This is a genomic window from Pantoea ananatis LMG 2665 (genome assembly GCF_000710035.2).
Lineage (GTDB): Bacteria > Pseudomonadota > Gammaproteobacteria > Enterobacterales > Enterobacteriaceae > Pantoea > Pantoea ananatis.
In genome coordinates this window covers 1-115,343 of sequence record NZ_JMJJ01000004.1, presented here as the reverse complement: position 1 = coordinate 115,343, position 115,343 = coordinate 1, and the positions used below count along the sequence as shown (strand labels likewise).

General features: G+C 54.6%; 103 protein-coding genes and 2 pseudogenes (1 of these 105 running past the window's edge). 38 read left to right on the top strand and 67 right to left on the bottom strand.

Annotated elements, in window-relative coordinates:
* On the top strand, positions 1 to 200 hold the 3' portion of the coding sequence (locus EL29_RS02360; protein WP_013024876.1) for an MFS transporter. The gene continues 1,165 nt to the left of window position 1, outside the view; the window shows 200 of its 1,365 coding nt (coding positions 1,166-1,365); the start codon falls outside the window, past its left edge; the stop codon is at positions 198 to 200.
* Positions 201 to 333: 133 nt separating this feature from the next.
* Here the strand turns inward: EL29_RS02360 and adhP are convergent, their stop codons facing one another.
* Positions 334 to 1,350 (bottom strand): alcohol dehydrogenase AdhP, encoded by a 1,017-nt coding sequence (adhP, locus tag EL29_RS02355; protein ID WP_496639463.1) that lies wholly within the window; start codon positions 1,348 to 1,350, stop codon positions 334 to 336.
* Positions 1,351 to 1,403: 53 nt separating this feature from the next.
* On the bottom strand, positions 1,404 to 2,924 hold the full coding sequence (exaC, locus tag EL29_RS02350; RefSeq protein ID WP_013024874.1) for an acetaldehyde dehydrogenase ExaC: 1,521 nt from the start codon (positions 2,922 to 2,924) through the stop codon (positions 1,404 to 1,406).
* Positions 2,925 to 3,196: 272 nt separating this feature from the next.
* Between exaC and EL29_RS02345 the strand changes: the two genes are divergently transcribed.
* Positions 3,197 to 4,972 carry a sigma-54-dependent Fis family transcriptional regulator gene (locus EL29_RS02345; protein ID WP_015700842.1) on the top strand — a complete coding sequence of 592 codons (1,776 nt, stop codon included), beginning with the start codon at positions 3,197 to 3,199 and terminating at the stop codon, positions 4,970 to 4,972.
* A 2-nt stretch (positions 4,973 to 4,974) separates the two neighbouring features.
* Here the strand turns inward: EL29_RS02345 and EL29_RS02340 are convergent, their stop codons facing one another.
* Positions 4,975 to 5,466: a YajQ family cyclic di-GMP-binding protein gene (locus EL29_RS02340; protein ID WP_014606447.1), complete on the bottom strand. Its 492-nt coding sequence runs from the start codon at positions 5,464 to 5,466 to the stop codon at positions 4,975 to 4,977.
* A 133-nt stretch (positions 5,467 to 5,599) separates the two neighbouring features.
* On the opposite strand from EL29_RS02340, the gene panE reads away from it, so the two are divergent.
* Positions 5,600 to 6,520: a 2-dehydropantoate 2-reductase gene (gene panE, locus EL29_RS02335; RefSeq protein WP_013024871.1), complete on the top strand. Its 921-nt coding sequence runs from the start codon at positions 5,600 to 5,602 to the stop codon at positions 6,518 to 6,520.
* Entirely contained in the window at positions 6,474 to 7,073 is a 600-nt protein-coding gene (gene yajL, locus EL29_RS02330; RefSeq protein ID WP_013024870.1) for a protein deglycase YajL, read from the top strand. Before panE ends, yajL begins: the two co-directional genes overlap by 47 nt.
* Before the next feature lie 75 nt (positions 7,074 to 7,148).
* On the opposite strand, the gene thiI is transcribed toward yajL, so the two are convergent.
* Positions 7,149 to 8,597 (bottom strand): tRNA uracil 4-sulfurtransferase ThiI, encoded by a 1,449-nt coding sequence (gene thiI / locus EL29_RS02325; protein ID WP_013024869.1) that lies wholly within the window; start codon positions 8,595 to 8,597, stop codon positions 7,149 to 7,151.
* 232 nt (positions 8,598 to 8,829) lie between these two features.
* On the opposite strand from thiI, the gene xseB reads away from it, so the two are divergent.
* From xseB to EL29_RS02305, 4 genes are all read left to right on the top strand, one after another.
* Positions 8,830 to 9,072 (top strand): exodeoxyribonuclease VII small subunit, encoded by a 243-nt coding sequence (xseB, locus tag EL29_RS02320; protein ID WP_013024868.1) that lies wholly within the window; start codon positions 8,830 to 8,832, stop codon positions 9,070 to 9,072.
* Positions 9,072 to 9,971 (top strand): (2E,6E)-farnesyl diphosphate synthase, encoded by a 900-nt coding sequence (ispA, locus tag EL29_RS02315; protein WP_014593071.1) that lies wholly within the window; start codon positions 9,072 to 9,074, stop codon positions 9,969 to 9,971. Before xseB ends, ispA begins: the two co-directional genes overlap by 1 nt.
* A gap of 19 nt (positions 9,972 to 9,990) precedes the next feature.
* Positions 9,991 to 11,856 (top strand): 1-deoxy-D-xylulose-5-phosphate synthase, encoded by a 1,866-nt coding sequence (dxs, locus tag EL29_RS02310; protein WP_026021088.1) that lies wholly within the window; start codon positions 9,991 to 9,993, stop codon positions 11,854 to 11,856.
* Positions 11,857 to 11,933: 77 nt separating this feature from the next.
* A complete protein-coding gene (locus EL29_RS02305; RefSeq protein WP_028714886.1) occupies positions 11,934 to 12,908 on the top strand; it encodes an aldo/keto reductase in 975 nt (324 codons plus the stop codon).
* A gap of 151 nt (positions 12,909 to 13,059) precedes the next feature.
* Here EL29_RS02305 and pgpA read toward each other — a convergent pair whose 3' ends face one another.
* The 6 genes from pgpA to nrdR form a co-directional block, all read right to left on the bottom strand.
* Entirely contained in the window at positions 13,060 to 13,557 is a 498-nt protein-coding gene (pgpA, locus tag EL29_RS02300; RefSeq protein ID WP_013024863.1) for a phosphatidylglycerophosphatase A, read from the bottom strand.
* Positions 13,544 to 14,521, bottom strand: a complete 978-nt coding sequence (thiL, locus tag EL29_RS02295) for a thiamine-phosphate kinase (RefSeq protein WP_014606449.1) — start codon at positions 14,519 to 14,521, stop codon at positions 13,544 to 13,546. The genes pgpA and thiL overlap by 14 nt, the downstream gene beginning before the upstream one ends.
* 54 nt (positions 14,522 to 14,575) lie before the next feature.
* Positions 14,576 to 14,995, bottom strand: a complete 420-nt coding sequence (gene nusB / locus EL29_RS02290; protein ID WP_013024861.1) for a transcription antitermination factor NusB — start codon at positions 14,993 to 14,995, stop codon at positions 14,576 to 14,578.
* Between the two features lie 19 nt (positions 14,996 to 15,014).
* Positions 15,015 to 15,485 (bottom strand): 6,7-dimethyl-8-ribityllumazine synthase, encoded by a 471-nt coding sequence (gene ribH / locus EL29_RS02285; protein WP_014593064.1) that lies wholly within the window; start codon positions 15,483 to 15,485, stop codon positions 15,015 to 15,017.
* Between the two features lie 90 nt (positions 15,486 to 15,575).
* Positions 15,576 to 16,679: a bifunctional diaminohydroxyphosphoribosylaminopyrimidine deaminase/5-amino-6-(5-phosphoribosylamino)uracil reductase RibD gene (gene ribD / locus EL29_RS02280; RefSeq protein ID WP_028714885.1), complete on the bottom strand. Its 1,104-nt coding sequence runs from the start codon at positions 16,677 to 16,679 to the stop codon at positions 15,576 to 15,578.
* Positions 16,680 to 16,682: 3 nt separating this feature from the next.
* Positions 16,683 to 17,132: a transcriptional regulator NrdR gene (nrdR, locus tag EL29_RS02275; RefSeq protein WP_006117986.1), complete on the bottom strand. Its 450-nt coding sequence runs from the start codon at positions 17,130 to 17,132 to the stop codon at positions 16,683 to 16,685.
* A gap of 528 nt (positions 17,133 to 17,660) precedes the next feature.
* On the opposite strand from nrdR, the gene EL29_RS02270 reads away from it, so the two are divergent.
* A complete protein-coding gene (locus tag EL29_RS02270) occupies positions 17,661 to 18,218 on the top strand; it encodes a SadB/YajI family lipoprotein (protein WP_028714884.1) in 558 nt (185 codons plus the stop codon).
* 55 nt (positions 18,219 to 18,273) lie between these two features.
* Here EL29_RS02270 and secF read toward each other — a convergent pair whose 3' ends face one another.
* From secF to queA, 5 genes are read right to left on the bottom strand one after another with little or no spacing between them, the layout of a single operon-like run.
* Positions 18,274 to 19,242: a protein translocase subunit SecF gene (secF, locus tag EL29_RS02265; RefSeq protein ID WP_014606451.1), complete on the bottom strand. Its 969-nt coding sequence runs from the start codon at positions 19,240 to 19,242 to the stop codon at positions 18,274 to 18,276.
* Positions 19,243 to 19,252: 10 nt separating this feature from the next.
* Positions 19,253 to 21,100 carry a protein translocase subunit SecD gene (gene secD / locus EL29_RS02260; RefSeq protein ID WP_013024855.1) on the bottom strand — a complete coding sequence of 616 codons (1,848 nt, stop codon included), beginning with the start codon at positions 21,098 to 21,100 and terminating at the stop codon, positions 19,253 to 19,255.
* 25 nt (positions 21,101 to 21,125) lie between these two features.
* A complete protein-coding gene (gene yajC / locus EL29_RS02255; protein ID WP_006117993.1) occupies positions 21,126 to 21,458 on the bottom strand; it encodes a preprotein translocase subunit YajC in 333 nt (110 codons plus the stop codon).
* Entirely contained in the window at positions 21,458 to 22,606 is a 1,149-nt protein-coding gene (gene tgt, locus EL29_RS02250; RefSeq protein ID WP_013024854.1) for a tRNA guanosine(34) transglycosylase Tgt, read from the bottom strand. The genes yajC and tgt overlap by 1 nt, the downstream gene beginning before the upstream one ends.
* Before the next feature lie 44 nt (positions 22,607 to 22,650).
* Complete coding sequence (queA, locus tag EL29_RS02245; RefSeq protein ID WP_014593059.1) at positions 22,651 to 23,721, bottom strand: tRNA preQ1(34) S-adenosylmethionine ribosyltransferase-isomerase QueA; 1,071 nt, start codon at positions 23,719 to 23,721, stop codon at positions 22,651 to 22,653.
* 101 nt (positions 23,722 to 23,822) lie between these two features.
* Between queA and EL29_RS02240 the strand changes: the two genes are divergently transcribed.
* From EL29_RS02240 to EL29_RS02230, 3 genes are all read left to right on the top strand, one after another.
* Complete coding sequence (locus EL29_RS02240; RefSeq protein ID WP_028714883.1) at positions 23,823 to 24,404, top strand: acyl carrier protein phosphodiesterase; 582 nt, start codon at positions 23,823 to 23,825, stop codon at positions 24,402 to 24,404.
* A gap of 220 nt (positions 24,405 to 24,624) precedes the next feature.
* The gene (locus EL29_RS02235) at positions 24,625 to 25,437 is read left to right on the top strand and encodes an inositol monophosphatase family protein (protein WP_015700848.1); all 813 of its coding nucleotides are present in this window, start codon (positions 24,625 to 24,627) and stop codon (positions 25,435 to 25,437) included.
* On the top strand, positions 25,437 to 26,705 hold the full coding sequence (locus tag EL29_RS02230; protein WP_028714882.1) for a histidine-type phosphatase: 1,269 nt from the start codon (positions 25,437 to 25,439) through the stop codon (positions 26,703 to 26,705). The genes EL29_RS02235 and EL29_RS02230 overlap by 1 nt, the downstream gene beginning before the upstream one ends.
* A gap of 239 nt (positions 26,706 to 26,944) precedes the next feature.
* Here the strand turns inward: EL29_RS02230 and proY are convergent, their stop codons facing one another.
* From proY to phoB, 6 genes are all read right to left on the bottom strand, one after another.
* Positions 26,945 to 28,291: a proline-specific permease ProY gene (proY, locus tag EL29_RS02225; RefSeq protein WP_013024849.1), complete on the bottom strand. Its 1,347-nt coding sequence runs from the start codon at positions 28,289 to 28,291 to the stop codon at positions 26,945 to 26,947.
* 70 nt (positions 28,292 to 28,361) lie between these two features.
* On the bottom strand, positions 28,362 to 29,681 hold the full coding sequence (brnQ, locus tag EL29_RS02220; RefSeq protein WP_014593055.1) for a branched-chain amino acid transport system II carrier protein: 1,320 nt from the start codon (positions 29,679 to 29,681) through the stop codon (positions 28,362 to 28,364).
* A gap of 390 nt (positions 29,682 to 30,071) precedes the next feature.
* A complete protein-coding gene (locus EL29_RS02215) occupies positions 30,072 to 31,175 on the bottom strand; it encodes a cobalamin-independent methionine synthase II family protein (protein ID WP_013024847.1) in 1,104 nt (367 codons plus the stop codon).
* Between the two features lie 319 nt (positions 31,176 to 31,494).
* On the bottom strand, positions 31,495 to 32,415 hold the full coding sequence (locus tag EL29_RS02210) for a PstS family phosphate ABC transporter substrate-binding protein (RefSeq protein ID WP_028714880.1): 921 nt from the start codon (positions 32,413 to 32,415) through the stop codon (positions 31,495 to 31,497).
* 19 nt (positions 32,416 to 32,434) lie between these two features.
* Positions 32,435 to 33,748 (bottom strand): phosphate regulon sensor histidine kinase PhoR, encoded by a 1,314-nt coding sequence (gene phoR, locus EL29_RS02205; protein ID WP_028714879.1) that lies wholly within the window; start codon positions 33,746 to 33,748, stop codon positions 32,435 to 32,437.
* A 14-nt stretch (positions 33,749 to 33,762) separates the two neighbouring features.
* Positions 33,763 to 34,452 (bottom strand): phosphate response regulator transcription factor PhoB, encoded by a 690-nt coding sequence (gene phoB / locus EL29_RS02200; RefSeq protein ID WP_014606457.1) that lies wholly within the window; start codon positions 34,450 to 34,452, stop codon positions 33,763 to 33,765.
* Between the two features lie 197 nt (positions 34,453 to 34,649).
* Between phoB and sbcD the strand changes: the two genes are divergently transcribed.
* From sbcD to EL29_RS02185, 3 genes are read left to right on the top strand one after another with little or no spacing between them, the layout of a single operon-like run.
* Entirely contained in the window at positions 34,650 to 35,846 is a 1,197-nt protein-coding gene (sbcD, locus tag EL29_RS02195; RefSeq protein ID WP_028714878.1) for an exonuclease subunit SbcD, read from the top strand.
* The gene (locus tag EL29_RS02190) at positions 35,843 to 39,517 is read left to right on the top strand and encodes an AAA family ATPase (protein WP_028714877.1); all 3,675 of its coding nucleotides are present in this window, start codon (positions 35,843 to 35,845) and stop codon (positions 39,515 to 39,517) included. The genes sbcD and EL29_RS02190 overlap by 4 nt, the downstream gene beginning before the upstream one ends.
* Positions 39,518 to 39,527: 10 nt before the next feature.
* A complete protein-coding gene (locus EL29_RS02185) occupies positions 39,528 to 39,899 on the top strand; it encodes a cell envelope integrity TolA C-terminal domain-containing protein (RefSeq protein ID WP_019106654.1) in 372 nt (123 codons plus the stop codon).
* Positions 39,900 to 39,954: 55 nt separating this feature from the next.
* Here the strand turns inward: EL29_RS02185 and mak are convergent, their stop codons facing one another.
* Positions 39,955 to 40,860: a fructokinase gene (gene mak, locus EL29_RS02180; RefSeq protein WP_013024840.1), complete on the bottom strand. Its 906-nt coding sequence runs from the start codon at positions 40,858 to 40,860 to the stop codon at positions 39,955 to 39,957.
* Positions 40,861 to 41,004: 144 nt separating this feature from the next.
* Between mak and rdgC the strand changes: the two genes are divergently transcribed.
* The gene (rdgC, locus tag EL29_RS02175) at positions 41,005 to 41,916 is read left to right on the top strand and encodes a recombination-associated protein RdgC (RefSeq protein ID WP_013024839.1); all 912 of its coding nucleotides are present in this window, start codon (positions 41,005 to 41,007) and stop codon (positions 41,914 to 41,916) included.
* Positions 41,917 to 41,951: 35 nt separating this feature from the next.
* On the opposite strand, the gene ppnP is transcribed toward rdgC, so the two are convergent.
* The 3 genes from ppnP to aroL all read right to left on the bottom strand — a co-directional run bounded on the left by ppnP (position 41,952) and on the right by aroL (position 43,222).
* Positions 41,952 to 42,242 (bottom strand): pyrimidine/purine nucleoside phosphorylase, encoded by a 291-nt coding sequence (gene ppnP, locus EL29_RS02170; protein ID WP_013024838.1) that lies wholly within the window; start codon positions 42,240 to 42,242, stop codon positions 41,952 to 41,954.
* A 152-nt stretch (positions 42,243 to 42,394) separates the two neighbouring features.
* Complete coding sequence (locus EL29_RS02165) at positions 42,395 to 42,586, bottom strand: YaiA family protein (RefSeq protein ID WP_022622674.1); 192 nt, start codon at positions 42,584 to 42,586, stop codon at positions 42,395 to 42,397.
* 111 nt (positions 42,587 to 42,697) lie between these two features.
* The gene (gene aroL / locus EL29_RS02160; protein ID WP_014593048.1) at positions 42,698 to 43,222 is read right to left on the bottom strand and encodes a shikimate kinase AroL; all 525 of its coding nucleotides are present in this window, start codon (positions 43,220 to 43,222) and stop codon (positions 42,698 to 42,700) included.
* Positions 43,223 to 43,504: 282 nt separating this feature from the next.
* Here aroL and EL29_RS02155 point away from each other — a divergent pair, with 282 nt between their 5' ends.
* On the top strand, positions 43,505 to 44,224 hold the full coding sequence (locus EL29_RS02155) for a DUF2076 domain-containing protein (RefSeq protein WP_022622675.1): 720 nt from the start codon (positions 43,505 to 43,507) through the stop codon (positions 44,222 to 44,224).
* A gap of 1 nt (position 44,225) precedes the next feature.
* On the opposite strand, the gene EL29_RS02150 is transcribed toward EL29_RS02155, so the two are convergent.
* Positions 44,226 to 44,675, bottom strand: coding sequence for a YaiI/YqxD family protein (locus EL29_RS02150; protein WP_014593046.1), 450 nt, complete (start codon positions 44,673 to 44,675; stop codon positions 44,226 to 44,228).
* 296 nt (positions 44,676 to 44,971) lie between these two features.
* Between EL29_RS02150 and proC the strand changes: the two genes are divergently transcribed.
* Entirely contained in the window at positions 44,972 to 45,784 is an 813-nt protein-coding gene (proC, locus tag EL29_RS02145; RefSeq protein ID WP_014593045.1) for a pyrroline-5-carboxylate reductase, read from the top strand.
* A 49-nt stretch (positions 45,785 to 45,833) separates the two neighbouring features.
* Here the strand turns inward: proC and EL29_RS02140 are convergent, their stop codons facing one another.
* The 4 genes from EL29_RS02140 to EL29_RS02125 all read right to left on the bottom strand — a co-directional run bounded on the left by EL29_RS02140 (position 45,834) and on the right by EL29_RS02125 (position 48,602).
* Positions 45,834 to 47,366: an FAD-dependent oxidoreductase gene (locus tag EL29_RS02140; RefSeq protein ID WP_028714876.1), complete on the bottom strand. Its 1,533-nt coding sequence runs from the start codon at positions 47,364 to 47,366 to the stop codon at positions 45,834 to 45,836.
* A gap of 222 nt (positions 47,367 to 47,588) precedes the next feature.
* The gene (locus EL29_RS02135) at positions 47,589 to 47,891 is read right to left on the bottom strand and encodes a PsiF family protein (RefSeq protein WP_014606464.1); all 303 of its coding nucleotides are present in this window, start codon (positions 47,889 to 47,891) and stop codon (positions 47,589 to 47,591) included.
* A gap of 119 nt (positions 47,892 to 48,010) precedes the next feature.
* On the bottom strand, positions 48,011 to 48,265 hold the full coding sequence (gene iraP, locus EL29_RS02130) for an anti-adapter protein IraP (protein WP_014593043.1): 255 nt from the start codon (positions 48,263 to 48,265) through the stop codon (positions 48,011 to 48,013).
* A 145-nt stretch (positions 48,266 to 48,410) separates the two neighbouring features.
* Positions 48,411 to 48,602 (bottom strand): hypothetical protein, encoded by a 192-nt coding sequence (locus EL29_RS02125; RefSeq protein ID WP_033788602.1) that lies wholly within the window; start codon positions 48,600 to 48,602, stop codon positions 48,411 to 48,413.
* Between the two features lie 397 nt (positions 48,603 to 48,999).
* Between EL29_RS02125 and EL29_RS02120 the strand changes: the two genes are divergently transcribed.
* Complete coding sequence (locus tag EL29_RS02120) at positions 49,000 to 49,251, top strand: biofilm development regulator YmgB/AriR family protein (protein WP_014606466.1); 252 nt, start codon at positions 49,000 to 49,002, stop codon at positions 49,249 to 49,251.
* A 12-nt stretch (positions 49,252 to 49,263) separates the two neighbouring features.
* On the opposite strand, the gene EL29_RS02115 is transcribed toward EL29_RS02120, so the two are convergent.
* Together EL29_RS02115 and EL29_RS02110 are read right to left on the bottom strand one after the other, a co-directional pair.
* Positions 49,264 to 49,584: a hypothetical protein gene (locus EL29_RS02115; protein ID WP_028714874.1), complete on the bottom strand. Its 321-nt coding sequence runs from the start codon at positions 49,582 to 49,584 to the stop codon at positions 49,264 to 49,266.
* Between the two features lie 209 nt (positions 49,585 to 49,793).
* Positions 49,794 to 50,090 carry an I78 family peptidase inhibitor gene (locus tag EL29_RS02110; RefSeq protein WP_028714873.1) on the bottom strand — a complete coding sequence of 99 codons (297 nt, stop codon included), beginning with the start codon at positions 50,088 to 50,090 and terminating at the stop codon, positions 49,794 to 49,796.
* Between the two features lie 520 nt (positions 50,091 to 50,610).
* Here EL29_RS02110 and EL29_RS02105 point away from each other — a divergent pair.
* Together EL29_RS02105 and EL29_RS02100 are read left to right on the top strand one after the other, a co-directional pair.
* Complete coding sequence (locus EL29_RS02105; RefSeq protein ID WP_014606469.1) at positions 50,611 to 51,258, top strand: CPBP family intramembrane glutamic endopeptidase; 648 nt, start codon at positions 50,611 to 50,613, stop codon at positions 51,256 to 51,258.
* Between the two features lie 94 nt (positions 51,259 to 51,352).
* Positions 51,353 to 52,366 (top strand): LacI family DNA-binding transcriptional regulator, encoded by a 1,014-nt coding sequence (locus tag EL29_RS02100; RefSeq protein ID WP_019106659.1) that lies wholly within the window; start codon positions 51,353 to 51,355, stop codon positions 52,364 to 52,366.
* A 25-nt stretch (positions 52,367 to 52,391) separates the two neighbouring features.
* Here the strand turns inward: EL29_RS02100 and EL29_RS02095 are convergent, their stop codons facing one another.
* From EL29_RS02095 to EL29_RS02080, 4 genes are all read right to left on the bottom strand, one after another.
* Positions 52,392 to 53,822 carry a glycoside hydrolase family 1 protein gene (locus EL29_RS02095; protein WP_019106660.1) on the bottom strand — a complete coding sequence of 477 codons (1,431 nt, stop codon included), beginning with the start codon at positions 53,820 to 53,822 and terminating at the stop codon, positions 52,392 to 52,394.
* A 13-nt stretch (positions 53,823 to 53,835) separates the two neighbouring features.
* Positions 53,836 to 54,150: a PTS lactose/cellobiose transporter subunit IIA gene (locus tag EL29_RS02090; protein WP_013024822.1), complete on the bottom strand. Its 315-nt coding sequence runs from the start codon at positions 54,148 to 54,150 to the stop codon at positions 53,836 to 53,838.
* 3 nt (positions 54,151 to 54,153) lie between these two features.
* Positions 54,154 to 55,458, bottom strand: coding sequence for a PTS cellobiose transporter subunit IIC (locus EL29_RS02085; protein ID WP_014606472.1), 1,305 nt, complete (start codon positions 55,456 to 55,458; stop codon positions 54,154 to 54,156).
* An 83-nt stretch (positions 55,459 to 55,541) separates the two neighbouring features.
* Positions 55,542 to 55,850 carry a PTS sugar transporter subunit IIB gene (locus EL29_RS02080; protein ID WP_028714872.1) on the bottom strand — a complete coding sequence of 103 codons (309 nt, stop codon included), beginning with the start codon at positions 55,848 to 55,850 and terminating at the stop codon, positions 55,542 to 55,544.
* A 411-nt stretch (positions 55,851 to 56,261) separates the two neighbouring features.
* Between EL29_RS02080 and EL29_RS02075 the strand changes: the two genes are divergently transcribed.
* On the top strand, positions 56,262 to 56,441 hold the full coding sequence (locus tag EL29_RS02075; RefSeq protein WP_013024819.1) for a hypothetical protein: 180 nt from the start codon (positions 56,262 to 56,264) through the stop codon (positions 56,439 to 56,441).
* A 98-nt stretch (positions 56,442 to 56,539) separates the two neighbouring features.
* Positions 56,540 to 56,770: a hypothetical protein gene (locus EL29_RS02070; RefSeq protein ID WP_014606474.1), complete on the top strand. Its 231-nt coding sequence runs from the start codon at positions 56,540 to 56,542 to the stop codon at positions 56,768 to 56,770.
* A 329-nt stretch (positions 56,771 to 57,099) separates the two neighbouring features.
* Here EL29_RS02070 and EL29_RS02065 read toward each other — a convergent pair whose 3' ends face one another.
* The 5 genes from EL29_RS02065 to EL29_RS02045 all read right to left on the bottom strand — a co-directional run bounded on the left by EL29_RS02065 (position 57,100) and on the right by EL29_RS02045 (position 62,581).
* The gene (locus EL29_RS02065) at positions 57,100 to 57,528 is read right to left on the bottom strand and encodes an OsmC family protein (RefSeq protein ID WP_014606475.1); all 429 of its coding nucleotides are present in this window, start codon (positions 57,526 to 57,528) and stop codon (positions 57,100 to 57,102) included.
* A 63-nt stretch (positions 57,529 to 57,591) separates the two neighbouring features.
* A complete protein-coding gene (gene lldD, locus EL29_RS02060; RefSeq protein ID WP_013024816.1) occupies positions 57,592 to 58,764 on the bottom strand; it encodes an FMN-dependent L-lactate dehydrogenase LldD in 1,173 nt (390 codons plus the stop codon).
* Complete coding sequence (gene lldR / locus EL29_RS02055; protein WP_028714871.1) at positions 58,764 to 59,549, bottom strand: transcriptional regulator LldR; 786 nt, start codon at positions 59,547 to 59,549, stop codon at positions 58,764 to 58,766. Before lldR ends, lldD begins: the two co-directional genes overlap by 1 nt.
* The gene (gene lldP / locus EL29_RS02050; protein ID WP_028714870.1) at positions 59,546 to 61,201 is read right to left on the bottom strand and encodes an L-lactate permease; all 1,656 of its coding nucleotides are present in this window, start codon (positions 61,199 to 61,201) and stop codon (positions 59,546 to 59,548) included. Before lldP ends, lldR begins: the two co-directional genes overlap by 4 nt.
* Positions 61,202 to 61,417: 216 nt before the next feature.
* The gene (locus EL29_RS02045; protein ID WP_014606478.1) at positions 61,418 to 62,581 is read right to left on the bottom strand and encodes a cyanate transporter; all 1,164 of its coding nucleotides are present in this window, start codon (positions 62,579 to 62,581) and stop codon (positions 61,418 to 61,420) included.
* An 86-nt stretch (positions 62,582 to 62,667) separates the two neighbouring features.
* Between EL29_RS02045 and EL29_RS02040 the strand changes: the two genes are divergently transcribed.
* Together EL29_RS02040 and EL29_RS02035 are read left to right on the top strand one after the other, a co-directional pair.
* A complete protein-coding gene (locus EL29_RS02040; protein ID WP_033765668.1) occupies positions 62,668 to 63,528 on the top strand; it encodes a LysR family transcriptional regulator in 861 nt (286 codons plus the stop codon).
* 91 nt (positions 63,529 to 63,619) lie between these two features.
* Positions 63,620 to 65,002: an amidohydrolase gene (locus EL29_RS02035; RefSeq protein WP_028714869.1), complete on the top strand. Its 1,383-nt coding sequence runs from the start codon at positions 63,620 to 63,622 to the stop codon at positions 65,000 to 65,002.
* Between the two features lie 66 nt (positions 65,003 to 65,068).
* Here EL29_RS02035 and EL29_RS02030 read toward each other — a convergent pair whose 3' ends face one another.
* On the bottom strand, positions 65,069 to 65,287 hold the full coding sequence (locus EL29_RS02030) for a hypothetical protein (protein ID WP_014606481.1): 219 nt from the start codon (positions 65,285 to 65,287) through the stop codon (positions 65,069 to 65,071).
* A 408-nt stretch (positions 65,288 to 65,695) separates the two neighbouring features.
* Here EL29_RS02030 and dbpA point away from each other — a divergent pair, with 408 nt between their 5' ends.
* Positions 65,696 to 67,075 (top strand): ATP-dependent RNA helicase DbpA, encoded by a 1,380-nt coding sequence (dbpA, locus tag EL29_RS02025; RefSeq protein ID WP_013024809.1) that lies wholly within the window; start codon positions 65,696 to 65,698, stop codon positions 67,073 to 67,075.
* A 33-nt stretch (positions 67,076 to 67,108) separates the two neighbouring features.
* On the opposite strand, the gene EL29_RS02020 is transcribed toward dbpA, so the two are convergent.
* On the bottom strand, positions 67,109 to 67,501 hold the full coding sequence (locus EL29_RS02020) for a YgiW/YdeI family stress tolerance OB fold protein (RefSeq protein ID WP_015700873.1): 393 nt from the start codon (positions 67,499 to 67,501) through the stop codon (positions 67,109 to 67,111).
* Between the two features lie 160 nt (positions 67,502 to 67,661).
* Between EL29_RS02020 and EL29_RS02015 the strand changes: the two genes are divergently transcribed.
* Positions 67,662 to 68,624, top strand: coding sequence for a chemotaxis protein (locus EL29_RS02015; protein WP_015700874.1), 963 nt, complete (start codon positions 67,662 to 67,664; stop codon positions 68,622 to 68,624).
* A 63-nt stretch (positions 68,625 to 68,687) separates the two neighbouring features.
* Positions 68,688 to 68,816, top strand: a complete 129-nt coding sequence (locus tag EL29_RS23260; protein WP_015700875.1) for a hypothetical protein — start codon at positions 68,688 to 68,690, stop codon at positions 68,814 to 68,816.
* Between the two features lie 102 nt (positions 68,817 to 68,918).
* Here the strand turns inward: EL29_RS23260 and ymcF are convergent, their stop codons facing one another.
* The 3 genes from ymcF to EL29_RS02005 form a co-directional block, all read right to left on the bottom strand.
* Positions 68,919 to 69,092, bottom strand: a complete 174-nt coding sequence (ymcF, locus tag EL29_RS23015) for a cold shock small protein YmcF (protein WP_085980249.1) — start codon at positions 69,090 to 69,092, stop codon at positions 68,919 to 68,921.
* A gap of 3 nt (positions 69,093 to 69,095) precedes the next feature.
* Positions 69,096 to 69,308: a transcription antiterminator/RNA stability regulator CspE gene (gene cspE / locus EL29_RS02010; RefSeq protein WP_009091867.1), complete on the bottom strand. Its 213-nt coding sequence runs from the start codon at positions 69,306 to 69,308 to the stop codon at positions 69,096 to 69,098.
* Positions 69,309 to 69,573: 265 nt separating this feature from the next.
* Entirely contained in the window at positions 69,574 to 70,356 is a 783-nt protein-coding gene (locus EL29_RS02005) for an NAD(P)H-dependent oxidoreductase (RefSeq protein WP_028714868.1), read from the bottom strand.
* A 102-nt stretch (positions 70,357 to 70,458) separates the two neighbouring features.
* Here EL29_RS02005 and EL29_RS02000 point away from each other — a divergent pair, with 102 nt between their 5' ends.
* Positions 70,459 to 71,361 (top strand): LysR family transcriptional regulator, encoded by a 903-nt coding sequence (locus EL29_RS02000; RefSeq protein ID WP_015700877.1) that lies wholly within the window; start codon positions 70,459 to 70,461, stop codon positions 71,359 to 71,361.
* Between the two features lie 77 nt (positions 71,362 to 71,438).
* On the opposite strand, the gene EL29_RS01995 is transcribed toward EL29_RS02000, so the two are convergent.
* From EL29_RS01995 to dhaK, 9 genes and pseudogenes are all read right to left on the bottom strand, one after another.
* Entirely contained in the window at positions 71,439 to 71,852 is a 414-nt protein-coding gene (locus tag EL29_RS01995) for a hypothetical protein (protein ID WP_028714867.1), read from the bottom strand.
* 776 nt (positions 71,853 to 72,628) lie between these two features.
* Positions 72,629 to 73,363, bottom strand: a pseudogene (locus tag EL29_RS23500) (VENN motif pre-toxin domain-containing protein); the annotation flags it as partial.
* Between the two features lie 440 nt (positions 73,364 to 73,803).
* The gene (locus EL29_RS01980; protein WP_014593030.1) at positions 73,804 to 74,313 is read right to left on the bottom strand and encodes a DUF2247 family protein; all 510 of its coding nucleotides are present in this window, start codon (positions 74,311 to 74,313) and stop codon (positions 73,804 to 73,806) included.
* A gap of 1 nt (position 74,314) precedes the next feature.
* Positions 74,315 to 75,754, bottom strand: a complete 1,440-nt coding sequence (locus EL29_RS23255; protein WP_028714865.1) for a VENN motif pre-toxin domain-containing protein — start codon at positions 75,752 to 75,754, stop codon at positions 74,315 to 74,317.
* Between the two features lie 83 nt (positions 75,755 to 75,837).
* The gene (locus EL29_RS01970; RefSeq protein ID WP_052656101.1) at positions 75,838 to 85,716 is read right to left on the bottom strand and encodes a hemagglutinin repeat-containing protein; all 9,879 of its coding nucleotides are present in this window, start codon (positions 85,714 to 85,716) and stop codon (positions 75,838 to 75,840) included.
* A gap of 14 nt (positions 85,717 to 85,730) precedes the next feature.
* The gene (locus EL29_RS01965) at positions 85,731 to 87,395 is read right to left on the bottom strand and encodes a ShlB/FhaC/HecB family hemolysin secretion/activation protein (protein WP_014593027.1); all 1,665 of its coding nucleotides are present in this window, start codon (positions 87,393 to 87,395) and stop codon (positions 85,731 to 85,733) included.
* Between the two features lie 443 nt (positions 87,396 to 87,838).
* Positions 87,839 to 89,260 (bottom strand): dihydroxyacetone kinase phosphoryl donor subunit DhaM, encoded by a 1,422-nt coding sequence (dhaM, locus tag EL29_RS01960; protein ID WP_028714860.1) that lies wholly within the window; start codon positions 89,258 to 89,260, stop codon positions 87,839 to 87,841.
* A 10-nt stretch (positions 89,261 to 89,270) separates the two neighbouring features.
* Positions 89,271 to 89,903: a dihydroxyacetone kinase subunit DhaL gene (gene dhaL, locus EL29_RS01955; protein WP_013024796.1), complete on the bottom strand. Its 633-nt coding sequence runs from the start codon at positions 89,901 to 89,903 to the stop codon at positions 89,271 to 89,273.
* Between the two features lie 10 nt (positions 89,904 to 89,913).
* Positions 89,914 to 90,984, bottom strand: a complete 1,071-nt coding sequence (gene dhaK / locus EL29_RS01950; protein ID WP_014593024.1) for a dihydroxyacetone kinase subunit DhaK — start codon at positions 90,982 to 90,984, stop codon at positions 89,914 to 89,916.
* A 587-nt stretch (positions 90,985 to 91,571) separates the two neighbouring features.
* On the opposite strand from dhaK, the gene EL29_RS01945 reads away from it, so the two are divergent.
* Both EL29_RS01945 and dhaR read left to right on the top strand, forming a co-directional pair.
* Positions 91,572 to 92,669, top strand: a complete 1,098-nt coding sequence (locus tag EL29_RS01945; RefSeq protein WP_014606491.1) for a glycerol dehydrogenase — start codon at positions 91,572 to 91,574, stop codon at positions 92,667 to 92,669.
* A 99-nt stretch (positions 92,670 to 92,768) separates the two neighbouring features.
* Positions 92,769 to 94,685 (top strand): dihydroxyacetone kinase operon transcriptional regulator DhaR, encoded by a 1,917-nt coding sequence (dhaR, locus tag EL29_RS01940; RefSeq protein WP_028714859.1) that lies wholly within the window; start codon positions 92,769 to 92,771, stop codon positions 94,683 to 94,685.
* Positions 94,686 to 94,752: 67 nt separating this feature from the next.
* Here dhaR and lpxO read toward each other — a convergent pair whose 3' ends face one another.
* The 9 genes and pseudogenes from lpxO to proB form a co-directional block, all read right to left on the bottom strand.
* Positions 94,753 to 95,664 carry a lipid A hydroxylase LpxO gene (lpxO, locus tag EL29_RS01935; protein WP_028714858.1) on the bottom strand — a complete coding sequence of 304 codons (912 nt, stop codon included), beginning with the start codon at positions 95,662 to 95,664 and terminating at the stop codon, positions 94,753 to 94,755.
* Between the two features lie 301 nt (positions 95,665 to 95,965).
* Positions 95,966 to 97,713 (bottom strand): annotated as a pseudogene (locus tag EL29_RS01930) (putative phage tail protein).
* A gap of 199 nt (positions 97,714 to 97,912) precedes the next feature.
* Positions 97,913 to 98,203: a hypothetical protein gene (locus EL29_RS01925; RefSeq protein ID WP_013024790.1), complete on the bottom strand. Its 291-nt coding sequence runs from the start codon at positions 98,201 to 98,203 to the stop codon at positions 97,913 to 97,915.
* A complete protein-coding gene (locus EL29_RS01920) occupies positions 98,200 to 98,547 on the bottom strand; it encodes a DUF7940 domain-containing protein (protein WP_013024789.1) in 348 nt (115 codons plus the stop codon). The genes EL29_RS01925 and EL29_RS01920 overlap by 4 nt, the downstream gene beginning before the upstream one ends.
* Positions 98,544 to 99,011, bottom strand: coding sequence for a lysozyme family protein (locus tag EL29_RS01915; RefSeq protein ID WP_013024788.1), 468 nt, complete (start codon positions 99,009 to 99,011; stop codon positions 98,544 to 98,546). The genes EL29_RS01920 and EL29_RS01915 overlap by 4 nt, the downstream gene beginning before the upstream one ends.
* Positions 99,012 to 99,207: 196 nt before the next feature.
* Positions 99,208 to 99,486, bottom strand: coding sequence for a transcriptional antitermination N peptide (locus EL29_RS01910; protein WP_013024787.1), 279 nt, complete (start codon positions 99,484 to 99,486; stop codon positions 99,208 to 99,210).
* Between the two features lie 422 nt (positions 99,487 to 99,908).
* A complete protein-coding gene (locus tag EL29_RS01905; protein ID WP_028714857.1) occupies positions 99,909 to 100,628 on the bottom strand; it encodes an XRE family transcriptional regulator in 720 nt (239 codons plus the stop codon).
* Between the two features lie 359 nt (positions 100,629 to 100,987).
* Positions 100,988 to 102,241: a glutamate-5-semialdehyde dehydrogenase gene (gene proA, locus EL29_RS01900; RefSeq protein WP_028714856.1), complete on the bottom strand. Its 1,254-nt coding sequence runs from the start codon at positions 102,239 to 102,241 to the stop codon at positions 100,988 to 100,990.
* Between the two features lie 9 nt (positions 102,242 to 102,250).
* Entirely contained in the window at positions 102,251 to 103,354 is a 1,104-nt protein-coding gene (gene proB / locus EL29_RS01895) for a glutamate 5-kinase (RefSeq protein ID WP_014593015.1), read from the bottom strand.
* Between the two features lie 351 nt (positions 103,355 to 103,705).
* On the opposite strand from proB, the gene EL29_RS01890 reads away from it, so the two are divergent.
* The gene (locus EL29_RS01890; protein WP_014606495.1) at positions 103,706 to 104,839 is read left to right on the top strand and encodes a porin OmpC; all 1,134 of its coding nucleotides are present in this window, start codon (positions 103,706 to 103,708) and stop codon (positions 104,837 to 104,839) included.
* A 218-nt stretch (positions 104,840 to 105,057) separates the two neighbouring features.
* Here EL29_RS01890 and crl read toward each other — a convergent pair whose 3' ends face one another.
* The 3 genes from crl to gpt form a co-directional block, all read right to left on the bottom strand.
* On the bottom strand, positions 105,058 to 105,459 hold the full coding sequence (gene crl, locus EL29_RS01885) for a sigma factor-binding protein Crl (RefSeq protein ID WP_015700889.1): 402 nt from the start codon (positions 105,457 to 105,459) through the stop codon (positions 105,058 to 105,060).
* A gap of 119 nt (positions 105,460 to 105,578) precedes the next feature.
* The gene (gene frsA / locus EL29_RS01880; protein ID WP_028714855.1) at positions 105,579 to 106,832 is read right to left on the bottom strand and encodes an esterase FrsA; all 1,254 of its coding nucleotides are present in this window, start codon (positions 106,830 to 106,832) and stop codon (positions 105,579 to 105,581) included.
* Between the two features lie 115 nt (positions 106,833 to 106,947).
* A complete protein-coding gene (gene gpt, locus EL29_RS01875; RefSeq protein ID WP_014606498.1) occupies positions 106,948 to 107,406 on the bottom strand; it encodes a xanthine phosphoribosyltransferase in 459 nt (152 codons plus the stop codon).
* 252 nt (positions 107,407 to 107,658) lie between these two features.
* Between gpt and EL29_RS01870 the strand changes: the two genes are divergently transcribed.
* The 6 genes from EL29_RS01870 (at position 107,659) to EL29_RS01845 (ending at position 115,296) form a co-directional block, all read left to right on the top strand.
* Positions 107,659 to 109,116 carry a beta-Ala-His dipeptidase gene (locus EL29_RS01870; protein ID WP_028714854.1) on the top strand — a complete coding sequence of 486 codons (1,458 nt, stop codon included), beginning with the start codon at positions 107,659 to 107,661 and terminating at the stop codon, positions 109,114 to 109,116.
* Between the two features lie 273 nt (positions 109,117 to 109,389).
* A complete protein-coding gene (locus EL29_RS01865; RefSeq protein ID WP_014606500.1) occupies positions 109,390 to 110,382 on the top strand; it encodes an ornithine cyclodeaminase family protein in 993 nt (330 codons plus the stop codon).
* A 27-nt stretch (positions 110,383 to 110,409) separates the two neighbouring features.
* The gene (locus EL29_RS01860) at positions 110,410 to 111,381 is read left to right on the top strand and encodes a threonine ammonia-lyase (protein WP_013024776.1); all 972 of its coding nucleotides are present in this window, start codon (positions 110,410 to 110,412) and stop codon (positions 111,379 to 111,381) included.
* Positions 111,382 to 111,694: 313 nt separating this feature from the next.
* Complete coding sequence (locus tag EL29_RS01855; protein ID WP_028714853.1) at positions 111,695 to 113,200, top strand: sugar ABC transporter ATP-binding protein; 1,506 nt, start codon at positions 111,695 to 111,697, stop codon at positions 113,198 to 113,200.
* Complete coding sequence (locus EL29_RS01850) at positions 113,197 to 114,198, top strand: ABC transporter permease (protein ID WP_028714852.1); 1,002 nt, start codon at positions 113,197 to 113,199, stop codon at positions 114,196 to 114,198. The genes EL29_RS01855 and EL29_RS01850 overlap by 4 nt, the downstream gene beginning before the upstream one ends.
* 30 nt (positions 114,199 to 114,228) lie before the next feature.
* A complete protein-coding gene (locus EL29_RS01845; protein ID WP_014593006.1) occupies positions 114,229 to 115,296 on the top strand; it encodes a sugar ABC transporter substrate-binding protein in 1,068 nt (355 codons plus the stop codon).
* Positions 115,297 to 115,343: the final 47 nt, after the last annotated feature.

Here is a 115,343-nt window from a genome sequence, read left to right as displayed (position 1 = left end):
AGGAACCGCCTTATGTAAGCAGCCTGCGTCTGGTGCTGAGCGATGCCGCGCTGGCCGTGCCCACTCTGGAAAAACGCCTGAAAGCACAGCCCGGCGTTTCATCGGTGCTGATTGTGCCGGAAGAGAAAAGCGCCTACATCAAGATAGACAGTAAGGTCACCAGCCGGCCTGAGCTGGAAGCGCTGATCGGCAGCTGCTAGTCGCGAGCGGCGCTTAACTGCGCGCGATCGTGGCGAAAGGTTAAGTCAGTTCGTGTCAGACATGTCGCCACAAACCACGTGAAAAAGGTGCCCTGCTTCAGGCACCTTTTTTCATCCGGCGATTGAGGGTGGTTTACAACGACATATCCACCACAATACGGCCTTCAATCTTGCCTGCATGCATCCGGGCAAAGATATCGTTAATATTGCTGAGCGGTTCCACCGCCACGCTGGCTTTCACTTTATGACGGCTGGCAAAATACAGCGCCTCCTGTAAATCCTTACGCGTTCCGACGATAGAACCCCGCACCGTAATGCCGTCCAGCACCATATCGAAAATAGACAGATCGAATTTGCCAGGCGGCAAGCCGTTTAGCACCATGGTGCCCCCACGACGTAATGTGCCGATCGCCTGCTCAAAGGCTTTAGGCGACACCGCCGTGACCAGCACGCCGTGCGCGCCGCCAAATTGCTCATGAAACACCCTGGCCGGATCGACGTTTCTGGCATTCGCCACCACGCTGGCGCCCAGGCGCTGGGCAAAGGCCAGCTTATCGTCATCGATATCGACAGCCGCCACGTTCAGCCCCATCGCGACGGCATACTGTATAGCCATGTGCCCTAACCCACCGATGCCGGAAATCACCACCCAGTCACCGGGTTTGGTGTCGGTCATTTTTAACCCTTTGTAGACCGTCACGCCCGCACAGAGCACCGGTGCCACCTCGTTGAATGCGAGGTTTTCGGGGATGATGCCGACATAGTTGGCGTCCGCCACGCAGTATTCGGCAAAACTGCCGTTAACCGAATAGCCGGTATTTTGCTGACTGTGGCACAGCGTTTCCCAGTTATCGAGACAGTGCTCGCAGTGACCGCAGGCGGAGTAGAGCCAGGGCACGCCGACCCGATCGCCCACCTTCAGGTGATGTACGTTATCTCCCACCGCGACCACCTGCCCGACGCCCTCATGTCCCGGGATAAAAGGCGGAACCGGCTTCACCGGCCAGTCGCCCTCTGCCGCATGCAGATCGGTGTGACACACGCCAGTTGCCGCGATTTTTACCAGAATCTGCCCCGACCCAGGCTGGGGTACGGGCACCTGCTCAATCACCAAGGGTTCGCCGAACGCTTTAACAACTGCTGCCTTCATCATCGTGTTGATTTTCATCGTCATGATTTATGCTCCAGGGATAGGTTACCGACTTAAAACAGCCCCAGCGGTGCCGTGTCATAGCTGACTAACAGGTTTTTGGTCTGCTGGTACTGGTTGAGTGCCATTTTGTGTGTTTCGCGACCCACGCCGGACTGTTTGTAACCCCCAAAGGCAGCATGGGCCGGATAGATGTGGTAACAGTTGGTCCAGACGCGCCCGGCTTTGATGGCCCGCCCCATGCGGTAGGCTAAATTGCTGTCCCGCGTCCAGACGCCCGCCCCCAATCCAAACTGGGTTTCATTGGCAATACGCAAGGCTTCAGCCTCATCTTTGAAGGTGGTGATGCCGATAACCGGGCCAAAAATTTCCTCCTGAAAGCAGCGCATGCTGTTGCTGCCTTTAATCAGCGTGGGCTGAATATAGAAACCGTTATCCAGTTCGGACGATATCAAGGCCCGCTCACCCCCGGTCAGGATCTCGCCCCCTTCGTTGCGGGCAATCTCGATATACGACAAAATTTTATCGAACTGCTGACGCGAAGCCTGGGCGCCAATCATCGTGTCGGTATCGAGCGGATCGCCGCGACGAATGGTGGCGACTTTGGCCATCACCCGCTCCATGAAAGGCGCGTAAACGGACTCATGGATTAGCGCACGGGACGGACAGGTACATACCTCGCCCTGATTAAAGAAGCCCAGCACCAGTCCTTCCACCGCCTTGTCAATAAAGTCCGGCTCGCCATTCATGATGTCGGCGAAGTAGATGTTCGGCGATTTCCCGCCCAGCTCCACGGTACAGGGAATAATATTTTCTGCGGCACAGGCCATGATATGACGTCCCACCGGCGTAGAACCGGTAAAGGCGATTTTGGCAATGCGTTTACTGGTTGCCAACGCTTCGCCCGCCTCGCGGCCGAAACCCTGTACCACGTTTAGCACGCCTGCAGGAAACAGGTCGCCGATCATCTCCATCAGCAGCGTAATGCCCAGCGGAGTTTGCTCCGCAGGCTTAAGCACCACACAGTTACCGGCAGCCAGGGCCGGCGCCAGCTTCCATGCGGCCATCAGCAACGGAAAATTCCAGGGAATAATTTGCCCCACCACGCCCAGCGGCTCATGAAAATGGTAGGCCACGGTTTTTTCATCGATCTCGCCCGTGCTGCCCTCCTGCGCGCGCAGGCATCCTGCGAAGTAACGAAAATGGTCGGCCGCCAGCGGCAGATCGGCATTGAGCGTTTCCCGAATCGGTTTGCCGTTGTCCCAGCTTTCCGCCACGGCCAGGGTTTCGAGATTGGCATCAATGCGGTCAGCCACCTGGAGCAGCAGATTAGATCGGGTTTGTACGGAGGTTTTTCCCCAGGCTTCTGCAGCCCGGTGCGCGGCATCCAGCGCTAAATCAATATCGCGCGCATCGGAACGAGGAAACCGGGCAATGTCACTGCCGTTGACGGGTGAGGTATTCATGAAGTACTCACCACTCAGCGGCTCGATAAATTTGCCATCAATGTAGTTGCCGTAGGCAGATTTAAACGTCACTAACGCACCAGGTGTGCCGGGATGGGCATAACGCATCGCAAACTCCTTCTGTAGGGTAGACAGGCAGCGGCATGTTGATTTTTAACGGATAGCGCGCTGTCACCTGACGTTTGCAGGGCCTGTGCCAACTTCCCTTACGCGCTGAAAATCCAGATAAAAATATTAAAATCAATCACCTGAATAGTAATGTCACAGGCATGCGGTGAGGACTAACCAGCTTTGATCCCGCTTTGTGTTGCAAATCGCAACACCGCTAAAACCAAAACGCTACAATCCCGCTACACTTTTCCGAGCCCACGAGGTCATTCATGCAGCACAAGGTTTCCGATGCCCTATTGCCCGCTATCGATAACAACCCCCTGCTGAGTGATTCCTGGCTACGCAGCCAGCTCTACGGACTGGATCGTTCGGCCGATGATTTTCCTCGCGTACGTCAGGCCGAGCTGACAGAGCTGGTGGCCAGTAATACTGACCTCCAGCAGTTTGCTCAGCCCGTCATGCACAAGCTGGCCCAGAAGGTGACGCAGATGCAGTCGGTGGTCATTCTGTCTGACGCGGCAGGCCGGGTGCTGCACACCTTTGGCGAGATGCAGGCGATGCAAAAAGCACAGCGTTTCGCCCTTGCCCCCGGCAACATCTGGAGCGAATGTGGCCGTGGCACCAACGCCATTGGTACGGCGCTGGCGATAGACGACGGTTGTGAAATCGAGGGTAATCAACACTTCCTGACCCGCAACCAGGGGCTTTACTGTGCCGCCATGCCGCTGCAAATGCCCAACGGGCAGATTGCGGGGGTACTGGATGTCTCCGGCCCTGCACATTTTTCCCATGCCCATACGTTTGCCTGGGTCAAACAGGCAGCACGGCACATTGAGTATCTGTGGGTTAAGCAGAGCCTGCATCCCCAACAATGGCTGATGAGCCTGCACAGCGACGCACACCGGCTAGACAGCCCGGATGAGCTGCTGCTAGTGTTTTCAGACAACGTGCTGACTGCCGCAAATCGGCTGGCCCTGCGTGAGCTTGGCCTGCACGCCGAACAGCTTGGCGTCATCACATTTCAGCAGCTGTTTCCTCACGGCGATATGCGGGCCACCGCACTGCCAACGCCGGTGATGATCGGGCCCCAGCCTTATTATTTTCGTCTGCGAGCGCCCACCCGAACCCGCTTCAGCGTAGCAGCAGGCCCTGCGCGTCCGCTGCCTTTCTCACTGCAACATGAGGGAGATAAAATGGTGCGGCTGCTGAATGCCGGCGTTTCATTGTGCATTCGCGGGGAAACCGGCAGCGGAAAAGAGTACGTCAGCCGCGCGTTACATCAGCAAAGCCGCTGGCGGGAAGGAAAGTTTGTGGCGATTAACTGCGCCGCGATTCCGGAATCCTTGATCGAATCTGAACTCTTTGGCTACCAGCCGGGGGCATTTACCGGCGCCAGCAAAAATGGCTACATCGGTAAAATCCGTGAGGCCGATGGCGGCGTCCTGTTTCTGGATGAGATCGGCGATATGCCACTGGCGCTGCAAACCCGGCTCTTACGCGTGCTACAGGAAAAAGAGGTCGCGCCGCTGGGATCCAGTCAGAGCTGGCCGGTTAACCTGGCCGTGATCAGCGCGACACATCGGGATCTGGCGCAACGCGTCGCACAGGGCGACTTCCGCGAGGATCTCCTGTACCGGCTGCAGGAATTTTCATTCACGATCCCGCCGCTGCGTGACTGGTCTTCTCTTCCGGCGTTTATCACACAACTCTGGGACGCGCTGGGCGGCGGCGCGCGTCAGATCGGCCTGTCTTCCGAAGTGCTGGCGACATTAACGCGCTATCCCTGGCCGGGCAACGTGCGCCAGCTACGCAGCCTGATGAAAGTCTTGCTGGCGCTGGCGGAAGATGGCGATAGCGTGGAGATCACGCATTTACCTGAAGAGTACCGCAGCGGCAACGCCGCGGCATCACCCGCGCGCCAGCAGCATGACGATCGTCTGATAAAAGCGACGTTGCAGCAGTTTAAGGGCAACATCAGCAAAACGGCGCAGGCGCTCGGCGTTGCGCGCAGCACGCTGTATCGCCGCGCTGCACGCGAGAAGTGAGCTTAATCGCGGAAGTTTTTAAACTGGAATGGCTGGCCCAGATTTCCCCCGCGCACCAGCGCCATCGCCCCCTGCAGATCGTCACGTGACTTACCAGTGACGCGCAGGGATTCACCCTGAATCTGGGTCTGCACTTTCAGCTTGCTGTCTTTAATCAGCTTCACCAGCTTCTTCGCCACATCGGCTTCAATGCCTTTTTTCATTTTGGCATCCAGGCTCCAGCTCTTGCCGCTGTGCTCAATTTCTTCCGGCACGTCCAGGGCCGCGCCTTCAATGCCGCGCTTAAGCATTTTTTCACGCAGAATATCGACCAGTTGCTTTACCTGAAAGTCAGATTCACTGATGACTTTAATGGTTTCATTTTTTTCATTGAGTTCGTAACTGGCGGTGACGTTACGAAAATCGAAACGGGTGGACAGTTCGCGGTTAGCGTTATCTACCGCATTGCGAACTTCCTGCATGTCGACTTCTGAAACGATATCGAAAGATGGCATCTCTTCTTCTCCTGAGGCTAAACTGGCATGCATAATACGCGTCTTAGGCCACTAAATAAAATCACGCTGTGCAGCGCTATACTTAACCCATTGTCACAGCGCATAAATAATACGCCCGCGAGCGGGAGGCAGCATGAAAATAACCGTATTAGGATGCGGCGCGCTAGGCCAGGTCTGGCTTACCGCCCTTGCCCATTCTGGACATGATGTACAGGGATGGCTGCGTGTCCCCCAGCCCTACTGTTCAGCCAACGTGATTGATCCTCTGGGTCGCGTGTCGAACCGGACCTTTATTGCCAACGATCCGCTGTTTCTGGCCCAGAGTCAGCTGCTGCTGGTCACGCTGAAAGCCCCCCAGGTTTCGACAGCCGTTAAAAATCTGGAGAGCGTGATGGCGGAAAACTGTCCCGTGCTGCTGCTGCATAACGGAATGGGGACGCTGGGGGAATTAAAGGGCCTGCGACAGCCGCTGTTGCGCGGCATTACCACCCACGCCGCCATGCGGGACGGAACGGTGATAAAACATGTCGCCAGCGGCGTCACGCATATTGGCCCCGGCAACCGCAAAAGCGAAGGCTGGAGCGCGATTGCCGACGTTCTACATGATGCACTGCCCGACGTCGCCTGGCATGACAATATCCGGGCCGCCTGCTGGCGCAAACTGGCGGTTAACTGCGTAATAAACCCGCTGAGCGTGGAGCACGATTGTCAAAACGGCGCGCTCCGCCAGTACAGCCGTGAAATACAAACCCTGTGCGATGAAATCAGTTGGGTGATGGAACGAGAAGGCCAGTCCGTTGACAGCCAGAGTCTGCAGGATCAGGTATTCGATGTGATAGAAACGACGGCGGCGAATACGTCGTCAATGCTGCAGGATATTCGCGCACAGCGGCTGACGGAGATTGAATACATCACCGGTTTCCTGCTGCGCCGGGCACGCACCCACGGCTTCGTGTTGACAGAAAACACGCGCCTGTATGACATGATTAAACGCAAGGAGTCTTTTTATGGGCGCGAACGCCTCAGTACTGGTCTGTCTGGCTCATGGCAGTGAAGAAATCGAAGCGGTCACCACGCTGGATCTGCTGGTACGTGGCGGGATAAAAACGGTTACCGCCAGCGTGGAAAGCGACGGCAGCCGTGAAATCCTCTGCTCGCGCGGGGTCCGCCTGCTGGCCGATGTCCCGCTGGTCGAGGTCGCGGATAACGCCTACGATGCCATTGTACTGCCCGGCGGATTGAAAGGCGCCGAGACGTTTCGCGACAGTCCGCTGCTGGTGGAAACCGTGCGGCAGTTTCATCTGACCGGGCGTATTGTTGCCGCCATCTGCGCCGCGCCTGGCACGGTGCTGGTGCCGCATAACCTGTTTCCCGTGGGAAACATGACGGGTTTCCCCGGTTTGAAATCCACCATACCGGATGATAAATGGATGGAGCGGCGCGTGGTGTGGGATCCGCGCGTCAATCTGTTAACCAGCCAGGGGCCGGGCACCGCGATGGATTTTGCGCTGAAGTTAATCGATCTGTTAGTCGGCAGTGATAAAGCGCGGGAGGTTGCCGCTCAACTGGTGATGGCGCCCGGCATTTACGATTACCAGGCCAGTTAAGATTCGGCGTCTGAAAAGGGGTACAGGTAGCACTGTGCCCGCTTCCCGGTCGGGTGCGCGGGCACAGCGTACGTTTTAAGGGCGGTAAACTTTGACGTTTTTAAAGCCCTGCTCATGCAGATACAGCGCCTGAAGTTTACTCATCACGCCGCGATCGCAGTACAACAGCCAGGTTTTATTCTGATCGAGGTCGCCAAACTGGGTGCTGAGTTTGTAGAAAGGCATCGACTTCACCTCTGTTCCCACCAACTCAAGCGGTTTGTCTTCCTGCTCATCCACCGAACGGATATCCAGTACGCTGTCGTTTTCGTTCAGCAAGCCGACCGTTTCAACCTCGACCACTTCGTCCTGCGTTTGCTCGGCAATTTCGCGGATATCCACGTTGGTCGCTTCGGCCACCATGCGTTCCAGAATCGAGAAGTCAAAATGGCTTTCTTCAGCGTCGATTTTGCCCTTCACCGCTTTGACGGTTGGGCTTTTAGAAATCACACCGCAATATTCCGGCATGGTACTGGCAAAATCTTCGGTGCCGATCTCACGCGCGACCTTGATGATGTGCTCTTTATCATGGGAGATCAGCGGACGCAGAATCAGCGTGTCCGATGCATTGTCGATCAAACGCAGGTTGGTCAGGGTCTGACTGGAAACCTGTCCCAGCGCTTCACCGGTCACCAGCGCCTGAACGCCATAGCGTTCAGCGACCATCGACGCGGCGCGAACCATCATGCGCTTCAGTACCACGCCCATCTGGCCATCGTCGACTTTTTCTAAAATTTCGCCCACGACCGGTTCGAAGTTTATCGCGACAAAACGGACCCGATGTGAACGACCGAAACGGTTCCAGATATAATGCGCCACCTGACGCACGCCGATTTCGTGTGCGGCACCGCCAAGATTAAAGAAGCAGTAATGCACCCGGCAGCCGCGACGCATCAGCATGTAGCTCGACACGCCAGAGTCAAAGCCGCCCGAGATTAGCGACAGCACATCTTCCTGCGTGCCAATCGGGAAACCGCCCAGCCCCTCATAGCGCGCGGTCACCAGCGTTAAGCGGTTCTCTTCCACTTCGAGATTGACCGTCACCTCTGGCTTTTTAAGCTGCACCGTGGCGCTCTCGATGTGCTGATTCAGGCCACCGCCGACGTAGCGTTCCACATCCTGCGAACTAAAGCTGTGTTTGCCCCGGCGCTTAACACGCACGCAAAACGTTTTGTTTTCAAGAGCATCGCGGTACTGCGCCAGCGTCTGCTCAAAAATATGATGAATATCGGTATATTCACGCTCTTCCACCGCGAGGACATGGTGGATACCGGGGATGCGCATGAGCTCATCAGGAATAACCGTGCGCATGGCTTCATCTTTGCAGCGCACTTCAATATGATCCCAGTAACGGACGACCGCGATCTCGTCGCTGACGGTTTTAAGCACGTTGCGAATATTGCTGGCAAGAATCTTAATAAAGCGCAGGCGCACCGACTGACTCTTGATGGTGATTTCGGGAAATAACTTGACGATAAACTTCATGGCGATACAGCTTCGTTGGGCAAATAAGTGCTAAAACAGGCTGCACTTAGCTGGTAAGATCATAAAATTGCGGGCTGCCAGGCGCATCCGCATCCGAGGCGCGGAAGTATATCACCTTTACCTGGTGACTGCTTCTGCAACAGCATGCACATTGATTATTTTGCTAATCATTCTCTCTCAGCTACCATGACCGATTGCATGATAACGTTCCAACCGTGAGTCGATCCTAACTATGCCGAAAAAAGCCGAACAGCCAGCCAGCTTTGAAACGTCATTGCAGCAGCTGGAACAGATTGTCAGTCGTCTGGAAAGTGGTGAACTGCCGTTGGAAGAGGCCCTCAATGAATTTGAGCGCGGCGTGCAGCTGGCACGCAATGGCCAACAGACGCTGCAACAGGCCGAGCAGCGCGTTCGTATTTTACTCAGCGATGATAAAGACGCCGACCTCTCCTCTTTTACGCCGGAAAACAACTAATGGATTTTCCTGAACTGCTCGACGCTTATCACAGGCAGGTGAATCGTGCGTTGACGGGCTTATTAGACGCCCTGCCTTTTCAGAGTTCTCCTCTGGTGAATGCCATGCAATATGGGGCATTATTAGGCGGCAAACGCCTGCGCCCGTTTCTGGTCTACGCCACCGGCGAGATGCTTCACGCCGACAAAGCGAGTCTGGATGCGCCCGCTGCAGCAGTTGAGTGTATTCATGCCTATTCACTGATTCATGACGATCTTCCTGCCATGGACGATGACGCTCTGCGTCGTGGGCAACCGACCTGCCATATTAAATATGGTGAAGATACCGCCATCCTTGCAGGCGATGCGCTGCAAACGCTGGCATTTTCTATCCTTGCCGACCAGCCCATGCCGGGCGTGAGCGCGGAATATCGGCTGGCCATGTTGTCAGAACTGGCAAAAGCCAGCGGCGTCGCGGGGATGTGCGGCGGTCAGGCACTGGATCTGGCGGCGGAGGGTCAGTCGGTGGGGCTTGCTCAACTTGAACAAATTCATCGTCATAAAACCGGTGCGTTGATCCGCGCGGCCGTTCGGCTTGGCGCGTTTGCCGCTGGCGAAAAAGGCCGCGAGGCGCTTCCGTATCTTGATCGCTATGCAGACGCTATCGGTCTGGCTTTTCAGGTGCAGGATGACATCCTGGATGTGACGGGTGACACAGCTGTCATCGGAAAACGCCAGGGTGCCGATCAAGATCTTGGAAAAAGCACCTATCCTTCACTGATGGGTCTGGATGATGCCCGCACTAAGGCACTGGATTTATATCAGGAAGCCGTCGATGCTTTGCACATGCTCTCTGCCAAATCCTATAACACCACAGCCTTGAAGGCGCTGGCGAGCTTCGTAATTGAACGCGATAAATAACTTCCATGATGAGTCACTGATGAGTTTTGATATTACAAAATACCCGACACTGGCGCAGGCAGAAACGGTTCAGGCGCTGCGAGCCCTGCCAAAAGAGAAATTGCCTGCGCTCTGCAACGAGCTGCGCCAGTATTTATTAGACAGCGTGAGCCGCTCAAGCGGCCATTTTGCGTCGGGCCTGGGCGTGGTCGAGCTGACTGTGGCGCTGCATTACGTCTATAACACGCCGTTCGATCACCTGGTGTGGGACGTCGGTCATCAGGCTTATCCGCACAAAATTTTAACGGGACGCCGCGATCGCATTGGCTCTATTCGCCAAAAGAACGGCGTGCATCCGTTTCCCTGGCGCGGCGAGAGTGAGTACGATGTGCTGAGCGTGGGCCACTCTTCGACCTCCATCAGTGCCGGACTGGGCATGGCTGCGGCTGCCGAACGTGAAGGCAAAGGCCGCCGCACGGCCTGCGTTATCGGTGATGGTGCCATTACTGCGGGCATGGCGTTTGAAGCCATGAACCATGCAGGCGATATCAAATCGGATATGCTCGTGATTCTGAATGACAATGAAATGTCGATTTCAGAGAACGTCGGGGCGCTAAACAACCGGCTGGCGCAGATCCTCTCGGGCAAAACCTATGCGCGTCTGCGTGAAGGCGGCAAGCGTGTTCTGACCGGCCTGCCGCCGATTAAAGAATTAGTGAAGCGTACCGAAGAGCATCTGAAAGGCATGGTTGTGCCCGGAACTCTGTTTGAAGAGCTGGGTTTTAACTATATCGGCCCGGTGGACGGCCATGATGTGCTGACGCTGGTAAATACGCTGAGTAATATGCGCAGCCTGAAAGGGCCACAGTTCCTGCATATTATGACCAAAAAGGGCAAAGGCTACGCGCCGGCAGAACAGGATCCTATTACCTGGCATGCTGTGCCGAAATTTGACGTCGCCAGCGGTGAGCTGCCAAAAAGCGCCGAAGGTTTGCCGAGCTACTCCAAAATTTTCGGCAACTGGCTGTGTGAGATGGCCGCTCACGATACGAAGCTGATGGCAATTACGCCTGCCATGCGTGAAGGTTCAGGCATGGTCGGTTTCTCTCGCAAATACCCCAACCAGTATTTTGACGTTGCCATTGCCGAACAGCACGCGGTGACCTTCGCCGCTGGCCTGGCGATTGGGGGCTACAAACCGGTGGTGGCCATCTACTCCACCTTCCTGCAGCGCGCCTACGATCAGGTCATCCACGACGTGGCAATTCAGAAACTGCCGGTGTTGTTTGCCATCGATCGCGGCGGCATCGTCGGCGCTGACGGGCAGACGCACCAGGGCGCGTTCGATCTCGCCTATCTGCGCTGCGTGCCGGACATGGTGATTATGACGCCAAGCGACGAGAATGAATGTCGCCAGATGCTATATACCGGTTATCACTATCAGGATGGCCCGGCCGCGGTACGTTATCCGCGCGGTACCGGTACCGGTGCTGCGCTGACACCGCTGCAAAGCCTGCCGCTGGGTAAAGGCGTGGTAAAACGTCAGGGCGAAAAACTGGCCATCCTCAACTTCGGTACGCTGTTGCCGGAAGCGAGCAAGGTGGCGGAAGCGCTGAACGCAACGCTTGTGGACATGCGCTTCGTGAAACCGCTGGATACGTCACTGATCGCCGAACTGGCGGCCAGTCATGAATCCCTGATTACGCTGGAAGAAGGCGCGATTAAAGGCGGCGCAGGCAGCGGCGTGAATGAGTTTGTCATGGCTAAACGCCTGGGCGTGCCCGTGCTGAATATCGGCCTGCCTGATGAGTTTATTCCGCCTGGTACTCAGGAAGAAATGCGCCACGACTACCAACTGGACATTGACGGTATTCAACAGCAGATCAGCCGCTGGCTGGCGCAGTAGGTCCCCTGCCCGCGCACCGTGGAGCGCGTCATTCCTGCTATGCTTAATCCCCTGGGTTAGACATAGCAGGAGTCTTCATGAAAACCATTCAATTAGCGAACACTGACTTAACGGTTTCCCGGCTTTGCCTGGGTTGTATGACCTTTGGGGAACCCGATCGCGGCAAGCACGCCTGGACACTCCCGGAAGAGAGCAGCCGTCCGCTCATCCAGCAGGCGCTGGAAGCAGGGATCAATTTTTTTGATACCGCGAACAGCTATTCTGACGGCAGTAGCGAGGAGATTGTGGGCCGGGCGCTCAAAGATTTTGCCCGACGTGATGAGGTGGTCGTTGCCACCAAAGTTTTCTTTCCCATGAGCAATCTCTCGCAGGGCTTATCTCGCCAGAACATTCTGCAATCTATCGACGACAGCCTGCAACGGCTGGATATGGAGTATGTCGATCTTCTGCAAATTCATCGCTGGGACTATGACACCCCGCTGGAAGAGACGCTGGAAGCCCTTGATGCAGTGGTGAAGTCTGGTAAAGCGCGCTACATCGGCGCCTCCTCAATGCATAGCCACCAGTTTGCTCAGGCCTTGGCCCTGCAGGACCAACAGGGCTGGGCACGCTTTGTCAGCATGCAGGATCAGTACAACCTGATCCAACGTGAAGAAGAGCGGGAGATGCACCCTTTGTGTCTGCGGGAAAACATTGCGGTATTACCCTGGAGCCCCCTGGCACGCGGCAAACTGACCCGCCCCTGGGGAGAAACCACCGCACGATCCGTATCGGATGACGTCATTCCCTCGCTCTATGCCACAACCGAGGAGAACGACGCGATGATAGCCGAGCGCCTGGCACAGGTTGCGGCGGACAAAGGCGTGACGCGTGCGCAGGTGGCGCTGGCATGGTTACTCAGCAAACCCGCCGTCACCGCCCCGATCATCGGTGCTTCGCGCGCCGGGCAGTTCGCCGAGCTGGCTAACGCCGTCAACGTGGAACTGACCGGGGACGAGATCGCTCATCTGGAAGAGGCCTATCAACCGCACCCGGCAACGGGTTATCAGTAAGCGGGTTGTGAAGCGTTTTGCATGCGGCGCTATGCGCTGTCCGACAGGCAAAGCGGCAGACCGTTCCCGCAGGGGAACGGCCATCATGCTGAAGGACGAAATGAGGGAGAACAGGCGGGGTTTTTCGCTGTACAGGCCCGGTGTGGCAAGCTTAAGCGGCCAAAAAGACGCCCGTCGCGTACAGCATCGCCGCCGCGATAATACCGGCGATAATATCATCTACCATGATGCCCATACCGCCATGCACGTTACGATCGAACCAGCGAATCGGCCAGGGTTTCCAGATATCCAGCACGCGGAACAGAACAAAACCACTCACCACCCATTGCCAGCTGTTGACCGGAATCGCCATCAGGGTAATCCACATCCCGATAAACTCATCCCAGACAATGCTGCCGTGGTCATGCACGCCCATGTCCTTGGCGGTGCGATGGCAAAGGTAAACGCCCACACTAATGCCCAGCAAGACCACCAGCGAGTAGAGATCATGGGGGAGCAAGGTCATGAGCCACCAAAACGGAATGGCGGCCAGCGATCCTACCGTTCCGGGCATAAACGGGCTCAGGCCGCTGCCGAAGCCGGTCGCCAGCAAATGCCAGGGATTGCGCAGGCGCAGGCGGCTTTTCGCGAGGGTTTTATCTGAGGTCAAAATGGTCGAATCCTTTATGGCGGAATTCCGTGGGTTTACCGTTTTCCAGCAGTGACAGCCCTTCTGACTCCGGTGCCATCTGGCCAATGCAGGTATAAGGCACGCCAAGATGCCCCAGCGCCACATCCAGCGCGCCACGATTGACTTCCGGCACGCTAAAGCACAGCTCGTAATCTTCTCCGCCGCTGAGCGCCCAGCGCAGCACCTGTTCGGCATCAAAGTTTTCACGCAGTGCAGAAGAGAGCGGCAGCGCATCCAGATTCAACCGTGCACCACAGCCGCTGGCTTTCAGTACATGGCCAAGATCGGAGATGAGCCCATCCGATAAATCAATGGCGGATGACGCCAGGGAACGCAGCGACTGTCCCTGTAAAATGCGCGGCATTGGGCGCAGGTGGCGCTTGATCAGGGCTTCATGTATCGCCGGATCGTCAATGCGGCAGTGATGCTGTAATAACGCCAGCCCGGCAGCGCTGTCGCCCAGCGTACCGGTCACGTAGATCCAGTCACCCGGCCTGGCGCCCGAGCGTTTCAGCGCCTTGCCGTGGGGAATCAAGCCATGAATCCCCAACGTGAGGCTGAGGGGGCCACGCGTGGTATCGCCGCCCACCAGCTGCATGTCGTAGTATTCCAGCAGGTCAAACAGGCTTTCGCTAAAGCTGCTGAGCCAGGTTTCATTCACGTCAGGCAAGGTCATGGCCAGCGTCAGCCAGGCAGGATCGGCTCCCATCGCGGCCAAATCGCTCAGGTTTACCGCCAGAGATTTATACGCTAAATCCGCAGGATGGATGGAAGACAGGAAATGGACGCCGGAAACCAGCGTATCGGTGCTGACCGCCAGCGTCTGTTTTTCGGGCACGCTAAGCAACGCGCAATCGTCGCCAATGCCGAGTTCGACATCACGGCGGCTACGCGTTCTGCGATTGAAGTAGCGTGCGATGAGTTCAAATTCACCACATGACATAATTGCGTTCCGCTTAACCATTAATGAAAAAGGCCGGCAAGCCGGCCTTATTGATTATTTGCGTTGGGGTCTGATTTGTGGACCGGCTTTATCCAGTACGCCGTTGACAAATTTATGGCTGTCTTCGGCACCAAACACTTTCGCCAGCTCAATACCTTCGTTGATGGCCACTTTATAGGGCACATCAGAACGCTTGCTCAATTCATACAGTGAAACACGCAGAATGGCTTTTTCAACCTGTCCCAGCTCTTCGAGCTGACGCGACAGATACGGCTTCATCAGGCCATCCAGGTACGCGCTGTTGGTCGCCACACCGGACAGCAGTTCGCGGAAATAGGTAATGTCGACGTCTTTGACGTCTTGTTCCGCCAGAAACTGGTATTCCACATCGGCAATGTCGTTGTTGGACAACTGCCAGGAGTAAAGCGCCTGGACAGCGCACTCACGGGCGCGACGACGAGCAGCAGGTTTCACAAAATTCCCCTTACAAAAATCAGGCTTTAATGGCTTTCAATACGTTGATCATTTCAAGCGCGGTCAGGGCCGCTTCGGCACCTTTATTACCCGCTTTCGTTCCAGCACGCTCAATGGCCTGCTCGATATTTTCAGTCGTCAGTACGCCGAATGCCACCGGAATATCACTGTCCATGGCAACGCTGGCAATACCGGAGCTGGCTTCACCTGCGACATATTCGAAGTGAGCAGTGCCACCACGAATTACGGTACCCAGCGCGATCACGGCGTCGTACTTGCCGGTTTTGGTCAGCGCACGGGCTGCCAGCGGCAGTTCATAAGCGCCTGGAACCCAGACGACGGTGATATTGTCATCGCTGACCTGGCCAATGCGCTTCAGGGCATCAACCGCGCCGTCTAACAGGCTGTCATTGATAAAGTTGTTAAAACGCGCGATAACGATGGCAATGTTTGCCTCAGGCGTTGCAACGGCAGCTTCGATAACTTTCATACATATCCTTTCAGGGGTTTGTTTGGCCCCGCGCAGGGGGGCGGATTCTAACATACTCTTTGGCGGCGTGCTCTCGCTTTTCCGCCTCCGTTATTGCGGTGTCAGCGTCAGGCGCACATCATCGCCGACCTGACGGATATCGCGAAAGGCAAAGACCGGCGCATCGGCCAACTGCGTTAACCCCGCAAGCTGGCACAGGCCACGCGCGTCATTGCCCAGTAATTTCGGCGCAACATACACAATCAGCTCATCCACCAGCCCGGCCTGAATGAGCGCGCCCGCGAGCGTCGCACCGGCTTCCACCCAGACGCTGTTAATCTGCCGCTGGCCCAGCACCATCATCAGCGCCACTAAATCCAGCTGGCTGCCGCGCAGTGGAACAGGAATCTGCGTCACCGTTTCCGGCCAGTGCCGATCGTCGACCTGCTGGCGCATCAGCCAGGTTTCGCCTAATTGTTCAATAAGTTTGTGGTCCGGCGTTACGCGATTCTGGCTATCGACGATCACTCTTACCGGCTGACGTAGCTCGGCTTCATCCACCAGGCGCTGACTTTCGCTGTCCAGTTCTGACCAGCGCACCGTTAACGAGGGATTATCCGCCAGTACGGTTGCACTGCTGCTGAGGATGGCGGAACTCTGGGCGCGCAGCCGCTGCACGTCGCGCCGGGCCGCCGGCGAGGTGATCCACTGGCTTTCCCCACTGGCCATGGCGGTGCGGCCGTCCAGCGAGGCACCCAGTTTTAACTGTATCCAGGGAAAGCCGGTACGCATGCGTTTCAGAAAACCACGGTTCAGGGCTTCCGCTTCCTGCATCATCAGCCCGTGGCTGACCTCAATGCCCGCCTGATGCAGGCGGTGTAATCCCCGTCCGGCTACCTGCGGATTGGGATCCTGCATGGCCGCCACCACGCGGGTTACACCTGCGGCAATTAATGCATCACAACAGGGCGGCGTGCGCCCGTGGTGACTGCAGGGTTCCAGCGTCACATAGGCGGTTGCGCCACGTGCGCGGTCCCCCGCCATACGTAACGCGTGCACTTCCGCATGCGGTTCCCCGGCGCGCTGATGCCAGCCTTCCCCAACAATCTGACCGTCACGCACAATGACGCAGCCTACATTGGGATTGGGTGTGGTGGTAAAACGGCCGCGGCGCGCCAACTCCAGCGCGCGCGCCATATAGCGTTCATCGGTCATGATTTAATCCTGTAATCTGGCAATCTCTTCGCCAAAATCACGCACGTCCTCAAAGCTGCGGTAAACAGAAGCAAAGCGGATATAGGCTACCTTATCGAGCTTCTTCAGCTCGTCCATCACCAGGTTGCCAATCAGCTTGCTGGGGATTTCACGTTCTCCTGTCGCCCGCAGTTGGGTTTTAATATGGCTTACCGCACTCTCAACGGCATCCGCACTAACCGGACGCTTCTCCAGCGCTTTCATCATGCCGCTGGCCAGCTTGTCTTCATTGAAAGGCTCACGCACGTCGTTGCTTTTCACCACGCGCGGCATCACCAGTTCAGCCACTTCAAACGTAGTGAAACGCTCATGGCACACCAGACATTGACGACGGCGCCGCACTGACGAACCCTCACTAACCAGACGAGAATCAATCACTTTAGTGTCTACAGCGGAGCAGAATGGGCAATGCATGACGTTTCCTGACACGAGATAAATGGGTTATACAGTGTAGCGCGAACTGCAGGTCAACAAAATCGATTCCCGTGCTTTCCCCTGCCTGCCTCACAGCCTGAGCGGGCAACAGGCCAGCGACGTTAAACAGCACGACACTTACAGAGCCGCAGGCGGGATGTGGTGAGCAGACCGCCAGCCTCCCTCACCAGAGACACCGGCACACACACAGGAACGCGTGAACGGGCCGTAACAGCTTCAGCGCATTACGGCAGCAGCCTTTGCCTGAGCGGGACAACGGGAGAAGGCTGACTCGGCTCCCCTGCCGTTCAGACAATTCCGTTAACGAACAAACCGCCGTCTGGCCGCTCAGGACAGGCTTGACGACATCGCTAACCTGGAAGATAACGTGCTGTTGGCCCTTTCAGGTTACCCAGGCGAAACCGGACAGAGCCATGCCATGAATATTAATGAAACACAGAAGCCACACCGGATAACCTTCACCCGGACAGTTTCTGGCCATTTCTTTATAACGGATAAGGATAAATAATGATCAGGATGGTTTGGGCCCCCGCCGCCCTCTCACTGATGCTGTTGAGCGGTTGCAGCACAACGGCCGGGCAGCCACAGGTTAAACAACTTCATCAGGAAGTTAGTCAGTTGAACCAGCAGATGCAGCGGCTTACCAGCCAGGCAAGCGCGGTGGAGATTCAGGGGCAGCTTAACGGACATTCGCAGCAGGGTGCCTGGTTATTACCTCAGGCCAATACGCCCGTTGAATTACAAACCCAGGCCGGCACGCTTCGCTTGTCTTTATCGCGTGTTGAGGCTGAAGCCAACGGCTCACGCGCTAACCTGACCCTACAGACGCGGGATAATACGCCGCTGCCGGGGCTGGAGGCTACCGTAGTCTGGGGCCAGCTCGATCCCGCGACCGGTAAACCGCTTGAGGCCGACAGCCTGACGCAAACCATCCGGGTTCCCGCCTCGCTGACGCCACGCAGTTCGGTCATTGTGCCGTTGCGCCTGGGCGGTATTACGCCGGACCAGCTTGGCTATGTGCGGATTCATCAGGTACTGGCCAAAACGGCTGTAACCACACCATAAAGACAAAAAAAAAGCCGCCAGTTGTCTGAACTGGCGGCTTTTTATCATGCAACGATTACGGCAGGATTGAAGGCTGATCTGCGCCCTCTTTCTCCACTTTCTGTACCAGCATGTGTTCGCGTTTCATGCCCAGCTTCAACGCCAGCGCTGAAGAGACGTAGATCGACGAAATCGTACCAATGGTGACACCGATCAGCATGGTCAGCGAAAAGCCTTTCAGCAGCGCACCACCAAAGATGAACAGGATCAGGATCATCGCCAGCGTCGTCAGCGAGGTGATCAAGGTACGGCTCAACGTCTGGGTCAGGGACACGTTGGTAATGTCGTAAGAAGAGCCGCGACGAATTTTGCGGAAGTTCTCACGAATACGGTCCGAAACCACGATTTTATCGTTAAGCGAGTAACCGATAACCGACATCAGCGAGGCCACGATGGTGAGGTCGACTTCAACCCGGAACAGCGACAGCAGTCCACAGGTGATGATCACGTCGTGCGCCAGCGCCAGCACCGTACCCAGCGCCAGGCGCCACTCAAAGCGAATACCGATGTAGATCAGAATCGCAATCAGTGCCGACAGCAGAGCCAACGCTCCGGCCTGCGCCAGATCGCTACCCACGCTCGGTCCAACAAACTCGATACGTTTTACCGTGGCGTTTTGCTGGGTGGTCTGGTTGATCACCGTGACCACTTTGTTGCCTAACTCTGTGCCTGCAGGCCCCGTGACAGGCGGCATACGCACCATCACGTCGCGGCTGCTACCAAAGTTCTGGATCAGCGGCTCCTGAAAGCCCGCCTTGACCAGCTCGGCACGGATCGTGTCGAGGTCAGCGGGTTTTTCCAGGTTGATCTCAATCACCGTACCGCCGGTGAAATCGAGACCCCAGTTAAAACCACGTACGCCAACAATGGCAATCGAGATGATGATTAACAGTCCCGAAATGATAAATGCCAGCGTATCCCAGCGCATAAAGTCGACGACTTTACGGCCATGGTTTAACTGCTCAATGTTATATTCCTGTGCCACAACGCACTCCTCAGATAGACAGCTTTTTGATGCGCTTGCCACCGTACATCAGGTTAATGATGGCGCGGGTACCGACAATCGATGTGAACATTGAGGTCGCAATACCAATAGCCGTTGTAATCGCAAAGCCCTTAATGGAACCCGTACCGATCGCATACAGAATCACCACTTTGATCAGGGTGGTGACGTTAGCATCGACAATACTGGAGAAGGCGCCTTTGTAGCCCTCATGAATTGCCTGCTGCACGCTACGCCCGTTACGCAGTTCTTCTTTAATACGCTCGTTGATCAGTACGTTGGCATCGACCGCCACCGCCAGCGTCAGCACGATACCGGCAATGCCAGGCATCGTCAGCGTGGCGCCCGGCAGCAGTGACATGATACCGACAATCAGTACCAGGTTTGCCAGCAGTGCGCTGGTGGCAATCAGGCCCACCTTTTTGTAGTACAGCACCATAAACAGGATAGAGGCGACCAGGCCCCACAGGCAGGCCTCCAGACCCTGAGTAATGTTCTGCTGCCCCATCGTTGGACCAATAGTCCGCTCTTCCACAATCTGGATAGGCGCAATCAGCGCACCGGCACGCAGCAGGAGCGACAGCTGACGTGCTTCGTTCGGGTTGCTGATACCGGTGATGCGGAAGCTGTTACCCAGGCGAGACTGGATATTGGCGACGTTGATCACCTCTTCCTGTTTCACCAGAATGGCACGACCGTTAGCATCTTTCTTGCCGCTGTCTTTGTACTCCACAAACAGGGTCGCCATCGGCTTACCGATGTTGTCCTTGGTGAAGTTAGACATGATATTACCGCCCGCGCCGTCCAGTGAAATGTTCACCTGAGGCTGGTTGTACTCATCCATGCTGGATGTGGAATCGGTAATGTGGTCACCGGTCAGGATCACGCGTTTATAGAGCACCACAGGGCGTCCATCACGCATGTCTTTCACTTCAGAATCACCCGGTACACGGCCGCTGGCGGCGGCGGTAGGATCCACGCTGGTGTTAACCAGACGGAATTCCAGCGTCGCCGTCGCACCTAAAATTTCTTTGGCGCGCGCGGTGTCCTGAATACCTGGCAGTTCAACCACGATGCGGTCAGAACCCTGACGCTGTACCAGCGGTTCTGCAACACCCAGTTGGTTTACACGGTTACGCAGGATAGTAATGTTCTGCTGAACCGCATATTCACGTGCTTCGCTGAGGCGGGCATCGGTCATGGTGGCGCGCAGTGCATCATCGCCACTGCTGTTAATGACGAGATCCTGATGACGCGAGGATAGCCACTTAACCGCAGCATCGCGGCTGGCTGCGTCACGGAAACGAATTTCCACGCCGTAGTTAGCAATCTTGTTGACGTTGGTATAAGGGATATTCTTTTCGCGCAGGTCGCTGCGCAGGCTGTCAGCATTCTGCTCTTGCAGTTTGCTCAGGGCAGTGTCCATATCCACTTCCATCAGGAAGTGCACACCACCACGCAGATCGAGGCCAAGCTTCATGGGCTGTGCCGCCAGCAGCGTCAGCCAGCGCGGCGTGGCCGGTGCAAGGTTAAGCGCGACCACATAGTTTTCGCCCAGCGCTTTCATGATCGCTTCGCGGGCACGCAGTTGCACATCCGTATTGGCAAAACGCGCGGTAATCGCGCCATTTTCCAGCGCAACAGACTTACTTTGAATATTGTCTTGTTTTAATACGTTCTGAATTTGATCCAACGTTTGCTCACTGGCGGCGCTTCCGCGCGCGCCAGTGATCTGAACAGCCGGATCCTCACCATAAAGGTTGGGAAGTGCATACACCAGGCCAATGACAAGCACCACGACCAGCATTATGTACTTCCACAAAGGATAACGATTTAACACGGCAGTTCCCTTAGGGAAGTAAAAATTACAGCGCCTTCATAGAACCTTTCGGCAGGACGGCAGCCACGAAATCACGTTTAATAACCACTTCAGTAGTGTCGTTCAGCGCAATCGCAATGTAGCCGGTTTCTGCCACTTTGGTTACGCGACCCACCAGGCCACCATTCGTCAGGACTTCATCACCTTTGGAGATAGAATCCATCAGCTTCTTATGCTCTTTTGCACGCTTCTGCTGCGGGCGCAGGATCATGAAGTAAAAGATCAGGCCGAAGACGACCAGCATGATCACCAGAGAATACGGACTTCCCTGAGACGGTGCGCCTGCTGCAGCCACAGCGTCAGAAATGAAAAAGCTCATTAAATTTCCCTCATTGATGAATTATCAGACGTTAAAGGCGGAACCGCTTTGCCCGTCCGTTGGTAGAACTCGCTAACAAAGCGCTCTAATTTACCCTCTTCGATAGCCTGGCGTAAACCCGCCATCAGACGCTGGTAGTAGCGCAGGTTATGAATCGTGTTGAGACGCGCGCCCAGTATTTCGTTACAGCGATCAAGATGATGCAAGTACGCGCGGCTGTAATTGCGACAGGTGTAACAATCGCACTCTGCATCCAGCGGCGAAACATCATCTTTATGCTTGGCATTGCGAATTTTTACCACGCCATCGGTCACAAATAAGTGGCCATTGCGCGCATTGCGCGTTGGCATGACACAGTCAAACATATCCACGCCGCGACGTACGCCCTCGACCAGATCCTCAGGTTTACCCACGCCCATCAGGTAACGCGGTTTATCCGCTGGGATCTGCGGGCAAACATGCTCAAGAATACGGTGCATATCCTCTTTCGGTTCACCGACCGCCAGGCCGCCCACAGCGTACCCATCAAAGCCGATCTCTACCAGACCTTTCACAGAGACATCACGTAAATCTTCGTAAACCGAACCCTGAATAATGCCAAACAGCGCATTTTTGTTACCCAGGCTGTCAAAACGGTCGCGACTGCGTTGTGCCCAGCGCAGAGACATCTCCATGGAGCGCTTGGCATAATCCCAGTCCGCCGGGTACGGCGTGCACTCATCAAAGATCATCACGATGTCCGATCCCAGGTCGTACTGGATCTCCATCGATTTTTCCGGATCGAGGAAGATAGAATCGCCGTTGATCGGGTTGCGGAAATGGACGCCGGCTTCGGTGATCTTACGAATATCGCCCAGGCTGAAGACCTGAAAGCCGCCGGAATCGGTCAGAATAGGGCCTTTCCACTGCATAAAATCATGCAAATCGCCGTGCAGCTTCATGATTTCCTGGCCGGGACGCAGCCAGAGGTGGAAGGTGTTGCCCAAAATAATTTGCGCGCCGGTTTCCTGCACTTCTTCCGGCGTCATGCCCTTCACGGTGCCATAGGTGCCCACGGGCATAAAGGCCGGGGTTTCCACCACGCCACGATCGAAAATCAGACGGCCGCGACGCGCGCGACCGTCTGTGGTATCAAGCTCAAATTTCACAAAACCTCCATTGGAGAGACAGTCCAATGTTCAAAGTAAACAGATCAGGCGCCCACTTTTTCCAGCGGCGCCTGGGGGTTTTTGCTGATAAACATCGCGTCGCCGTAGCTGAAGAAACGGTATTCTTCCGCCACCGCCGCACGATAAGCAGCCATCGTGTGCTGATAACCGGCAAAGGCCGAGACCAGCATGATCAACGTCGATTCGGGCAAGTGGAAATTGGTGATCAGCGCATCAATTACCTGATACTCATAGCCCGGATAGATAAAGATTTGGGTGTCATCAAAGAATGGCGCAATCAGCGCATCCTGACTGGCTTTGGCTGCGCTTTCCAGCGAGCGTACCGAGGTGGTGCCTACCGCCACCACCTTGTTGCCGCGCGCTTTGCAGGCCAGCACCGCATCCACCACCTCCTGCGGCACTTCCGCATATTCGGCGTGCATATGGTGCTCTTCAATCGTCTCTACGCGTACCGGCTGAAACGTCCCTGCCCCAACGTGCAAGGTGACAAAAGCCATCTCAACGCCTTTGTCTTTTAGCGCCTGAATTAAGGGTTCGTCAAAGTGCAGGCCGGCGGTCGGTGCCGCCACGGCGCCAGGGCGCGCGCTGTAGACCGTCTGGTAAAGCTCGCGATCCGCCTCTTCATCCGGGCGGTCAATATACGGCGGCAGCGGCATATGGCCTACGCTGTTGAGAATGTCCAGCACGGCACGATCGTCTTCGAATGCAATCTCGAACAGCGCATCGTGACGCGCGACCATCGTGGCTTTCACGCTCTCATCGTCGCCCAGCAGTAATTCTGCGCCAGGCTTCGGCGCTTTGGACGCCCGAACGTGTGCCAGCACGCGCTTGTCATCAAGCATGCGCTCGACCAGCATTTCAATTTTGCCGCCGCTTGCTTTACGCCCGAACACCCGGGCCGGGATCACGCGCGTGTTGTTAAACACCAGCAGATCGCCAGGCTGAAGCTTGTCCAGTACATCGGTAAAAACGCCATGGGCCAGCGCCCCGCTCGGGCCGTCCAGCGACAGCAAGCGACAACCGCTACGCTGCGCCTGAGGGTAATGGGCGATAAGGGATTCGGGCAATTCAAAAGCAAAATCGGCGACACGCATGAAAGACTTCTTACTCAGAAAAACAGGCGGCACAGTTTAGCGGAAAATCGCACAATTCTGAACAACTGGCTGCGCAAAGCGAGTTGCGCTTATAATAGCGCATGAATTTTCTTGCTCATCTTCACTTAGCCCATCTTGCAGACAGCTCACTCCTCGGCAATCTGATGGCGGATTTTGTTCGCGGTGCGCCGCATCAACACTGGCCCAAACCGGTGGCCGACGGCATTCTGATGCATCGCCGGCTTGATGTCATGACCGATGCCCTGCCGGAAGTGCGTGAGGCACGTCAGCTTTTTCGGGCAGAAACCTACCGCGTTGCGCCCATTACGCTGGATGTCGTTTGGGACCATTTTCTGGCGCGTCACTGGGATCGCTTCCATCAGGCGCACTCGCTACAACAATTTTCGGCCAACGCCGAAAGCGAAATTGTTCCGCAGCTGGCTGCCACACCCGACGAATTTAAAGCGCTCAATGCCGTAATGTGGCGTGAACGCTGGTTCGAACATTACGCCAACCCGGAACGTCTTGAACCGGTACTGAATGGCATGGCGAGCCGTCGCCCCAGGCTGGCCGCCCTGCGCGACTCTTATCACGATTTTACGGCGCATTACTCCGCGTTTGAGGCCTGCTTTTTTCAGTTTTATCCGCGTCTGATGCGGCTGGCAGCCAATCAACAGTTGTAACCTTCCCCTGACGGCGTCAGGTTTGTGAGCGCATTTCATCGCACCACAAACCTGTAACGCTGAAAAAGCGCGCAGTCAGTAGCACGGCCGTATTGCCATTGGTTCCGGTCTGCGGCTTAATAAGTCTTGCTTAACTATGATTCACGATGCTCTCACTGTCAGACCGCCTGTTCAGGCGCTTCCTTTATCCGATATGTTTTAAAAATCATAAGAGGGAAACATGTCATCCGCTTCGCATTCTGAGATTGACGCGCGCTATCATTACGCCTGCGAAATCGCCCGTGCGGCCGCAAGCCGCGCCTGGTCATGGTATCAACAGCGTCAAAAACTGGTGGTGGAACATAAGAGGGACCTTCAGGATGTGGTCAGTGACGCTGACCGCAACGTTGAAGAATTAATTAAATCACTGATTTCGGAGCGCTATCCTGATGATGCCGTTCTGGGAGAAGAGAGCGGCGGTGACACTCAGGGTGCCCGTATTGTATGGGTGATCGATCCCATCGATGGCACCGCCTGTTTTGTGAACGGGTTGCATAACTGGTGCGTATCGCTGGCAATTGTTTGCGACGGTGAGCCCGTCGTGGGCGTGATTTGCGATCCCAATCATCACGAACTGTTTCATGCCCGCAAAGGCAGTGGTGCCTGGCTCAACGATACCCGACTTGAGGTGCATAAAGCCCAACAGCTTAATGAGGGCCTGCTGGGAATCAGTAATTCCAGTCGGATTCCCGGAGAGCACGTGACGCAGCTCATCGATGCCCTGCTCAGGCAAGGCGGGATGTTTATTCGCATCGGCTCCGGCGCGTTAACCAGTGCCTGGGCCGCTGCAGGTCGTTTGATTGGCTATTATGAAGCGCATATGCATCCGTGGGACGGCCTGCCGGGCATCGTATTGATGCGCGAGGCCGGTGGGGTGACTAACGATTATTTGCGCAACGACGGACTGAAAAAGGGCAATCCTGTTTTGCTGGCGAATGCGGTAATCTATCCGCAAATTAAAGCGCTGCTCGCCACGCACGAAATTGAGGATTGATGATGTCTGCCTACCTGCCCCGACATTGGTTTATGCTCTGCACTTTTTGGCTTCTGGCGGGGCCGCTGCACGCCGCCCCCGAGTACCAACTTGAGAAAGTCGTGGAGTTGAGCCGACACGGGGTACGTCCGCCGACGCCGGGTAACCGCACAGAGATTGAAGCGGCAAGCCAGCAGCCGTGGTACGTCTGGAGCACGGCGGACGGCGAACTGACGGGCCATGGCTACAGCGCGGTGGTCAATAAGGCCCGCTGGGAAGGGGAGCACTATCGCCAGTTGGGTTTACTTAACGCAGGTTGCCCTAACGCGAAGGCGATCTATGTCCGCGCCAGCCCGCTGCAGCGCACGCGGGCGACTGCCGAGGCGTTGGTGGATGGCGCGTTTCCCGGCTGTGGCGTGGCGATTCATACCGTCGCCGGCGACATCGATCCTCTCTTTCAAACCGAGAAACTGCCCTTTGCCCATACCGATCCCCAACGTGAATGGGAGGCAAAACGTCACGCGGCCGGGGATTTAGCGCAGCGTCAGCAGCAGCTTCAGCCCGCGATCACGCTGCTTAAACAGTCGGTATGCCGGCCCGGCAGCGATTGCCCCTTTTTCGATCGTCCGTGGACGTTGAAACAGACGAAAAGCGGAAGCGTCTATGTTGAGGGCCTTAGCGCCATGGCCGCCATGGTCGAGACGTTGCGTTTGGGCTACAGCGAGAACCTCCCTTTCGCGAAACTGGCATGGGGACACATCACCTCTGCCCGGCAGATCACCGCTCTGCTTCCTCTGCTCACCACTAATTATGATCTCAGCAATGACGTGCTCTATATGGCACAACGTCACGGTTCCCTGCTGCTATCCCAGATGCTTGAGGCCATTAAAGGTAACGACCCTGACGTGCGCTGGCTGCTTCTGGTGGCACATGACACCAACATTGCGATGGTGCGCCGCTTAATGGGATTTGAATGGCAACTGCCTGGTTATACGCGGGGCAATATCCCCCCTGGCAGCAGTCTGGTACTGGAACGCTGGCACGACAGTAAGACGCATCAGCGCTTCCTGCGCTTCTATTTTCAGGCACAAAGTCTGGACGGCCTGCGTCAGTTACAACCCGTGAACGACAGCCATCCGCTTTTACGTCAGGAGTGGCGGCAGCCCGGATGTCAAATCACCGCAGTCGGGACGCTGTGCCCGTTGCAGGCTGCCCTGACGCAGTTGGGTAAACACCTGGATAACGACGCGATGGCTCCGGTCAGCATGATCTTGCCGCCTTCGGGCTAATGAACCCAGACAGGCCGGGCGTTTACGCTGATGCGCGCGCTGGCATTTGTCTTATTTTACGGCAACTTATTTAACGGGGATGCATTTTGCATTAGCATGATTTTGTCAATCATCCCTCTGTTTGTTTCACTTGCCCTGTCCCGTTTCGGCGAGTCATTTCGCCGATTTTATTTTGTGTTGCCTGTCATTATTGGCTGTCCCAACCCCGCACATATCGGGACCGGGACAGCAAGCCTGGGTTATTTGCGCACCAGCTTATAGCCCAGCAACAGCACCACGATCCATACCATCCCAACATACAGCGAAACGCGGGTATCCGGGAAATAGCCGATCAGGCCAATGATGAAACATAAAAACGCCACGCCTGCGCCTGCCGTCCAGCTTCCGCCGGGCAAGGCAAAGGTTAACGTCCGGGCGGCCGCTTTGCCGATCTTGCGTCGAAACGCCATCTGCGACAGCAGAATCATGATCCAGACCCAAACGGTGGCAAAGGTCGCCAGCGAGGCGATGACCAGAAAGACTTTTTCTGGCATCAGGTAGTTGAGATATACCGCAATCAACATGGCGAACATCATCACCACCACCGTCACCCAGGGAATACCGCGTTTGGAGACCTTCATAAACATTTTGGGTGCATGGCCCTGCTGAGCCATGCCGTGCAGCATACGCCCCACGCCGAAGACATCGCTGTTTATCGCAGACAGCGAGGCGGTCAGCACAACAAAATTCAGGATGGACGCGGCGGCGGCAATGCCCAGATGCTGGAACGTCAGAACAAACGGGCTGCCGTTAGTGCCGACCTGATTCCACGGGTAAATGGACATGATGACAAACAGCGTGCCCACGTAAAACACCAGGATACGCATCGGAACCGAGTTGATAGCGCGTGGGATAGAGGTTGCCGGATCTTTGGCCTCACCCGCCGTAATACCGATGATTTCAATGCCGCCGTAGGCAAACATCACCATCTGCAGCGACAGCAACATCCCAACGATACCGTGGGCAAAAAAGCCGCCATTGGTCCACAGGTTATGGATACCGGTCGGTTGGCCGCCGTTGCCAATCCCCCAGACGATCATGCCAAACCCGGCCAGAATCATCACAATAATGGTCGCGACCTTAAAGAAAGAGAACCAGAACTCCACCTCACCAAACACCTTCACGCTCATCAGATTGACCGCGCCGATGATCAGCACCACGCTCAGCACCCAGATCCAGTGCGGCACCTCCGGAAACCAGACGCCCATATAGATCCCGAACGCGGTGACATCGGCAATGGCCACGATCAGAATTTCAAAGCAGTAGGTCCAGCCGGTGATGTAACCCGCCATTGGCCCGAGATAATCCTGCGCATAGCGGGAAAAAGAGCTGGCCTGAGGGTTATTGACCGACATCTCCCCCAGCGCGCGCATGATGATGTACGCCACCGCACCGCCAATAATATAGGCCAGCAGCACGCTGGGGCCCGCCATTTTGATGGCGTCCGCCGAGCCGTAGAACAGCCCGGTGCCGATCGCCGATCCCAGCGCCATAAAACGGATGTGGCGCGTGCTCAGTCCGCGTTTGAGCTTGTTGGTTTCTTGCATAACAACCTGTACCTGTGAAATGAAAAAACCACGGGCAAGCCCGTGGTTAAAGAAGAATCAATCTTAGCCGTTACGAGTGAACCGACACCTGTTCAGCCCCTTTTAACCGATCGACCAGCGCCACAATCAGCAACATCACCAGTGATGGCGGCAACCAGGCAAGGCCCTGGTCGGCTAACGGCAGATGCTGACTCAATGCGGGTAACGCTGCTGTAAACCCGGTGGTTTTGATGGCGTCAAGGATACCAAAGAGCAGGCTGACCAGCATAGTCGGCGCGATAATACGGCTGCTTTTATTCCACCAGTTCAGCGTAAAACTCAGCACGACCAGCACGATACAAGGCGGATAAATAGCCGTCAGCACCGGAATCGAAATCTGAATCAGATGGCTCAGCCCCAGGTTCGATACCACCATCGAGAACAGGCCCAGTACAAAGACCAGCGTTTTGTAAGACAAGGGCAAATACTGCGCGAAAAACTCTGCGCAGGCACAGGTCAGGCCGACCGCGGTCACCATACAGGCAATAAAAATCAGGGCGGCAAGGAAGAAGCTGCCCATATCACCAAAGGTCTGCTGAACGTAAGCATGGAGAATTGCCGCACCGTTGGCATTCTGATCCACTAATGCACCACTGCCTGCGCCCAGTTTAAACAGACTAAGGTAAACCAGGGTCAAACCAATGCCGGCGATAACCCCGGCTAAAACCGTGTAACGGGTTAACAGCGCCGCATTATCAATCCCGCGCGAACGTGCGGCGTTAACGATGACAATGCCGAAGACCATCGCGCCCAGCGTATCCATGGTGAGATAGCCGTTAACAAAACCACTGGAAAATGCGGCGCGCTGATAGTCCGCCGTCGCAGGAATCGTTCCTCCCGCCGGCCACAGCAGAGCCGCGACGCCCAGCAGCGTCAGGGCTGCAATTTTTAGCGGTGCCAGAAAATGGCCGACCGTATCCAGCAATTTCCCCGGATAGAGGGAAATCACCATCACCAGCACAAAATAAATCAGGCTGTAGATAAACAGCGGCAGCTCGCCATCGCCGGTAAGCGGAGCAATGCCCACCTCAAACGAGACCGTGGCGGTACGCGGCGTGGCAAAAAGCGGCCCTACCGCCAGGTAGCAGACCGTGGCCAGAACCACACCCGCAACTTTGCCGATGGGCGTGCTCAGGGCATCAATCCCGCCGCCGACGCGCGCAAGCGCGATCACGGTGATAACGGGCAGACCGACTGCGGTAAGCAGAAAACCAATAGCGGCCACCCAGACATGTTCGCCTGACTGAATACCCACCATGGGAGGAAAGATGATGTTACCCGCACCAACAAACAGGGCAAACGTCATGAAGCCCAGCGCGAGAATGTCTTTAACGGTTAAACGATGTGTCATACGGCCTGTCACTGATGTTGCGATGAAAGATAAGTTTGCGTTGCCCCCTCGCTGCGTTAATACAACGACCGACCAGATGATGACAGCGCATTATGCGCAGCGTCTGGTTTAGCGCAGGTGATTTAAGCTGCTTTTTTTCTGTTCACAGAGGGATAAATCGACAACGGCGGTAAGTAAAACGTTTATAGCGAAGAAAGGCAATACGGGATCGGAAAACCAGAGGGTTATTTCGCAATTTGAATCAATATTAGAGGATCACATCAATATTCTCTGCAACAGCATCAGATGATGTGCTTTAAAAATAAACAAGCGATGGTAAATATCAGCATAAAGGCGGGTTTGTATGCACAAGTGGCGCATTTATTGCGCCACGTTGCACACATTCCGCTATTACCAGACCTGATTCGCGACGTTCACGACCAGTCGAATCTTCTGCCACTGCTCTGCTTCGCTCAGGCTGTTGCCCTCTTCCGTCGAGGCAAAACCACACTGCGGACTGAGGCAAATCTGATCGAGGCTAATGTACTGGGTCGCTTCCTGCAGGCGCGCTTTCACCTGTTCGGCATCTTCCAGTTCACCCACCTTCGTGGTAATTAAGCCAAGCACCGCCTGCTGATGGCCGGGCTTGATGAACCGCAGTGGTTCGAATCCGCCAGAGCGATGATTGTCGTATTCAAGGAAAAACGCATCCACATTCACGGAGCCGAACAGGATCTCGGCCACCGGTTCGTAGCCACCTTCAGAAATCCAGGTGGAGCGGAAATTGCCACGGCACACATGCAGGCCCACGGTCAGGTCGGCCGGTTTCCCTTCTAACGCCTTATTCAGGACGCGCGCGTAGGTGCGGGCCAGCTGGTCTGGATCGTCGCCACGTTCGCGGATCTCACGCTTTTGATCGTCTGAACAAAGGTAGGCCCAGACGGTATCGTCCAGCTGTAAGTAGCGACAGCCCGCGTCGTAAAAGGCTTTGATCGCCTCTTTGTAGGTCTGTGCCAGATCGTCAAAGTACACATCGAGATCGGGGTAAACGTCAGCGTCGATGACTTTTCGGCCGCCGCGAAAATGCAGCACGCTCGGGCTGGGAATCGTCATTTTGGCTACCGCATCGCCTGCTACGCTCTGCAGGAAACGAAAATGGTCCAGCATCGGATGCCCGTCAAAACCCAGTTTGCCGGTGATTTTTACGCCGTGCGCTTTCGTCTGCACGCCGTTGAACTGAATGCCCTGCTCGGCTTCAAAATGCTCAACACCTTTCAGACCGTAGAAAAAGTCAAAATGCCACCAGCCACGGCGAAATTCGCCATCGGTCACGACCTTGAGGCCATTTTCACGCTGCTTCGCGACCACGTCCCGAATCGCGTCGTTTTCAATATCGCGCAGTTCATCAGCGCCGATCTCACCCGCATGAAATTTTTCGCGGGCATGCTTAATAGCGGCGGGACGAAGAAAGCTGCCAACGGTGTCGGCGCGAAACGGGGCGGTTTGTCTTTGCATGATCACTCCTGGTCACCGGCCAGATAATTTCGGGCGGGAATAGTTACACAATGTTATTTTAGCCTTCCAGATGGCTAAACGTCTGGATGTAGATTCCCACGCGATGTGCTCATGTGCAAACGAATAATATTCACTGGAGATGAAATAATTTCATGTTGCGAGGCCGGATTCTGACTGTGCTCCCCTTGAGGTTTGCACCGAGGCAATCGGCGGGAATTTATGCCCCTGATGCGGCACAGGTCCCCGCCAGCCATGCGGCAGGAACGGGAAAACATGGGCGAAGGCGGTAACCCCTTCGCCTGTGGGCGAGCGGGGAAACTTACTGGAGGGAGGCGCGCGCCAGGTTCATTTGCGTTTCAGACAGCGGCAGATAGCCGGCCTCGATGACGCGCTGCTGCCCTGCACTAGACAGAACCTGTTCCAGAAATGCGGCTAACAACGGCGGCAAGGGCTTACCTGGCACTTTATTAACGTACAGATAGAGCGGACGTGCCCAGGGATAGCGACCGCTGCGGATGGATTCAGGATCGGGCGCAACGGCTTCCCCCCTTTTTGTCATAACCGGCAGCAGTTTTACCCCACTCAGGTGAAAACCGAAGCTGGCATAACCGATGCTGCGCGGATCACCGGCGACCGCCTGTACCACCGCCGCCGAGCCGGGAAACTCCGCCACGTCGTTGCGGAAATCGCCCTGACACAGCGCCTGCTGCTTGAAGAATCCCCATGTGCCGGAGGCCGAGTTGCGGCCATAGCGCTGGATAGATCGCTGCTGCCACTCAGCCTGATGCAGACCCAAATCGCCCCAGCGTTTGGGCACCTGGTGTGCGCCACACAGACGCGTGACGGAGAACAACGCATCAAGCTGGTGGGGATCGATGGACGTCAGCGGATTGCGCTGGTTGACCACCACCACCAACGCGTCCATCGCCACCGGCACGGCCAACGGAGGATAACCGTATCGCGCCTCAAACGCCTGGCGCTCATCCGCCTGCATGGGACGGCTCATTGCCCCTAACTGGACGGATCCGGCTGTCAGCGCGGTTGGCGCCGTTGAGGAGCCCGATGCCTGAACCTGCACATTTACCCCGGGTGACTGACGGCTAAAGTCATCGCCCCACAGGGTCATCAGATAGCCGAGCGTGTCCGAGCCTGCGCTGCTGAGATTGCCTGAAAGCATCACCGGCTGCGCCTGCACCAAGGCAGGCAAGAGAGAAAAGAACAGCAAAAAAAGAAGGCGCATCGTTCCGGTCCGTCAGCAGTTAATGAACCGCATTCTCCTGCATCCCGTTAGTCACAATCAACCGTGGTGCCAGGGTAAAGGTAAAACAGGTTTCCTGGTGCGGGATGCTGGTGATCTCCAGCCGCGCATTGTGATGGCTGAGCGCATGCTTCACGATGGCCAGCCCAAGACCGCTGCCGCCGGTCGCACGTGAACGCGCTTTATCCACCCGATAAAACCGCTCTGTCAGGCGCGGGATGTGCTCAGGTGGAATGCCGGGGCCGTTATCACAGACTGTAAATACCGCGCCCTGCTTGCTGCGCAGCCAGCTGATATCAATGCGCGTCCCCTCGGGCGTGTGGTTCACCGCGTTGTAGACCAGGTTGGAGATAGCACTGCGTAATTGTTCATCATTGCCAAACACTTTCAGGTGAGGATCGGTATGAAAATGGATGGCGTGACGTCCGCCGCTCAGGGTTTCAGCTTCATGCTGCAGGAGTTTGAGCATAACCGGTACATCAACCTTTTCTTTCAGGTTAATGGCCGGAGCCGCCTCGATGCGCGACAGCGTCAGGAGCTGTTTGACCAGGCTATCCATTCGCCGGGTTTGCTCCGACATGGTGTGCAACGCTTTATCACGTGAACGCTGATTCATGACGGAGTCATTCATCATTTCCAGATAGCCCTGAAGCACCGTTAAAGGCGTGCGCAGTTCATGGCTGACGTTGGCAAAGAAGTTTCGCCGTGCCCCTTCAAGCTGATGCATCTGGGTCACGTCGCGAGCCACCATCAACCACTGGCCTTCGCTGTAGGGCATCACACGGAATTCCATGTGGTGCTGGTTATTCAGCACCAGCGTAAGCGGCTTATCGAAATCACGTTGCCGCAGATAGCGAGAAAATTCAGGATAACGCAGCAGATTAAGAATATTTTGCCCGTTATCTTCTGGCCAGCGCAGCCCCAGGTGCTGCTGGGCCAGGCCGTTGCACCAGAAAATAGTGCCCTCTTCGGTGGTGAGTATCACGGCGTCCGGCAGCGACTCCGCGCCGCTGCGAAACCGCTTAATCAGATTACCTAATTCGCGCCGCCGCCGCCGGTTGCGCAGTTGCATTTGATACAACCCGTAAAACAGCGGTTCCCAACTGGCCTGTCCGGACGGTGGCGTCATCGTGCGATCCAGCCACAGCCAGTGAGACAGGCGCATCAGGTTGTAAAAATGCCACAGTAAAATACTGACTACGCTCAGTAACAGCAGCCACGGCAAATAGCCGAACAGCAGGCCGAGCACCAGCGCAGGCAGACACGCCAGCACCAGTTCGGACAGTAATCTCTTCCAGGAGAGGCGTTCCAGCACGGTTAAAGCTCCGTTTAAAAGCGGGCAGAGAAACGATAACCTGTTCCGCGTACGGTTTGTACCATGCGATCGTGGCCGGTCAGTTCCAGCGCCTTACGTAAACGACGAATATGAACGTCAACCGTACGATCTTCAACATAGACGTTAGTGCCCCAGACATGATTGAGTAACTGCTCACGGCTGTAAACACGTTCAGGATGGGTCATAAAGAAATGCAGCAGCTTGTATTCTGTCGGCCCCATTTCCAGCGGTGTGGTTTCTGACATCACGCGATGCGAAGAGGGATCCAGGCTCAGGCCCTGCATTTCGATCACATCTTCTACCGCCATCGGCGAAATACGACGCATAACGGCTTTAATTCGCGCCATCAGCTCTTTCGGGGAAAACGGTTTGGTGATGTAGTCATCGGCACCGACTTCCAGCCCGCGTACCCGATCTTCTTCCTCGCCGCGCGCGGTGAGCATCATGACCGGTATATCACGCGTCATGGCTTCACGCTTAAGATGTTTAATAAATTGTATGCCGCTGCCGCCGGGTAACATCCAGTCCAGCAGGATCAGGTCAGGCCAGGGTTCAATCAGCTTGCTGACGGCGCTGTCATAATCTTCTGCCTCAATCGGCTGATAATCGTTTTGTTCCAGTACGAAACATAACATTTCACGGATTGGAGCTTCATCTTCCACAACTAAAATGCGCTTAGCCATTATTACTCCTGCAGGTAGGACGGCTTTCACTGATATTTGCGGCGCCATTATGCGTCAGTTTTGTGACACTTTTATGAAAAAGTTAGCCATAAAAACCGGCCTGCAACAACCATTTATGACAACATGACGACATGTTTTGTGGCTTTAGTGACTGAGCCAGTATAATTGCCGGGCAAATCGATTTGGCAGGGAGTTTTATGCGCATTATCCACACCGCGGACTGGCACCTGGGGCAGTTCTTCTATAACAAGAGCCGCGCCGCCGAGCACCAGGCCTTTCTTGACTGGCTGTTAATACAGATCGAACAGCATCAGGTCGATGCGCTGATTGTGGCGGGTGACCTGTTTGATACCGGTACGCCGCCCAGCTATGCGCGTGAAATGTTTAACCGCTTCGTGGTGGCGTTACAGCCCAGCGGCTGTCAACTGGTGGTGCTGGCGGGCAATCATGACTCGGTGGCAACGCTGAATGAATCGCGCGAACTGCTGGCCTGTCTGAACACCCGGGTCGTTGCCACGCCGCAGGAGAGTGACGACGTCATGATCCTGACAACCCGTCAGGGTGAACCCGGCGCGCTGCTGTGCGCGATTCCCTATCTGCGCCCGCGCGACATTATGCGCAGCCAGGCCGGTCAGTCTGGACGGGATAAACAGCTCAGCCTGCTGGAGGCCATCAGCGCCCATTATCAGCGCAGCTTCGCGGCGGCACAGGCGCTGAACATGTCCCTGCCGATCGTCGCGACCGGCCACCTTACCGCCCTTGGCGTCAGCAAAAGTGACTCCGTGCGCGATATCTACATCGGCACGCTGGATGCGTTTCCTGCCTCGGCGTTTCCGCCGGCCGATTACATCGCCCTTGGACATATTCATCGCGCTCAGCGCGTCGCGAACAGCGACCATATTCGCTACAGCGGCTCCCCTATTCCGCTGAGCTTTGACGAGCTGGGCAGCGAAAAAAGTGTCTGTCTGCTGACTTTCAGCCCGCACGGCCTGGAAACCCTGACCCTGCCGGTTCCCACCTTCCAGCCGATGCAGATGCTTAAAGGCTCCCTGGCGCAAATCAGTGAGCAGCTCGCCCACCTTTTCCCTCCCAGCGGAGAGAAGCCGGTCTGGCTCGATATAGAAGTCACCACCCAGGAGTACTTAAGCGATCTGCAGCGCCAGGTTGAAGCGCTGACGGCAGATTTACCGGTGGAAGTGCTGCTGTTACGCCGCAGTCGTGAACAGCGCCAGCACAGCCTGGCGCAAACGGATAACGAAACCCTGAGCGAACTTAAGGTCGAAGAGGTTTTTGCCCGACGCCTGGCGCTTAATGAGGAGCTTGATGACAAGCAGATCGCCCAGGTCACGACCCTGTTTAAGCAGACGCTGGCCGACCTGGAGGCGAACCCATGAAGATCCTCACGCTGCGATTCAAAAACCTGAATGCGCTGAAAGGAGAATGGTTTATCGATTTTCGCACCGAACCTTTCGCCAGTAATGGTCTGTTTGCCATTACCGGCGCGACAGGTGCCGGTAAAACCACCTTACTGGACGCTATCTGCCTGGCGCTGTATCACCAGACGCCGCGCCTGGGTGCGATTTCTCAGGGCCACAACCCGCTGATGACGCGCGACTGCGCCGAATGCCTGGCCGAAGTCGAGTTTGAAATCAAAGGCGAGGCCTGGCGGGCATTCTGGAGCCAGAACCGCGCACGAGGCACGGCCGACGGCAAACTGCAGGCTCCCCGCGTCGAGCTGGCTCGCTGCGCAGATAATCAGATCGTTGCAGACAAAGTGGGCGACAAGCTCAAGCTTACCGAAACGCTTAGCGGCCTGGATTTTGAACGTTTTACCCGTTCAATGATGCTGTCACAGGGCCAGTTCGCCGCATTTCTTAACGCCAAAGCGAATGAGCGCGCAGAGCTGCTGGAAGAGCTGACCGGAACGGAAATTTACGGGCTGGTTTCCATGGCCGCGTTTGAGCGCCATAAAGAGGCCAAAAATGCGCTGGAACTGATGCGCAGTCGGGCAGGCGGCATGGCACTGCTTGATGAGGCGACTCGCGCCGGGCTGCAGCAACAGCAGGCAGCCCTGACTGAGGCCGAGCAGCAACTCAGCCGTCAGTTTGACACCGCTCAGCTTCAGCAGCAGTGGCTGCAGCTGGCACAGCAGCTGAGCGCGGACGCTGAACAGGTGAACGCCGCCCGTCAGGCCGCCGACGCGGCGAGTCAGGCGGCAGAGGCCGATCGCCAGCGTCTGGCACGAAGTGAACCGGCAGAAAAACTGCGCGGTGCGCTGCAACAGCGCGACAACCTGCAGACTGAACGCGCGGAGCTGCAACAGCGTCAGCAGCAGTTAAACCAGCAGATGCAGGCGACGGCCCACGAGCAGCAGCAGTTGCAGCAGCGTTATCAGGAAACCGAAGCGGCGCGCGAACAGGTGCGTTTGCAACAGCACCAGCAGGAAACGCTGCTGAGCGGACAGGTTATTCCACTCGATCAGGCGCTCTCGGCCCTGCAGCAGCAAATTCAACAGCTGCAGCATGAAACCGCACAGCAGCAGGCGAGCTGTACGCAGCGTGAACAGGCGATGCAAACCGAGCACCATAAGGTCAGCGATCTCCAGCAGGCGCTGGCACAGCAGCAGGCGCGTCGGCAACAGCTGGCGGATATGCCGGTTTGGGGCGAAAATCTTCCGCTGTGGCAGGACCGCTTTGCTCAACTGGCCCGCCATGAAACCGATCAGGCGGCGTCGGCACAGCAGATTCAGCAACAGGCGTTGCAGCTTCATCAGCGCCAGCAGCAGGTCGAACAGCTGCAACAACAGCTCGCGCCATTGAAGCAGGCCGGGCAGCTCACGCAGCAGGCCTTGTCTGACGCGGAGAAAGCACTAACATCGCTCCATAAGGCGCATCCTCCCGAAGCCTTGCGTCAGGCCTTAAAGCAGTTAACTCAACAGCGTGACGCACGTCAGACGCTGACGTTACTTGCAGCCCAGTGGCAGCCGCTACATCAGCAGCGCGGTCAGTATGAAAAACGGTTACAGGATCTGGAAAAAGCCTGCCAGCAGGCTGAGGCTGAATTACTGATGCTGCGGGAAACATGGAAGCGGGAGAAACAGCAACTCACCGACGTTGAGAAGATTTGCCAGCTTGAAAGCCATATTGCCGATCTGGAGGAACACAGGGCGCGGCTGGAGGCCGGGCAACCCTGCCCTTTGTGCGGTTCCTGCGAACATCCCGCAGTTGAAACCTACCGCACGCTCGAAGTCAGCGCCAACCAACAGCGCAAAGCCGTGCTGCAAAAACAGGTGGAAGCACTGAGCGAAACCGGTACGGCCAAAAATGAGCAGATAAAACACCTGAAGGGCCAGCAGCAGTCACTGCGCGACGAGCTCGCCAGTGTAGTGCAGCAGCTGGATGCATTGACCCAGCGCTGGCAGGCACTGAGCGGTGAGCTTGCGCTTACCTTCACTCTGAACGACACCGACGCGCTGGACCACTGGCTGCAGGCGCAAAGCCGTCAGGAACAGGCATTAACTACGCAGACAGAGACGCTGGAACACGCCGAGCGAACGTATCAGGCGGCAAAAGAACAGCATCTGCAGCAGCAGCAGACACAGCAGCAACACCAGCAAACGCTGCAGTTGACGCAACAGCAGCTGGAGAACGAACACCAGGCGTTACTGACTTTACAGCGCCATCACCAACAGGCTCAGGCGAATGCTCAGCCGCTTCAGGAGGGGCTGGCGCAACAATTCGCAGGCTTCGGTCTGACGCTGCCTGACAGCGCACAGCGCGACAGCTGGCTGGCTGAACAGCAACAGCGCTGGCAGCAGTGGCAGGAAAGTGAGCGGTTGCTTGCTAACTTGCAGCCTCAGTTGGCACGTGCGGAAAGCCAGGCTGACGCCCTGCGCCAACAGCTGCAGCTTGAGCAGCAGCGCCTGAATCAGCAGCAACAGCAGCTTGCCGCACTGGACCAGCAATACCGCGAAAAACGTCAGCAGCGTGAGGCGTTGTTTGGCGATCGGGATGTCATTCAGGCCCGTCGGCAGATGCAGGAGAGCGTCGAGCATCATGAGGCGCAGCTGACGCAGCAGCGTGAACGGCTGCAGCAGTCTCAGGCTGAAGCCAGCCGCCTCCACGGCCAACTGACGTTGCTGGAGAGCCAGCTACACAGGTTGGGCACTCGCCTGACGGACGCTGAGCAGCACTTCAACGCCGCGCTGGCTGCGGCGGAATTCCCGGACGAGGCGAGCCTGCGGGCCGCGTTGCTTGACGAGCATGAAGCGCAGCAGCTTCGCCAGCGACTGCAGCAGATCGATCAGCATCTGCTCCATCAACAATCCCGCCTGGCAGAGCTGCAGCAACGGCTGGCAACCCATGAGCAGGCTAAACCCGATAAGATGCCTGAGTCCGCCGATGCACTGACCACACAGCTGGAAGCGTTGCGGCATTCCCTGAGGGAGAACGCCAGTCAGCAGGGACAACTGCAGCAGCAGTTGCAAAGCGACGCCAGCCTGCGGACCCAGCAGCAAACGTTGCTGGCTCAGATTGCGCAGGAGGAAACCACGCTGGCGCAGTGGGCGTTGCTTAACGATCTGATCGGCTCGGCGACCGGGGATAAATTCCGGCGCTTTGCCCAGGGACTCACGCTCGATCACCTGGTGGCGCTGGCTAATCGCCAGCTGGATCGTCTGCATGGTCGCTACCTTTTACAGCGCCGCGCCATCGATGCGCTGGAACTGGACGTGGTGGATACCTGGCAGGCGGACAGCGCACGCGATACCCGCACGCTGTCGGGTGGAGAAAGCTTTCTGGTGAGCCTTGCGCTGGCGCTGGCGCTGTCCGATCTGGTCAGCCATAAAACCCGCATCGAGTCGTTATTTCTTGATGAGGGTTTCGGCACGCTGGACGCAGAGACGCTGGATACCGCCCTGGATGCGCTGGATGCGCTCAATGCCAGTGGAAAAACCATTGGCGTGATCAGTCACGTCGAGGCGATGAAAGAGCGCATTCCGGTGCAAATTAAGGTCCGCAAAATGAATGGCCTGGGTTACAGCAAACTTGAATTGCCGGGTACGTAAGAGGTTAATTATGTTGAGATGTACAGGAATTATGGCGGCCACGATGCTGCTGCTGGCAGGATGCAGTCATCATCCTGATGCTTCCGAAGCGCAATGCGCGTCAGGCCTGCCCCAGGCGCAGTGCCAGGACGTGAACCGCTATATTCGCGAGGTCAATGCGTCCGTCATGCGCAATTTTCACAATGCGAAAAACTATGTGGGCCAGCGTTGCCTGGTGACGGCACAGCGTCGCCCGGATGGGCGCTATAACGTGATGCGAACGGAAGGAAATGAGTCGCTGTGCCTGAAGGCCTGGCAGAGCGTCAGCAGCGCGCGGGATATGCCTTTGCCTCCACCGCACGCCCCACAGCAGCTCGTCTTTGCCTTCGCGCCAGTTCGCTGAGCCAGCCCTGTGCATCCTTCAGTATGTTGCACAGGGCCGCAGGCCACGGCGGCGTTTATTCCGGCCACAGCCAGGCCGCGCCGCGCACACCGCTCGAATCCCCGTGCATCGCTTTCAGCACCGGCGTTTCACACTCGCCGCCAAAAACCCATTTCTTCATCAGCGTGGGCACCGTCTGGTACAGGCGGTCCACGTTGCTCATGCCGCCGCCCAGCACAATCACGTCGGGATCGATCAGGTTGACAACCTGAGCCAGGGATTTTGCCAGACGGATTTCATAGCGGCTCATTGCCAGGGCAGCCACGGGATCCTGCTGCTCCAGCAGTTTGACAATCTCAGCGCCTTTGCGCGCCACACCGCTTAACCGCTGATAGTCGATAGCAAAGCCGGTACCGGAAACAAAGGTTTCAATGCAGCCCTGCTGGCCACAATAACAGGGGACTTCCGCGCGGTAACGCAACTCGTCTTCATCCATCCACGGCAAAGGATTATGACCCCATTCGCCCGCATTGCCGTTGCCGCCAATGCGTGACGCGCCGTTTATCGCTACGCCTGCGCCCGAACCGGTGCCGATGATTACCCCAAACACCAGTGCCTGCCCCGCGCCTGCGCCATCGACCGCTTCGGACACGGCCAGACAATTCGCGTCATTGGCTATGCGGATGTCACGATTCAGCGCCTGCGCCAAATCTTTATCCAGCGGCTGACCGTTTAGCCAGGTGGAGTTCGCGTTTTTCACCCGCTGCGTATAGGGCGAAATCGTGCCCGGAATACCTAAGCCTACCGTCCCGGTTTGGCCGGTTTTTTCTTCGGCGAGGCGGACTAAATCAACGATGGCCTGCACGGTCGCCCGGTAGTCGTCACGGGGCGTGGAAATCCGATGGCGAAACAGCTCTTTTCCCTCGCCGGACAGCGCAATCACTTCTGTTTTGGTGCCGCCCAAATCAATGCCTATGCGCACGGTTTATTCCTCATTATTCGTTAGGGTGTTTTCTACACTAAAAGGCGAATGCCTGAAAGGCAATGAAACCGCTCCGATGTTTCGCTATCATGCGCACACTTAGTAAGATTTGTGCGCCCGATCGCGCCACGGTAAGGAATCCCGATGTTGTGGTTTAAAAATATGATGGTTTATCGTCTGAATCGTGACATTCCGTTGTCCGCAGACGACATGGAAAAACAGCTGGAGGCTTTCACCTTCTCGCCCTGCGGCAGTCAGGACATGAGCAAGACCGGGTGGGTGGCACCGATGGGCAATCGCAGCGATGCCCTGACCCACGTCAACAACGGTCAGATTGTCATTTGCGCGCGCAAAGAAGAAAAAATCCTGCCCTCTCCGGTCGTGAAGCAGGCGCTGGAGGCCAAAATCGACAAGCTTGAGGCAGAGCAGAGCCGCAAGCTAAAAAAGACGGAAAAAGATTCGCTGAAAGATGAAGTGCTGCACAGCCTTTTACCGCGTGCGTTCAGCCGTTTCAGTCAGACCTATATGTGGATCGACACCGTGAACAACCTGATCATGGTGGACTGCGCCAGCGCTAAAAAAGCCGAAGACACGCTGGCTCTGCTGCGTAAAAGCCTGGGTTCGCTGCCGGTTGTGCCCCTGACGCTGGAAAGTCCGATTGAACTTACCCTGACCGAATGGGTGCGTTCCGGGGATGTTCCGGCCGGTTTTGCCCTCATGGACGAAGCCGAGCTCAAGGCCATTCTGGAAGATGGCGGCGTGATTCGCTGCAAGAAACAGGATCTGGTGTGCGATGAAATTGCCAACCATATCGAAGCCGGTAAGCTGGTGACCAAGCTGGCGCTGGACTGGCAGGAGCGTATTCAGTTCGTCTTATCCGACGACGGCTCGGTGAAACGCCTGAAGTTCAGCGATACGCTGCGTGACCAGAATGATGATATCGATCGGGAAGATTTTGCGCAGCGTTTTGATGCAGACTTTATTCTGATGACCAGCGAACTGGCGGCCCTGACCAGCAATCTGGTTGAAGCGTTAGGTGGCGAAGCTCAGCGTTAATGCATTTGGCCGCAGATTGCCTGCGGCCGTTCTTCTTAGTCTTTCAGATAGCGGCAAAGATATGCGCTCGGCTCGCCTACCTGCAGATGAAACTCGCTGTGGCCCGGTACGTTAAACACCGATCCCGCCTCAAACCATTTCCACTCTGTCTCACCCGGCAGCAACACTTTCATTGAGCCGCTTACCACGGTCATCTCTTCCGGTTGGGCGGTGCCAAACGTGTATTCACCTTCTGCCATAACACCGACGCTGGCACGGCCGGTGCTCGCACTGTCAAAACCGATGGATTTAACTTTTCCGTCAAAATACTCACTTACATTGAGCATAAACCTTCCTCACAGCACATTAGGGTGACAGGCAGTGTAGAAGGGAACTTGCTGATCTGTCACGCGAAATAGTGAGTGATTGTGATCGCCGCGCGGCAATGGCTGCCGCGGGAACCAGGGGAAATCAATGGCTTCCTTGCCAGAGCAGAGGCTTACTCTTTTTCTACATCTTCATAGCGATTTTTTGCATCATGCGCTTCCTGCTCTGATTCGTGCTCGCTGATTAACGAATCTGGCTTGGGATGGTCGGCCCGCAGTTGCCATGACGTCACTTTTTTGCCTTCGGGGCCTTTTTCCACAGTGACAACGCGCGCTTCTCGGGGGTAAGGAGGTCTTGTCGGCATAATGTGTCCCTCTTCGCTAAATGACATTCCACACGACAGGCGATTGCCTGCCATGGAATAAGTATAGTCAATACGGCGGAAAGGACGGCGAAAGCGGGATAAATCTGAGGGTTAACTGGCACGCGCCAGAGATAACGACTGCAGGATCTGTTCAACGACGCGTTCAGGTGCCAGCATGGCGTTCACCTCGTGATGCGCGGCAGAACGGTACAGGTGCGCACGGGCGCGCAGCACTTCACCCATTTCTTCCGCGATGGGGCGTCCGGTTAACGTGGGGCGCTGAGCATTTTCCGGCTGGCTTTCCAGACGACGGGCCAGGATATCAGGCGGTGCACTTAACCAGATCACCTGACCGTGCTCACGCATATAACGGCGATTACCTTCCGCCAGCACCATTCCGCCACCGGTGGCGATAATGGTTGACGGGGCGGTTACGGCTTTGAGCGAGTCGGTTTCACGCGCACGAAAGCTCTCCCATCCTTCCGCAGCCACAATTTCCGCTACGGTACGCTGCGTCGTGAATTGCAGGTGATGATCGGTATCGCGAAACGCATAACCCAGCGCATGAGACAGGGCTTCACCGATAGTGGTTTTTCCGCATCCGCGCGCACCGATCAAAAAAATGGACAAGGACATCAGGGCAGTTCCTCCGCCGCGCAGCCCATCACAGCTGCAGGTTAGGCTCAATAATAGGACGCATCATAGCGGGAATTTATTTCGTCCTCTACCCATTGAGCGTATTTTACGCATGATTGCACCCAATATTGCAAAAAAACAAATAAATACAGCATGTTAACGATGCACATTTTGTGCATTGGGTAAAAAAGTTTACGTCAGCAACATTTGCTTACCGCCACGAATTTACATTGCTGCACGTCGCCCCCATATACTGTTAACAGTCGCAACGGGAGAGTCATCATGCAACGCGAAGAACAAGAACTGATTGAAAATCTGTTTAGCCGTTTGAAACAAGCTGAAAGCCAGACTGCGGCACGCGATGCTGCTGCCGAACAACTGATCAAACAACACCTGCAGGCGCAACCAGGCGCGCCCTACTATATGGCTCAGGCCATTTTGATTCAGGAAGCGGCACTTAAAAAACTGAATGAGCGGGTTCAGGAGCTGGAAAATCATCTGGCTCAGCAACAGGCTCAGCAACAGCAGCAGCCAAAAAGCAGTGGCGGGTTTTTATCCAGCCTGTTTGGCGGCGGCAGTCAGCAGGCCCAACCGGCTCAGCCATCGCCCCAGTGGAACAGCGCACCGCAACAGCCGCCGCAGCAGCCCTATGCCAGCGCACCTGCGCCCCGTGGCAGTGGATTTCTGGGCGGCGCACTGCAAACCGCCGTGGGCGTAGCAGGCGGTGTGGTCATGGCCGATATGCTGACCAGCATGTTCCACCACTCGCAGCCGGAAGAGATCGTTAACATCATTAACGAACCCCAGTCGCTGCCTCAGGTCGATGACAGCCTGAATACCTTTAATGGCGGGAACGATCAGTCGTTTCTCGATCAGGGAACAGGTGCCGACAATCAGTCCTTCCTGGATCAAAGCAACGGCTGGAGTGACACCTATGCCGACAATGGCGATCTGAATGACTTCGGCGGCAATGATTACGATGACGACGACAGTTTTGTTTGATTTAACGTTGTCGCTGTCTTAGCCAGCTGTCTAGTTCATTGGCAAACTGCTGGCGGTCCCGCGGGCTCATGGCGGCGGGACCGCCTGTCTGTACGCCGCTGGCGCGCATCGTGTCCATAAAATCACGCATCGTCAACCGCTCGCGTATGGTGGCAGGTGAATACCGTTCCCCGCGCGGATTCAGCGCCGACGCCCCTTTTTCAATCACCTCTGCGGCCAAGGGAATATCTGCCGTAATCACCAAATCGCCAGCCTGCACACGCTTCACGATTTCATTATCGGCAACATCAAACCCAGCCGGCACCTGTAGCGTGCGCAACCAGGGCGATGGCGGTACGCGTAAAAATTGATTCGCAACAAAGGTGACCATGGTTTGCGTTCTGTCCGCCGCCCGGTACAGCACGTCTTTTATGACGTTTGGGCAGGCGTCCGCATCGACCCAGATAGACATTGGTGTTCCTTATTCTGGAAAATAGCGACGATGTTAACCTGTTTTGCAAAACGGGGTTAAGTAAAATTCCCCGGCTTCCGCTATGGCCAGATCTCGCGTTCAGAACGCACGTCAGCCCCCCGAATATCGTCAACGATGAAGGGAGTGCTCAACGCGCGTTCACCACAAAAACGTGCCGCCATCACTCTCTTTTGCTCTCTGGCACCGGCCGCCGTGCGTTACCGCTAACTTGTTATTAATCCTGTCTGCAGTAAGCTACAGCGTTGATAACGGTGAAAACAGGAAAGGAGACGGTGATGCTGGAAAAGAAAATCGGATTTATTGGCGGTGGCAACATGGCAAAAGCCATCATTGGCGGGCTGATAAACAGCGGGCAAATGACACCGTCAGCTATCTGGATTTACGACCGCAAACCGAGCACCAATCAGCAAATGGCCGAACAGTACGGTATTAACGCCGCGGAGAGTGCGGAAGCGCTGGCCCAGCACGTGGATATTCTGTTTGGTGCGGTCAAACCCAATGTGATCCTCAAAGTGCTGAAAGAACTGGCTAACAGCCTGAAAAAAGAGGCAGTAGTCGTTTCAATTGCCGCGGGCGTGACGCTGGATAACCTGGCTTCCGTGCTGGGGCACGATCGTAAGATCATTCGCGCAATGCCAAACACCCCTTCCCTGGTCGGTGAAGGCATGACCTCCGTTACGCCCAACGTGCTGGTTGAACAGAGCGAGACCGATGAAGTGGTCGCGATATTTGAGAGCTTTGGTCAGGCGGCGGTCGTCGATGAATACCTGATCCACTCGGTGGTTGGCGTCAGTGGTTCAGCTCCGGCTTACGTGTTTATGTTTATTGAAGCCATGGCCGATGCCGCCGTGGCGGGCGGCATGCCGCGCGCGCAGGCTTACCGGTTTGCGGCCCAGGCCGTGAAAGGCTCCGCACAGATGGTGCTGGAAACGGGTAAACATCCCGGTGAGTTGAAAGATATGGTCTGCTCGCCCGGCGGCACCACCATTGAAGCGGTGAAAGTGCTGGAAGAAAAAGGCTTCCGTTCAGCCGTGATCGAAGCCATGCAGCAGTGCATGGCGAAGTCGGACAAGCTGAGCCGCAGTTAACCGACATGTCTGGCAAACATGCCGTTTGCCAGACGGTTTTACGGGCCCATTATTGTGCAGAATGGTGGGCCTGATACCATGCCAGTGCCTGTTCCATCGTCATGGGCTCCTGCATCTTTTCGACCAGCGCGGCGGTCAGCGTGTAGAGTCCACACGAGAAAACCGCAGCCAGCCGCCCTTCCTTGCCGTAAAAGGCCATAAACGTCTTCTCTTCCAGCGATCCCACCTGCTGGTAGTCGTCCCAGTCTGTGGCATGACCAATATATTCATAGCGGGTACCATAATGCGCGGTCCAGAAAAACGGCACGCGGTCATAGTGATGAATATTTCCCAGCATATTCATTGCTACGGTCTGGCCCTGCTGCTCTGCCACGCGAAAATGCTCGATGCGCAGCGGCCCCTGGGCGGAAGGATAGGTTGCAATATCGCCGGCTACCCAGACGTTTTCTGCCACGCGTAGCTGCTCATCAGTTTGCAGGCTGCCATCTTCAACCCGCGGCAGGTCGTGAATAAACGAGGTGGCCGGTTTAACGCCGGTGGCGAACAGCACCACATCGGCAGCGATCTGCTGACCGGTTTTTAACCGCACGCCCGTCACGTGGTTTTCGCCCTGAAGCGACGCAATCTCACCTTCCACAAATGTTACGCCGTTGGCCTGATGCAGTTGATGGAAATAACGGCCGATCGCCTCACCAAACTGCGCCGCAAACGGCAGCGCGTGACGTGCGATGACGGTCACCTCAACGTCACGGTTACGCAGCGACGAGGCCAGCTCCATGCCAATAAAGCTGTTACCGATAATCACAATCTGCTGGCTTCGATCGACGGCCGCTAGCAGGGACGCGGTATGCTGCTTGTTGCGCAGAATATGTACGCCCGCTAAATCAGCGCCGGCAAGCGACGGCTTGACAGGTTCTGCGCCCGTTGCAATTAATAATTTATCGAACTGCAACGTGCTATCGTCGGCAAACACCAGACGGTGCGCCTCATTATCAACTCGCTCAACGCGCTTTTGGATGCGCTCGACGTGATCGAGTATGTCACTGCCAAGCAGCGACGGCACATCATCGATATCCATTTTGCCTGAGGGAACAAATTTCGTCAGCGCCGTGCGGTCGTAAGGGGCTTCAGGCTCACTCTCTACCAGCACCAGGCGGCCCTTAAAGCCGTCGTGGCGTAATCGCCACAGTGCCGCACTCCCGGCCGCGCCCCCGCCCAGTACCACAAAGACCGGGGCGCTGGCACCGCTGCCCACTGGCGAAGCAGGTGACATCGCTTTAGGGTTAACCAGAATCTGGCCATTTTCGATGCGAACGGGATACTGTTTCAGGTCGGCCAGCGCCAGCGGCTCGCACATTTTACCGCTGCTCAGTTCAAACGCCGCTTTATGCCAGGGACAGATGAGCCTGTCGCCGCAGATAGCGCCCTGCTCAAGCGGCGCGCCTGCATGAGGGCATTTTGCCTGGAAAGCCTGGACGCTGTCAGCCTCACGGATGAGTAAAAACTCTGTTTCACCCAGCTTTTTTTTAACCGGCTGACGTTGCGGTAAATCCTTGAGAGCAATAACAAATTGATAGTTCACGACATGGCTCCTTTTCCAACCGTCACGGGTAAAAGCACCGCGCCCGAACGCGCGCGGCGCAATCCCTTATAAACAGTAAGTGTGGCAAAGGATTGGAAAAGCTTGCGCCTCAATGGCGATTTTTTTCGCTAATCATCTGTTTCTTCAGTAATTAAAAGCGTGCTGTAGCGCACTGATGGCAGGCGATGAGAGGAGGCGGCCACCGAAATGGCCGGCTGAGTCTTAGCTTTTTTTGAGGCACTGACTCATAAAGGTTTTACGTGCGTCACCGGTCAGCTTTTTATCTCCGGCCTGGAGATTACAGGTTTTCATTTTTATTTGTTGCGGCGACATGTCCGCAACTTTGCTGTCTTTCTTCAGGCAATCGCTCATAAATTGCTTACGCACATCGCCTTTTAACGATTGGCTGCTGGCATGTTCATTACACATCGCCATTTTTTGCTGCTGCGGCGTTTTATCTGCCGCGCTGGCGTGGCTGCTCATCATTATTCCTGCCAGGACTATCATCAGGATATTGCCTTTCATTGTTTTCACTCCGTTGTGATAAAGACAGTATTTATTCTGGCATGCCAGAAAAGAATCAGACGACTTTTGCTTTGGAATAATACAGAGATCGCAATTTTATTCTGGTGATCGGCGTGATTTCAGCTGTGGGGCCGGTGAAGTAATCGGGTGACAGCGTTTTTTAATAACGCGGCATTGTGATCGTTGTGATCCACTCCGGCATGAATCATGGCCGTATCAATGCTGTTAACGAGGGACTGATGCTGCTCAGGCGGCATCATGCGCAGCATTGCGGTGATCACAAGTTCCAGCGCTTCGATCTGCACGACCTGCTCTTTAGACGCCTCTTCTTTTTCTGCCAGCGTAATTAATAGCTCAGCAATCAGATTTTTCATGCCGGTGCCTCTTCAGCAGGGTGAAGAAAAAAATATCACCCGCCAGAATAAAAAAAAAGGAATTTTTTATTCTGTTTATCAGTACATTAAAATAACAGCGCGGGGGCGGTGTTATCTTATTCTATTTATTGTGAGCGAAACGTTTTTATTCTACTGACAAGCGAGGCGTAACCATTTTGTCATCATGGTAAGCGTCGATAAATGCCTTGTTTTTGCTGCCAGCACGTTCTGCATTTAACTGGCAAAGCGTATCTGACACTTCTCTGGCCACGGAAAGACAGGGCAGGAAATCTTTCAGCGTCACCGCCTCTCGAAAGGTCAGATCCCGCAGTCCCATGCCACGAACCCTGCAGATTCCCTCTCCACACTACGCGTGTGTCGGGCGATGTTTCCCGAGGTAAGCACGATTTTTTTTCCTCTGCCCCGGGTTTTTTCTGCGGTAATAATAAACTTATTAATCAGTTAACTACGTGCTAAAACCCTGACGTAACCTGGCGGCATTATTTGAAAATCACTCATCACATTTGAAAAATATTTCAGGTTGTTACTGACAAGACGTAACGGCAGACCTATGTTTAAAAAACCGCCAGATTCGTGCGGGACGTGGGTCGTTCTGATCAACGTAATGCGCCCGATTAAACCCTTGCCGTGCATATCGGGAGCCACTAACTCACCTGACTCTGCCTGCTGCGCATTCGCGTACCGGGCGGGCTGTCTGTTTGCGGAGATGGAGAATGAGAGTGCAATCTAACAGCGCCAGCCGTGCTATCACCGATTATTTCAACAGCCCGGACTGGAATGTCCCGCCAGAGTCGGATTTGCTGGCCGTTATTATGCGGGAACTGATGGAAGCCGGACAGCCCACGACCAATAAAGCCGTTATCGCACGCGTGATCAACAAGCTGGAATTTGAAGGGGATGAGCAACGCCTGCAACGCTATCGTGCCCTGTTAGCCCGGCTGATGGAGGCGCGGCCCCACGAGTGAGCCGCTGTTAACTTACTTCGCCAGCCGGTACTGGTTGGCCTCGCTTACGCTGGCCCGACCGCTGCTGCGCTGAAACAGGCAAAGCTCTCGTCCCCGGCGGTTTTTCATGTGCTTCTGCGGATAGAGCCCTTCAAGCAGTAACGCGCTGTAGCCTACGCTGTCATCGTACTCAACAACCTGACCCAGTACTTTTACCTTGCTTAAGGTGCTGGCGTTGATGCACGCCTGCCGCATCACCTGCTGGCTTTTCTGCCATGCCTCCGGGCTTAAAGCCAGGGCAACCGGGCTGACCAGCAGCAAAAATAAGACTGAAATCCTCTGGAAATATTCCATGCGTTGCTCCTTCTTCGGGCTTAACCAGAAAAAAAATTCCCGCCTGAGCGGGAATAAACAAGACGAGCATTGCATATTGATGTAACGAGGAAATCCTTACCCTGTTGATTGAACCGATCGATAACGGTTATCGCCTACCCACAGGGTACAGGCGTTATCTTCGCCTGACGCCATGACAACTCTATGACAATGCGCTGTTTATTTGCCACTTAACCGCAATAGACACGGCTGATATTACCGCTTTTGTCGGCCATAAAGTTCAGACGGGTGAAATTAAAGTCCATCGTTACCGCTGAATTCCACGGGATGGCACGCACTTTTTGCGTGAAACGCTGATTATCGATGGCAGACAACGGCTTGCCCACAAAGTGTTGATACTGAGATGCGCCACAGCTGTCCGCCTGCGCATCCAGCGGCACGGCGGCCTTGTCGGATTGTGTGGCCGACTGGCAGCCCGTCAGCAGTAAAAAACCGGCGGCCACCAGCACTTTTCCATAATGATTCACGTGTTTTCTCCTCATGGACGTGTAAAACCTGACTCCGAAGAGTAACAAGCCTGTCAGCAGGTATGAACCGCTAAAATCAAACTTACCGCACAATACCAGGGATTAAATGCTAGGGAATGCGGTTATTGACAGATGAATCGCACTTGCTGGCTAAAATTACCGCGAGAAGCCTCTGATAGTATTTGCGGAATCACCCATGACACGATGAGTTATTGAGGAAGCGCGAGTGGAACTGATCCTTTTTATTAGCTTTGCCCTCTTGTTGACCCTGATCGCGGTCAGCATCCGCTAGCCAGTAATCATGCCCTTGGTGCTGCACGTCTTTTTTTCAGGCTGCAGCGCAAGCGTCTGGCAGCCTTTTGCAACCCTCTCTGACGGTGGGTTTGCCCCCTGAATCCATGCACATCAAACCGGCATAACGCCCTGACGGCGTTGAACAAAAAATATTGTATCGTACGCTCTCTCGACAGCGATCCGACGCGTTGCTACTATGCGTTTATCATCGCTGGCTGGGTCGCCTATGAACACCAATTCCGACAGAGTGACGCTGACACTGTTTTATGTCGGCAGCTTTGTTGTCTATTACCTCGTTACCATGCTGATTACCCTGTTTCCGAATTACGGTATTCTGCGTAATGACGGTTTGCTGGTGCCTGTACTCTGCCTGTTCGAGTTTGCGGTCATCTATCCGCTGTATCGGTTCTACTGCCAGCGTCGTACGGATATTCCATTGGGCTTTTTACGCTCAGGTCAGACGTTACTTTTTATTGGCGCCCTGTTTATTTTAATGGCGGCGCAAACCCAGTACTTACAGCCTGAAGGCTGGCTGGTCGCGCAAACGCAGCAGGGACGCAGCTCGATGCTTATCCTGTTGCTCACCGCCGTCTTGCTGGCCCCGGTATTTGAAGAAGTGCTGTTTCGCGGCTTTTTGTTGCAGGGCTTTCTGCTCTGGGCACCCAACAGCCGTTTTGCCTGCATGCTACTGACCTCCCTGCTCTTTGCGCTGATGCATACGCAGTATGTTCACTGGGAAACCGTGGTAGCGCTGACGCTCTTCTCTCTGCTGCTTTGCTATGCCCGCCTGCGCAGCAATTCGCTGGCCTTGCCGGTCTTTCTTCATACGCTGAACAACCTGATTGCTATCCTGCCCGCCTGGTATTTCGCCTGACAGGCATCATTTTTTTATTGCCCCTCCGTCAATAACCTGCGAAAAATCAGCTAGTATCCTTTTTTAACCGCAGGGATGGATGGTCTGTAAGCCAATGATTACCATGCTGGATGTGGCCCGCAAGGCCGGAGTTTCTAAAGCCACCGTCTCGCGCGTGCTGGCGGGAAATCGTTACGTCAGTAAAAGTACGCAGCAAAAGGTCTATCAGGCCATTGCCGAAACCGGTTATCGCCCCAATCTGCTGGCGCGCAGCCTGGCCACGCAAAAGTCCCAAAATATTGGCTTAATTGTTACCCACTCGCTTTTTAACGGCCCCTACTTCAGCGAGCTGCTGTTTCAGGCTGCCACCCTGACCAATAACTACGGTCGCCAGTTAATTCTGGCTGATGGCAAAACCTGCGCTGACGACGAGCGCGCCGCAATTGAGTTTCTGCTCGACCTGCGCTGTGACGCGATCATTATCTATCCCCGCTTTCTGGACACCGAGGCACTGGATGCCATTATCGAGCAGCACGATATCCCAATTATGGTGGTGAATCGCCAGCTGCCGCGTCATCCGGCCCACTGTGTCTGGGCTACACATCAGCACAATACCTTTCAGGCGACGCGTTATCTGATCGCGCGCGGGCATCACGACATTGCCTTTATTCGTGGTATGACGGGTTCCCCTACCGCGGCCGCTCGCCTGGCAGGTTATGAGCAGGCCCTGGCTGAGCAGGGGCTTGCGGACAGGGCCTGCATCGTGCAGGGCGCGTGGACGCCGGCCAGTGGGATGGCGGCGGCAAAGCAGCTGCTGGACGCGGGCGTGACATTCAGCGCCCTGATGGCGAGTAACGATGACATGGCAATCGGGGCCGCGCTGGCGCTTCACGCCGCGGGAAAACGGCTGCCACAGGATGTTTCTCTGCTGGGATTTGATGATATCCGTATGGCCGAGTTTTTCCTGCCGCCGCTGACCACCGTGCATGTGCCGGTCGCAGAAATGATTCAGCACACGCTGGCGCAGCTGGTCGCCATGCTGGAAGGTCAGGAGGTGGAAGCCTTGCCGCCCTTTAGCGGCCATCTGATTGAGCGCGCCTCGGTCACGGACGGGCCTCATAAGCGGTAAGTCGCGGCATCCCTGCCGCGCTGTCTCAGTAGTCCACCGACGCGTTCAGCGTTGCGCCGTTACTGCGAATCAGCTTCTGATACCAAAAGAAGCTTTTTTTGCGGTAGCGTGCCAGGTCCTTTAACGCTTTTTCATCGCGGTTCACATAAATAAATCCGTAACGTTTGCTGATGCCCTGATGGGTACTCACCAGATCAATAGCAGACCACGGGCAATAACCGAACAGCTCGACGCCATCGGCAATGGCCAGCTGCAGCTGAGCGATATGCTCACGCAGATAGTCGATACGGTAATCATCATGCACCTTGTTGTCGGCCGCCAGGGTATCAAACGCCCCTAAGCCATTTTCGGTAACGATGAGCGGCAAGGCATAACGTGCATAAATCTGGCGCGCGGTAATGCGAAAGCCTACCGGATCGATATACCAGCCAAACTGATTTTGCTGCAGATGCGGATTATTACAGCCCACGTAGACGGAGCGGTCGATGCCGGCCATTTGCTGATCGGCATGGGGCCGACTGTCGGGGTCATGATGTTCGCCCTCTGCCCCGACGGTGGCCGAAGCATAATAGTTAAAGGCGATAAAATCGGGCTGACCGGCAGCGATGATGGCCATATCCTCATCCTCGATCGTCGGAAGCCAGCCGCGCTGTTTTAAGAAAGCCCATACCACAGGGTTGTAGCGCCCGTGAACGGCTAAATCCAGATAGAGCCAGTTTCGGATTGCAGAGAAATTGTCCGCCGCCAGCACATCCTCTGGCCGCGAGCTTGCCGCATAGACGCAGGAAATATTCGGTGCCGGGCCAATTTTAGCGTCTGGCAAGCGTTCGTGGCAGGCAATCATCGCCTTTGCCTGCGCCAGCATCATGTGGTGATTTTGCTGATACAGGGTTTTCTGTGGATCGGCGGTGCCAGGCGGTAACGTCCCGATCACGTCGCCTTTCAGGATCATCATGTTCTGTTCGTTGATGGTCAGCCAATATTTGACCTGGCTGCCAAACTGCTCAAAACAGGTAATGGCAAAACGTTCAAATGCCGCTACCGTGCGGCGAGAAGACCAGCCTCCGTCCTGCTGCAGGGCCCAGGGCAGATCGAAGTGATAAAGCGTGACCAGCGGTGTAATACCGTGCCGGCAAATTTCATCAATTAACTGCTGGTAAAAGGCCACGCCCGCCTCGTTTAACGCGCCGTCGCCTTCCGGGTAAAGACGGCTCCAGGCGATGGAGAAGCGGTAGGTTTTTAGTCCCATTTCCGCCAGCAGGGCGATATCCTCTTTAAAGCGGTGGTAGTGGTCACTGCAAACGGTAAAATCCGTAATTGCCTGGCTGAACGTGGCTTTGTCGATAACCGACGGCCCTTTACCATCTGCATCCCATCCGCCCTCCACCTGATATGCCGAGGTCGAGGCGCCCCAGAGAAAACCGTCCGGAAATGCGGTCAGTGTCGAATGTTGCATAAAATCTCCTTTTTTAACGTGCGGCAAGCTCCCGACGCAGTTGAATAATTTCTTCTGCCAGCTCGCGGCAAAGCATCGCGTTCATCAGGTGATCCTGGGCGTGAACCATAATCAAGTTGACCGGGATTTTTCCGCTGCCCTCATCAGCACCGATGAGCCGGGTCTGTATCTGATGCGCCGCCTTTGCCGCCGCCGTCGCGGCGGTCAGCATGCTGTCTGCTCGTTCCCAGTTTTGCTGACGAGCTGCACGCAACGCTTCCATCGAGCAGGAGCGCGCTTCGCCCGCCTGAATAATCAGTTCGATTACCGTGCTTTCATCGATTTCCATGCATTACTCCTTTACCGGTTGTGCTGCACTCAGTTCCTGCTGCAGCAGTTGACGCTCGTACATTTTAAAAAACGGGTAGTAAATCAACGTGGCAATCGTCACCAGCACGGCAATCAGCACGATGACGCGCCAGTCCCAGCCGGTTGACCAGGCCGCACCAATTGGGGCGGGCGTGGTCCACGGCGCCAGCGAAATGACGTGGTTAATCAGATTAGTTTTAGTGGCGACCCAGGCAATGACGGCATTGACCAAGGGAGCAAGAACGAAGGGAATAAACAGAATGGGGTTCATCACGACGGGCGAGCCAAAAATAACCGGCTCGTTGATGTTGAACATACTGGGCACGATGCTGAGTTTGCCAATGGAGCGCAGATGGGCAGACTGGCTTCGCAAATAAAGTAATACCAGCCCCATGGTGGAACCGGAACCGCCAATCACGATAAAAAACTGCCAAAAGGGTTCGATAAACACATGGCTGACAGGCTCACCCGCATTCAGTGCCTGCTGGTTCAGGCCGAGATTGGTCAGCCAGAAGGCCTGCAAAATCCCGCCGACAATCACGGCACCGTGAATGCCTGCGAACCACAACAGGTGGCACAGCAGGACGGCGACCAGCACGGCGGGCAGTGAATCCGAGGCGGAGATGATCGGAGAGAAGATCGCCATGATAGCCTGCGGCAGCAGCATGCCAAACTGTGCCTGTACCCACAGGCTAAGCGGAAATAAGGTAATAAAAATGGTAATGATGGGAATGAGCAGGTCAAAGGACTGACGAATTTTCGGCGGCACCTGTTCGGGTAATTTAAAGCCGATGTTGTGTTTCTGCAAAAAGTGCATCAGCTCCGTGGCAAAAAGCGCGACCAGAATGGCGGTAAAAATCCCCTCCCCGCCCAGCGATCCTACCGGCAGCATTTTGCCCGTTTGCGGTGCGGCCACGACCAGAAACGCCATCAGCGACAGGCTGGCCGCCATAAAGCCGTTCATCTTATAGCTGTTTGCCAGGTTGTAGGCGATAGCACTGGCGATATAGAGCGCCATAATGCCCATCGTCATGTTGTACGGCATCATGATTTGTTCTTCATGTGCCTTGACCATGCCGAGCCACCACTGTGCGAAGGCCCAACTGCTGTCTGCCGAAAAAGGAGGATGCGCAAACAGCAGCATGAAGGAACCCACAATCAGAAACGGCATTGAGGCAATAAATCCATCGCGGATGGCGATGACGTGGCGCTGGCTGGAGAGGCGTCCCGCCAGCGGACTGATGCGGTTTTCGATAACGCCGAATAACGATTCGCTTAAGCGGCTCATCCCTTAACTCCTGCTCAGGAAAACGAGAATAACGCTGCACAGGCAAATACAGGCCTGCGATATATTTTTCAGTTTCTTACTCATCAGGGATGAATAAGCTTAAGTGCATCACTTAATATCTTTTCACCCTTCATCATTCCGTAATCCATGCTGTTAATCACTGCGATGGGTTTACTGTGTTGTTGGGCGACAGGCTCAAAATCCGCCAGCTTATATTTAATTTGCGGCCCCAGCAGGCAGCAGTCATAGTCGGCAATAAGATTAGTAAACTCTTCAATTCCCACAGCTTTTATCTCTACCGCTATGCCTTGTTCTTTAGCGGCTTTTTCCATTTTCTGTACCACCATACTGGTGGACATTCCGGCGGCGCAGCACAGCAAAATCTTTGGCATTGTTAATTCCTCCGTGTGATGAATGATTAACGAATACACAGGGTAAAGATTTTCTGCAACCGGTTTCAGATTTGCATGTCAGAAGTGTGAGAAATATCAAAACGTACCGGCATCGCTGTTGAGCAATAAAACCTACAACAGGCGCGATCATTTTCTGACCCTGAACATCGTCACGGCAGAGATAAAAATCGATGGGGTTGCGGCGTCAGAAATTAACGCGACGGCGTGGCGGCGCGTGCTGTTAACAGTAAGATTTCACTGCTGTTCAGGCGCGCAAGCCTTATAATGCGTCAGAGCAATCCGATACCGTCCAGCGTGATGAGTGCCCCGACGGCAATTAGCTATACTGGTTTTATAAAAAAGGAACACTCATCCATTTCGTGATGTGCGAACCGGGAGAAGGAGTCGGTTATGTTGATTGGTTTTGTATTGTTGGTGAGCGCCTGTGGACATGATGCCTGTGAAGCGTTGCCGGTGTCGGAGCGCATCTATCCAACGAAAGCCGCCTGTGAAGTCATGGCAAACCGCATTCATAAAGTCCGCCCAAACGTGGTGCTGCTTTGTGGTGAAGTGCATCGTTCAGATAACTGAACAGGTGCAAGGACACAAAAACAGGCAGACAACATTGCAAGGATGCCGTTTAGCGTTCAAAATATAAGCTGTTTTACACCAACACAGTCGTGAATCCCATGAAAAGTAGTCGTCCCCGCCGTCCAACTGGGCGTTGGGTTTATTACATTTTGTATGAAGGCATTCTGTGGCCCTGTCCGGTACGCTGGGAATGGGAAAGCGCCTATGGCGGCTGGCTTCCGTTCTACTATTCGCCAACATTTGAATTTGTGGCGGGCGATCCCGGTAAGGCTTACCGTATTGCGCGCAGCGACGTGCGGACTAAGCGTGGAGAAGAGATGTATGCCTGACGTGTCAGGTGGCGTTCCAGGGAAACCAGGATGCGGTAAGCAGAAAGTAGAGTAACTCCAGCAGCAGTACCACCATTAGCAGCACACCAAGCTTGTGGCGAGAAAGCCACGATTTCATGCGCATATTATCGCTGTCCCCTCATTCGACAACAGTACGTCACGCGTTACTGGCAAGACGAACCGCCTTTTCCCGTGTTTTGCAGAACCGCCTGCCTCTGCGACGATTGGATGCAGCACACGAAGATGCGCCCGCAGGCGCATCTGAATTCGGCACGATCACCGATGACATCACGACCAATTGCATCACGAAAAGTGACGCAGGATCGTCGTCAGTTGTTCAGGGTGTAGTCGAGCGTGATTTCTGCATTCAGCACCTGAGAAACCGGACAGCCTGCTTTGGCTTTATTGATGATTTCATCAAAGGTGTCGTTATCAATGCCCGGCAGAGAAACGGTGCTGGTTAAGGCGATTTTGGTGATCGCGAAGCCTTCACCTTTTTTATCCAGCGAGACGTCTGCAGTGGTATCGATGCTTTCAGGCTTATGGCCTGCGTTACCCAACATCAGCGACAGCGCCATAGAGAAACAGGCCGCATGTGCCGCACCAATCAGCTCTTCTGGGTTAGTGCCTTTTTGTCCTTCAAAACGGGTGTTAAAGCCGTAGGGCTGTTGGTTCAGTACGCCGCTCTCGGTGCTGACTGTGCCTTTGCCTTTAATATCGCCTTCCCAATGCGCCGAGCCTTTCTTATGAATGGTCATGTCATTCCTCCTGTTGGTAAAGAAGGTAAGTATAGACAACGCATCTGATTTCGCAGCGGGCGACTATGCCGGACGCAGATTGGCTTCCTGCAGGAGCGCATTTGCCTGCACCAGCGAAGCCTGGGTGATATCGGCAATGCGCTTCGCGCCGGTTAAAGTCATCGCGACTTTCATCTCTTTTTCAATCAGCGTCAGTAAATGCTCAACGCCGCGCTGTCCCTGTGTCGCCAGCGCATAGATAAAGGCGCGCCCCAGCAGGACGCTGTCTGCGCCCAACGCAATCATACGCACCACATCCAGCCCGTTTCGAATACCGCTGTCGGCAAGGATCGTGATATCGCCTTTGACCGCATCCGCAATCGCAGGTAAGGCACGGGCCGAGGACAGCACGCCGTCCAGCTGGCGTCCGCCATGGTTAGAAACCACGATACCGTCAGCCCCAAAGCGCACCGCGTCACGGGCGTCCTCAGGATCCAGAATGCCTTTGATCACCATCGGGCCATCCCAGAAATCACGAATCCACTCCAGATCCTGCCAGGAAATGGAAGGATCAAAGTTCTTCGCCAGCCAGCCAATATAGTCCTCCAGGCCGGTAGGCTTGCCGAGATAGGTGGAGATATTCCCCAGATCGTGCGGCCTGCCCTGTAATCCTACATCCAGTGCCCACTTTGGATGGGTGATGGCCTGCCAGTATCGCCGCAGTGCGGCATTTTCACCGCTCATGCCCGAATGCGCATCGCGATAACGCGCGCCCGGCGTCGGCATGTCCACGGTAAATACCAGCGTAGAGCAGCCCGCCGCTTTGGCCCGCTCCAGCGCGTTGCGCATGAAGCCTCTGTCCCGCAGCACATAGAGCTGGAACCACATAGGGCGATTGATCTGCGGGGCAACCTCTTCAATAGGGCACACAGAGACGGTGGACAGCGTGAAAGGAATGCCTTTGCCTGCGGCGGCGCGGGCAGCCTGCACTTCGCCCCGACGAGCATACATGCCGCACAGCCCGACCGGTGCCAGCGCCACGGGCATTGACAGCGTTTCATTAAACAGGGTGGTTTCGAGACTGAGTTCGGACATGTTGCGCAGGATGCGCTGGCGCAGCGCCACCTCCGAAAGATCGGCGACGTTGCGCTGGAGTGTGTGCTCCGCATAAGCCCCGCCATCCAGATAGTGAAACAGGAAAGGCGGCAAAATACGTTGTGCAGCGGCGCGGTAGTCACTGGCGGCAGAAATGATCATCAGCGTTTCTCCTTGTGGTTGTCCAGGTGATGGCCTGGTAAACGCGTAATACGCGCCTGTCTGGCTTCGTCTTCATCAAGCGTTTTCATCGTGGTATGAACAAAACCAAGATGATCCATCGCCGCTAAGCGGGCGGCCTCGGCATCACCCAGTAAAATGGCGTCAAGCATTGCCCTGTGCTGAACGGTGAGGCGGTCGAAAATCGCCGGGCTGGTGTACATCAACCTGCGGCTGTGCAACATCGAGGACTGCAGCAAATCAAAAAATCCGCGCATGGTTTGTAGCAGTACCACGTTATGCGAGGCTTCCGCGATAGCGAGGTGAAAGCGCAGATCGGCCTGACCGGCCAGATGGGGATCGTCGCTCTCCTTCAACGCCAGCGTGGCGTCAAAAGCGTACTGCAGTCGTTCCTTATCTGACTCTGTTGCCCGAAGTGCCGCATGCCATGCGGTGCTGGCTTCAATCGCGTGGCGCGCTTCCAGAATGTCATAGCGGTAATCCGGATCGTTGGCCAACAGCTGACGAATCGGCTCAACAATGCGCTGTTCAGACCAGGGCTCCTGGGGCTGACGCAGCCAGGTGCCGTCGCCGCGTCGGCTCGTCAATATTCCGCTGCTGATAAGCTGCTGAATAGCTTCGCGCAGCGACGAGCGTGAGACGCCAAGCGCCGCAGCCAACTGGCGCTCGGCAGGCAAACGCATGCCGGGCTCAAGCTGATGGTCGCGAATATACTGTTGGAGCCGAACCCGCAGCGGATCGGCGGACGGCAGTAAGTTTGGTGTCATGGGATCATCCAGGGAAAAACGTAAGCCTGAAGCGTGGTAATGATGCCCACCAGGCAGGTAAATATCAGGCTGTGCTTGACGGTAAAACGGAACAGATCCGACTCCCTGCCTACCAGCCCGACGGCGGCACAGGCAATGGCTATCGACTGCGGCGAGATCATCTTACCGGTCACGCCCCCGGTGGTATTTGCCGCCACCAGCAGGATATCGGAAACGCCGATCTGCTGCGCGGTCGTCGCCTGCAAGGCGGCAAACAGGGCATTCGATGACGTATCCGAGCCGGTCAGAAACACGCCGAGCCAGCCCAGGAAAGGCGAGAAGAAGGTAAACGCATGGCCGGTGTGGGCCAATGCCAGCGCCAGCGTGGCAGAGAGGCCGGAGTAGTTAGAGATAAAAGCAAACGCCAACACCATCCCGATGGAGTAGATGGGCAACATGAGCTCTTTCAGGGTTTCTGCAAAGGTCACTACCGCAGTCCGGGGCTTCATCTTCAGGAAGATGATAGCCACGAGGGCGGCAACCAGAATAGCCGTACCGGTTGCCGAGAGCAGGTCGAGTTTAAAAATGGCCGGCCAGCTACTGGGCTGCGCGACCACCGGCGGCATTCTGGTTACCCAGCCATCAAGGCCGGGCACAGGGAGGCTGAGCACCGATTCCGCTAAGGCACCGCCTTTTGCGAACAGCGCTTTAAAAGGTGGAATGCTCCACACCGTGACGGTTGCCGTCAGAAACAGGAACGGCATCCAGGCGCGCACCACCTGCCCTGTCGTGTATTTTTGCCGGTTCACAGGCTGGCCCGCGTGCGGGCTTTCTGTTTCGCTGAAGCGAAAGATGCGCACCGGCTGCCAGACGCGCAAAAACAGCGTCAGCGAAATGAGTGAGGCGAGCGAGGAGATAATATCGGGCAGCTCCGGCCCCAGAAAGTTGGAGCTGAGGAACTGGGCAATCGCGAACGATCCCCCCGCCACGATCACGGCGGGCCAGGTTTCTTTGACACCGCGCCAGCCATCCATAATCGCCATGATCCAGAACAGCACGACGATCGTCAGTAGCGGAAGCTGACGGCCTGCCATCTGACCGATGGCAAAGCTGTCCAGCCCGGTCACCTGGCCCGCCACAATTATCGGGATCCCCATCGCGCCAAACGCCACGGGCGCAGTATTGACGATCAGGCACAAGCCTGCGGCATAGAGCGGATTAAAACCGAGCCCCACCAGCAGCGCGGCCGTGATGGCGACCGGCGCGCCGAAACCTGCCGCACCTTCTAAAAAGGCGCCAAAAGAGAACCCCACAATCAACATCTGTAAGCGCTGATCGGGCGTGATCGATAAGATGGAAGCGCGGATGATGTCGAACTGACCTGTCTTAACCGAGATCTTATAAACAAAAACCGCCGCCACGATGATCCAGGCGATGGGCCACAGGCCATACATAAAACCGTAAACCGCTGACGCCAGCGCCTGCTGTAGCGGCATCCGATACAGCAACAGCGCGACCAGCAGCGCAAGGACGACCGTGAGCGTGGCGGCCTGATAGCCTTTCATCTTTAACCTGATTAACGCAAAGAAGAAAAACAGAACAGGAAGCAAAGCAATCAGGCTGGAGAGCCAGATATTGTTGAGCGGATCGTAATTTTGCTGCCAGATCTGCATGCCATGATCTCCATAAGAGGATGAAAGCGATGCGCGATCGGCAAACCAGGTGGCGCATCTGTCACTTCAGCCGCGCCGATTGGTCCTACCAATCTGGCAATCAGCGCTTGCTTGCTACAGATACTTAACCCGCTGTTAACTCTAGGCAACAGTTACTATACTATTTTTAACGTTATGTGAGCCGCTGAAAACGTTTTGCTAGTTTGGTAGGACCAATTACCGTTCAGGAAAGGCCTGTTTGTAGCTTTCAGGATGAAAACGCAGGTTCAGGCCGATCAGCATGACCGTTACGCTCCCCTGCAACAGCCAGATAGAGGAAAAGTGGCCTGTAAGTTCATGCAATTGCCCGGCAAGAAACGGCATACTGCCCGCGATAATAAAGCCGACGCCCTGCATGAATGCCACCAGACGCGCCCCGGCCTGAGGATGCGCCAGATGGTCCAGCGCCAGCACCAGGGCAAGGGGAAATGCGCCGCCCAGGCCAACGCCCGCTATCCCTGCCCACAGCCAGGCTGGGTAGAGCGGTGCCACCAGCAGGCCTGTTAATCCGCAGAGCTGAAGTGCCAGCGTCAGCAGAAGCAGCGGTCGCCTGTCCGCCCCCCGCACCAGCAGGGGAAACACCAGGGCACCGGCAACCTGACAGGCAATCATCACGCCCAGCAGGCCGCCGCCCGCCTGCGCGCTCCAGCCCTGTTGATGATAAAAATCCGGCAGCCAGGCCACACAGATGGCGTAGCCGCCGTTTACTAACCCAAAGCTCAGCGCCAGCGTCCATGCGCGCGTATTGCGCCAGACCGAGGGCATAACGGCTGATGTCTGCCGGGACGGGGACGCCGCAGGGATCCTCCACCACAGCATGACGGCCAGCAGCGCAGGCACACTCCAGCTGCTGAGCGCGCCCTGCCAGCCCAGGTGCGCACTGATCCACGGCGTCATCGCCGCGCCCAGCCCACCGCCGCCCATTAACGCCGCCGCCCATAGCCCGGTGATCATGGCGCTGCGCTGCGTAAAGCGCTGACGGATCAACCCCGGCATGGCCATTTGTACAATCCCGATGCCGATACCGCCAGGAACCGTGCTCCACACCAGCCAGGCGCCTTGCGCGATAAAAAACCGGCTGGCCAGCGCCAGTACTAACAGCGCCAGCCCGCTACACAGCAGCCTACGCAGCGGGATACGTTGCAGCAGCGGCGCGCTCACTAAGGCTATTGCCCCCATCATCATCATGGGAATCGCGGGCAGAAGTGAGGCCGCCAGCGAAGATAATCCAATACTTTCCCGCAGCTGCTCCAGCAGCGGACTAACGGATGTCATCAGTGGCCGCATGTTCAGTCCGGCCAGTATCAGGGCGGCAATCATCAAAAAAGGGTCTTTTTTCATAGGGGATCCTGGAATTAAACGTTGTCAGCCTGACAGCAGCGATTACTATTTGGAAATGAAATAACAGGATGACAGGCAGTGGAAAAATGAATCGCCAGCCCATGTTTACGCCCCAACAGCTGCTGAGCTTTGTTGCCGTATGCGAAACCACCAGCTTTACCCGCGCCGCCGAACGGGTGCACCTGTCGCAATCGACGGTCAGCCAACAGGTGCGACGACTGGAAGAGATGGTCGGTAAAACGCTGCTGGCACGCTCGTCCCACCAGGTGCAGATCACGGAAGAAGGCGAAAAACTGCTGGGCTATGCCCGCCGGATCATTGCCCTTAACGGTGAAGCCCACGATGTGCTGAGCGATAAGTGGCGCGATGGCATCCTGCGCCTTGGCGTTCCGGAAGACTTCGCCGCCCCCACAGCGGGACTGCTGGCGCGGTTTAGCCGCGAACATCCGCACCTGCGGCTGGATGTCATGAGCGGAATGCAGGTGGAACTGCGGCGCGCCTGGCAACGGGAAGAGCTGGATATCATGCTGATCAAGCAGCCTTACGGTGAGCGCCCACTGGCTTCGCGCCCGGAGCCGCTGCTGTGGCTGGACAGCGCCGCGCATCCCTGCTTCGAGCAGTCGCCGGTTCCGCTGGTGTTGTTTCCGCAACTAGGGCTGTACCGGGAGGAGATCTGCCAGACGCTGGATTTACTCGGTCGCAGTTGGCGAATTGGGTACAGCAGTGCCAGCCTGGTGGCACTCTCCGCCGCCAGCGCCCAGGGCTTAGGGATAACGCTGCTGCCGGCCAGCTGTCGCTTACCTTCGCATCGGGTTCTGGATAGCCAACAGGGTTTACCGGTGATTGATACGTTTGAGCTGGCACTGTTTTGTCGTCAGCCTGAGGATGGGCTGCAGCGCCAGCTGGCGAATGCCCTGGCCGACTTCGCCGGTCTGAACTGGCAGTGATTTTTTAAATAGCAGGCAGTGGAAAACAACCCAGCAGAGAAAGCCGCAGTTTGTCAGATTAAAGACTCACTCACTTTCGCAGGAGTCGCTGATGCAGACCGCTTTGCCCACCAGCCGCCGCCGCTTTCTCCGCCAGGGGGTTCGCCTGACCGCCGCCAGCAGTATGATCATGGCCGGAATGACCGCCCCGGGCATGGCCGCCAATCGCAGCGCACCGCCCGCGTCCTCTGGCAAAGCTTTGCCGCAAACCGCTCACTACGTTTTACGTAATGTAGTGCTTGAAGAGGGCTTCGGACGTGACGGTGACGAGATTGTTGAGACGAAAACGGCGCGCTACGACATCACACTTCGCGATGGTCGATTTCATCAGATCAGTCCGGCCGGACAAGGTGACCGTTCACTGCCGTTTTGGGATGCGCAAGGTGCCCTGCTGCTGCCGTCTACGCAGGATATGCACATCCATCTCGACAAAACCTTTTACGGCGGCCCCTGGCAGGCACCGCGGCCGCGTAAAGGCAAAACGATTATGGACATGATTGCCCGCGAACAGGTGCTGATTCCACAGCTGCTGCCCACCTCTCAGGCCCGAGCCGAAGGGCTTATCGCCCTGCTGAACGCCATGGGCACGACCCGGGCGCGCAGCCATTGTAATATCGATCCGGTCAGCGGCCTGCAAAGCCTGGAACATCTGCAGGCCGCGCTGGCAAACCATCCCGATTTCCCCTGTGAGATTGTCGCCTTCCCCCAGCATGGATTGCTGCATTCTCAGGTTGATGGGCTGATGCGCGAGGCCATGCAATCTGGCGTGCAGTACGTTGGCGGACTCGATCCTACCCATGTGGATGGCGCGATGGAAAAATCCCTGGATGCCATGTTCCAGATTGCGCTCGACTACCAGCGCGGTGTCGATATCCACCTGCATGAAACCTCTGCTGCTGGCGTGCAGGCGATTCGCTACATGATTAAGACCGTGCAGAATAATCACTCGTTACGCGGTAAGGTCACCATCAGTCATGGTTTTGCGCTGGCAACCCTACAGGGCGCAGAGCTGGACAAGATGATTGCCGATCTGGCCGAGCAGCAGTTCAGCATTGCCTCCACGCTGCCCATCGGCAAGCTGACCATGCCCGTGCCACAGTTGCAGGCGGCAGGGGTAAACGTCATGACGGGCACCGACAGCGTGATCGATCACTGGTCGCCATTTGGCACCGGCAGCATGCTGGAAAAGGCCAATTTATATGCCCAGCTGTACGGGGGATCGGATGAATTCTCTTTAAGCCGCGCGCTGGCGATTGCGACTGATGGCGTGCTTCCGCTTTCTGCCAGCGGCGAACGCCAGTGGCCGCGCATCGGCGACAGCGCCAACATGATGCTGGTTGAGGCCAGTTGTTCGGCGGAAGCGGTGGCACGGATTTCGCCCGTGATAGCGAGTTTCTCGCGGGGTAAACCGCAGTTTGTGCGACAGCAGGTTTAACGCAGATGCGCCTCACTTTACGCAACGGCACTAAAGTGAGGCGCGGACATCTCAGGCGCAGCGATGTTAAGCCCGGCCAGCCTCCCTCTTTTTCGACATTAACTCCATCGCCAGCGCATAGAGCGGCGCGCCGTCAGGGGCAACAGGATCGTCTTCTGCATAACATCCGATCATAGAGGCAACTTTATCTGCCGATAAGGTTTCGCCATAAAGATGGAGCGTCAGGACAGCACGACCAACGATTTTTAGTACGTCTTCATGCAAGATCTGCGGGATATTATTCAATGAAAAAACCCTCTGCCAGTGGTTATATCGATCTATGTCGCTCAATATAAAGGAGTTACTCAATGATTTTTACAGGGGCTGAAGCCAATACTTTTACATTACTAATGCTATTTACCCTGTAAAAAAAACGGGCTTCACCGGTTAACTCAATATTCGCTCTTATAAACAAAAGATTATGAATTTATTAACGTTGTCAGACGGTTATCGGACCCGATCCTGGCGAATGTATTCCGCTGTCATTCATTAAAATAATCCACCTAACGCACATCATCTTCAGTTTATTCTTAAAAAAACTCGCGTGAAATGGATATTATTTATTCATAAGGTTAACGTTGCCGTTGCGCACGCTTTCTGACAGACTTGCGCACGCAATGATGCCCCCCACTTTTAGCCGCAGAGGCCGCACCCGTGACCGCTTTTTCCTCGCTTAATTCTCTTCCCGACAGCCAGCTCGATAACCTGCGCGAAATGGGCTATACCAGCATGACGCCGGTTCAGGCCGCCACGCTGCCCGCGATTTTAGACGGACGCGACGTGCGTGCGCAGGCCAAAACCGGCAGCGGTAAAACCGCCGCATTTGGTATTGGGTTGCTGCAGCATATCGACAGCGCTCACTTTCAGACGCAGGCGCTGATTTTATGCCCGACCCGGGAACTGGCCGATCAGGTCAGTAACGTCCTGCGGCAGTTAGCCCGCTTCACGCGCAACATTAAGATCTTAACCTTATGTGGCGGCCAGCCTATGAGCGCCCAGCGCGATTCGCTGGTGCATGCGCCTCATATCGTGGTCGGCACACCGGGCCGTATTCTGGATCACATTAAGCGTGAGACGCTGAAGCTGGAGAGCCTGCGTACGCTTGTACTGGACGAAGCCGATCGCATGCTGGAAATGGGCTTCCGCGACGATATGGAAACGATTATCGCTGCCACGCCAGCATCACGTCAGACGCTGCTGTTCTCCGCGACCTGGCCGGAAGGCATTGCCGCCCTGAGCCAGCGCTTTCAGCGTGAGGCGCTGAGCGTGGTCACGGAAGAAGTGAGTGAACTCCCTGCTATCGAGCAGCAGTTTATTGAAGCCAGCCACGGTGAAAAGCTGTCACTGCTGATCAGTCTGCTCAGCGAACGCCAGCCCTCTTCCTGCGTGGTGTTCTGTAATACCAAGCGGGAGTGCGATGATATTGCGGCTGCGCTCAATGCACGCGATATCAGCGCACTTCCCCTGCATGGCGATCTGGAACAACGCGATCGCGAACGGGTGCTGATCCGTTTTGCCAACGGCAGCGGCCGCGTATTAGTCGCAACCGATGTTGCGGCCCGTGGGCTGGACATCAAGTTGCTCTCGCTGGTGGTAAACTATCAGCTGGCCTGGGATCCGGAAGTGCACCTGCATCGCATTGGCCGCACCGCGCGCGCTGGCGAACAGGGCGCAGCGGTGAGCTTTGTCGCTGCAGACGAAATGGCACGCGCTCATGCTCTTGAAGACTTCCTGCAACAGAAGCTGCCCTGGGTTGCGGCCAGTTCGTTAAAGAAAAGCAGTAAAGCGTTACCGGCCGCCATGATGACGCTCTGCATTGATGGCGGGCGTAAAGCCAAAATCCGCCCCGGCGATATCCTGGGGGCACTGACGGGAGAAGCGGGTTACCGGGCTGACCAAATCGGTAAAATCGATCTCACCGCGACTCATGCATATGTGGCGATAGAAGCGGCCCAGGCTAAGCACGCACTGGTCAAGCTCAAGCAGGGTAAAATTAAAGGCAAGACCTGCCGCGCAGTCCTGTTAAAAGATTAAAAAAAAGGGCGAGACTCACTCTCGCCCACGCTTTTATGGCTCATCTATCCGCGTCACGTGCAGCGTTGTTTTGTCGCCTTTCCCCTGCACCTTGCCACTCACTCGCACTTTGTCATTAGCGGTATAGGTTTTACCACCGAACGTTTTTTCCGGCGCGATGAGGGTCACATGGCCGGTATCGTCACGAAACTGATAATTATCGCCCTTTAATTTTTTAACGATATAGCCTTCCAGCGTGACGTAACCGCCCTGGCGGAAGTCACGGATCTGATCGATGTGGGTTTGCCCGGTATCTTCCGATCCTTTGTAGCCCGCATCCTGTTTGCTCTGCGGCGGCGGCGTATCGCCTGTCTTAAAACCACCTTGCTCTGCATATGCACCAGACGTTGCCATGGCTAACAAGGCGGCCAGTAATACTTTTTTCATCTCGTACTCCTTTAAGGGAAGGTGTCCATGTTGAATAGTCACTGTTAAGCCTGGCACAAGAATATGCGGCCGTTAGATTTTCCCCTCTCACCTTTTTGCACTTGCTGCCGATAACTTCATCACAACCCTTTTCACCTGCTGCGCTGATGCTGAGGCAACAATGGATAATTTTCAGAAAGAGATCGACGAGAGAGCAAATCTCGCGTTATCGAACAAATTTGAGCTGCTGCTGTTTCGCCTGGGCTCTGACCAGTTAAAAGGTAAATCAGAGCTGTTTGGTATCAACGTATTTAAACTGCGTGAAATTGTACCGATGCCGCCGATTACCAAAGCCGCAGGCATGCGCTCGCCGTTGCTCGGCATGGCCAGTATCCGCGGACAGTTTATTCCGGTGATTGATTTACCGGCTGTAGCAGGCTGTGTTCCAGAAACGGGACTTAACCTGCTGCTGGTGACCGAGTACGCGCGTAACACCCAGGCGTTTGCCGTCGAGTCTGTCGAAAACATCGTGCGCCTTAACTGGAGCCAGGTGCATACCGCTGAAGCCGGGATCGGTGGCCGTAATATCACCAGTATCGCCTGCCTTGATGACGATGAACAAAAAAGCAATCTGGCCATGGTGCTGGACGTTGAACAAATTTTGTATGACATCATCCCGTCTGTGCGCGGCGTTGAGCCGGAAGCCCCGAAAGAGCGTCAGTTCAAAATGAAGCCGGGTTCAGTGGCGATTGTGGCGGAAGATTCTAAAGTTGCCCGTCAACTGCTGGAGCAAGGCCTGAAGAGCATGGGTATTCCCGCCATCATGTGCAACACCGGCCTGGAAGCATGGGAAAAAATCAAAGAGATACATCAGCAGGCTCAGGCCCAGGGTGAATCCATTCACGACAAGATTGCGCTGGTGTTAACCGATCTGGAAATGCCAGAAATGGACGGCTTTACGCTGACACGTAACATCAAGCGCGATACGACGCTGCGCCATATTCCTGTGGTGATCCACTCCTCGCTTTCTGGCAGTGCAAACGAAGATCACGTGCGCAAAGTCGGTGCCGATGGCTATGTGGCGAAGTTCGAACTGAACGAACTGTCTGACGTGATTTTTAAAGCAATGGAAGCCGCGAGCTAAGACGTAACGGGCAGCTTATCCCTGCCCAGTAAGGCTTGATATCCACCACTCGAGAATATAAGAATGCATAGTGAAACGCTTCCCGTCATCCGTAAGTCACTGTTTCGTGGGCGTGTCCGTCAGCTGAGCTGGATTGCAGCGTTCGCTTTCTGCCTGCTGTTCTGGGGCGGCGTGCTTGCCCTGATGGTTTAGTCAATAGCAGCGGAACGTTGGCTGAAGGGAAACAAAAAAGGCTGCCAGTGGCAGCCTTTTATTACGGTAAATGCAACAACGCTATAGAACTCTTTAGCCTTTTCAGAGCGCCTGAGGCTGGCTCTGAGCTGCAATCCTTGTCGCGTTAATTTGAACAACGACCGTTTTGCAAAAAATGCATTTCGCTCCATGCGGGTTGGCTCTTGTCACATCGAAATGTGATGTACGGTACTGCGAGCCACTACAGTGAGGACATTTAAAACGCGTAATTTTCAGTCCTTAGAGACCAACAACGTTCGCAGCAGCTGGGCCTTTGGCACCATTTTCTACTGTAAACTCAACTTGTTGACCTTCATCTAACGAACGGAAATCTGTGCCCTGAATTGCAGAGAAGTGTACGAATACATCTTTGCTGCCGTCCTGAGGAGAGATGAAACCGAAGCCTTTCTCAGCGTTGAACCATTTAACGGTACCGCGGATTTTGTTAGACATGTTTAATTCCTTAATAATAGAGCCTTCCGGCGTAATGGCCTGAGAACAGATTTTAATCAGAACGTAAGAGAAGACTCAAAAAGAAGGAATGTCTCGCGACAGGCTTAGAGATGAGAACTGCTTTGGTTACTTACTTTGATAGTGTCTGTTAATCAAACCGACGATTCATTAGGTCATATCCTGCTGATGCATGCAAGGGTTATTTTAAAATAGTTGCGAGTGGGCCAGATGAACGTCATGCGCAGAAATCTGGCCCGTTCATCTGTTACGGTTTGCGAATATGCACGTGGTGCCCCTGCTCGCCTGCCGCCAGATCGTCGCGCAAAGTCAGATCCGGTATCCTGTAATCGCCGTCGTTTTGCCGATAATAGGCGACAGGTTCGGTCACAAACAGATTATCCAGACGCTCGCCCAGCTCTGCACACAGTGCTGCAAAGCGCGCGCTGTCGGTGCGGCCGGTGCGATAAAGCGTGAAAGGCGGCAGCACGTCAAAACCGGGATAAAACAAGATGCCATGCTGAATGGGGAACAGAATGTCATCGATATGGCCGTTGATGCCGCGTGGGCTGTAGTGGGATTCCCATCCGCCCATCGTGACAACCAGCATCGCACGCTTCCCTGCCAGCATACCTTCGCCATAGCGGTCGCCCCAGTGCGTATCTGAGTGCTCCCCCACGCCATAGGCAAAGCCGCAGGCGTAAACACGATCGATCCAGCCTTTCATGATTGCCGGCATGGAAAACCACCAGAGCGGAAACTGTAAAATCACCGCATCGGCCCACAACATTTTTTCCTGTTCCTGGACAATATCTTCACTCTGGAAGCCGCCTTCAAAAGCCTGGGTGGATTCTAAAGAGGGATCAAAGCGTTCTGCATTCTGGCGATGCTGCGTATCAGCGGGCGATACGCGCGCCTCCCAGTTCATGGCATAGAGATCGGAAACGCGCACCTGATGACCCAACTGCTCCAGGTGGCTGACGGAGAAACGCGCCAGCGCGCCGTTAAGGGAATGGGGTTCAGGGTGGGCAACAACGATTAACACATTCATAAAATCACCTGCTTTGATGGGAATCTGAGATGTAGCCTGCATCCGAATGTGCTATCAGTAAAAGTAAATGAATGGATATTCACTATAGGCAAGACTGATACCATGAAACCCGATCTCAACCTGTTAATGACTCTGAATGTGCTGTTACAGGAAAACAGCGTGAGCCGGACGGCGCAGCGGCTAAATCTTTCTCAGCCTTCTGTCAGTGCCCGGCTTGAGCGCCTGCGTGAGTGGTTTAACGATCCCCTGCTGATCCCGGTATCTCATGGCATGCGCCCCACCGCGCGCGCCGAGGCGTTACGCCTTTCGCTTGAGCAACTGAGCGGCATGATCGATGAGGTGATTGCTGCGCCAGGCCCGTTTATCCCTGCCGACGCCGTTCAGGAGTGGCGCGTGGCCGCCACGGATTACGGCGCACAGACGGCACTGGTTCCATTAATGGCAGCATTACGTCAGGAAGCACCGGGCACCCGGCTCGCCATTCTGGATATGAAACCCGCGTTGATCGCGCAGCAGCTGGAAAAAGGCACGGTCGATCTGGTGCTTCATTTGCGTGACGGCGTACCAGACGGGCTGCATATCCGCCCGCTATTTCAGGAGCGTTATGTGGTGGCAGGACGTCAGGGTCATCCCGCCCTGCATTCTGATATCACCGCCGAAGCGCTCTGCGCGTTGGAGCATGTAGTGGTATCACCCGACGGCGGCGGCTTTCGCGGGGTGACGGATACCGTGCTGGAAGCCAGAGGGTTGAGCCGGAAAGTGGTGCTCTCTGTGCCCCACTTTTTGCTGATGGGCAGCGTGCTGAGCACCAGCGATTTGGTGGCGTTGATGCCGGGGAGAGTGGCGGCGATGATGCCGGGATTAATGACCGTGAAGCCCCCGATGGCGATTCCGGGCTTTGAACTGGTGATGCTGTGGCATGAGCGATCGCACCGGGATTTGGGGCATCGGTGGTTGAGGGAAAGGGTGGTGGGGAGGTTTCAGGGTGGAGGTCACAAGTCATGACAAAGCCGCAGAAGCGAAGCGCTGGCTGACCTGGTAACAGGCAAAAAATCCCAGCAGCCGGGCTGGGATTGCTTACTTTAACGTAGCCAAAATGGGATATCACCAGACGATAAAGCATCATATTCTTCTACCGCTCGATCTCGATGCCCCATAAAATCTGGCATATCAGTCACAACTATTTTTACTGGTTTATAAACATTCCAGTCTTCATAAAACCCTTTCGCAGATTTTATGCAATACTCAATACCATCAAAATATTTTAAAAACCTTTCCTCAACGTCTTTTGGTAAAAGGACTCGTAATTTTTTTATTAATGATTGAGTTTTATCCAAGTCCTTAAGGTGAACATATCTAAGATAAAGTTGCTCCAGTAAATACCCATCTTCTTTATCAAGAACATTTTTATTTAAAATAGAAATAAATTCAATCATATCTGAAGGATAGCCAAGTTCAACTATAGAACTGCCACCATAAAACCCTATGTGTTTCATAAGAATTACCTTTTGAATTCAATTGCAGCTGGATCAATAGCACCATTAGATTTTTGGACAATTCCTTTAATAATTGCTCTCTCTTGCTCTAATGACACACTTTGTCCACGCACATCGATAATAACCCTCTGCTGCATTCCTGCAGGTAGATTCTCAGCACGTTGGATCGCTTGCTTAGACACATTACTAATCAGACCGCTCTGATTATTCGTAATATTATAGTTTTTCACTTCAACACTACAAACATTTCCCTGACACCAATCAGGGCGAACCCCACCTTTTGTCCCATATGGGACTTCTTTACCATCTTTGAAGCTGACTTGTTCGCGCCATCCATTGCCAAGATCTTTACCTACATCAATTTCTGATTGCCTGTGGCTGGGCCGTGAAGCCGTTGCTATCTCATCGCTGGCTTTGTTAACCAGCTTGGACGCTTCAGCAACATCACCACTGGTAAGCGCTTTCTCTGCCGCTTTCAGCATACCCGCGGCAACACGCTCTCCCGGTATCAGGGAAGCGGCCACGTAGAGATAATCCAGTGCTGACTGTGCTTCCGCTGCACTTTTTATCGTACCCACCACCGGCACAAAATCTGCACCCGTTGACGCCACATCTTTCAACGCTTCACGCCGTTCCGTGTACATCTTCACCGAGCAGGCTTCGGCGCTCATTCCGACGCAGTTTGCCTTCTTATAGCGCTCGTTTTCAGCCTCAACGTAATCAACCGCCTTCTGCTCCACCGTCTTGCCTTCAGACTGCGCCTGCGCAATATCTCCCAGCGCATTATTCTCAACCGCATTTTTCCCCGCCTGAGCGCCCGCTATGGCTCCTGACGCACTGCCATTTGCCAGACCGCCAGCAAGCCCCGCTGCCAGCGTTCCGAGTGCGCTGATAGTTTGCTTCTGCTCTTCGCTCAAATCCGTCCGCGCGATACCCGGATACATCTCCTGAGCGATAAATTCGCCCAGCGCTGCCCCACTGGCACCGGACAGCGCGCTATTGCCCTGCGCCTGTGCAATGACGGCGCCCACAACCGCATGCGCCATCAGATTGGCTGCGGTATTCACCACTTCCTTGCCGTCAGGGCCTGTTGTGGTGGTATTGTTGTGGATCAGTTCGGCGAGGTAAGGGGCGGATGCGCCAGCCAGTGCCGCTTTAAAATCTCCGCCTGCCAGTCCCTGCACTGCTGCGGTGGCCGCCTGAATCCCCCGCTGTAATGAACTTCCGGTACCGGAGTCAGCGATTGCTATTTTGTACTCAGTTGTGGCTTTAAGGCTCTCAATATAGGCATTACGTACTTTTTCAGACGCGCCTTCAGGTGCGGGGCCTTTTACCTTCTGGGCTTCCTTCAGCGCACCAATCTCGCCCTGCGTACGAGCAATATCCGCCACCTGACTGCCAATCTCGCCAATCATCTGCGCGGTCTGCAGTCGCTGCTGTTCTTTCTCTTTGTTAAAGATCGGGCTGATGCTGTCGTTGGCATGCGCCGTGTCACGACTCAGCGTGGCGGTATGCCGGAAGATCTCTAAAGGTGAATGGTCCGGTTTGTCGGGGTACTTACAAGACGACGCCGGGCGGGCATTAACTGCTTTCAGCGGAGGCCGCAGGCCGACTTCCTCCGGAGTTTGCTTACCGACGATGACGCGGCCGACGCCGCCAGGGACGGCGGCCACGCCCGATGCCACACGCGGCGGCGCACGCCATAATGCAGATTAGACGCATACAAGCGCACGGGAAGGGTTATGTGGTGTTCTGAGGCTGACCGCGAGAGTGCGTATAATCTCCCGCATTATGTTTTAATGGCTGTAAGCCGAGAACCCAGTTGACAGAGGAGTGATAAGGCCAGTCCCGGCGCACTGCCATTTACCCCGCGCACTCCGCACCTGATGAAGGCAGATCGCGGCAAGGAAGCCGCGCTCTGCCATCCACCGAACCAAAGATCGGGATTTCTCTAACTTTTAAATACAGAAGATCCTTTTTCTAAATAATTTTCCCACCCGCTCATTAAATGATTAATATTTTCTATTTGAGAGTGTGTTGATGGATCATATCCATCAGAAGGAGGCATGTATTTAATAAAGCTTTCTATTTCATATGGATAATCAAAATCAGCATAAATAACTTCAACTTCAGCTAATGGATCGTCAAAACTATTACGATTATTCCAAAGCCAACTCAGAACAATAAATAGCCACTTTTTTTTGATTTTTGGATCATCTTTCTGCTCAGATTCCGAACATAACTCCTTTAGAAAAGGAGCAATGTGATTTGTTTCATCAGGCATAACGAATGACAATTCGAGTTCAGGACTAGTATAACTTCCTGTTAATACATTCTTTTCTGCCTTCTTTATTGGTACGTCTGAGGTAATGAGGTTATTTTCATAACCCCACCTTACATCACACCATGAAAGGTGAAAATTTTTATCAATAAAATCAAAAGGTATTGGATATAAATTCATGTCATTTTACCTTCGGCAATCGTTGGTTAGGAGCACCGGTAATACTGCCACCTTCAATAAATCTTTGGTGTGTGACGTTTCCTTTATTATCATAGATGTATTCAAATATACCTTTCTTCTCATTAAAAGAACCTTCCGCTTGCAGTAATTTCCTTTCTATACCATCACCGCCTTTGATAGTGAAAACTTTTCCATCCATCAATTGTTCGCGGCTCAGGTAACTTGCACCTCTATGAGTAGGATCTGGTTTTAGCCCACTGCCAATTCGGTCTGCTTCCAGTATTTTATTAATAACCGAAGATTTTAATGCTGTATCCACTATACCAGTGGTTTTTGCGACAACCTTCTCCGTCAGTACCGCGCCACCTTTCACCACCCCGGCACCGCCAGCCAGCAACCCGGCTATATCGGTGACCAGCTTGCCACCTTCAACACCGGCATTAAACGAGCCGCTGGCCCCGGCTTTCTGGTACTCTGCTTCCATCCGGTCAATGCGATCTATATAAGACTGCTTCACCGCATCCGAGACGTTACCCAGCACATCACCGCTGTTAAACAGCGTCTTCAGTGCTTCGTAAGTTTCGACCGGACTGCTGGCCGTTTTCACGATACTGTCCACAGCATCATATAGCCCTGCCGGAACCCCGGCGACCATACCCGCCGCAAAGCTGCCATCCTGACCTAAGTCAATCGCTGTCCATTTCGCCTGCGCTCCGGCTTTGCAGGCCACAGTCTGACATTCCGCGATTTCTTTATCTTTCTGCGCCTGCTGTTTCTGGCTCAGATAGTTATTCTCAACCGTAACCTTCCCGGCCTGAGCAGCAGCAACCATATCTGCAGCCCCACTCCCCGCCAGACCGCCAGACAGACCCGCTGCCAGTGTTGCCAGCGCCGAGACGGTTTCTTTCTCCCTGTCATTCATTTCGTACGGCTTCTTGCCGTAGATTTCACTCGCCAGCATGCCGGTCAGCTCGCCTGTCACCGCCCCTGCGGCTCCTGCTGCGATATTTTTGTCCTGCGCGGCCGCAAGCGCCGCATTGACAACCGCATGCGCCATTAACCGGCTGGCCGGGTCTAAATCTGAATGTCCAATCAGGTTAGCAATATAGGGGGCTGCGCCACCGGCAGCGGCGGCGCGGATATCACCCGAAGCCAGTCCCTGTACGGCAGCCGTTGCGGCTGTGACAATGCGCTGCACGCTCCCGCCAACGGCGTAAGGGGAAGCACTGAGCGCTTTATCGTAATAGCTCTGCCAGGCCTGTTTGCTGATTTGCTCACTGGTCGGCGTCTTACCCGGATTCGCTTCTTCCCAGTCCTTTTTAGCCTGCTGCAGCTTTTCCGGACTGACCTGCTTCATGTCATTATTTGCAGCACGCGTCGCTTCAATTGCGCCCTGTGTTTTGACAATATCGCCCACCTGACTGCCAATCTCGCCAATCATCTGCGCGGTCTGCAGTCGCTGCTGTTCTTTCTCTTTGTTAAAGATCGGGCTGATGCTGTCGTTGGCATGCGCCGTGTCACGACTCAGCGTGGCGGTATCCTGCTTCTGATTAGCCTGACACGACTCAGCGTGGCGGTATCCTGCTTCTGATTAGCCTGATCGCGCACCACTATCGTACCGTCAGACACTGCTGACTGGGTAGTCCCTTCTGCATGCCCTTTTCCACCTGCGCCTGCCAGCATGGTGTTAGCCATATTCCCGGCAAACTGACCGCCCAGACTGGCACCCGAGCTCATGCCAATGCCCTGATGCTCGGTTTTGTAGTCGGCCTCGTTATGCAGATCGGTAAAGCCCAGTGTGCCGGTATCCAGACGGTTTTTATCCGCATCGGCCTGACTGGCGATGACCGCACCGTTAAGCTGTGTATGGTTGCCCACCGTGACATCAAAGCCGCCATTGCCAGCATAAAGACCGCTTTGCTCCTTCACGCTGTCGAAATTGCTGTGCATCTTGTCCTGGCTGGCGTTGATATACCCGGACCCGGTCATTGAGCCAAAGGTAAAACTGCCGCCTGCACCAAAACTGGACTGCTTAGAATCGTATTTGTCGCTGTCCTGCAGGCTGGTAATGGTCAGATCCCGACCCACATCCGCCTTCACGCTGTTGCCATTGACCTGAGCGCCACTCAATGTGGTATCGCGACCGCTGCTGATGGCAACCCTGCCGCCGCTGTCCAGGGTCGTTTCGCTCCAGACCGTGCCGTTGCCTTTCTCACTGCCCTTAGCGCCATTGACGCTGGCAAAGACGCTTAATCCCGCACTGCCTGCCCCAACGCCGAAGCTGACACCAATGCCGCCGCCGCTGCTGCTGTTTTTACCTGTGGTTTGCTGGGTGTTTGCCGCACCGGTTAGGGTGATATCGTTTGCCGCCTGTAACGTCGTATCGCCGCCTGCTTTCAGCTGACTACCAGAAATCACCAGATTGCCGCTGTCTGGCCCCTGGCCTTTGCCCGTGGCATTGATACTCAGATTACGGCCTGCATTGATCGTTGAGCCGTTAACCGTGTCTGACTGCTGATGCTGCTCCGATTTCGACTGCTGGGTAGAAAGTGAAATACTGATGCCGATGCCGTTATTAGGATCACCCTGTACCTGAGCAAGCTGACTGGCCTGATTCGCCTGCACGCCAGACAAGACTGCCTTGGTCGCCTGAAGCGCGGCCAGACGACCATCACTCTGCTGTTTGGCTGACTGCGCCGCAGCGACTGCACTGTTCACGGCTTCCGCTACCGCACCAGACAGCGCCAGCGTTAAACCACTGGTACGTTGCTCCGTTCTTTCATCGTGGGTACGCAGATCGTGTCCTGGCGTAACAGTAACGCTATCACCCTGGAGCGCCATATTACCGCCCGCCACCAAATCGGCACCGTTAACCTGCAACTGCTTGCCAGCGGTAATTGAAACATTCCCTTTAGTACTGCCGACGGTACTGATGCTCTGGCTTTGTGTTGTTCCTTTATCGCGCATCTCCTGCAGTGATTTACTACTACCGATGCTGATACCAATGCCGCCCGTTCCCATCAGGCCGCTCTTTTTCGTTTCCGAAAAACGCCATGTGGAATCGGTATTAGTTGCGGCAGCAATATCGACATTGTTACCTGCATCCAGTGCCACATTGCCATCACCAACGACCTGAGAACCTTTTACCAGCAGGTCATTACCTGCTTTAACGGAGACATTGTTGCCGCTCAGCAAGGTGCCTTTTTCATTTGTGGCACTGTCTTCCTGAATGGTGTGCGTGGTCTTTTTACTCAGGAAGCCTTTTTTAGTTTTGGTTTCTTCTTTGTAGTAATAATCGCTTTCGGTCGCCGTATTCAGGTTAACGTCGCGCCCGGCCTGCAGGGCGATATCCTGTTTTGCCGTCACATCGGTTGCTTCGGTATTGATATCGCGACCGGCTACCAGAGTGGTACTGCCGCCGCTGGCGATCTCGGTGCCCTGCTGACGCACGGTTTCACTGATAACAGTTTTCTTGTCGCCCCTTTCGCTGTAGCCAGAACCGATGGCGTCGGCATTCAGGTTGATATCACGGCCCGCTTTCAGCGCGGCATTGCCGGTAGCGGCGATGGCGGCGGCCTGACTGTTGATATCCTGACCGGCAGCCAGGCTGAGATTACCGCCGCTGCTGACAGCCGTGCGATCCAGACTAGTGGAATGGGATTCCTGGTTGCCACTTCTGCTATTCGTAGTGTTGCTGGAACTGTTGAGATTGATATTGTTGCCTGCTTTCAAGGCAACATCTCCGTTAGATGCAATATTTGCAGCCTGACTGGTAATGTCCTGACCAGCGGCGAGACTCAAATTACCGCCGCTGTTAATCTGACTTCGCGAAGTTCCAACTGACGACGATGATGAATTGCCTTGAGAACGACTCTGGCTGTTCGTAGCGCTATTGAGATTAAGATTGTTGCCAGCAATCAGACTGGCATCATTTGCCGCATTAATATTACTGGCAGTTACAGTCAGATCTCGGCCAGAATGGATAGTGACGTTTTTGCCCCCAGTAATCGTACTACTGTCTGTACTCACCTGAGTCTGGGTGGTACTACCAATGACTTTCCCTTCCCAACCTCTTCCATGACCATAAACTGTTTGCGAATAATCATTGATATTTTGATTGTCTGTAATAGCAATATCCTTCCACGCATCCAGAAGAAGATCGCCACCCGCTTTAACATTCGCACCTGTAACGTTAATACTATTTCCTGCTTTCAGACTTAGCGAATCTACTGCAGTGATATTGGCTGTCGCTTTCGTTAATGTTTCGCTATATTTTTTCTCTAAACCACTATTACTTTTTGCATCTAATTGCCATAAATCAGTGGTAGTAATATTATTAATGTCGCCATTAGCACTCTCAAGGTTAACCTTTTTACCACTAATATTTGAGCTGATATTGTTGATGTTATTTATCGCGCTCAACTGCAGATTTTCGCCAGCATAAAGCATGCCTGCATTAAGGTTACTTATGCTGTTCTGACTGCTAACCGTCAGGTTATTTTTTGCGGTAACAGTACTGCCGTTGTTGGTAATATCACCGCCGGAAAGCGTCACGTTATTCCCTGCAATCACGCTGCCGTCATGCATTTCCACATCTTTGGATGATAAATAGACTTTCGGCACCATTACCGTCTCGCCATTTATCGTCGTGGCTTCCCACCAGACCATACTTTTATCAAGCGAGGCTACCTGCTGCGCAGATAAAGAAACCCCAAACTGCAACCCCAGCGCACGTTGCGCAGAGGCTGCGTTATCCATGAGATAGCGCATCTGATCCAGTTCGGAACCAATGCCGTTCAGATAACGGCTGCCGGTCTGGTTTAACACCACATTACTGACATAGCGCGTATCAAAGGCCGCATCACCAAGGAAACGGTAATCATAGTTTGGCTTGAGGTTCAGACGATCAAGCAGGTAAGACGACCCCAGGAACGTGGTTTTATCGGTATAAAGCTGACGGCTTTCCTGCGGTACCTGTCCCGGCTGCCTGCCAAGCAATGCGTTAAGATCGCCAAACAGGCTGTTATCCAGTTGTCCCAGACCGTTAAGTTTTGGATTGAGAGTGATTAAATAGGGACTTTTGCTGTTACCAAAAACAAAATAGCCGTTATCGTCAGACGGAATCGGATAGGCGCTGGTGTCCACACTGGCCGGCTTGTAACTGCGTAGATTAGCTGTGCTGACTGCAGGATCGGAAATCAGTCTACCTGACTGACTTAAATCGGCACGACCAAAGCTATCCGATGCATGAGTAACAAGCGAGGCCTTATCAGATGCGCTGCTATCCAGTGAACTATTACCATTGACCTGCTGCAAGGCACCCTGAAGCTGATCGCGCCACTGAGGAGAATTAACCGTAACCTTTTCTGCTCCGGCAATCTGCTGACGTTGTTGTGCACCCGACTGGCTAAATGAGGCTAGTCCTCTTATACCGGGAGTGGATAGTGTATTTCCGGTCCAGCCTGCGTTTGCTGTGGTGTTGGTATTACTAATATTGCTGGAGAAATTGGCACTGATGTTGCCTCCGGCCTGAATAACTGCGCGATAAAGTTCACCCGCCGTAAAGTTATTTTCATGCCCAACGAGTTGATAAGGTATATTATTGCCAATAGCACCATCCACTGTCCTTTGATTATTAGGTATCGGAGTAGTTGCAAAAACACCTGTGTACTTATATATAGCAAAATTATTTTGAGTACCTGCTTGCCAAGATTGATTATTAAAGTACCCACCTGAAAGAACAGTATTTCTTTGAGATAAAATATTGCTGGCTTGGTTATCTAGCCCATTTGCATTTATAACAAGATCTCTTCCTGAAGCTAAGCGTGCGACTCCACCATTTGCTATGACACTCAAGGTTGAACTGGAAAGAATAACTTTTTGCGTTTCGAGTTTTATATTAGGGGCATATACAGTTTCAGTTGTAGTTGTGCCGTGGCATTTTGTGGCCCCCTTACCTGAATCACAGTTAGGTTGGGCTGGATGATTGATGGTTACTATTGCAGTGCCATAATCTCCAGGATTAAGTTCCCATATAGAAAAATTTATATAGGCGTTACCAGCGCCTACTTTTGTGGGATTAGGATTATTAGTTTGTGTAACCTGCAACCCATCCCGCGTATTCAACAAATGCCCAGTATTGATATTAATATCCCCACCCTGCGTCTCAATCGTCCCAGAGGTGTTGATCACTTCCCCGTTGGCATTGCCCGCGCCATCGCGCTGCATCCACAGGCTGTTGCCCGCCAGAATATCGCCACGCTGGTTACGAATGCTGTTGGCTAATAAATAGAGATTCTGCCCGGCGTAAAGCAGCGCCGTGTTGACCAGGCTGCCTGGCGTGCTGATGGTCAGGTTACCGAGCGTGCCGGTAAAACCGTCCAGGGTGACATCGCTACGGCTGTTCAGGGTAACGTTGCCGCCGCCCTGCAGGCTGCCAGCACCGTTCATGGCGATGCGGTTGCCTGTCAGGCTGCTGTCAGCGCCGCCGGTGGTGATCTGGCCGTTGTTGGTGAGGTCGCCGCCCGCATTCAGCGTCACGCCCTGGCCCTGCATTGTGCTCTGATTTTCCAGCGAGCCGTTGCTGTTAAGCGTTAGTCGGTTGCCCGCTGCCAGCGTGTTATGACTGACGAAGCTGTTCGCCAGATTCACTAGCACATCGCCCAGCGCAACGACCTGGCCGAACTGGTCAAAGCCGTTACTCACCAGCGTCAAACCGCCGCCGCTGAACAGCCGTCCCGATCCGGTCAGGTTGACCTGCGCGGCATTCACGTTCAGTTGTCCGGTGCCGAGCACGGTGCCGCTGTTACCGAGATTCTGATAATTAACGGCCAGGTTGCCGCCCTGCGCCATGCCCTGGTTCTGGAAATTGGTGCCGTTCAGGGTGCCCTGTTGATCGGCAAGCAGCGTACCGTTGTTAGTTAAGCCGGACGCGTTCAGCGTGAGCTGTCCGGCCTGCAGCCAGCCATTATTCACCAGTTGCGGTGTGGTAAAGGTCAACGCGCCGCCAGCCAGTAATCTGCCATTGTTGGTGGCTGAGTTTGTGGCGTTGACTGTGCCACCAACGCCCTGAATCAGACCATAGTTATAGAGATCTGGTGTGGTCAGCGTCAGCGCGTTCTGAGAAACCAGAGTGCCATTCGCGGCGTTGGTGAGATGCCCGGTGGCGCTGAGCAGCAGGTTATTGTCACCCTGTAGGCGGCCCGCGTTATCTAACGCACCGGTGTTAATCTGAAGATCGCTTCCCTGAATACGGCCCAAATTATTCAGCGATGCCGACTGCAGGCTGATTTTTCCGGCACTGAGCAGGTTCTTATCCTGCTGCTGTGTCAGCGCGCCGTTGAGCTGCACGCTAAGGCTGTCCGCGCCAGTAATTTCCCCGTTATTGTTTAGCGTGTCGCCTTTCAGGGTAAGGTTTTTAGCCACCCATTGCCCCTGATTCGCCAGCGTCAGCGCCTGTAAGGCTGCGGTGCCGTTGGCAGAGATCTTGCTGCCTGCGGCGGCATCCAGCCTGTCGCTCAGGGTAAGTTGCAGGCCATCGGCACTTTGAATCGCTCCACCGTTGGCCAGTTTTGCCGCATTCAGCAGGATCTGTTGCCCCTGCCACGATCCGTTGTTGGTGACGTTATCGGCCGTAATCGTTAACGCGCCCTGCGTGAGAAGCTGTCCTCCCGCGTTATTCACAAGTTCACGCGTCGGAGCGCTCTGCGCCAGCAGCATTCTGAACCGCTGCGGGGCCGGTCCGAGCGTCAGGGATTTCAGACCGATAAGGTTGCCCTGGTTGGTCACGCTTGCGGGAGTAACCGACAGCGTATCGCCCTGAATGGCGCCGCTGTTGTTCAGCGAACCGCCGTTAAGCGTCATGGCTTTTTCGGCGAGGACAGAGCCGGTATTCACCAGATTTTGCGCACTGAGTTGTGCACCGCCCTGACTGAGTAGAGATCCACCATTCGTAAGGTTGCTATCAATCGCGGCGCTGAGATCGCCGGTGCTCAGCAGCGATCCCTGATTTTGCCAGCTACCAGACGTTATCTCGGCATTCACCCCCTGCAGGGTGCCAGCCGTGTTTAATGTCGCCGCGCCAAGCAGCAGATCGCCACCGCTTAACGCTCTGCCTGTTGAAGACTGGGTGAGATCGCCAGTACTAAGCGCGTCCAGTGAAGTACTGCCCTGCCACAGGCCGCTGTTATTCAGCGATCCGGCACGCAGCGTCAGCCCGCTTGCCATGATTTTGCCACTGTTAGTCAGGCTCTCGGCATTCAGGCTGGCGTTGCCGCCCGTAATCAGGTTGCCGCTGTTATCCAGCAGCCCCGTGGTTTGCCCGTCCAGTGCACCAGTGCCATTGAGGGTACCGGTGTTTTTTAAGCTGCCGAAACGGTAACTGAGCTGGCTGCCCTGCCAGGTTCCGGCGTTACGGGCGTCCGTACCCTGTAACGTCAGTGCGCCACCAGTAATCAGTTGGCCGCCCGCAAGGTTATCCAGCTGACGGAACCCTGCCGTCAGCGCGTTATCGCCCTGTAGCAGCCCCTGATTTTGTAATGTATCGCCCGTTATCTGCAATTGCTGGCCTGCAACGCTACCGGCGTTAGTCAGTGACTGCGCCTGGACCTGCGCCAGCTGACGCGCAAGCAGCTTGCCGTTTACGCCATTATTCAGCGTGCCGGTCAGCGCGGTATTCAACGCGTCCGCATTCACCTGGCCGTTATTGGTAAAATCACCGCCATTGACGCTGAAGGTGCCCGCCACCTGTAACAGCCCATCATTTACCAACTGGACAGGTGCCAGGCTCAGTCCGCTTCCGCTGACAAGCCGACCGTTCGCCAGGTTAGCAATTTGCGCGCTGGTTATCGCCAGTGCGCTGTTGCCCTGTAGCAGGCCAGCATTACTGAGCTGGGGAGCCTGAATAGTTAGCTGATCCGCAGCAAGCGTGCCCGCATTGGTGACGTTGCCAGCCTGCAGGTTCATTGCCTGCTGGGCCGTCAGGGTGCCACCGTTGTTAAGCTCCCCAGCCACAGAGGCGGTGATATTTTTTGTGGCCTGCGCACTGCCGCTGTTTTGCCAGCTTTGTGCTGTGACAGCCAGATTATCGCCCTGCAGCTGTCCCTGGTTGTTCAGAGAGGAGGCCGTAATGTCAGCGTTGCCCGCCGTCTGCAACTGGCCCGTCGCCTGATTGCTCAGACTGCCGCCTTTCAACGTCAGCGCCGTATCGCCCTGAATCAGTCCGCTGTTGATTAAATCGCCCTGAAAGGCCAGCACTTTTGCCAGTAACCAGCCGCTGTTGTCTGTGGTATTTCCCTGCAGATCGACGCTTTGCTGACCCATTATCTTGCCGCTGTTGGTCAGGGTTTTCGCCTTCAGCGTGGCATCGCCTGCACTGAGCGCATTGCCGCTGTTTTGCCAGTTGCCCACTGTCAGAGCCAGTTTATCTGCCTGAATTAATCCCGCGTTATTCAGGTCACCGCCGTTAAGCGTCAGTTGCCCTGAGGTCAGTAGTTCGCCGCCCTGTCGGTTATTCGTCGTGTCCGCATTCAGGTTCAGGCTGCTGGCGCCCTGAATTCTGCCTGCGTTATTTAACGTAGCGGCCGTGAGCTCAGACTGATTCGCGGCAATCTGCCCACTGTTAGTAAGCTGGTCGTTTGTCAGTTGCAGTGAGCCTGTCGCCAGCAGTTTGCCATCTGTGAGGTTGGTCAGTTGACCGTTGTCAGAATGAAGCGTGCTGGCGTTGATTTCGCCATCGTTGACGAGACTGTTGCCGCTCAGGTGCAGTGCACCCTCCGTGCTCAGCAGCCCGCTGTTGCTGAAGTCAGGCAGGTTGAGCGTCAAATCGCCCGCCGTCGCAATACTGCCCTTTTTTAAGTTAGTCAGATGCTGGCTTAACAACGTCAGATTCTGCGTACCCTGCAACAGACCGCTGTTGGTGATGGCATCGCTGTTGAGCGTCAGCTGCGGTGCCGTCAGCGAACCACTGTTATTAAGCGTCATCGTCTCCAGCGTGAGTGCATCAGCACCCTGCAGCGTACCGCTGTTATTTAGTGCATCACTCTTGAGCCGGATCGCATTGCCCTGCAAGGCGCCCTGGTTAGTCACGTTGTTGCTGACCGTGGACAGTTGCCCTTTTGCTGACAACGATCCTGTGTTACCGATCGTGAAAGCATTCAGAGAAAGATTATTCCCCGCCTTAAACTGCCCGGCATTATCAAACTGACCGGCCGGGTCCAGGCTTAAGCCGCCGGTGAAGTCTGGCTGCGCGTTGAACGAGATGTTATTGGTGGCGTTGAGCGCACTGCCGCTGTCCACCGACAGGCTGGTCGCGGCAAGGTTGATGCTGTCACCGGCCACGATCTTGCCACTGTTGATTTGCAGGCGCTTGCCGCCCTGCAATGAAACAGCGCGATCGCTCCCCAGGCTCCCATCGTGCAGACTGATAGCGTTTTGTGCGGTTATCGTCGCCGGGCCAGCGGATTTATGTTCCCCGCTCAGCTCTACGCTTTGCGCACTGGCGGTCAGTGCCCCGCTGCTGAGACTGTTATGCACCGCCAGTTTCCCGTTCGCATCCAGGGTGATATCGCCCTGTCTGGCCAGTAAGTTACCCAGATTGACGCCGACGCCTTTTTCGCTCGACACCAGATGAATGCGGTTGGCGTACATGCCGCCCAGAGCGCTGGTATCGACCGCCACGCCGGGCGCAGGCCCTTCGCCGTTAATGGGCGTTATCGATCCATCCTGCCCGACGCGATTTGCTCCCAGCGTCACGGTGAGATCTTTGGCGTGAATCCCGGCATTGATTTCCGTTGCGCGTGCCACAATCGACACAGCATCGGCTTTACTGCCGTCCAGTCCCTGGCCCTCAATGGTAATGGTGCCTTTACTGACCTCCAGCGCGGCCAGGTTGCCGTTGGCATCAAACTGCGGTTTACCGGTGGTCAGCGTCACGTTGGGCGTATTGATAAAGCCACAGCCGTTACAGGTAATGCCGTAGGGGTTAGCCACCATAACGTTGGCGGCTTTACCGGCCACTTCGGTATAGCCCTGCAGCTGTGAACGATTGGCCCCCACCACTTCGTTAATAATGGCGCGCGCTTCCTGTCCGGCTTTAAGGTTGGGGTTGTTCTGGATCAGCCCGCCAAGCTGGGTCTGCGTGAGCTGGCCAGTGGCGTTGTTGAGGATAAGGCCCTGTTGCCCCACGTTATATTGATCGTACTGGTTATGAGAAACACCCGCCTGATTCGGCGTTGCAATATTGACCACGGGCACGCCATTGCCTGCCGCATCCATCCTGGTGCCTGGCGTGACTGGCGTGATTTCAGCAGCCATCACGGGCAGCATCGGTTGCACCGCCACCAGATAGCAGATGAGATAGCTCAGCGCGCGACGGGCAAGGGAAACAGGCTGACGATCGTCCATAATCAGTTCCTCTTTTAGAATACCAGCCCGACGCGGGCGTAAATGCTGACGTGATCCGGCTGTAAATAGCCGGGATAGCTGAGCGGAATGCCGACGGTATACTGGGTGTAAAAATGTTGATTGCGAGTGCCAAGCCCCACGGCACCGCCCCAGAGCGTGCCGGTAAACTGTGGGTTTTGCGGATCGCTTCTCAGCCAGCCGCCGTCCACCGCCGCCAGTGCGGTGACTTCACCCAGCCCAGGTAACGTAAACAGGCTGTAATCCAGCTCATTGCGTAAGTAACCGCCTACATCGCCCGACAGGTATTGCTCTTTGAAGCCACGCACAGAGCTGTCGCCGCCCAGCGTGAGTCGTTCGCTACCGTAAAGGTGATCGGGTGACCACTGTCCGTAAAGGCTGCTTAGCCACCACAGCTTGTTGGTGAGCGGTTTTTGATAGCTGGCGCTGATGCTCCATTTACGAAACTCTGCTTTCGGCAGGTTACCGTTTTTGCCTTCATCGCTTTCGGCATCAAACCACGGCATACCGCGGCTAAACGATGGGTTAAGCGTGGCGACGCCACCGGCAATTTTCTGAGTGTGGTTCAGGCCAAACTGCAGGCTGGTTAATTTGCGGCTACTGCTTACCAGAGGCGCATCGTTGAGATAGTTGTGGCTGGAATAGTGATTCAGGCCAATCTGCACGCCCGTTTTGATATCGCCGTTGCGAAATAAAACCCAGGAGCCGTTAAGGCGATGTGCAATATTGTCGCCGTTGCTGAACCACGTGAAATCGTTATTGATAAAATGGCTGTGGTAGTTGCTCCAGCTGTAGCTGTAATCCAGCAGGCCATAACCATAAGGCACGCTGACGCCGGCCTGTAAGTTCTGCGCATCGCGCCAGTGGCTGAATGCGCTGCTGCGCCCACCACTGACAAACCAGCGATCCGCCAGCCCCAAAAGATTATTTCCGGTCAGAGAGGCGTTAAGCTGGCCCAGGCCGGTGCTGCGCTGCCCGCTGTTATCAAAACCCAAGGTCGCGCTGAGGGGAAATTCAGGTTTTGCTGTCAGATTAACAATAGAATAACCCGGTTTAGGTGACGGCTGAATTTCGATTTGAACAGGTACCGTGCGTACGCGATTAATCTGCTCCATGCCCTGCTCAATATCGCGCAGGTTCAGGATTTTTCCTTCCAGCCCCGGAAATACCATGCGCAACAGGCGTGGATGTTTACCGTCCAGAATAATGGTGTCCAGTTTGCCTTCCAGCACGGGAATAATTAGCTGGCCAGAAGAGAGATCCTGTTCTGTTAAAAAAGCCCGGCTGGTAATATAACCCCTTTGCATATACCAGTCGGAAATCGCATGTACCAGCGCATTAATTTGCGTTAAGTCCAGACAACGATTGACGTAAGCAGAAGTCAGTGACTGCTGCTGGCTGGCGGAAAGCAGTGTGGCGTTGCGGATTATGATCTGATGAATAGTAAAGCAACGGCCTGACGCATCAGCACGGGGAGCGGGGACTATACGCGGTGACACAGCTTGCCAGAGTGCATCACGCTGCTGCTGATCCTGCTGCAGGCGTTGCTGTTGCTGAGTCTGGATATAATCGCGATCGCCTGGCGTCAACGGCGCAGCCAGTGCGCTTACCGTGATAAGCGCGGCGCTCAACGCCAGCCACTTCCCTGTCTTTGCTCTCATAGGTAAGCCCAATGAAAAGAAATGTAAGTTTTTTGTAAAGCAGTGAAAGCATAATATCACCTAAACTATTGGAAAATTCCTGATAAAAGTAAAAGACGACAGCTTGATATATATTTTATTTAATCACTCACTGTTTCCCGCCTTAACCCAAATATGATTTTAAAAATATCCCCTTAACTAAAATGCACTCCCTTGAGCCTTTCCCGAATAAAAATAAACATGAAATCCCAAGGTAGTCTCTGGCGGAAACCCATTTGTGGGACGCGATTTATTTATGTTTTCTGATTGAAATATCGAGTAATTATTGGATAAAAATGCGCCAAAATGAGAGGGGAGTTGTCGAAAGGTTAAGGGAACAAAAAGAGATTTAACTGAAATTTTTTGTCAGGGCCAAATAAATTAAAGCCCCTGAAACAGATACCAGAGGCTAATGAACACTAGCGTTATGCGCAACTCACGCGCTGTGCAGCGGGATCAATCAATAGCCTGTCCTCTGGCTGAATGATATCCAGCACTGCGCCCTGCTGACAGATAAAGGCAATACCGGCCTGCTGAGCAATGATTGCGGCATGTGACAGCGTGCTGCCCTCCCGCAGGCAAATGCCTTTTACCAGTTGCGCATTCAGATTAACGACCGCTGACGGAAAGATATCGTCTGCCACGATAATGGCGGGCACGTCTGGTGTCGGCAGCCTGATGTCGCGCCCTTTCAGATGACACAGAGTACGATACAGTATGTCTTCGATATCAATAAACCGCGCCTGCAAATACGCATCATCCAGGTGCTGATATTGCTGGCTTAATTCCATTAGCACCTGATACCAGGCTGATTCAGCGCAACACGAGTCATTACGGATGACCTTACAGGCAGCGTCAAACAGGTCGGGATCGTCCAGCAACGTGTGATGGCCTGAGAAAATAGCCGCCACCGAAGCACCATATTTCTTCTCTGCCAGGGCAGCCAGCGCATTCAGGTCATTGAGCGTATCTACTATCGCCTGCTGCAGCCGCCGCTCTTCCTGCCCGACATCGCTGCAAGGGTGCCTGGCAGGCTGCGCCAGCGGCAGGGGATAAAACACCGCTTTACCCTGTACCTTTTCGACGGTGGACGCCGATGTTTTTAACGCCATCGACTCGGGATGCTCGCCAAAATCTTCCGCCGCAAGGGATTCAAATGCCGCCAGGGCACGCTCAGCATCGGGCCCACTCGCCGACAAGGTAACGGCGTCATGACAGCGAACCTGAAGCAGAGCAATCTGGTTGAGGCTGTCTGGCTTCACGCACTGCCCCTGTTTCTCTAACACCAGATCAGCGTTCATTCCCGCCAGTGCAGCGACCAGCCGCGAAGCAGGACGAACGTGCAGACCGTGGTGGTTCCTGATGGTGACCGTAACCGAACGCGCGTCCGAATCAGGCGCTTTTGCGGGCAGCGAAGCGGCGTGCGCGGGAGGCGTTATCCCTAACTGGGCCTGTTTCGCCGCCAGCGCATTCATGGCAACGTCAATGACTGTGTCGATGTCCGCTCCCGCCGCCGCGCTGACGGTGGCCGCCAGCGTGCCTTCCACCAGCGGTGCTGCACACAGGCGCACTTTTTCAGCAATGACCGGATCGAGCAGATCAAGTGCCGTCTCAGCACTGAGCAGGGCACTTCCCATATCCATCATGACCAGCACATGATCGGTATCCGCGACAGCCTCAATCGCCTCCATCACTTTTATCGGATCCGTGCCGATGGGATGATCAGGATCGTCAATGCCGGCGGCGACCGCGATCCTGCAGTTATCGCCGGTTAACATTTGCCGGGCCAGCATTTCCACGCCCTCGCCTAACATTGCACTGTGTGACACGATCACCAGGTTTACCATTCCTCTCTCCTTACTCCCTGGCGGCGGCGGCCAGCATTTGCATCATGAACATGACCGAGGTTGCACCGGGATCCTGATGACCGATACTGCGCTCACCCAGATAGCTGGCGCGCCCTTTGCGGGCCTGCATGGTGATGGTTGACTGGGCGGCTGACTCCGCCTGTTGGCAGGCGGCATCAAGAGCGGCGGTGAGTGAGACATTCTGCTCACTAGACTGACGCAGTGACGCCACGACCGCGAGCCAGACGTCGCACATGGTTTTATCGCCAGGCTCGGCTTTACCGCGGTTAATGACCCCTTCCGCCCCTTCACGAATCATCTGATAAAGCTCTTCCAGCGTCAGGCTCTGGTGCGCCTGGGTAACCTGAGCCGCACGAATAAAGAACGTACCAAACAGCGGCCCGCTGGCTCCGCCTACGTTTGAGAGCAGCGTCATACCGGTATTTTTAAGAATAAAGCCGATATCTTTATCTTCGACAGAAGGCAGCTTCTCGACAACTTTACTGAATCCCCGATGCATATTTAACCCGTGATCGGCATCGCCGATTTCACGATCCAGTCCGGTCAAAAAATCACTTTCACGGGTAAAAACTTCACCACAGCGGTAAAGCCAGCTCACAATTTGGGCGCGGGTCAGTGACATATCGATCTCCTTATTGGCCCCAGTTCAGGGCTGGTGTATGGACCGGCGCATCCCACAGCGCCAGGGAATCATCGTCCACGCTCAGCAACGTGATGGAAAAGCCCACCATATCCAGTGAAGTGCAGTAACTGCCTACCAGACTGCGCTCAAGGGTGATCCCCTGCTCTTCACAACGCTGCGCCAGGCGGTTGTACACGCCATATAATTCTGATAGCGGCGTCGCGCCCAGGTTATTGACCAGCGCAATGACTCTGTCGCCGCGCGTTAAAGCCTGCTTGGTGTGCTGCACTTCTTGCCAGCTACCGGTCTCGACATCCCAGTGACGCAGCGGGCGGCTGTAGGTGCCATTCTCCAGCAGGGTTTCAAACATCTCATCGACCGTGTTATCCAGCGAAGTAAAGGTGCGGCGATCGATACCCGGCTCGCCATGAATACCGACACCAAACTCCATTTCATTGTCCTGAAGTTCAAACGAGCGCTTTCCTGCAGCGGGAACGGTACAGGCGCCCAGCGCGATGCCAATAGAGTGACCACAGTTATTCAGCTTACGTCCCAGCGCAGCGCAGGCTTCAAGGGAATCGCCCCGCTCTGCGGCAGCGCCAACCAGTTTTTCAATCAGCACGGTATTTGCCACGCCACGACGTCCAGCCGTATACAGGCTGTCTTTTACGGCGACATCATCATCCACGACTATCGTCGTGACCTTCACGCCGCTTTCGTGCAGCAGTTCGGTTGCCGTTTCAAAGTTGAGGATATCGCCGGTGTAGTTTTTAATGATCATCAGTACGCCCTCACCGCCGTCAATTTTCATGGCGCACTCAAACATTTTGTCTGGCGTGGGTGAGGTAAAGATTTCGCCGGGGCAGGCGCCAGACAGCATGCCATGACCAATAAAACCGCAGTGCATCGGCTCATGGCCGCTGCCGCCGCCCGAAAGTAGCGCAACCTTTCCCACTACAGGCGCATCGGCTCGCGTCATGCAGACGGGATCCTGATGAAGCGTCAGTTCAGGATGGGCTTTTGCCAATCCTGCCAGTTGTTCACTCAATACATCTTCCACACGGTTAATCAGCTTTTTCATTCTTTATGCTCCGTTGGATACGGTTAGCTGTCACTCTGCCTGAGGCAAAGACAATCCGATTACGGGGGGAACGGTAACGGCGGCAGACCGCTCGTCGACGCACTGATTCTCATGGAGTCGACGAGAAAAAAAATGTCAGGATGAAGAGTTTCATAACGGAACATCGTGAGGTTTTTTATGTTCCATAATGAAACATATCACACGTCTGTTGGGTGAAAATGAGAGGCAAAGCAAGTCATGACAGCGGAAGCGATAAATAAAGACCGTTGAGCAGGCAGGTTTTTTAGCGGCAGACAGCATCGCGCGTCATGTAGTAAGGAAAATCGTCGCCGCATTTTGCCGTTTTACACTGCTGGAGACGATCGCGATCGCAACATAGCATTCAAACCTGGTTTATTGTTCCAGTATGAAACGTGCGGAGCGGTAAGGTGTTCCATATCAGAACGTTGGCCGCAAAACTTTTTCACCTCCATGTCGCGCGTAAAGTGAAACGCGACGTCGGCCATCATTCGGCTTTCACTGCAAGCCGAGCCAGAGAGATGCCAGCGTTCACTATGCGAACATGTTCTTACTTGAGGGTGAAAGGAATGCCAAAAATTATCCAGTCTCCAGCGAAATATATTCAGGGCCCCAATGCCGCCATGTCCTTCGGCCAGTACGCAAAGAACCTGGCCGATCGTTTTTTTGTGATTGCCGATGACTTTGTAATGAACATGGCGGGCGATAAGGTGTTGAGCGGCCTTGCTGAACATGACGTCACCTGTCATGCAGAACGTTTCAGCGGGGAATGTTGCCGGACTGAAATCAACCGGCTGATGACGTTAGCAGAACAAAACGGCTGCCGCGGCGTCATCGGATTAGGGGGCGGTAAAACGCTGGATACGGCCAAGGCGATTGCGTGGTATCTCAAACTGCCAGTGGTGGTTATCCCCACCATCGCCTCCACCGACGCGCCCACCAGCGCATTGTCGGTTATTTACACCGAAACCGGTGAGTTTGCAGAGTATCTGATCTATCCCAAAAACCCCGATATGGTCGTGATGGATACTACGATCATTGCCAAAGCACCGGTACGTTTACTGGTCGCGGGAATGGGCGATGCCCTGTCCACCTGGTTTGAAGCCAAAGCCTGTTACGATTCTGGCGCAACCAGCATGGCAGGCGGCAAGTCGACGGCCGCAGCGTTAAGCCTGGCGCGGCTGTGCTATGAAACGCTCCTGGCGGAAGGCGAAAAGGCTCGCTTTGCGGCTCAGGCAGGCGTGGTAACAGATGCGCTGGAACGTATCGTTGAGGCCAACACTTACCTCAGCGGGATTGGCTTTGAAAGCAGTGGTCTTGCCGCCGCGCATGCCATTCATAATGCGTTTACCGTACTGGAAGAGTGCCATCACCTTTATCACGGTGAAAAGGTCGCGTTTGGTACGTTATCCCAGTTAATTTTGCAGAACAGCCCGACAGAAGAGATCGAAACCGTGCTGGCGTTCTGCCAGAAAGTAGGATTGCCTGTCACCCTGGGGCAAATGGGCGTGAAACAGGATATCGAGAAAAAAATTCAGGCGGTTGCCGAGGCGGCCTGTGTGGAAGGCGAAACCATCCACAATATGCCGTTCCCGGTCACACCAGACAGCGTTTATGCGGCGATTATCACTGCCGATCTGCTAGGACAGCAGTGGCTGTCGCGTTAATCTGTCACAGGTAAACCGCTGGCCCGAGTCTCCGGGCAACGACTTCCCCCTGGCTGCGCGGCTGGGGGGATTCTTTATGGTCTTTCAGCGGAAATGGATATGACAGTGTTCGCGCCCGAGAGCGATAAACACGTTTCAGCGGTGATAGCTCAGTCATGGCACCGCTGCAGTAAATACATGCAGCGGGATAACTGGCAAGCACCGCATCAGGCACAGGGATTAACTTACGCGTCGATTTGCCGCCGCAAAACCGCCCTGCTCACCATAGGCCAGGCCACGCTTGAGGATGCGTGGGAATATATGGCGAACCGCCCTTGTGCGCTGTTTATTCTTGATGAATCCGCCTGTATCTTAAACCGTTGTGGCGATGCACAGACGCTGCTGGATCTTGAGAAATTAGGCCTGCAGGAGGGAAGTTACTGTGCGGAAAGTATCATCGGTACCTGCGCCCTGTCACTGGCCGCGCTTGAAGGCCAGCCATTAAAAACCAGCCGGGAACAGCATTTCAAACGGGCTCTTCATACCTGGTCTTTCTGCTCTACACCCATATTCGATAATCACGGTCGTTTATTTGGCTCTATCGCGTTGGCCTGTCTTTATCAGGATCAGGCGCCCTCCGATCTCTCGCTTACGCTTTCTGTTGCCCGGGAAATAGGCAATTCACTGTTAACAGACAATTTGTTAGCCGATTCCAACCGCCATCTGAACCAGCTTTATGGCCTGCTGGAGAGCATGGACGACGGCGTCATGGCGTGGAATGAGCAAGGCGTCCTGCAGTTCCTGAATGCTCAGGCAGCCCGGCAGTTGCACCTTGATGCCTTAACCAGTCAGGGAAAGAATATCGCTGACCTGATCACGCTGCCGGCTCTGCTGCGCCGGGCGATTAAGCAGGTAGAGGGATTAAAACATGTGGAAGTCACCTTCGAGAGCCAGCATCAGTTTGTTGATGCGGTGATTACCCTGAAACCCATTGTTGAAGTTCAGGGCAACAGCTTTATTTTACTGCTCCATCCGGTTGAGCAGGTCCGTCAACTCATGACCAGCCAACTGGGTAAAGTCAGTCACACCTTTGAACAGATGCCAGAAGAGGATGCCGACACGCGTCGTTTAATACATTTTGGTCGTCAGGCAGCCAAAGGCAGCTTTCCTGTCTTACTGTGCGGGGAAGAAGGGGTAGGTAAAGAGTTGCTGAGTCAGGCAATTCATAATGAAAGTGACCGGGCAAGCGGCCCTTACATTGCGGTTAACTGTCAGCTTTATGCCGACAATACACAGGGAGAGGATTTTACAGGCAGTGCACCCGGCGAGGATAGAGATGGCCGTTTAAGCCGTCTGGAACTGGCCAGCGGCGGCACGTTGTTTCTGGAAAAGATTGAATATCTGACACCCGGACAGCAATCTGTCCTGCTTCAGGTCATCAAGCAAGGCGTGCTGACTCGCCTTGATGCGCGGCGGCTGATCCCCGTTGATATTAAAGTGATTGCCACGACTACCGTTAATCTGGCCCATCTTGTGGAACAGAATCGTTTTAGCCGTCAGCTTTATTACGCATTACATTCCTTTGAGATTGCCATTCCGCCCTTGCGCGCGCGGCGTAACAGCATTCCCTATTTAATTAATCACCGCCTACGCAGGCTGGAAAAACGTTTTTCCTCGCGCTTTAAAGTTGATGACGAGGTGATGACGCAATTAATGGGTTATGGATGGCCCGGTAATGACTTTGAATTAAACAGCGTGATTGAAAATATTGCTATCAGTAGTGAACATGGCCATATCCGATGGAATAACCTACCAGAATCGCTTTTATCTGAGCAACCTGACAATGCCGCAAACGCCTCTCTGCTGCCGGATAATCTGTCATTTAGCGCGATTGAAAAAGAAGCGATCCTCCAGGCTGCCCGCATGACTCAGGGCAAAGTTCAGGCGATGTCTGATCTGCTACACATCGGCCGCACCACATTGTGGCGAAAAATAAAACGATACGCGATTGATGTAAGGCAGTTTAAACCCAAATAACGGTGTTCACTGCCTGTATTATGGGTTCAGCCAGACGCTGAGTGCTGTTCTGGCTGTCATTCCCTTTCTACATCACGATACTCGGCACGATGATCGCAAGGAATATCAGTACAATCGAGGAGTGCTTAACCCAGTAATAGACTGTCCTGTTCCGTTTTTTTAAATTCTGTCCGGCATCGCGAATCGCATTGACGTATTTAAAAATGCGGTTGATGAAACCCGTTTTGTCATTTTCGTCATTGGGTGAGGCTGCTGCCGACATCAGGGTACTGCCTACCCAGTGATTAATGGCCTGTGCCCAGCGCCACTTCATAGGACGCTCAATATCGCAGAATAAAATGATACGCGTTTGCTCACTTTCATTCTGTGCCCAGTGCACGTAGGTTTCGTCAAAAATAACCGCCTGCCCGTCGCGCCAGCTGTGACGTTGTCGATCCACCTCAATAAAGCAGCGGTCATCGTTGGGCGTCACAAGGCCGAGGTGATAGCGAACCGATCCTGCATAGGGATCGCGGTGTTTACCTAAATGACTGCCCGCCGGCAGCTCTGCAAACATCGCCGCTTTCACTGAGGGGATTTTACTGACCAGAGCCGTGGTGACCGGGCAGAGCTGCTGGGCAGACGGATGTGCGTCGCTATACCATTTAAGGTAAAACCGTTTCCACCCACGCTTAAAAAAGGTATTAAACCCTGCATCATTATGGCTTTTGGCCGCTTTGATATGATCCTGAAGACGTATTGCCTCTTCGCGAATGACCTGCCAGTTATCGGTCAACTCGCGAAGCTCTGGAAATTCCTCTGTCGAAAAATAGGGCTGTTTCGCTGGCAATCTTGAAAAGCCTGTCATGAACATATTAACAGGTGCCATAAAGGTCGAGTGATCAAACAACTGACGCGAGAACTTTTGTTTTTCTACACCGCGCGAGTGTGCATAGATTACGCTAATAATAAAAATACCAATAATGATGGCAGCCACCATACAACGTGTTCCTTATGTTGCAAGAATGGATGGTTTCTTGCGGAGATTTAATGGAAGAATAATTTTTAGTATTAAATTGCAAAATTTTTTGTCAAGTAGTGCGCTTTCAGGTGTTACTCCCGCAACCTGAGTTGACGTCGTTTAACAATCGTTTAAATAACAAAGACTGGCATCAATGCGTTCCACGAATATATCCGGCAGGCATTCAGATCCCGATAAAACCCAAGAGCGGCGGAAGAGACAGGTACTGCGCTTAAAGCAAAAAAAAGCGAGGCCGAAGCCTCGCGTAGGATTGCCAGCGTTAATCGTAATAAGGGACTTTACGATCGGTACCGTTAATATTGATGAGCACAAAACCCGTCGGCGTTGTTTTATTGGTCGGCGACCCCGCCGCCGTGGCGAGGGTTACCACGCCTTTTTCATTGGCGCCCACGCCCGCGACGCCATTATGTAACCCAAAGCGTGCGGCAGGCTTGAGCGTGCCCACTTTCGATACGTCATCCACCAGCGACAGGTCACTCTGAAACAGGGAACAGGAACCCGTATCAAAGCGCGTCGGACCGGTGGTTTTCAGGTTAAACATGGTTTCACCACTGTTGGCTCGCAGCTTAACCCAGATACCGGCATAGGTGGTTCCCACACGGTTATAGCGAATGTCCATCACCGCAGGCTGCCCCATATGGCAGGCATCTGCCCAGACCGTATCCAGCCGCTGCAGGTTGATCCAGGTCTTGCCCGTGCCGGGCATATTGACGGGCGAGCCTGCCGTACCTGAAGGCGTGGTGTTATCCGCTTTACCGATCAACTCAATGACCCACTGTTGATTAGGCGCCGGGAAAAATACCTGCCCAAGACGATACCAGTTATCCGTCTCCGTATTGTTCACTACCTTATAGCCACTAAAGTACCCGGCCCGTAGCGAACCGCTCATGAAAGTGCCGTAGTTCTCGTCACGTCGATAGCCGTACTCGAAGGTAGAAAGCCACTTGCCTGCCACAAGGTCCTGGCTGAGCTTTGAACCTGACTGCAGGTTAATATGACGCATTACCACGCGGGCGTTGTTCAGTATTTTGGGGTACTGCAGTTCTCGACGTTGAGCGTATCGATGGTCCAGCCGCCATCAGACAGATCGCCGGGATTGCGCGTATGTTCAATCCAGACGTTACGCATAATCGCCTGCGTCATACGCGGCATATACAGCGTGGCATCACCATAGCCCGTCTGGAAATTCGCATTGCATAACTCAACGGCCGTAGAGTGATCCCAGACGCCTTTGGGGGAACCTGACCAGCCGATATCGAAAACGCGCGAGTAGGTGGTATTGGTATAGATTTGCTCAAACTTACTGTCGAGCGTGTCCTGCAGCTTAAAGATGGTTCCACCGCTGCGCTGCCCCCGAAAGCAGCTGATATTAACGATTTGCCCTGCCATACAACTGTTTTCAAAAAACGGCTGAACATTGCTGCACATTTCAGGGGTAATGGTGGCCGTGTTGGTGACGGTATCCGCCGTGGCCTGTCCGTCCCAGGTAATCCCACGAATGGTGGTGCGCCGTGCCTGAACTTTGAACAGGGTATTGGCACTTTTATCTGACACGATGGTGGTGCCGGGCAGAGAACCCAGCGCCAGATCGTCCCCGGCCAGGCCAAAGAACGGGATTTCTGCATTGCTCAGATCCATGGGCATAATCAGAAAACGCCCGCCCGGGAAACGTACCGGCAATCCCTTCATATTCTGGCTGTAAGTTTGTGACCAGCCGAGAATACGTTTAAACGCATCGGTGTCATCCGTGACGCCATCGCCCTTGGCCCCAAAATGCAGGATGTTCACTTCTCGCGGATCGTTGATTGAACGCTTCCAGTAGAAGCCGTTTCCTATGGCTACCGTACCGCCATCATCTTTTAAAATCGTGGTGCCGGTAAACCCCACAAAATCGCCGCCGCCACGAAAGCTGGAATCTTTATCGTAGTAGCGTTTCAGTACGGCAATTTCACCTGGTTTTGACGGCATGGTCGTACGAAGCTCAGCAAATGAGTTAACTTCAATCATGATATCCTCCTCAGGATAATAGGCTGTAAATCAGAAGGTTAAAGAATCTTCGGCAGCGGAATGACCACACAGGACATCCCATAAATCGTTATGGCTGTTAATGGCGCGCACGGTGCGAATGTCGGCCTTATTGGCGTCATCGCCATGGGTATAAATCGGGGAAAAGAGGATGCAGGCTGAATCGCGATAAATGATGGGCTCAGGGTTGGTGATATTTGGACTGCTGCAGCTTGTCGCGAGCAGCAGCGTCATCAAGATTAAGGTTATCAGTCGCCACACGCTTCGCCTCCTCACTATTGCGTTGCTGTTGATGAGTAACATTCGCCATGCGATTTGCCTCTTGCCTGGCGCTGTCAGCTTCCGACCGGGCTTGCTGTTGCACCTTGCCGATTTTCTTACCTCCGACGTAGCTGGCAACGACGGCGATGATCAGTGCACCCATCGCCGCCAGCCCGTGCCAGCCGCTGGTAAACAGAGAAAAAAACGTCATGATGCCTCCTCTTTGCTCTGGCGCTTTTCATTCAGCAGGTTTTTCTGGCGAACAAATTGCGCAATGACGCCCATCGCCACCATAAAGGCGCCAATGAGACCAAGGTAATTGTGGGGAAGGATGCTCTTCACATCGTCAGGCAGCGTTTGCCACGCACTGAGGGCAGACGACGGAAATGACTGGACCCAGGCGCTGAGCATTGACCCCAGCGAAGCCAGCCATACAGACCAGGTTTTAAATAACAATTTGGCATGGGAAACGAACTGCAACGTGGTGAAACGCTGCATCAGCAGCAAAATAATGATGACGGTCAGCACGGCAATGATGAAAAATAACCATCTCATAGCAGCCCCCGGTAGATGTCATAGTTACCGCTACGCATGACTTCAGCATGACGCCTGACGCGCCCGGGGGTTTGCCGGGCCCAGAGACTGTTGAGCATGGCATCGCCCGCCTCCGTAAAATGCTCACGCGTGATGGCACTGAGCATATTTTTAAACTGCAAAACTCCGTCAACGCCCAGTTGGTATGCCATGCTCATCAACACATCGGTTCGTGCGTCATTGCACTTTGCCAGCGCCTGCTTCAGGGGAGCGCGACTTTGCATATCCGTGATTTTGTTTTCCAGAATGCACTGTTTCCACACATCGCCCACCCGACGCGGCACCCGCAGCACATAGTTACTTAATGACGCCCCTTTTGGTCCGATACGAATCCCTCCGGCAACCGTAGGAAACCCCAGTGAATCGAGATAGGGCATTTCGGCGTAACCTTCTTCGAAATTCAGTATTGCAATAATCTGACTCATAGAAACTCCTCAGTGATGATGCAGGCAGCCCATCCACCATGAAAAAACATAAAGCAAACTGATTAGTGCCAGCGATAAACGCAGCGGCAGAACGGTTAAAAATGCAGCAGCACTAACGTTTTGCCTAAAAATCAGGCACAGGAAGGGAGGATGGCGCGGCCTGCTACAGGCAGTGGATCGGTGACGGTCGTCGCGTTCAGCGAACCGCGTAAAGGTGAACATGGGGCAGACAGCAGTTATCAAAACCTGAAATCTCTTTGCTTCTCCGCTGTGGCGCGCTTACCGCGCGGTCAACCACAGAAGTAACCTGCCGCTGACAAATTTGTTCAGCGCGTCGCAAAGGTCGGGGTTCGGGTGGGTAGTTAAGCGCATCGTCGATGCTTTGTTTGAGACGGTTGAGAGGTTGACGCCGCTGATGACGGCGGGTACGTGCGTTGCCGATGAAAACGCTTTTGCCATAGTGAATTATCGCCATAACTCCTCCTGTGAATGAGTCTTTGGCGATAGGGTGGCTGGCGAGTGTTTTGGGTCTGAAGAACAGGCTCGAATGTCGCTGAAAGCTGTTCGCAGGCGCACCTCCCGGCTGAATAATCAGTCAGGTGGAAGGGTCAGCAAAAGGGAACAGGCGGCATCTGACGACGCTGCATTAGGCGCATCCACCCCATCCCAAAGCTCATTAGCTTTTGGGGGGGTTGATTCGCGCTTGTGCAGCGCCTCAATTGTTTAAGAGCGTTTCATCCATGAGGTAACACGTTGTTTCATCCATGTTCAAATTATTAACAGGTTCTTATGCTTTATCAAATACCACTAGTTAATTTATTTTTAACTGAAAGTTAACTTTTTGAATTTAGGCCGATTATTTTTTTACAGAATATGCGGGCAGGCCTGCTGGATGGCCTATCCCAGAATATGATACTGCCGGGCCTGACTCATAATGACTTTAGCCAGTACGTTTAAACTCCCGACATCGTCTCTGTCGAGATACCAGGTTTCGTAACGTTTGTTGTCCGATATGACGGCAATTCTTTTGTGTTGCAGCTGCAGACGCTTGAGATACAGCTGCTCATCCAACGTAAAAATGTAGATACCGTCTCCGTCAAAATTCTGAACGCTTATGTCAACAAACAGCTGATCGCGCGGGCCAAAGGTATCGGACATGGCATCGCTGTTTATGGCAATGAGCCGGATATGGTCGGCAGGACGGCCGCTGAACAGAACCCGGGCCTCATCCTGATCGTATTCAATGGCCTGAATGATTTTGACAAAATCATCGCCTACCGCTGACTTTTGCCCTAAATCAAAACTGTTCACGCGAAAGGTGTTTTTTGGGCCGGGAAATGCGTGAAGGGGATAGGATTCCGGAGGCTGATCCATACCGTGTTGCAGCCACTCAACCCTGACGCCCAGTAACTGGCTGAGCGCGAGTAAATTGCCATTATCGGGTACGGACTGCGCGTTGAACCATTTCCACACGCCCGGTGCTGAAATCTTGCAACCCTGGCGTTGTAACGCACAGGCGACCTGTTTATTGCGTCCGTGTCCAGTAATGCCCGCACTTTCGCAGGCTGCAATCAGCCTGGCGGTGAAAGCTTGTCTGGTACTTTCTTTTTTAACCATTAGTTAATAATTGACCGTGAAAGAGGCGCTGAATGTTCTTTTCATTTTTGCTACCAGTTCATTTTATATTACCGTCAGTTTACTACCTAACAGCATGACTTAGCATTTCTGATTATTTGTCACCCTATCACCGCACAGCGAACCACAAAATGCGTCGGCAAGCCGCGTGCAGTCTCACTTTTCAGTCATTCTTTGTAAAAAAAGGCCAGGCTACTGAATCGTCCTGGTCGATCAATATCATTCTGACGGCTTAAAAACGCATCAAAAAACGCAAGACTCTACCATTGAGTGGCGCGGAAAAAGCAGCATAAAAAAAACGGGAGCCTGAACAGGCCCCCGTTTTATTTTAAAAAATGCAGTTATGCACGCAGGGTGTCATCACCCCAGGCAATCCATTTGTAGGTGGTCAGCGCTTCAAGCCCCATAGGGCCGCGGGCGTGCAGTTTTTGCGTACTGACGGCAACTTCTGCGCCCAGACCGAACTGTGCGCCGTCGGTAAAACGTGTACTGGCGTTCACGTACACCGCAGAAGAGTCCACCTGCTTCACAAAGCGGGCCGCATTCTTGGTGCTACGCGTCAGGATAGCGTCGGAATGTTGGGTGCCATGCATACGGATATGCGCAATCGCCTCATCCATATCAGCGACCAGTTTGACGTTCAGATCGAGCGACAGCCACTCATCGTCATAGTCGCCCGCTTTCACGGCCGTTACGCTGGCAGGCCCCTGTTGCAGCCGCGTCAGAACATTGGCATCAGCATGTAAGGGGATATTTTCTTCGGCCATGCGCGCAGTAAAAGCCGGTAGAAAACGATCGGCAATCGCGGCGTCAATCAACAGCGTTTCAAGCGAATTACAGGCGCTCGGACGCTGTTTTTTGGCATTGACGATGATGTCCAGTGCAGGGGCAATGTCCATGGTGTCATCGATATAAATATGGCAAACCCCGATTCCACCGGTGATCACCGGGATAGTAGAATTTTCCCGGCAGAGCTTATGCAGGCCGGCCCCCCCGCGCGGGATCAGCATATCCACATACCGATCCAGTTTGAGTAGCTGATTGACTAACTCACGATCCGGATTTTCGATAGCCTGAATCGCCGCCGCCGGTAAACCGTGCTGCTGAAGGGCAGTCTGAATCACCCGCACCGTCGCTGCATTGGTGCGCCACGTTTCTTTCCCGCCGCGCAGAATCGCGGCGTTGCCGGTTTTCAGGCACAGGCTGGCGACGTCCACGGTAACGTTTGGACGCGCTTCATAAATAACCCCCACCACGCCAAGCGGTACGCGACGGCGCTCAATGCGCAGCCCACTGTCCAGCTGGCCGCCATCGATCACCTGCCCGACCGGATCGGCTAACTGGCAGACCTGGCGGACATCGTTGGCAATCGCGCTGAGGCGCGCCGGCGTTAAGGTCAGACGATCGAGCAACGCGGCGCTCATACCGTTCTGTCGCGCCTCGGCCAGATCCTGCTCATTCGCCGTTAAAATAATCTCACTTTCTGCTTCAAGTCGGTCAGCAATCGTGAGCAAAACCTGATTTTTTTCGACTGCGGACAGGTCCGCCATCGCCCAGGCTGCGGCACGCGCCGCCTTTCCCATTTCTTCAAGCATATCTGTTCCTTAGCTGACGATCATATCGTCACGATGTACCGCAACTGGCCCGTACTCATAGCCCAGAATTTCGCTTATCTGTTGACTATGATGCCCTGCGATCATGCGCATCGCGTCGCTGTTATAGCGCGAAACGCCGTGGGCGATATCGCGCCCCTGCAGGCTGCGGATACGGATGACTTCTCCACGGGAGAAATTGCCCTGAATCTCACGGATACCTTTTGGCAGCAGTGAGCTGCCGCGCTCGATAATGGCGGCAAGCGCGCCGTCGTCCACGGTAATTTCGCCTGCTGGCGGGGCACCAAAAATCCAGCGTTTGCGGTTTTCAAGCGGCGTTTGCTGCGCATGAAACAGGGTGCCCACCGGCTTGCCCGCAATCACATCGCTAATGACGCCGCTGCGGCTGCCTGCAGCAATAATCACATCGATACCGGCGCGGCAGGCAACGTCTGCGGCCTGCAGTTTGGTCGACATTCCGCCCGTTCCCAGTCCGGACACGCTGCCGCCCGCTAAGGCGCGCAACGCATCATCGATAATATGCACATCGCTGATTAATTCCGCCTCTGGATTATTACGTGGATCGGCAGTAAACAGCCCCGGCTGGTCGGTCAGTAAGAGCAGCTTGTCTGCCCCACCCAGCATGGCTGCCAGCGCAGACAGGTTGTCATTGTCACCCACTTTGATTTCAGCGGTGGCAACCGCGTCATTTTCATTGATGACGGGCACGATGTGGTTATCCAGCAAGGCACGCAAAGTATCGCGCGCATTAAGAAAGCGTTCACGATCCTCCATATCGGCGCGAGTCAGTAACATCTGACCGATATGAATGCCGTAGATGGAAAACAGCTGTTCCCACAGTTGAATAAGACGACTTTGCCCCACCGCAGCTAACAGCTGCTTTGAGGCGATGGTAGGCGGCAGTTCGGGGTACCCCAGATGCTCACGACCGGCCGCCATCGCGCCGGAGGTCACAATCACAATACGATGGCCGGCGGCGTGCTGTTGCGCGCACTGACGCACTAATTCCACCATGTGCGCTCTGTTTAACCGACGCGAACCGCCGGTAAGAACGCTGGTACCCAATTTGACCACAAGGGTCTGACTGCCACTCATGTTGTCCTGCCGTAAAAAATTTCTGTGAACCGACTTTTTAACAGGTGCAGTGAGGGAAGCCAACAGCCAGTAAGGGAAAAACTACAAATTTCGCAGAGCGTCAATTAGACCAAAAGTTCCCTGTTAACAACAAAACATCAAAATTGTCATAAAAAGTTCATCATTGATCGGTAAAAAGTCCGTGTTTTACAAACTTTTTCATTGATGCCTCAAAAGTTTTCTTGTTGTAACAAGGCGGCAACTGAATGCCCCCCGGCCTGTTCACTGAGCAGCCGGAGAATAAAGGCAGCCATGCCTGTAACAGGAAGACGTTGAGGACAAAAAATTTTTACTCATTGGGATTGATAGCAAATGAAGAAAAGTACACTGGCAATCGTGGTATCTGCTCTGGCCCTGACCTCTGCTGCGCAGGCCGCTGAAGTTTATAACAAAGATGGTAACAAGCTGGATTTCTACGGCAAGGTTAAAGCCGAGCATTACTTCAGCGACAATGCCGGTGCTAACGGCGATAAATCTTACGTGCGTATTGGTTTTAAAGGCCAGACGCAGATTAACGATATGATGACCGGCTACGGCCAGTGGGAATATCAGTACAACGCCAACAACTCAGAAGGCTCCGATGCCAACAACGGCAACAAAACCCGTCTGGGCTTTGCCGGTCTGAAATTCTCTCAGTACGGTTCATTTGACTACGGCCGCAACTACGGCGTGCTGTATGACGTTGAGTCTCTGACTGACGTCTTCCCGGAATTTGGTGGTGACGGCACGGCACGTACCGACAACTTTATGGCACAGCGCGCCACTGGCGTAGCCACCTACCGCAACACCAACTTCTTTGGTCTGGTGGATGGTCTGAAGTTTGCTCTTCAGTATCAGGGTAAAAATGATGACAAGAGCGCGAACACACGTGGCTTAGGAACGAATAACGCCATCGATACAAGTCGTCAGAATGGCGACGGCTATGGCGCATCACTGGGTTATACCATTGCTGATTCAGGCGTGAGCGTGCTCGGTGCGATTACCTCTTCTGACCGTACCAATGCCCAGCAGGCAGGCGCATATGGTCACGGCGATAAAGCCACCTCGTGGGGCACCGGTCTGAAATATGACGCCAACAGTGTTTACCTGGCAGCGATTTACACCGAAACGCGCAATATGACGCCAATCAGTGGAACCAACCGCGTCGCGGGCGGCTCCGTTTCTGGCTCTGCCAACAAAGCAGAAAACCTGGAACTGGTTGCGCAGTATCAGTTTGACTTCGGCCTGCGTCCATCCATTGGCTACGTGCAGACCAAAGGCAAAGATATCGAAAACGGTATCGGCAACGAAGACCTGGTTAAATATATCGACGTGGGCGCGACCTACTACTTCAACAAAAACATGTCGACCTTTGTTGATTACAAAATTAACCAACTGGATAAAGACAATAAGCTGGCGCTTAACAACGATGACGTTGTTGCTGTTGGCCTGACCTACCAGTTCTGATGAATCTGAGTCTTGCCTGGCGAGAGGGACTGTCGAGGGAATGACGGCCCGCGCTATGGAGAGGCTTAGTGCTTTACCCTCAATGTGAATGTGTCTGCTAAAAGGGCGAGTTGCAAAACTCGCCCTTTCCTTTTCCTGTCGCCCCATGACTCTGTCTGCCTGCAGATACTCTGGCTGCCTGAGGCGGGTACAAAAAAGGCCCTCGCAGGGGCCTGATGTCAGGCGCTGAGTTTTACCGGTTTTTCATCAAAATCACTGGCAGGCACCAGATCCAGTTCAAACTCTTTCAGCATCTCTTTTAGACGGCCGTGGAAATTACGTAACGTTTCTTCCACGCGGGCGTTGTTATCTTTGCCCTTGATCGTAGCGACAGACCAGTCGCCTTCTTTGTCAAACAGACCAATGTGATAAACGTAGGTAAAGTGATCGGCGTGCGCTTCCAACTCCATCCACCAGCCCCAGAACTCACGCAGTTCGGGCGCAGGTTTTACATTCACGCAGGCAGCCAGGCAGTCGAAGAAAAAACGGTTTTCACTACACTTTCCATCACGGATGTAAGGTCCCAGTTCCGTGAAGCGTTTAAGCAGGCGACTGCGGGGATGGCCACTCGGTAACGTCATGCTAATTCTCCATAAGGACAGGCTTTATATTCCGAACCGTAGCAGCCATGCTGCTCTGTCTTTCGACGATCCGAATGATTCCAGCTAGTAGTTGTAGCAAACACGGCAAATTTTGCCAGCTATCTTTGCAAACGTTGTGCCAGCCAGTCGCTGATTTCATTAAGTGCCTTATCAAAACTGGCGATCACCGGTTTTACCGGAATTAACAAGGCCTTACCCTGCGACGAGGAGTTAGCGATTAATTTGCTTTCCTCTTCCGGGCTAAAGAGATCGTTTGTCCAGTAGGCGGACAACATTGGCGTTGAGGTTCTGCGCCCCAGCAAGCCCTGATTTTTCAGGGAGTAGCTAAGCAGTTCCGCCCGCAATGCGCTGTCCGTGGTGCCCGTCATGCCGAGTCGGCTGGCAAGCATATCCATATACATATCCGGCACTTTGTTCTGCAGAGGAGCCTGCGTCAGCAGACTGTGTACGATCGGTCCCAGACAGGCCACGGCTTTAAGCCGCTGTGATTCGAGATAGGCCAGACGGACCGCCACATTGGCACCAAAGCGAAAGCCCAACGCGGCAACGCGTGTGTGATCGATCCAGGGGACAGAGGTCAGGTCACGCAGGACCTGCTGATGCAGAAAGCTGGTATCCTGGCTGAGCTTCCACTTCATCGAATTGCCCACGGAAGGCATATCCAGCGTGAGCATGGCAATGCCACGCGGTGCCAGATAGTCATGGAACAGACGATAATGATCGGTTTGTAGCGAATCCAGCGCGCCGCAAAACATGACGGTGGGATAAGGCGCGTCCACGCCGGACGGCATATGCAAAAAGCCGCTTACCGGGCTGCCGCCCTGAATCGGAAAGGTGAGCGTTTTAAGCTCTCCGGGTAGCCGTTGGGTTGCCTCTTCATAAGCGCGGCTGGCCAGCGTCTGCGCCTGATCGGCCAGCTCATCGCCTTTTATATAAGGATACGCCGCCACGCTGTAGAGATGCGACGCATGTAACCAGTCGTGACCAGCCCGATCGTGTTCGTCGGTGTTCGCGTCAAGTGCCCGCTGCTGCCAGATGCCCGCCTGCCTGCTCCACTCGTAGTTCCAGTTACCGTTACGGTAACCGATGACCGTATCCAGCAGCGCCGAATTGGTGTGCTCAACATCGCTGATGGCGATTCGCGCCAGCACCTCACTAATCTCCTGGGAGGGCAAACCACGCCAGGCCCACATCAGCTTATTAAGCATCCGGTACCAGCCACGCTGGCTGTCCCCATCCAGCGCAGAATGCACCTCATGTGTGGCGTGACGACGCAGTCGCACCAGGGTCGAGGTTTCAGGGTGTTTAAAACGAGGCTTGAACAGCTCAACGCTCAGGTTTTTGCCAGGCATATTACCTCTCTGACAGCATTAACAGCGGTAAGTAAGTGTACTGTACCGCAAAACAACTCGCGAGGCGCAGAAAGCACAACGCCCGGAAAACCGGGCGTTGTTTGTGTTACATCAATCAGCTTTTTACAATCGGCGGAATATAGACCACGCCCATGTCCCATGGCTGCTCAATCCAGGTGTTCTGAGGGATATCAACGATATAATCGTCAACCAGCTCACGGCCCGCAGGCTTAGCAAAAATGGTGCAGAAACGGGCTTTTGGGTACATTTCGCGAATGGCCTGTGCGGTGCCGCCGGTATCAACCAGGTCGTCAATCACGATAAAGCCTTCGCCATCGCCTTCTGCGCGCTTTAACACTTTCATTTCGCGCTGGTGATCGTGATCGTAGCTGGAAATACAAACGGTATCGACATAGCGAATACCCAGTTCACGTGCCAGCAGCGAAGCCGGTACCAGACCGCCGCGGCTGACTGCAATGATGCCTTTCCACTGTTCAACAGGAAGCAGGCGTTGAGCCAGTTTACGGGCATGAATCTGCAGCATGTCCCAGGTAACGACGTATTTTTCGCTCATAAATAGGTATCCCAGCCAGTCAGTGTGGCTTAAAAAATGTGCAACGGGGAAAAGGTTGCGCGAGATTATAAGGACATGACGCGCTAAAAACCAGCACCTGGCTTCTGGTTGCGGCTTTTTAACGCGTTGAATATCACACCGGGTGAGAAACAGTGATATTCTCGCCCTATCTCGTCGGTATACTGACGGCGATCTTTCACTGGAACTTCGCAATGTCCGGCCTGGCCGGCGCACTGACACAGGAGACTTGTCGTGTCTGAATTGTCTCAACTCTCTCCACAGCCACTGTGGGATTTTTTCGCTAAGATCTGCTCTATTCCGCATCCTTCTTTTCATGAAGAAGCACTGGCAAGCTATATCGTTGGCTGGGCTAAAGAACAAGGTTTCTGGTGTGAGCGCGATCAGGTAGGCAATATTCTGATCCGTAAACCAGCCACCCCGGGGATGGAAAAGCGCACCCCGGTGGTGCTGCAGGCTCACCTTGATATGGTGCCGCAGAAAAACAACGATACCGTTCACGACTTCACCAAAGATCCTATCCAGCCTTATGTTGATGGCGAATGGGTGAAAGCGCGCGGCACGACGCTGGGTGCCGATAACGGCATTGGCATGGCGTCTGCGCTGGCCGTCCTGGCGGACAGCAGCCTGACTCACGGCCCGCTGGAAGTCTTGTTGACCATGACCGAAGAAACCGGCATGGATGGCGCGTTTGGCTTACAGCCTGGCTGGTTGCAGGCCGATATTCTGATCAACACCGATTCGGAAGAAGAAGGTGAGATTTACATGGGTTGCGCAGGCGGTATCGACTTTATCACCACGCTCCCCCTGACTCGTGAAGCCGTTCCGGCTGGTAGCGAAACCCTGAAGCTTACGCTGAAAGGTTTGCGTGGCGGCCACTCCGGCGCAGATATTCATATGGGCCTGGGGAATGCCAACAAGTTACTGGCTCGTTTCCTTGCCGCCCATGCCGCAGAGCTGGATTTACGTCTGGTGACGTTCACCGGGGGAACGCTGCGTAACGCGATTCCACGTGAAGCCTTTGCGACCGTGTCTGTTGACAGCAGCAAAGTGGACAACCTGAAATCGGCAGCCGCCAGCTTCCTGGCTGCGTTGCAAAATGAACACGGCGTGAAAGAGAAAAACATCGCCTTTGTCAGCGAGCCGGTTGCCCATCAGGGTGATGCGCTGACGACAGAGAGCCGCGATCGCTTCCTGAATTTGATGAACAGCACGCCAAACGGCGTGATCCGTAACTCTGACGTTGCCAAAGGCGTGGTTGAAACCTCACTGAACGTCGGCGTGGTCACGATGGAGGCCGATAAAGCAGAAATTAACTGCCTGATTCGTTCGCTGATCGATACCGGCCGCGATTACGTTGTGCAGATGTTAACCTCACTGGGCCAGTTGGCAGGCGCGCAAACGAAGCCGAAAGGCGGCTACCCTGGCTGGCAGCCAGATGCAGATTCGCCCATTATGGCACTGACCCGTGAAACCTACATGGCACTGTTCAACAAGACGCCTAACATTCAGGTTATTCACGCAGGCCTGGAATGTGGTCTGTTCAAAAAGCCTTATCCAGATATGGATATGGTTTCAATTGGCCCAACGATCACCGGTCCCCACTCACCCGATGAGCAGGTGCACATCGAGAGCGTCGGTCTTTACTGGAAACTGCTGACGACGCTGCTGAACGTGGTACCCGAAAAGTAATTCCAGCGCGATAACGTCTCTGAGGGTTTATGTTCATCATAAACCCTTTTTTATTGCCCCTTTTGGCCCCCTCTCTCGCTACCCGGCTCTGACTTAGCATGCGCTTTCGCTATCGCTCGCTAAAACAGCTAAATGCGTTTATTCCACCCGCAAATTGACATTTTCTGTTGTACCGCCGATGCAATAATGCGCATTAGCCAAACTGCCTCCGGCCACGGCATCATGCCTTTTGTGTGACGGAGAGGCCTTCTTCACTGCGCAATGAGAGGGTGCATGAATACGTTATTGCTTACCAAACAGGAAGTCCGTCAGCTCATCAGCACCGACGACGTCATTGAGGCCGTAGAAGAAGCCTATAAAGCGTTCAACAGCAACCTGGTGGAACAGCCGGATTATATTGGCCTGCATCTCCCCGAAGCGGGAGGGGAAATCGACTTTAAAACCAGTTATTACAAAACCAGTGAACTGATTTCGATGAAGGCTTCCTCCGGTCCTTTTCCCCAGAATCCGGTGGAATATGGCCTGCCGGGCGGCATGGGTACGGTAATTTTATTTGATGCCCGTAGCTGTGCGCTGTGCTGCGTCATGGACGGCAGCCTAATTACCGGCCTGCGAACCGGCGCCTCGGGTGCCGTTTCTGTGAAGGCGCTGGCGCGCGCCGGGGCAAAAAAAATTGCGATGATAGGCACCGGCAATCAGGCCAGGATGCAGATCAGCGCCATTGTCAGGGTAATGCAAATTGAGGAGATTCATGCGTGGAGCCGAACGCCAGCAACCCGTATTGCCTTTAAAAAGGATATTGAAAGCGCGTTTGGCATTCCGGTGATTGTGGCTGAGAGCTGTCAGGCCGCGGTGGAGCAAGCCGATATTGTCATTACCACCACCCGAGGCAAAGGGCCGCTGGTCGAAGCCAGCTGGATCAAGCCCGGCACCCATATCATCGCCATCGGCACCGACCAGCGCGGCAAGCAGGAGTTCGATCCGCAGATTTTCAGCCGGGCAAAAATCGTTGTCGATTCCCTGACCCAGTGCACGCAGAAAGGGGAAACCTGGCACGCGCTGGACAGAAACATCATCAGTGAAAACGCGATTCATGCTGAGATAGGTGAAATCTTGCTGGGCAATAAACCGGGCAGAGAGAACGAGGCGGAAATTACCTTTTTTGACTCCACCGGACTGTCCATCCAGGACAACACGACCGCCGGTAAAATTTACCGCAAAGCGATTGAAAAAGGCGTCGGAACCCGTTTTGCGTTTTTTGAATAATTTTTCGTCCAGACGAAGGTAACCGCTATGACGCGTCAGTATCCTACCCTGCAAGATATTCACGAAGCGCAACAGCGCATTGCCGCCCATATTCGTCACACACCCTTGCTGCGCGCTGAGAAAATTGAAAAACAGGTGGGCTGCCAGCTCTATCTCAAACCGGAAACGCTGCAAATTACCGGCGCGTTTAAAATTCGCGGTGCGTTAAATAAAGTGCTTTCCCTGCCCGTTGAAGCCTTTGCCCACGGCATTATTTCAAGTTCATCAGGCAATCATGCGCAGGGCCTGTCGTATGCGGCCAGCATGCTGGGCGTGAAAGTGGTTCTGGTGTTGCCGGTAACGACGCCGAAAATCAAAATCGAGAACACCCGGGCCCTGGGTGCGGAGATTATTCTCTTCGATGGCGACAACGCCTCGCGCTGGAAAAAAGTCTATGAGATTGCCGAGCTCAACAACTATGCGGTGGTGCATGGCTTTGAAGATCCGATGGTTATGGCCGGTCAGGGCACGATCGGCTGCGAAATACTGAATGATTTACCGGATGTGGATACCGTGATCGTTCCGCTGGGCGGTGGCGGGCTTCTTTCCGGTGTCGCCACGGCCATCAAAGAATCTCGCCCCGCTGTCAGGGTCATTGGGGCTGAGCCAGCCCTGACGCCGAAATATTATCAAAGCCGGATCAACCAGCAGCCCACCTCCCTTCCGCTGCTCAACACCATCGCTGACGGCTTAAGAATTAGCGTACCGGGACGTAATCCCTACCCCATTATTGAGAGGTACGTCGACGAGATTATCGTGGTGGATGAAGAACATATTATTCAGGGCATGCGCGTGCTTGCGAGGGATGCAAAATTGATTGCGGAACCGGCCGCTGCAATCGGTCTCGGTGCGCTACTGGCGGGATCGGTTAGCCTGCAACCCGACGAAAAAGTGTGTGTGCTGCTCACTGGGGGAAACTGGGATCTGGCCGACTTAGCCGAGGTTTACGCATTCAAATAACCTGCCCTGCCCCCGTTTTAAAGATTAACCGGGTCACGTTGGCCTTCAGCATCCCAGCGCGCGCGCATTCTTTCCTGATGAGTGAAAGCGCGTCACAGCGTTACTGGTGCCTGCGCAGCATAATCCGCTGGAGTAAGCCCACTTCCTGCCGCTAAATCACCAACTTACTGCGCTTCCCCAGCTTTAGCCGCCATTATGTCCAGATGTCTGGATGGCTAATAAGTTTCTGTGCTAACTTATGCGCTTTCGGCTGTTGCCGTGCCTGATGCTTCAGGAAAAAATGTGGTCAGTGACTTTAATGGAGATCCCTGCAATGCGTGCTTTAAATCGCCTTGAGATGCGTAACATCTCCATCGATTTTGGCGGATTTGCCGCGTTAACGTCGGTGGATTTTCAGAGTGAAGGCCACTCGGTTCATGCTCTGACCGGGGCCAATGGTGCCGGTAAGTCTACGCTGATGGCGGTGCTCTCGGGCGCCCACAGTCACTACAGCGGCGAGATTCTGCTGGACGGTAAACCGGTGTCGATTCGCAGCCCGCGAGACGCGAAGCAGTTGGGCATTCACCTCGTACAGCAGGAGGTGGATGTGGCGCTGGTGCCGCAATTAAGCGTCGCCGAAAATATTCTGCTGGATCAGTTGGCCGAGCCCGGCCACGGCTTTCGCTGGGGCGATATTCGTCGCCAGGCGCGCCAACTGCTGGCCCAACTGGATGCCAGCATAGATGTTAAACGCCCGGTAGAGCGCTGCTCGCTGGCGGAGAAGCAGCAAATTCTGCTGGCGAGAGCCCTGTCGCATCACTGCCGCTTTCTGATCCTCGATGAACCTACTGCGCCGCTAGACCAGCACGAGAGCGAACGCCTGTTCGCCGTGGTCCGTCGCCTCCAGACCAGCGGCATTGGCGTGGTGTTTATTTCTCACCGCATCCACGAGCTGAAAGCCATTTGCGATCGCCTGACGGTGCTGCGCGATGGACGGCTGATCGAAAGCGCCCCGATGGCTTCGCTGAGCGGTGAGCAGATTGTTGAAAAAATGCTGGGGCATCCGTTAACCGATATTTATCCCCCGCGTCGCCCCTTTCAGCCGCAGTCCGTGCTCATGGCGGTGGAGGGTTTGCATGATGAACACCTGCTACAGGATATCTCGCTGCGCCTGCACAAAGGCGAGATTCTGGGCATTGCCGGTCTGGCCGGTGCAGGGAAAACCGAACTCTGCAAGGCGCTGTTCGGTGCCAGTAAGAGCCGTGTTTCAGGCGGTGAACTGCACGGCAAACGCTGGAAACCGCGATCGCCACACGACTCGGTGCAACAGCGCATGGCGCTGGTGCCAGAAGAGCGTCGCAAAGAAGGCATTTTCATTGATGAATCGGTGGCGATGAACCTGAGTATCAGCGCAGACGACAGTTTTTCCCGCTGGAGCCTGTTTGGTCATCGTCAGGCCTGGCGCTGGGCAGAGGAGGTTATCCGTCGTCTCAGCGTACGTACGACAGGCCCGGCGCAGCAGTTGCGTCGTCTCTCAGGTGGTAATCAGCAAAAAGTGGCGATAGGCAAGTGGTTACGCAACAACGCCGACGTACTGATTTTTGATGAACCCACGAAAGGCGTGGACGTTAAAGCCAAAACGGAGCTGTTCACGCTGATCAGCAACCTTGCCCATGAAGGCAAAGGCATTATTTACGCCTCTGGCGAATTTTCTGAACTGGTCGGCTTATGCGACCGTATTTGTGTGCTCTGGGATGGACGTATTGTGGCGGAGTTAGAGGGACGGCAAGCCACAGAAGAGACACTTTTGCTCTATTCCACCGGAGGAACCCCTGCGTGAGCAGTAAAGACTTATCCCTGAATGCAGCGTCTTCCTCGCTGCGCCATCAACTGTTCGATTTCCTGTACAAGTGGGGCATGCTGCTGACGGTAGTGATATTGATCGCAGCCTTTGGTCTGGCATCCGACAGTTTTCTGGAGCCGAACAATATCATTAATATCCTGCGATCCATCGCCATCGTGACCGTCATTGCGGTGGGCGTTTCCGTGTCGCTCACCGTGGGCGGCTTCGATCTTTCCGTTGGTTCGACCGCCTCACTGGCAAACGCCCTGGTGATTTCGTTATTCGTCTGGTACGGCTTTGATACGACGGCGGCTATCGCAATTACGCTGGCCCTTTGTACGCTGGTCGGCCTGTTCAACGCCTTCCTGATCGTGGTGCTGCGTATTCCCGACATGCTGGCAACACTCGCCACCCTGTTTGTGATTCAGGGCGTGGCAATGACCTACAGCTTTGGTGGCTCGATTACGGAAAATATGGTGTTGCCCAGCGGCGACATGGCTGAGGGCACAATTCCGGCAACCTTTAACCTGCTGGGCCAGGTGCCCACCATCGTCATTATCATGTTGGTTGTCACGGTCGTTGCACAGCTGGCGCTATCCCTGACAAAGCACGGTCGCCGCATGTACGCGTTGGGCGGTAATCCCGAAGCCGCCAGACTTTCGGGTATTCGTACCACGCGTTATCGCGTACTGGCCTATGTTATCGCCTCATTGTTAGCGGGGCTGGGCGGTATTCTGCTGGCCTCACGCATTGGATCGTCGCAGGTGAATGCGGGCAGCGGTTATCTGATGGATGCCGTCGCTGCGGCCTGGATCGGCTTATCCCTTGCCGGTTCAGGTAAACCGAATGCGCTGGGTACGCTACTTGGTGCCGTTATTCTTGGCGTGCTGCAAAACGGTCTGGTGATGTTATCCGTGCCCTATTACGCCATGGACATTATTAAAGGGCTGGTGCTGGCTTTAGCACTGGCTATCACGTACGTTCAGCGCCGCTGAGGCGCGTTCCCCTTACTGGAGTTAAGAATAATGAAAAAGATAACACTCTCGCTGCTGGCATTAAGCCTGCTAAACGCCAGCGCAGCGTTTGCCGACACCGTTACGCCCGTTCCTGCCGCTATCGCTAACCATGAAGGGCCGATCCGTATTGCGGTTATCCGTAACCTTGGCTCAGACGACAACACCACGCAGTTTGTTGCGGGGGCGATTCAACAAGGCCGCCAGTTGGGCTTTAAAGTCAGTACGTTTCTCAGCAACGGCGACGATGCGCGCTTTCAGGATTTCGTGAATCAGGCCATCAGCCAGAAATACGACGGTATTGTTCTGTCACATGGCAAAGCGCCATACGCCAGCGCGCTGGTAAAACGCATTGCGGACGCTGGTATTAAAGTCTCGGTATTTGATACACCGGTGGATACTCCGATTCCGGGCGTTACGGTGACAGCTCAGGATGATGCTTCTCTGGCTCAACTGTCTCTGGGACAGTTAATCAAAGATTTCAACGGTAAAGCCAACATCGTTAAATTATGGGTAGCGGGTTTCCCACCGATGGAACGTCGTCAGGTGGTTTATGAAAAACTGCTGAAAGAGAACCCGGGCATTCATCAACTTGAGTCGATTGGCGCGGTATCAACGGATGTTCAGGGCGACACCGCCAATAAAGTGGGCGCTATTCTGGCGAAATACCCCAAAGGCAAGATCGATGCCATCTGGGGCGCGTGGGATGCGTTCAGCCAGGGCGCTTATAAAGCGCTGCAGGAGAATGGCCGTACAGAGATCAAACTGTACAGCATTGATGTCTCCAATCAGGATTTGCAGCTGATGCGTCAGAAAGGCAGCCCGTGGGTACAGACCGTCGCGGTCGATCCTAAAACCATCGGAGCCGTAAATATGCGCCTGGTGGCGAACAAGATTGCCGGTGAAACCACCCCAGCGACGTATGAATTCAAAGCCGCGTCGATTTCTCAGCAGGCGCTCAACAGCCATCCAGGTGCGGTGAACGTGGCGTCGCTGAACAAGATTATTCCAGGCTGGGGCAGTAATGAGGATTTCGTCCAGCCGTGGTTTGCGACGCTGGAAGCGAAATATAAGAAGTAGGTGTTCGTCGCCGAACAGGGGTGGTTAAGGCTTGCCGCCTGAGCGGC

What these genes read in the sequence shown, in the direction of transcription:
- EL29_RS02190 (WP_028714877.1), top strand. Translation starts at nt 35,843, where the DNA reads ATGAAGATCCTCACGCTGCGATTCAAAAACCTGAATGCGCTGAAAGGA.
- proC (WP_014593045.1), top strand. Translation starts at nt 44,972, where the DNA reads ATGCTGGAAAAGAAAATCGGATTTATTGGCGGTGGCAACATGGCAAAA.
- EL29_RS01860 (WP_013024776.1), top strand. Translation starts at nt 110,410, where the DNA reads ATGACGCGTCAGTATCCTACCCTGCAAGATATTCACGAAGCGCAACAG.
- EL29_RS02045 (WP_014606478.1), bottom strand. Translation starts at nt 62,581, where the DNA reads ATGAAAAAAGACCCTTTTTTGATGATTGCCGCCCTGATACTGGCCGGA.
- yajC (WP_006117993.1), bottom strand. Translation starts at nt 21,458, where the DNA reads ATGAGCTTTTTCATTTCTGACGCTGTGGCTGCAGCAGGCGCACCGTCT.
- EL29_RS02005 (WP_028714868.1), bottom strand. Translation starts at nt 70,356, where the DNA reads ATGAATGTGTTAATCGTTGTTGCCCACCCTGAACCCCATTCCCTTAAC.
- proB (WP_014593015.1), bottom strand. Translation starts at nt 103,354, where the DNA reads ATGAGTGGCAGTCAGACCCTTGTGGTCAAATTGGGTACCAGCGTTCTT.
- EL29_RS02210 (WP_028714880.1), bottom strand. Translation starts at nt 32,415, where the DNA reads ATGCGCCTTCTTTTTTTGCTGTTCTTTTCTCTCTTGCCTGCCTTGGTG.
- EL29_RS02215 (WP_013024847.1), bottom strand. Translation starts at nt 31,175, where the DNA reads ATGCAAAGACAAACCGCCCCGTTTCGCGCCGACACCGTTGGCAGCTTT.
- EL29_RS02075 (WP_013024819.1), top strand. Translation starts at nt 56,262, where the DNA reads ATGTTGATTGGTTTTGTATTGTTGGTGAGCGCCTGTGGACATGATGCC.
- iraP (WP_014593043.1), bottom strand. Translation starts at nt 48,265, where the DNA reads ATGAAAAATCTGATTGCTGAGCTATTAATTACGCTGGCAGAAAAAGAA.
- EL29_RS02270 (WP_028714884.1), top strand. Translation starts at nt 17,661, where the DNA reads ATGATCAGGATGGTTTGGGCCCCCGCCGCCCTCTCACTGATGCTGTTG.
- EL29_RS02115 (WP_028714874.1), bottom strand. Translation starts at nt 49,584, where the DNA reads ATGGAATATTTCCAGAGGATTTCAGTCTTATTTTTGCTGCTGGTCAGC.
- yajL (WP_013024870.1), top strand. Translation starts at nt 6,474, where the DNA reads ATGGGCGCGAACGCCTCAGTACTGGTCTGTCTGGCTCATGGCAGTGAA.
- phoB (WP_014606457.1), bottom strand. Translation starts at nt 34,452, where the DNA reads ATGGCTAAGCGCATTTTAGTTGTGGAAGATGAAGCTCCAATCCGTGAA.
- EL29_RS02135 (WP_014606464.1), bottom strand. Translation starts at nt 47,891, where the DNA reads ATGAAAGGCAATATCCTGATGATAGTCCTGGCAGGAATAATGATGAGC.
- panE (WP_013024871.1), top strand. Translation starts at nt 5,600, where the DNA reads ATGAAAATAACCGTATTAGGATGCGGCGCGCTAGGCCAGGTCTGGCTT.
- EL29_RS01905 (WP_028714857.1), bottom strand. Translation starts at nt 100,628, where the DNA reads ATGGTTAAAAAAGAAAGTACCAGACAAGCTTTCACCGCCAGGCTGATT.
- EL29_RS01945 (WP_014606491.1), top strand. Translation starts at nt 91,572, where the DNA reads ATGCCAAAAATTATCCAGTCTCCAGCGAAATATATTCAGGGCCCCAAT.
- EL29_RS02090 (WP_013024822.1), bottom strand. Translation starts at nt 54,150, where the DNA reads ATGGAAATCGATGAAAGCACGGTAATCGAACTGATTATTCAGGCGGGC.
- lpxO (WP_028714858.1), bottom strand. Translation starts at nt 95,664, where the DNA reads ATGGTGGCTGCCATCATTATTGGTATTTTTATTATTAGCGTAATCTAT.
- EL29_RS02035 (WP_028714869.1), top strand. Translation starts at nt 63,620, where the DNA reads ATGCAGACCGCTTTGCCCACCAGCCGCCGCCGCTTTCTCCGCCAGGGG.
- EL29_RS02240 (WP_028714883.1), top strand. Translation starts at nt 23,823, where the DNA reads ATGAATTTTCTTGCTCATCTTCACTTAGCCCATCTTGCAGACAGCTCA.
- lldD (WP_013024816.1), bottom strand. Translation starts at nt 58,764, where the DNA reads ATGATCATTTCTGCCGCCAGTGACTACCGCGCCGCTGCACAACGTATT.
- ribH (WP_014593064.1), bottom strand. Translation starts at nt 15,485, where the DNA reads ATGAAAGTTATCGAAGCTGCCGTTGCAACGCCTGAGGCAAACATTGCC.
- EL29_RS01995 (WP_028714867.1), bottom strand. Translation starts at nt 71,852, where the DNA reads ATGAAACACATAGGGTTTTATGGTGGCAGTTCTATAGTTGAACTTGGC.
- EL29_RS02070 (WP_014606474.1), top strand. Translation starts at nt 56,540, where the DNA reads ATGAAAAGTAGTCGTCCCCGCCGTCCAACTGGGCGTTGGGTTTATTAC.
- EL29_RS01925 (WP_013024790.1), bottom strand. Translation starts at nt 98,203, where the DNA reads ATGACGTTTTTTTCTCTGTTTACCAGCGGCTGGCACGGGCTGGCGGCG.
- proA (WP_028714856.1), bottom strand. Translation starts at nt 102,241, where the DNA reads ATGCTTGAAGAAATGGGAAAGGCGGCGCGTGCCGCAGCCTGGGCGATG.
- EL29_RS02125 (WP_033788602.1), bottom strand. Translation starts at nt 48,602, where the DNA reads ATGGGACTGCGGGATCTGACCTTTCGAGAGGCGGTGACGCTGAAAGAT.
- EL29_RS23255 (WP_028714865.1), bottom strand. Translation starts at nt 75,754, where the DNA reads ATGATTGGCGAGATTGGCAGTCAGGTGGGCGATATTGTCAAAACACAG.
- EL29_RS01865 (WP_014606500.1), top strand. Translation starts at nt 109,390, where the DNA reads ATGAATACGTTATTGCTTACCAAACAGGAAGTCCGTCAGCTCATCAGC.
- lldP (WP_028714870.1), bottom strand. Translation starts at nt 61,201, where the DNA reads ATGCAGATCTGGCAGCAAAATTACGATCCGCTCAACAATATCTGGCTC.
- EL29_RS02155 (WP_022622675.1), top strand. Translation starts at nt 43,505, where the DNA reads ATGCAACGCGAAGAACAAGAACTGATTGAAAATCTGTTTAGCCGTTTG.
- exaC (WP_013024874.1), bottom strand. Translation starts at nt 2,924, where the DNA reads ATGCGTTATGCCCATCCCGGCACACCTGGTGCGTTAGTGACGTTTAAA.
- EL29_RS01910 (WP_013024787.1), bottom strand. Translation starts at nt 99,486, where the DNA reads ATGGCGATAATTCACTATGGCAAAAGCGTTTTCATCGGCAACGCACGT.
- EL29_RS01980 (WP_014593030.1), bottom strand. Translation starts at nt 74,313, where the DNA reads ATGAATTTATATCCAATACCTTTTGATTTTATTGATAAAAATTTTCAC.
- nrdR (WP_006117986.1), bottom strand. Translation starts at nt 17,132, where the DNA reads ATGCATTGCCCATTCTGCTCCGCTGTAGACACTAAAGTGATTGATTCT.
- gpt (WP_014606498.1), bottom strand. Translation starts at nt 107,406, where the DNA reads ATGAGCGAAAAATACGTCGTTACCTGGGACATGCTGCAGATTCATGCC.
- thiI (WP_013024869.1), bottom strand. Translation starts at nt 8,597, where the DNA reads ATGAAGTTTATCGTCAAGTTATTTCCCGAAATCACCATCAAGAGTCAG.
- EL29_RS02065 (WP_014606475.1), bottom strand. Translation starts at nt 57,528, where the DNA reads ATGACCATTCATAAGAAAGGCTCGGCGCATTGGGAAGGCGATATTAAA.
- EL29_RS02165 (WP_022622674.1), bottom strand. Translation starts at nt 42,586, where the DNA reads ATGCCGACAAGACCTCCTTACCCCCGAGAAGCGCGCGTTGTCACTGTG.
- EL29_RS02345 (WP_015700842.1), top strand. Translation starts at nt 3,197, where the DNA reads ATGCAGCACAAGGTTTCCGATGCCCTATTGCCCGCTATCGATAACAAC.
- frsA (WP_028714855.1), bottom strand. Translation starts at nt 106,832, where the DNA reads ATGCCTGGCAAAAACCTGAGCGTTGAGCTGTTCAAGCCTCGTTTTAAA.
- dhaL (WP_013024796.1), bottom strand. Translation starts at nt 89,903, where the DNA reads ATGTCACTGACCCGCGCCCAAATTGTGAGCTGGCTTTACCGCTGTGGT.
- EL29_RS01915 (WP_013024788.1), bottom strand. Translation starts at nt 99,011, where the DNA reads ATGAGTCAGATTATTGCAATACTGAATTTCGAAGAAGGTTACGCCGAA.
- EL29_RS02020 (WP_015700873.1), bottom strand. Translation starts at nt 67,501, where the DNA reads ATGAAAAAAGTATTACTGGCCGCCTTGTTAGCCATGGCAACGTCTGGT.
- EL29_RS23260 (WP_015700875.1), top strand. Translation starts at nt 68,688, where the DNA reads ATGCATAGTGAAACGCTTCCCGTCATCCGTAAGTCACTGTTTCGTGGG.
- cspE (WP_009091867.1), bottom strand. Translation starts at nt 69,308, where the DNA reads ATGTCTAACAAAATCCGCGGTACCGTTAAATGGTTCAACGCTGAGAAA.
- EL29_RS02000 (WP_015700877.1), top strand. Translation starts at nt 70,459, where the DNA reads ATGAAACCCGATCTCAACCTGTTAATGACTCTGAATGTGCTGTTACAG.
- EL29_RS02230 (WP_028714882.1), top strand. Translation starts at nt 25,437, where the DNA reads ATGATGTCTGCCTACCTGCCCCGACATTGGTTTATGCTCTGCACTTTT.
- EL29_RS02120 (WP_014606466.1), top strand. Translation starts at nt 49,000, where the DNA reads ATGAGAGTGCAATCTAACAGCGCCAGCCGTGCTATCACCGATTATTTC.
- EL29_RS02235 (WP_015700848.1), top strand. Translation starts at nt 24,625, where the DNA reads ATGTCATCCGCTTCGCATTCTGAGATTGACGCGCGCTATCATTACGCC.
- dhaK (WP_014593024.1), bottom strand. Translation starts at nt 90,984, where the DNA reads ATGAAAAAGCTGATTAACCGTGTGGAAGATGTATTGAGTGAACAACTG.
- proY (WP_013024849.1), bottom strand. Translation starts at nt 28,291, where the DNA reads ATGCAAGAAACCAACAAGCTCAAACGCGGACTGAGCACGCGCCACATC.
- xseB (WP_013024868.1), top strand. Translation starts at nt 8,830, where the DNA reads ATGCCGAAAAAAGCCGAACAGCCAGCCAGCTTTGAAACGTCATTGCAG.
- EL29_RS02150 (WP_014593046.1), bottom strand. Translation starts at nt 44,675, where the DNA reads ATGTCTATCTGGGTCGATGCGGACGCCTGCCCAAACGTCATAAAAGAC.
- dhaR (WP_028714859.1), top strand. Translation starts at nt 92,769, where the DNA reads ATGACAGTGTTCGCGCCCGAGAGCGATAAACACGTTTCAGCGGTGATA.
- EL29_RS02015 (WP_015700874.1), top strand. Translation starts at nt 67,662, where the DNA reads ATGGATAATTTTCAGAAAGAGATCGACGAGAGAGCAAATCTCGCGTTA.
- EL29_RS02100 (WP_019106659.1), top strand. Translation starts at nt 51,353, where the DNA reads ATGATTACCATGCTGGATGTGGCCCGCAAGGCCGGAGTTTCTAAAGCC.
- EL29_RS02105 (WP_014606469.1), top strand. Translation starts at nt 50,611, where the DNA reads ATGAACACCAATTCCGACAGAGTGACGCTGACACTGTTTTATGTCGGC.
- EL29_RS01855 (WP_028714853.1), top strand. Translation starts at nt 111,695, where the DNA reads ATGCGTGCTTTAAATCGCCTTGAGATGCGTAACATCTCCATCGATTTT.
- EL29_RS02185 (WP_019106654.1), top strand. Translation starts at nt 39,528, where the DNA reads ATGTTGAGATGTACAGGAATTATGGCGGCCACGATGCTGCTGCTGGCA.
- thiL (WP_014606449.1), bottom strand. Translation starts at nt 14,521, where the DNA reads ATGTCATGTGGTGAATTTGAACTCATCGCACGCTACTTCAATCGCAGA.
- EL29_RS02095 (WP_019106660.1), bottom strand. Translation starts at nt 53,822, where the DNA reads ATGCAACATTCGACACTGACCGCATTTCCGGACGGTTTTCTCTGGGGC.
- ispA (WP_014593071.1), top strand. Translation starts at nt 9,072, where the DNA reads ATGGATTTTCCTGAACTGCTCGACGCTTATCACAGGCAGGTGAATCGT.
- brnQ (WP_014593055.1), bottom strand. Translation starts at nt 29,681, where the DNA reads ATGACACATCGTTTAACCGTTAAAGACATTCTCGCGCTGGGCTTCATG.
- EL29_RS02305 (WP_028714886.1), top strand. Translation starts at nt 11,934, where the DNA reads ATGAAAACCATTCAATTAGCGAACACTGACTTAACGGTTTCCCGGCTT.
- dxs (WP_026021088.1), top strand. Translation starts at nt 9,991, where the DNA reads ATGAGTTTTGATATTACAAAATACCCGACACTGGCGCAGGCAGAAACG.
- EL29_RS01890 (WP_014606495.1), top strand. Translation starts at nt 103,706, where the DNA reads ATGAAGAAAAGTACACTGGCAATCGTGGTATCTGCTCTGGCCCTGACC.
- aroL (WP_014593048.1), bottom strand. Translation starts at nt 43,222, where the DNA reads ATGTCCTTGTCCATTTTTTTGATCGGTGCGCGCGGATGCGGAAAAACC.
- ribD (WP_028714885.1), bottom strand. Translation starts at nt 16,679, where the DNA reads ATGACCGATGAACGCTATATGGCGCGCGCGCTGGAGTTGGCGCGCCGC.
- lldR (WP_028714871.1), bottom strand. Translation starts at nt 59,549, where the DNA reads ATGACACCAAACTTACTGCCGTCCGCCGATCCGCTGCGGGTTCGGCTC.
- EL29_RS02085 (WP_014606472.1), bottom strand. Translation starts at nt 55,458, where the DNA reads ATGAGCCGCTTAAGCGAATCGTTATTCGGCGTTATCGAAAACCGCATC.
- EL29_RS01845 (WP_014593006.1), top strand. Translation starts at nt 114,229, where the DNA reads ATGAAAAAGATAACACTCTCGCTGCTGGCATTAAGCCTGCTAAACGCC.
- dhaM (WP_028714860.1), bottom strand. Translation starts at nt 89,260, where the DNA reads ATGGTAAACCTGGTGATCGTGTCACACAGTGCAATGTTAGGCGAGGGC.
- ppnP (WP_013024838.1), bottom strand. Translation starts at nt 42,242, where the DNA reads ATGCTCAATGTAAGTGAGTATTTTGACGGAAAAGTTAAATCCATCGGT.
- EL29_RS01920 (WP_013024789.1), bottom strand. Translation starts at nt 98,547, where the DNA reads ATGAGATGGTTATTTTTCATCATTGCCGTGCTGACCGTCATCATTATT.
- EL29_RS02340 (WP_014606447.1), bottom strand. Translation starts at nt 5,466, where the DNA reads ATGCCATCTTTCGATATCGTTTCAGAAGTCGACATGCAGGAAGTTCGC.
- queA (WP_014593059.1), bottom strand. Translation starts at nt 23,721, where the DNA reads ATGCGTGTCGCCGATTTTGCTTTTGAATTGCCCGAATCCCTTATCGCC.
- crl (WP_015700889.1), bottom strand. Translation starts at nt 105,459, where the DNA reads ATGACGTTACCGAGTGGCCATCCCCGCAGTCGCCTGCTTAAACGCTTC.
- EL29_RS02040 (WP_033765668.1), top strand. Translation starts at nt 62,668, where the DNA reads ATGAATCGCCAGCCCATGTTTACGCCCCAACAGCTGCTGAGCTTTGTT.
- EL29_RS01965 (WP_014593027.1), bottom strand. Translation starts at nt 87,395, where the DNA reads ATGAGAGCAAAGACAGGGAAGTGGCTGGCGTTGAGCGCCGCGCTTATC.
- sbcD (WP_028714878.1), top strand. Translation starts at nt 34,650, where the DNA reads ATGCGCATTATCCACACCGCGGACTGGCACCTGGGGCAGTTCTTCTAT.
- rdgC (WP_013024839.1), top strand. Translation starts at nt 41,005, where the DNA reads ATGTTGTGGTTTAAAAATATGATGGTTTATCGTCTGAATCGTGACATT.
- EL29_RS02080 (WP_028714872.1), bottom strand. Translation starts at nt 55,850, where the DNA reads ATGCCAAAGATTTTGCTGTGCTGCGCCGCCGGAATGTCCACCAGTATG.
- EL29_RS01970 (WP_052656101.1), bottom strand. Translation starts at nt 85,716, where the DNA reads ATGGACGATCGTCAGCCTGTTTCCCTTGCCCGTCGCGCGCTGAGCTAT.
- adhP (WP_496639463.1), bottom strand. Translation starts at nt 1,350, where the DNA reads ATGAAGGCAGCAGTTGTTAAAGCGTTCGGCGAACCCTTGGTGATTGAG.